We start from the raw sequence: 111,125 nt of genomic DNA on the forward strand, positions 1-111,125 counted from the left end.
CTCGACAAAACCAGGCCGATAAAGGCCGCTATCAGCGTTTTTGCTTGCATCATCTCCACACCGTTTATGCTTGCGATTGCCTGTCAAAGACAGTTCGAATGCCATCTGACATATAAACCTTGCTTTAATGATAACTTAAAGCGGGTTACGAAAGGGTTGAGACCAGCCAGAAGCTGGACAATTTATACAGCTCTTGCTGCAATTTCTCATTGATGCGACCGTTTGAGGATAAATCAGGCGACAGTGTGGCGTCAGGGACTTCCGTAATCTGGCTAAGGCGATTAGATAAGGCTGTCGGCAGCGATTTAAGGGAAACAGGTGAGCCTGCTTCAATACCATTCGGAGCTTATCACGAGGGTTGCAGCCGATCGCGACAAGGCCGCATTTTCCGAGCTCTTTGACTATTTCGCACCACGCCTGAAAGGCTATCTCATGCAGCAGGGTGCGGATGACGCTGCAGCGGAGGAAATTGCCCAGGATGTGATGGTGACACTTTGGCGCAAGGCGGATTTGTTCGATCCGGCCAAGGCGTCCGCCAGCACCTGGCTCTACCGGATTGCCCGCAACCGCCGCATAGACCGCCTCCGCCGGCAGAAATCCGCAGCACTCGATCCGGAGGATCCATCTCTTCACCCTTCCGAAGGACCGGATGTTGCCGTGGAGATGGATGCCCGTGTCAGGGAGCAGCGGGTGCGGACGGCCATGTCTTCTCTGCCCGAGGAGCAGGAAGCTGTCGTCCGGCTTGCGTTTTTCAGAGGTCTGTCCCACAGCGAGATCGCTGATGAAACGGGTCTGCCGCTCGGAACCGTCAAATCGCGGATACGGCTGGCCTTCTCAAGGCTGAGGCAAGTGCTGGAAACCGATCAGGCGATCGATATCGACTGACCGGGAACCGGTGCGGATTACTTGCCCTGTCCGGGAACAATCCGTCCACGCCGCATGATCGGGCCGCCGCTGACATGCTGCGGAGGCACTTCTGTGGGGGCGCCGGCTCCAACCGGACGGTCCGCGTAGCGCCCAAGGGCGCGGTGGCGGTCATAAAGGACGATCGCTCCCGCCATGGCGACATTGATGCAGAATTTCGTCGGGATCTTCACCACGTGGTCACAGCGGGCCAGCATCGCCTTCGATAGCGAGCCCCGTTCCGGCCCCAGCACATAAGCTGCCTGCAACGGGTGACCGAAGCTTGGCAGGTCGATGGCGTCGTCAGTCAGCTCGATGCCGACGACCTGACATCCGCGGGGCAGATCCATCGCATCGACGGAATCCCATGAGAACAGCGGCAGATGGCCCGGGCTCTTGGACGTGTCGGAGGCCGGTGCCCGGCGTAGTTCATTGCCAGCATCCACGGTGAAGAAGAAATTGGCGCCGAAGGCATGTGCGGAACGCATCAGGTTGCCGAGGTTCATTCGTTTGGAGAGGCCCTCTGCCCCCACTGCGAAATATCCTCTCATCCGATTGTTCCTTTCCGGGCGTCTTTTATGGATGGCAGGGTACATATCGGCGGGAGGTGGGATCCGCAACCGGCCCCCGGGATAGAAAGGGAAAACTATATTCGCTTTCCTGAGAGGATTGGCGCTGGTAGGACTTCACACAGAACATGTTTCGACTGGGAGTGACCCCCTTGAAAGCCTGTCTCTGCTCATCCTACGGCCCCCCGGACACCTTGCAGATCGAGGATATTCCGGTGCCGGTGCTTGGTGATGAGGAGGTCCTGGTCCGCGTTTCCGCATGTGGCCTGAACTTCGCCGATACATTGATCATTCAGGGCAGATATCAGTTCAAACCTGACCTGCCATTTTCCCCGGGCGGGGAGTTTGCGGGCGTTGTCGAGGCCGTCGGTGGCCGGGTCGACTATGCCTCGCCGGGTGACCGGGTGATGGGTTATCAACGCTGGGGGGCCGCAAGGCAGTTTGTCGCCGCCGGAGAGGATGACATAGTTCCCCTGCCCGAAGACATCAGTTTTGAAACGGCAGCGGGTCTGACCGTTACGTATGGCACCGCAATCCATGCGTTCCGTGACCGGGCCAACTTGCAGCCCGGAGAGGTCGTTGCTGTTCTGGGGGCGTCTGGAGGTGCCGGTCAGGCGGCTGTCGAAATTGCCCGGCTGATGGGAGCGACCGTCATTGCCTGTGCGTCCTCTTCCGAAAAGCTCTGCCATGCCAGGACCCTCGGTGCGCATCACCTGGTTGATTACACGACCCAGCCCCTCAAGGAGACGCTCAAGGCTCTGACCCATGGCGCTGGGGTTGACGTCGTTTATGATCCGGTTGGCGGCGAACTGGCAGAACAGGCGCTCCGGGCGACGTCCTGGGAGGGGCGCTATCTGGTGGTTGGTTTCGCTTCCGGCGAGATCCCGCAGGTGCCGTTCAACCTGATCATGCTGAAAGGGTGCGATGTGCGCGGTGTGTTCTGGGGAGAAGCGCTGGCGCGTGATCCGCTGGGGCACCGGGAGAATATGGCCCGGTTGCTGAAGTGGGTGCAGACTGGCCGCCTGAAACCCAGCACCCATGCGGTCTATCCGCTGGATAAAATCGCCGAGGCTTTGAACGAGATCGCGGAGAGGAAGGTCCGCGGCAAGGTCATCGTCACGCCCTGACACTGCCTCCCCTCGTTGACTTGATTGATCAGGCCTCGAAAACCGCGATGACAGGCGCGTGGTCCGACGGCTTTTCCCAACCGCGGGCGTCGCGGAGAACACGGGTGCCCTTAATGTGCCCATCCAGCGCCTGAGAGACCCAGACATGGTCCAGGCGGCGGCCTTTGTCCGCTGCGGACCAGTCCTTGGCACGGTAGCTCCACCAGGTGTAGAGCTTGTCATCGAGTGGGGTGAAGCGCCGCATGGCGTCGATCCACTTGCCCGTAGTGCGGACATCCTCAAACAGTTCGCATTCGAGAGGGGTGTGGCTGACAACCTTGAGCAAGGCCTTGTGAGACCAGACATCGTGCTCATAAGGCGCGACGTTCAGATCACCAACGAGCACCGCTGCCTTGTCCGTTTCGGTTCCCTGAAGCCAGTTTTTCATCTCAGCGAAGAAATCCAGCTTGTGGCCGAACTTCGGATTGATCTCCCTGTCCGGCTCATCACCGCCTGCAGGGACGTAGAAATTATGCAGGCGCAGCGGAGACCCGTTGAAGGCGATGTCTGCAGCAAGGTGACGGGAGTCGCCCATGTCGCAAAAGCCGCGTTTTTCGACGTTTGCCAGCGGACGGCGCGAGACGGTCGCGACTCCATGGTAACCCTTCTGGCCGTTGATCTCGATGTGCTCATATCCGGCCTTGCGGAAGGCATTGAAGGGGAAGTTCGCGTCCGGGCATTTGGTTTCCTGCAGGCACAGGACGTCGGGGGCGATCTCTTCCAGAAACTTTTCCACGATCGGCATCCTGAGACGCACCGAGTTGATGTTCCAGGTGGCAAGGGTCAGGCGGTCGGTCATGGAGTCTCGCGATGGTCTGGAGTGGGTGAGCGCAGGGCGGGCAACAGGTAACAAGTCTTAGGCTGTTTGTTTGCGCCTTTCCAGACCCCCTTTGCCGGGAAAGGCAAAGACGATGGGGTCTCGATAAATTTTCCGGAAACAAAGGGTCCGTGCCAGCCCACTGGCGATAAAGGGCTTTTTCAAACGGTGCTTGTGGAGAGATGCTTAATGCTCTTCACCTTTTCGCGATCTGCATGAGATCTGCACCATCCGTTAAGAAATTTTCGACAATTTGAGCCATCTTTTGCGCGTTCCGTTAACCCGGCGAGTGTGGTTGTGTTTGAAGTTCTGCGTCAGTTTTGCGCCTTTGCCAGTCTCTTGTTTCTCTCCTCTTGTTCGGTCTACGAGTTTCCGGACCCAACACCGGAGGACTATGCCATTCACGGGATCGACGTGTCGAAATGGCAGGGCGACATTGACTGGCATGCTGCGAAAAAGGGTGGCGTTCACTTTGCCTGGATCAAGGCAACCGAGGGCGGCGACCACTATGACGACCGCTTCCTGACCAACTGGACCAATGCCCGTGCGGCGGGCGTTCCACGCGGTGCCTATCACTTCTATTATTTCTGCCGCCCGGTGGAAGAGCAGATCGCCTGGGTGAAGCAGATCGTGCCGGTTGATCCGACGGCCCTGCCCTTGGTGCTGGACATGGAGTGGAATGGCCACTCCAAGATCTGCCGCGACCGTCCGGACAAGGACGTGATCCTGCGCGACATGCGCCATTTCCTGGATGAAATGGAAAAGCATTACGGCAAGCGCCCGGTGATTTACTCCTCAGTCGACTTCCACCGTGACCGCATGGTCGGTGAATTGAAGAACGAGGAATTCTGGCTGCGGTCCGTCGCCGCCCATCCGACCCGCGCCTATATCGGCCGGGATGACTGGGTCTTCTGGCAGTATACAGCCGAAGGGCGCGTGCGGGGCGTCAAGGGCAATGTCGACCGGAACACTTTCTATGGGACAAAGTCCCAGTTCCGGAAATGGTTGCGGGGCGAACGGTCGCGCTGACGGATCAGTCCTGCCCCGTTCCTTCGAACTGCGCGAGAAACCGGGTCATGATGGCGTCGAGGGCGTTAAAATCCTCGCTGCTCAACCCTTCGACCAGCTTCTTCTGCGTGGCGCAATGGTCCGCAAGAGCTGCGTCGATCAGCTCAAATCCCCCCGGTGTCAGCTGGATGTCAATGCTGCGCCCGTCCTCCGGGTTTTTCCGGCGCTCGACAAGTCCTGCCTTTTCAAGCTGATCGATCCGGTTTGTCATGGTGCCTGAGGTGACCATCGTCGTGCTCATCAAGGCGCCTGGTGATAGCCGGTAAGGCGGTCCGGAACGCCGGAGCGTTGCCAGCATGTCAAAATTTGCTGCGTTCAGGCCATGGGAAGCGAAGGTCTTTTCCATTTCCCGGCTGAGATGCGCTCTGATCCGGCCAAGGCGTCCGATCAGGGCCATGGGACGTGTGTCGAGGTCCGGCCGTTCCCGGCGCCATTGCTCAATGATTTTATCGACGTGATCCATAAGGGGATGATGGAAGGAAAATATCTTGACGTCAAGATTTATCGATTTATCTTGAGGTCAAGATAAATGAGGTTTCGAAATGTCCCGTACGGCGCTTCTCATGATGACTGCCGCAGCCCCTGCGGTCTGGGGCAGTTCCTATATCGTCGCCACCAGCTTCCTGCCGGGGACAGACCCGGTCATGGTGTCCTTGCTGCGGGCGCTGCCGCCGGGTCTCCTGCTCCTTGCCCTCACCCGGCAACTGCCCGGCGGCATATGGATCCCGCGGGTTCTGATCCTTGGGGCGCTGAACTTCTCATTCTTCTGGAGCTTCCTGTTTCTGGCGGCTTACCGTCTGCCCGGCGGTGTGGCGGCAACCGTGGGCGCCATACAGCCTCTCATCGTGGTCATTCTGGCCCGGCTGGTTCTTGGCGGAGAGTTGAAACCGCTCTCCGTTGGGGCCGCGGTTCTGGGGACCGGAGGTGTCGGGTTGCTTGTTCTGGGGCCTTCCGCAACACTTGACCCCCTGGGCATCGCAGCGGGGTTTGCCGGGGCATTGTCAATGGCCCTGGGATCTGTGCTGACGCGCAAATGGCAGCCGCCGGTCTCGCCATTGTCCTTCACGGCCTGGCAACTCACGGCAGGAGGTCTTTTGCTTGTGCCAATTGCACTTGTATCCGGCGCGGCTCTCCCGCCCCTCACCACCGGAACGGCCCTCGGCATCGCCTATCTCGGGCTGATCGGGGCAGCGGTGACCTATATCTTCTGGTTCAGGGGCATTGCGCTGCTCGGGCCGCAAACGGTTGCCCCGCTTGGCTTTCTCAGCCCGGTCACCGCGGTTTTCCTTGGCTGGGTTATTCTCGGGCAGGCGCTTACACCAGCTCAGATAGCTGGTGCGGCAATCGTTCTGATCAGTGTCTGGCTGGGACAGCGCGCGCAGCGTCCTTCGCCGACTCTGCCAAGAGGCCGGGCTGCCGCAGCTTGACGGTTGCGGCACCTGCCTTCACGAAGATCTAGGGCTTGGGAGCCGCAACAATCAGCGACCAGAACACCTTGTGCTTGGCCGTTGACGAATAGGCGGTCGCCAGACCGAAGCGGGTGCCGGTTTTGTCCAGCATGACCGCATTGTGCTTTGGGGATTCCCGCCAGCCTGAGAAAGCTTCGGCCAGGGTCCGGTAGCCGCCGCTGACGTTTTCGACGGCGGCAGTGCCCGGCTCGCCGATAGAGGCCATCCGGGCGGTCAGCTTCTGGTCTGCACCGAGAGATGCCGAAACGGACCCGGCTTTGGCCATGGCAACTGCTTGCGACTTGGCAATGGCGGTCAGTTCCGGATCAGGCGTCAACGGGCCGAGGCCATTGTTCTTCCGGTAAAGGGACAGCATCGAGGCGGCGGATTGCTGATCGATGGAGGCGTCAGGCCGCGCCATGGAGTTATAGAAGCTGGGCCGGGAGGGTTTGGTCTCTGTACAGCCGCTCAACAAGGCTGCCGTGATCAGGCAACCTGCGATGACTGGGACAGTGCGGGACATCAAAGGATGAAAAACGCGAATCACGCGGGCGGCCTCCGGAAAGAATTGGTCAGGCATCGCGAGGGATCGCAGCAAAATTGCGGCAAAACCAGCGCATGGCACCAATCCATGTGTATAGCCGGAAAGATGGCACTCAAGAACCACGGCAGGTCTGCCATTTGTTGAAGTAAATTTTAAGTCTCGTGTGATGTTGTCGACCCCACGCTTGGAAGCAGAGGTGCCGGTCATACAATGCTGGACGAAGCAGACGTACCTATCCGTGTCATCATTGCGGATGACTCAACGACGGTTTGCAAATTTGTAGAGCGCGCCCTCAAACTCACTGGCAGGAATTTTGATATCTGTTTTGCCCATGACGGGCATCAGGCCGTTTTGCTTCTCAGCAAACAGCCATTTGATATTGCATTCCTCGACATCAATATGCCTCAGCTCAACGGCATTGAGGTCATGGCGGCGATCCATGTTATGGGGGCCAAGACCTTTGCGGTTTCCATGTCCGACCGTCTGTCTGACGCGGCACAGGAAAAGCTCAAGAGCTTTGGAGCCTATGATTATCTGAGCAAGCCCTTCAACAACGGCCAGGTGCGGCAACTCATTGAAACTTATGAAGCAATCCGCATGTCCTATCCGGTGCTTGTGGTGGACGATTCTGCCACGGTCCGCCGGATTGTCATGAAGGTGCTGCAGAAAAGTATATTCGATTTGCAGGTGGACGAGGCCGTGGATGGTCCGAGCGCCATCGATGCGGTGAAAAAGAGGCCTTACCGGCTGGTTTTCTCGGACTTCAACATGCCGAACATGAACGGCATAGAACTGGCCGAAAAGCTGGCGGCCTATACCGCCGGATCGGACGTGGTGCTTATGTCGACAGAGATGAGCGAGTTGCTGGACAAGGCCGCCCAGCGGGTCGGCGCCAAGGCCTTCCTGCGCAAACCGTTCTATTCAGCAGACGTGGATACGATCCTGCATCATCTGTTCGGATTGAAGCACTCCTCCTTTTCCAAGCAGGTGCGAATGTTCGCCATGAGTGAATAGCCCCGTCGGACCGGTTCCTTGCGAAACCGGTCCAGTGGGGCATGTCCGCAGCGCGGGATATCCCGGCCCGGACATCTGGGAGCTTACATGTTCCAGATCAGCGCTTGGACGCGTCCAGAACGTCTTCGAAAGTTCGAAGGCCCGAGACCGGCGAGTTGACCAGAACGGCCATGTTGCCCGGCGCATGCTGGTTCTTCCACATCTTGGTGTGGGCCTTTGGGATCTGATCCCAAGGGAAGACTTCCGACATGCACGGGTCTATCCGGCGTTCGATCATCAGCTTGTTGGCGGCGGCTGCCTGTTTCAGATGAGCGAAGTGAGAGCCCTGAATGCGTTTCTGATGCATCCAGACATAGCGGGCATCAAAGGTGATGTTGAACCCGGTGGTTCCTGCGCAGAACGCAACCATGCCACCGCGTTTGACCACGAAGGTCGAGACCGGGAAGGTCGCCTCTCCCGGGTGCTCGAACACCATATCAACGTTGACGCCCTTGCCGGTGATGTCCCAGATGGCCTTGCCGAACTTGCGGACTTCGTTGAACCAGGCCTTGTATTCTTCGGAATTGACCTTCGGAAGCTGACCCCAGCAGGTGAAGTCCTTGCGGTTGATCACGCCTTTCGCGCCAAGGCTCATGACGAAGTCGCGCTTGTCTTCCTCAGAAATCACGCCGATGGCGTTGGCGCCGGCTGCGGCACAGAGCTGGACCGCGAAAACCCCAAGACCGCCAGATGCGCCCCAGACCAGAACATTGTCGCCCGGACGCAGAATGTGCGGCCGGTGGCCGAACAGCATCCGGTAGGCGGTGGCCAGCGTCAGCGTGTAGCAGGCGCTTTCTTCCCAGGTCAGATGTTGCGGCCGCGGCATCAGCTGGCGGGCCTGAACCCGGCAGAACTGAGAGAACGAGCCGTCCGGCGTCTCATAGCCCCAGATCCGCTGGGAGGGAGAGAACATCGGATCGCCGCCGTTGCATTCCTCATCGTCGCCGTCGTCCTGGTTACAGTGGATGACGACTTCGTCACCGACCTTCCAGCGCTTGACCTTGGAACCGACGGCCCAGACGATGCCCGAGGCATCGGAACCCGCTATGTGGTAAGGCTGCTTGTGCACGTCAAAAACGGAAATCGGCTCGCCAAGTCCGGCCCAGATGCCGTTGTAGTTGACGCCCGCCGCCATCACGAGGACCAGAACTTCGTCGTCGCCGATCTCCCATGTTGGCACTACCTCCAGTTGCATGGCCTCTTCCGGCGGACCATGCCGCTCCCTGCGGATGGCCCAGGCATACATGCTCTTGGGAACATGACCGAGAGGGGGAATTTCGCCCAATTCGTAGAGGTCTTTCATCGGAGCGGTCTCCGCTGTCCGGTTATCGTTGGCCTCGGCCGCTGACGTCATTTCGTGCTCCTCCCGATGTACTGGACCGGTGCATTTTCCGTCCTGACCGGCCGCAGCGCTTTGTTTTGCAACGCAAAATTATAAAGGCCGCCGAAACGGCATTCACATCGTCTCTGCGCAACTATCCTGCTGAAAGAGGCGAAAATCTATACGACTATTGCTTATATTGCGTTTTTGACCAAGCGGCATTTTGCATTGCATATAAAAAGGCTTTTCAGGCCTTGGAGAAAACGGCATGGTTTCCGGTGAAGGAAACCAGAGGCGGGAAGCAACGCGGCACTGGTCGCGCTTCCGGTCTTTGCGAGGAGGGAGCAGACTGATGACGACGCCGGATAAGCCGAAGGCTGAGCGGGACCGCCCGTGGATCTTCCGTACCTATGCGGGCCATTCGACGGCGTCAGAGTCCAACAGGCTCTACCGGACCAATCTGGCCAAGGGCCAGACCGGCCTTTCCGTTGCCTTCGATCTGCCAACCCAGACCGGCTACGATCCGGATGATCTGCTCGCCCGGGGCGAAGTCGGTAAGGTCGGCGTGCCGGTGGCGCATCTGGGTGACATGCGCGCGCTGTTTCACGAGATCCCCCTGGAGCGCATGAACACCTCCATGACGATCAACGCGACAGCTCCCTGGTTGCTGGCGCTTTATGCTGCCGCAGCCGATGAGCAGGGCGCTGACCGGAAGCTTTTGAGCGGCACGACACAGAACGACATCATCAAGGAATATCTGTCCCGCGGGACCTATGTCTTCCCGCCCGCGCCGTCGCTGAAGCTGACAACGGATGTGATCGCCTGGACATATTCCAATATGCCCAAGTGGAACCCGATGAATGTCTGCTCCTATCATCTGCAGGAAGCAGGCGCGACACCGGTTCAGGAGCTCTCTTATGCCTTGGCGACGGCCATCGCGATTCTGGACAGTCTGAAGGCGAGCGGAGCCATTCCCGAGGCTGACTTCCCTGTTGCGGTGGGCCGGATTTCCTTCTTCGTCAACGCGGGCATGCGCTTCATCACCGAGATGTGCAAGATGCGCGCGTTCACCGAACTCTGGGACGAGATCTGCCGGGAGCGCTACGGCGTCGAGGACGAGAAATACCGCCGTTTCCGCTACGGGGTTCAGGTGAATTCCCTTGGCCTCACCGAACCGCAGCCGGAGAACAACGTCTACCGGATCCTGATCGAGATGCTGGCGGTGGTTTTGTCCAAGAATGCCCGCGCCCGCGCGGTGCAGCTTCCGGCGTGGAACGAGGCGCTGGGCCTGCCACGGCCGTTTGATCAGCAATGGTCCCTGCGTATGCAGCAGATCGTGGCCTATGAGACGGACCTTCTGGACTATGCAGATATCTTCGACGGCTCATCGGAAATTACCCGCAAGGTGGAAGAGCTGAAGATCGAGGCGCGTGAAGAGCTTGCCCGGATCGATGCCATGGGCGGCGCTGTTGCGGCGGTTGAATCCAGCTACATGAAACGCAAGCTGGTGGAGTCCAATTCTGCCCGTCTCGCCGCCATCGAGGCCGGTGAACAGATTGTGGTCGGCGTGAACAAATGGACGGAAAGCGAACCCTCTCCCCTCGCCGGAGGCGAGGACGGCGGCATCCTGACCGTTTCTGAACATGTTGAGGGCGAGGCTGTCGAGAAAGTGAAGGCCTGGCGCGAGGCGCGGGATCAGGCTGCGGTCGACGCGGCTCTTGCGGATTTGCGGCAGGCGGCCAGCGAAGGCCGGAATATCATGGAGCCGTCGATTGCCGCTGCAAAGGCCGGCGTGACGACGGGCGAATGGGGCCGCACTCTGCGCGAGGTCTTTGGAGAATACCGTGCGCCGACTGGGGTCGGCCAGTCGGTTCGCGATGATGCAGGAGATCTGTCTTCCGTCCGCGAGGCGGTCGAGGCCGTGTCCGGAACGCTTGGGCGGCGGCTGAAATTCCTGGTCGGAAAACCCGGCCTCGATGGTCATTCGAACGGGGCCGAGCAGATCGCCGTGCGCGCCCGCGACTGTGGCATGGAAGTGGTCTACGAGGGGATCCGCCTCACTCCGGCGCAGATCGTCAATGCGGCGCTGGAAGAGGATGTCCATGTCATCGGCTTGTCGATCCTTTCCGGCTCACATCTGGCACTTGTCCGCGATGTGATGGACCGCCTGAGGGCTTCCGGCCTGACGGATGTGCCTGTCGTCGTCGGAGGAATCATTCCCGATGAAGACGCGGCCAGCCTCAAGGCCATCGGTGTTGCTGCTGTTTACACCCCGAAGGACTTCCAGCTCACGGACATCATGGCTGATGTGGTGCGGATTGTTGCCGCTGGAGCTGAAAAGGCAGCTTGACTAGGGTGTGGACCCATAAATTTGAAGGTAATGGCGCGTCAACTGGCACCGAAAGGCGAGGCGAGTGGCGAAAAGCGGGCTTTATGCCCGGTTGAGACGCTCAACGCCGCCTTTCACAGCCAGTTGCGCGTCCGGCATGGATTTGGCGAATTCGTCCGGCTACAGCGTTGCAAGACTTTGAAAGCCATAAGGCTTCCTGCAGCCTTGCGCCTTGTATCCAAACCAATTCGCTCAAACCATTGCCTTCAAATTTATGAGTCCACACCCGAATACGTAGAATTCTCGATGTGATTTCTTCCGTAGGGAAAAGACTTGCCAAACATAGAGACTACTGATTGGTTTATTTTGGTATCTATGCAATTTCCCGTAAATTCATCCCGCATTGCAATATAAATTTCTATGGGAAGCTATCTGACCGGGTGTGATACTAAGGTCCGTATCGTACATGCTGTCCCCTGAACTATTGTTAGTGGATTCTCAATATGTCTGGCGGACTGTTGTCTGATCATTTACTGAGAGAATTGCAAATGTTCAGGGAAGTATCGGTTCCGGGAGGCAGTTTGATGTCACAGACCGAGGATCATCCCCCGGCGGGGTCCTCCTCCTCTGTCTTGGAGGCTATGGGCTCCATAGGCACGAATCTCAGCCGGATCAGTTTGGATGTGGCCGTTTCAGCCGATGACGTTCAATCGATCTCCGGCATCTTCACCAGTAACGTTCAGGATTTCTCGGAGCTGGTTGATCGATTTGCGGACCTTGAAAAGGCGACGCTCGATATCTCAGCCCAGATTGCAGAAGCTGAGACGATTTCCAATCATGCGCAGACCGAGATTGGCGGCTCGCAGACGACGATTGAAGCGGCTCGCAGGGAAATTGCGGAGTTGCTGGAAGCTGTTCGGGCCGGTGAAGAGCGTATGGCGAAGCTCAGTTCGGTGCTGGGGAAGGTCGGGACGATCACAAGCACGATCAACAACATCGCCCGGCAAACAAATCTCCTGGCACTGAATGCGTCGATTGAGGCCGCCCGTGCCGGCGATGCGGGACGCGGGTTTCTGGTGGTTGCCAACGAGGTCAAGGAGCTTGCCCAATCGACCGCTTCCGCAACTTCTGAAATCGAAACCTCGCTGACCGAAATCAAGTCAGGGTTCGATCTCCTCTCCGAGACCAGCAGGCAGACCGGGGAAACAGCGGACAAGGTCCAGACGCATGCGTCGACCTTTGGGGAAATTCTGCAGAAGGTTTCCCATGACATTCAGGTAATTGGAGCCACTACTTCGGCGATTGACCATAAGATGGGCGAGGTCCGGGAAACCTCACAGCAATTCCGGGAGACGTCCGTCACGGTATCCTCCAGCCTGACACAGTCCAGCACGAGGCTTTCCGAAATTTCCAGAACGATGCGCCGGGTGTCTGATGATACGGACGCGTTCGTGCTGTTCACGGCCACTTGCGGGGCCAACAAGAGTGAAGCTGCCATCATTGAAAAAGCAGCAGAGGCGGCAAAGCGGGTTTCCGATATGTTCGCGCAGGCCATTGCCAGCGGGGAGCTCTCCGAAGCGGACCTGTTCGACCGGAAACACACCCTGATTCAGGGCAGCAATCCGCCTCAGTATCTTGCCCGGTTCTCAAAATTCAACGACACCCATGTCTCACCCCTGATTGAGGAAATTGTTGCCAGCGATCCAAGGATCGCATGGTGTGCCTCAATCGACGATACGGCGTATGTCTCGACCAATACCCGTGCTGTCTCCAAGCCGCAGGGCAAGGACGTGGCCTGGAACATCGCGAACTGCCGCAATCACAGGTATTTCGATGACAGGACCGGCATGCGTTCTGCCAAGAATACTGAGCCGCTGCTGCTTCAGACCTACCAACGTGACATGGGGGGCGGGAAGCTCGTTCCCATGAAGGACATCAGCGCCCCAATTTTCGTGCGGGGCCGTCATTGGGGCGGATTCCGGATCGGCTACACGCCATAGGGGATTTTCTCCGGCAGGCTTCCCCTTTCGTCTCCCTTGCCTTTGTGCGGTGCAACCTGCTTAATCAGGGAAACTGGCCGCGCGTGGGAGTGAAGGTGTGAGCAAGACCAATCCGGGTAATTTCTTCGAGGATTTCTTTGTCGGCCAGCTGATCCGGCATGCGACACCGCGCACCGTGACGGTGGGGGATGTGGCGCTTTACACGGCGCTTTATGGCACCCGCTTTGCGGTTCAATCCTCTGACGCGCTTGCCTGGGGCTTGGGGTACGATCAGGCCCCGGTGGACGATCTGCTTGTTTTCCATATCGTCTTTGGCAAGACAGTGCCGGAAATCTCCTTAAATGCCGTTGCCAATCTGGGCTACGCGGGGGGGCGCTTCCTGGCCCCGGTCTATCCGGGCGATACGCTTTCCGCCGTCTCCGAGGTAATCGGCAAGAAGGAGAACTCCAACGGCAAGACGGGCGTCGTCTACGTCCGTTCCACCGGCTACAAGGCCGATGGCACCGAGGTGCTGGACTATGTGCGCTGGGTGATGGTCAACAAGCGGGATCCCCAGTCCCCGGCTCCTGAAGCCCTTGTTCCCGAGCTGCCCTCTGTCATTGACCCGATGGCGCTGGGCAATGCGGTGCCCATGCTGGAAACGGAATATTGGGACAATGATCTGGCCGGATCGCCTTACCGGTTTGCCGACTACGCCAAGGGCGAGAAGATCGATCACGTCGATGGCATGACGGTGGAAGACGCCGAGCACATGATGGCGACGCGTCTTTATCAGAACACGGCCAAGGTTCATTTCAATCAGTATACCGAGGGCAAAGGCCGGTTCGGCAAGCGGCTGATCTATGGCGGGCATGTGATTTCTCTGGCCCGGTCCCTGTCCTTCAACGGGCTTGGTAGCGCCTTCCATATCGCTGGGATCAACGGCGGCCGCCACGTGGCGCCACTGTTTGCGGGTGATACCGTCTTTGCCTGGTCGGAGGTGCTGGACACGGCGGAAATCGAGGGCCGTCCAGACATTGGCGCCCTGCGCCTGCGTCTCGTTGCCACGAAGAACCGCCCCTGCGTGGATTTCCCGCTCAAGGATGATCTTGGGAACTATGCCGAGAACGTCATTCTCGATTTCGACTATTGGGCCGTTCTGCCGAAATAGTCGGAAGACCTTGCCCGGCTTTTGGAAAAGGGCCGGAACCGGGCTATTGCTGGCCCTGCTCCCAGCCCGGTTCCCAACCTTCTGGGGCCATCTCGAACCCTTCAAACTGAAAGCCCGGGGCGACGGTGCAGCCGACGAGAGTCCAGGCGCCGAGAGACCGCGCCTGCTGCCAGCCGTCCCGCGGGACGATCCCCTGAGGCCGCTCGCCATTCAGAATGTCCGGGCCAAGCCGGATGATCTCCTTACTCTCGCCATCCGGGCTGATTGACAGTTCCAGCGGGCTGCCGACGTACCAATGCCAGGTCTCGACCGCATCCACCTTGTGCCAGCGGGAGAGTTCGCCCTCTGTCAGCAGGAAATAGATGGCAGTGGAGGCCGCCCGTCCGTTCCCGTCCGTCTTCTCATCGCGGAATGTCTCGGCATAATAGCCACCCTCAGGGTGTGGCTGCATGCCGAGTTCCGCAATGATGGCGGCGGATTCACGTGAAACCGGGCGGGTCACGCGTTGTCCTTGCGCTTGCGGATTTCAGCGAAGACTTCCGCATCGCTTGCGTCTTCGAGACCCAGGGTCTTGCGGATCGCCGGACTGCCGGGGCGCAGGAAAGGATTGGTGAGCAGTTCTTCCGCGATAGTGGTCGGCAAAGTCGGCTTGCCCTCGGCCCGCAAGGCTTCCACTTCCTTCACACGGTCCTGAAGATCCTCGTTGTCAGGCTCAAGGGTCAGCGCAAAGCGGGCGTTGGAAGCCGTGTATTCGTGGCCGCAGAAGATGGCCGTTTCTTCCGGAAGCTTGGAGATCAGCCGGGACAGGGATGCCCACATCATTTCCATGTCGCCCTCGAACACACGTCCGCAACCGAGCGAGAACAGGGTGTCCCCGGTGTGGGCGATTTTCAGTTCCGGAAAATACCAGGAAATCTGATCCAGTGTATGACCGGGCGTTGCAATCGCCTCCACCCGCAGCGGGCCGGAGAGGGTGTGGTCGCCGTCCTCAACGAAGGCGTCCAAGCCGCCGATCTTGAGCCGTGACTTCTCGGGCCCCGTCACGCGGGCACCCGTCGCCGTCTTCAGTTCCGACAGCCCCTGAACGTGATCCCAATGGTGATGGGTGATCAGAATATCTGTCAGTTTCCAGCCGGTTTCTTCCAGAACCGCGAGATAGGGCGCTGCATCCGGAACGTCGATCGCAATTGTCTTGCCGCTTTCCGGGTCGTGGATAATCAGGCCGAAATTGTCGGAAAGGCAGGGAAACTGGCGGATTTGGACATTCGGTGCGGATGGCATGCTTTCGTTCGTCCTCATATAATCGCCAAAGTGGCGTCAGCTTCGCAAAGCTTCTCCAAGAGGGCAAGTGGCAATGGCTTGCGCATGGCCCCGGATCAAGGTTCAATCACCCGGCCCCTTTGCGGATGGATCATGTTTCTCGACGTTGCAGACCTTAGAACTTTCTATGACTTACCGGTAGGGCGCTTGTTGCGTGTTCTAATCGGGGGGCGCATCCGTACCATCTGGCCGGATCTGAACGGACAACGGTTGCTGGGTATCGGCTATGCCGGCCCGTTCATGCGTCCCTATCTCGGCAGTGCCGAACGCTGCATTGCCGCCATGCCCGCCGAGCAAGGTGCGGTTGGCTGGCCGCGCGAAACGGACAATGCAGCGGTCATGGTCAACGAGATGGATCTGCCCTTCTCCGATGCCAGTGTGGACCGGGTGATGGTCGTGCATGCGCTAGATCATGCTGCCGATCCTGCTGCCATCCTGCGCGAAGCATGGCGGGTTCTGGTGCCCGGCGGGCGCCTGATTGCCGTGGTGCCGAACAGACGCGGCCTGTGGTCCCAGTCGGAAGCCTCCCCTTTTGGTTATGGGCGGCCCTATTCCGGCGGTCAGCTGCGCGATCTTCTGCGCAATTGCCAGTTCGATGTGCTTCAGCAGGATGCAGCGCTATACCTTCCGCCAACGCGGGCGCCGTTCATCTTGCGCTCGGCGCGAACCTGGGAGGGCATCGGACGGCGCATGTGGCCGGCCTTTGCCGGGGTTCTGATCGTGGAGGCGGAAAAGCGGGTTTACCGGGGAGTTCCGGTGGAACAGGCGCGGGGTTTGCGGGTGCTCAAGCCCCTGTTCATCCCGGAAGGGGCTGCCGCGGGTATGAAGCCGATCCGCAGAACCCGGGGCCAGACACCGGTTTAGCGGCGCAGAAGGAAGACCGCCTGCTCCGCCAGGATGTTCCAGACCCACCAGGGCGCGTTGACCGGGATCTCGTTGCCCTGCCCGCTCAGTGCCACCGCTGTTTCCACGGTGGCATTCAGCTCCTTGGTCAGTTCGACAAAGTCGCGCAGGGAGCAGAAGTGGATGTTGGGCGTATCGTACCACTCATAGGGCAGATACTTGGTCACCGGCATGCGCCCGCGTAAAAGCAGCTGCATGCGGTTGCGCCAATAGGCGAAATTCGGGATCGAGATGATCACTTGCTGGCCGATCCGCAGCAGTTGTTCCACGACCCCTTTCGGATCGCGGGTCGCCTGCAGCGTCTGGCTCATGATCACCACGTCAAAGGCATCGTCCGGATAATCGGACAGGTCGGTGTCCGCGTCGCCCTGGATCACGGACAGGCCGCGCGCCACGCATTTGTTCACACCGTCCTGGGACAGCTCGATGCCGCGGCCATCCACATTGCGCTCATGCGTCAGCAGGGTCAGCAGTGCGCCGTCCTCGCAGCCGATGTCCAGAACGCGTGCGCCCTGGGGCACAAGGCCTGCAACGACCCGGTGGTCACCCCGGACGATGGGGCCGTTGGGATTGGCTGGCAGGGAGATCATCTCAGTTGCTGCCTCCAGGAACAGGAATGCCGCGGGCGATGGCCGATCCGGTGATGAAGCCCCGGATGGTGGAATACATCTCGGGCACATCGAGCAGGAAGGAATCGTGGCCACGGTCGCAGTCGATTTCGACGAAAGACACGTTGGCTGCCGCTGCGTTCAGCGCCTTGACGACTGCCCGGCTTTCCGACGTTGGGAACAGCCAGTCGGAAGTGAAGGACATGATGCAGAAGCGGGTCCGGCTGCCTTTGAACGCATTGGCGAGAGAGCCGCCGAATTGTCCCGCAAGATCGAAATAGTCCATCGCGCGGGTGACATAGAGATAGGAATTGGCGTCGAAGCGGTCGACGAAAGTCATCCCCTGATGGCGCAGATAGCTCTCGATCTGGAAATCCGCGTCGAACCCGAATGTCAGTGTTTCCCGGTCCTGCAGGTTCCGCCCGAACTTCTGATGCAGGGACTCATCCGACATATAGGTGATATGCGCTGCCATGCGTGCAACGGCCAGGCCTTTGGTCGGCCGGGTGCCCGCGGAAATATAGCTCCCGCCTTCCCACATCGGGTCGGCCATGATTGCCTGCCGGCCAACCTCGTGGAACGCGATGTTCTGGGACGAGTGGCGCGCGCCGGTGGCAATCGGAACGGCAGCAAAGACCCGCTCCGGGTAGCTCGCAGCCCATTGCAGCACCTGCATGCCGCCCATGGAGCCGCCGACCACTGCGAAAAGCGTGTCGATGCCCAGCTTGTCGATCAGACGGGCCTGCGCCCGGACCATATCGCGGATGGTAACGACGGGCATTTCCAGCGCATAGGGTTTGCCCGTCGCCGGATTGGTCGTCGCAGGTCCTGTCGTGCCCAGGCAGCCGCCAAGAACATTGGAACAGATGACAAAGTAGTGATTGGTGTCGATCGGGCAGCCGGGGCCGACCATACGGGTCCACCAGCCGGACTTCCCGGTGATCGGATTGGTGGAGGCGACATATTGATCGCCCGTCAGCGCGTGGCAGATCAAAACCGCGTTGGACTTGCCGGCATTCAATGTGCCGTAGGTCTCATATGCGATCTGCCAGGGGGCAAGGCTTGTCCCGGCGTCCAGCTCCAGCGGCTCGTCTGCGCTGAAAACCTGCAGTTTGCTGCTCGGCGTGTCCGCTTCCCGAAGGGACAGCTGTACGGTTTCGGTCTCGGAGGTCTCGTTGGTCATGTCCGGTGTCGCGGATCACTCTTGAACGGTTTCATCTCCGGTGCCGGCATCTGCCGCCCGGTGCTGCTCCCCATCGCCCGTTTTGGCCGGTCAGGGAACCATGCACCTAGGGGCGCCAACGCCCGGGTGTCAATGATTTCTTTTGCCTTTGGTCTCTGCCCTGCCTATGAGTAGGCTCCACAAAATCACCTTCGGCCCCGTTTCACGGATGGCTGTTTCACGGACAAGAGGTTCACGGGACACGACATGACAAAGACGAGCAATCGCCCTGCGTCCCTGGACGGGCTGCGTCTGCGAATTGATGAAATCGATGCGCAACTGCATGAGCTCCTGATGGAGCGGGCCCAGATCAGCACCGGCATTGCCGCCGCGAAGCGCGCTGCCGGGATGGATGGGGTTCTGATCCGGCCGGACCGGGAAGCCGAACTGCTGCGCCAGCTGGTCGAGCGGCACGAGGGCGTTCTGCCGCTGATCACCATCGAGCATATCTGGCGCACGATCATCACGGCCTCGGCGCAGATACAGGGTGGCTTCCGCCTGCATCTTGATGGCAGCGCGGATCTTGCGGATATGCTGGATCTTGCAAGACTGAACTATGGTTTCGAGCCGGAGATCCTCGCGGGCAATGATGCGGCTGATGTCGTCGGCGCAGTAGCTGCGTCGGCTGGTGATCTGGGGCTGGTCGCTCTTGAAGACCGTTCGGAATTGCCCTGGTGGCGCGGGCTGAGTGCGGATGGCGCTCAGATCATTGCCCGTCTTCCGTTCCTGATCCTTGATGGCCGTCCTGGAGATATGCCTGCGCTGGTGCTGTCGCGCGCCCTTTCGGAAGACGTTCAGTGCGATACGAAGGTTTATGACGCGCGCTGGAGTGGTGTTCTCCCTGGGGATCTGATGAGCCACGGCGTAGAGGTCATCAGTTTTCACCGGTCAGCGAGTGGTGTTGACGCACTGCTTGCAGTTACGGCCGAGTTGAGCGAAGAGGAAATTCTCAAAGCTTGCGAGGAAGCGGGTGCCGAGCCGGATGTTTTGAGGAATGTCGGTGGCTATAGTGCGCCGATTGATGTTGAAGGCGATGCGGACGACGATTTCGAACCCGCCGCAGCCGAAGGATGACCTTGATGAGTGACGCTACTGCAAAGACTGCCCAGAATGGTTCTGCAAACCGGCCGCAGCCGCGCCCGGGTGTGATGGATATTGCCGCCTATGTGCCGGGCAAGTCCAAGGGAACCCACGGCGTCACCCTGCATAAGCTGTCGTCCAACGAGACACCGCTTGGCGCAAGCCCCAAGGCCAAGGAAGCCTATGCGGAAGTCGCCAAGGCGCTGGAACTTTATCCGGATGGATCTTCCTCCGAGCTCCGCAATGCCATTGCCGAAGTCTATGGCATCAATCCTGACCGGGTCATCTGCGGAGCCGGATCGGACGAAATCCTGAGCATGGTCACCAACGCCTATATGGGCCCCGGTGACGAAGGCATCTACAGCGCACACGGATTCCTCGTTTACGAGATCGCCATTCGTGCGGCGGGCGGTGTGCCGGTTCCGGTTCCGGAACAGAACCTGACCACGGATGTGGACGCAATCCTGGGTGCGGTGACCGGGCGCACCAAGATGGTTTTCCTTGCGAACCCGAACAATCCGACCGGCACCTATATTCCGTTTGAGGAAGTGCGCCGCCTGCACGCCGGTCTTCCCTCCAATGTTGTTCTGGTGCTGGACGCGGCCTATGCCGAATATGTCCGCCGCAACGACTATGAGAGCGGGATGGAGCTGGCTGCGACGGCGGAAAACGTCCTCATGACCCGCACCTTCTCCAAGATCTATGGCCTTGCCAATCTGCGCCTCGGCTGGGGCTTTGGTCCTGCACACATGATCGACGCGATGAACCGCATCCGTGGCCCGTTCAACGTCAGCGGCCCGGCCATGGCTGCCGGTATCGCGGCCGTCAAGGACAAGGCTTTCGTGGAAGCTGCCATCGATCACAATGACAAGTGGCTGCCCTGGGTGACCGCGGAGCTTGAAAAGCTCGGGCTTTCGGTGACGCCGAGCGTTGGCAACTTTGTCCTGATCCATTTCCCGGATCAGGATGGCAAGCGCGCCAAGGATGCGGACGCCTATCTCTCCGAGCGGGGCTGCATCGTGCGGATGGTTGGCAACTACGGCCTGCCCAACTCGCTGCGCATGTCCATTGGGTCGGAAGCCGCCAACAAGGCCTTTGTGTCCCTCATCGCCGAATTTCTCGGCTGAACCTGCACCGGAACGTACACGGAAAAACCATGGCTGACCCGCTGTTCGACCGGCTGACCCTGATCGGGATCGGCTTGATTGGGTCTTCTATCGCGCTTGCTGCCCGCCAGCATGGTCTTGCGAGAGAGATCGTTGTCTCAACCCGCTCGGAGGCGACTTTGCGCCGGGCGGAAGAGCTCAATCTTGGTGACAGCTATTATCTGGATGCGGCTCAGGCTGTTGAAGGGGCGGACCTGGTTATCCTGTGCGTGCCTGTCGGCGCAAATGAAGCGGTTGCCCGCTGGATTGCCCCTGCCCTGAAACAAGGCGCAATCCTGACGGACGTTGGCTCGACAAAGGGATCTGTGCTCCGTCAGGTCCAGCCGCATGTGCCTGAGGGCGTTCATTTCATTCCTGGACACCCGATTGCAGGCACGGAACAATCCGGGCCGGACGCTGGTTTCGCAACGCTGTTCGAAAACCGCTGGTGCATCCTGACACCGGCAGGGGATATTGATCCGGCTGCGATCGAAAAACTAAGCACCTTCTGGCGGGCCTGCGGTTCCAATGTGGATACCATGGATGCCGATCATCACGATCTGGTTCTGGCGATCGTGTCCCACCTGCCGCATATCATTGCCTACAACATCGTCGGCACGGCTGCGGATCTTGAAACGGTGACGAGTTCGGAAGTGATCAAATATTCCGCGTCCGGTTTCCGCGACTTCACCCGTCTTGCTGCCTCTGACCCGACCATGTGGCGGGATATCTGCCTCAGCAACAAGGATGCGATCCTGGAGATGCTGGCGCGGTTCTCGGAGGATCTGTCGGCGCTTCAGCGCGCGATCCGCTGGGGAGACGGAGACGCTTTGTTCGACCTCTTTACCCGGACGCGCGGTATCCGCCGGTCGATCATTGAGGCAGGTCAGGAAACGGATGCGCCAGACTTCGGCCGCCAGAAGAAAGCGCCCTGAAAGTCTGGAACCTGACTGTCTTCAAGCGACGGGATTTGCGGGGACGCTGACTTCAATGGACAGCGAGCTATAGACCGCAGCCGTCTGCTCCACCTGAACCGCTGTCACGGAACTGCTGCTGGCCGTGGAGGCCACGCTGTCCGGCTGCAGGGCGAACTTGTCGAGTGCATCATTGCCCTTTTGCAGATCCGACATGGCCTTCTTCATGTCGTCCTTCTGGTCCTTGTCGTCCTTTTTCATCAGGGTCTTGATCTGATCTGCCACGGCCTTGATCTCCTTGGCGATCTTGCGCAATTCGTCTGCCTGCGCACGTCGGGTCGCCGTGCCGTCATAGCCGGTGCTCGTGGCTTCTTTCTTGGTCAGGGACTTGGACGTGCTGGTGTAGGCGGCAATGACTTCGCGCACGGCGATGGTCGCGGCTATCACCTCCTGGTTCTCACCGGCTGAATTGGCGCCATCCTCACCAGAACCATCTTCATTCGCGCTCTTTTCCCCGTTGCCGTCCTCATCATTGCTTGAGTTCCGGTCAGAGGCCTTTCCTGCGAGTTCTTCAAGCTGCGCAAACCCGGCCGCCAGAACCTCCAGGTCCGCCGGATCCAGGTCATGCCCGAGAAGCGTCTCGATGGCGGCTTCCAGGCTGCCGTCTTCCTGTGCCTCCGGTGTCGCCTGAAGCACGGCGTCTGTTGACTGAATGTTCAGTGCTTCCGTCTGGCTGGCTGCGGAGATCTGGCTTGAGGCCGTCATGGCGTTCGCGCCGGTCAACTGGCCAGCGCTTCCTCCGCTGTCCGAGAGCGACTGCGCGGCAGTCTTGAACTCCTTGGTGATCTGCTTCAGTTCCCGCAGCAGGGCTTTGGCTTGCTGGGGCGTTGCGAACTTGAGGCGCTCTTTCAGCTCGGCAATACGCTTTTTGATTTTCTCGATGCTGTCCTGACGCTGGTTGTCTTTGCTGCTGTCGACGGCCTGCTTCAGCATGTTCCCGACTTCAAGGTCCTTTTCCATGTCTTTCAGGAAATCGCTGGACAGGTTCTTGAAAGGGCCATCCTCCGCAACGGACATGAGTTTTTCACCGAAGGCGCCAATCTGGCGTCCGGATCCGTCATCATCCTGACGGCTTGAGGTTTGCCGTGGTTGCGCGGCAGCATTCCGTATCTGCTGCTCGTAACGGCCAAGCGTGCTGGCTACAGCTGACAACATCACCGCCTCCTGCGGCCTGCAACCTGGGAAATCCTTTCCCAGAGATATTCAACCACTAGAGCGAGCGGATCTTAACAGCTCGTTAATTTCTGGCATTCTGCGGCAGATTCAGCGTGGCATGCGCCTTTGCCGCGGTGAAGCTCAGCGCTAGCTTTTCCGGTCTGCCACGTAAGCTGCGATGGCCGCCAGCGCAGCTGCACGTTCGCCATAGGGGGCAAGCAAGGTGCGTGCTTCGGCCATCAACTGAGCGAGTTCGGTCCGAGTCTCAGAGATGCCAAGCAGTCCGATCAGGGTTGCCTTGCCGGCCGCAGCGTCCTTGCCCGTGGCCTTGCCAACGGTCTCCGGAGTGGCTTCGACGTCCAGCAGATCATCGGCCAGCTGAAAGGCAAGGCCGATAGTCTCGCCAAAACGGGTCATCCGGGTCACGTCGTCCTCCGGTGCATCCGCGAGGATAGCACCCGCACGGCAGGCATAGCGGATCAGCGCGCCTGTCTTCATGGCCTGCAGGGTGCGGATTTCCCGTTCAGTGCGGTCCCGGTTTTCCGATTCCAGATCCAGCATCTGCCCGCCCGCCATGCCGCCTAGGCCGGAGGCACGGGCAAGTTCCCGCGACAGGCGCAGCCGGACGGCTGCGTCGGCATGAACCGCGTCTTCCGCAATCACGTCAAAGGCCATTGTCAGCAGCGCGTCGCCTGCCAGGATCGCGGTTGCCTCGTCAAAGGCCTTGTGCACCGTGGGCTGGCCGCGGCGCAGATCGTCATCGTCCATGGCGGGCAAATCGTCGTGGACCAGCGAATAGCAATGGATGAATTCAAGGGCGGCGCCTGCCAGGGCAGATCCCTTGTCGGTCTCCGTCAGGCCGCGTCCGAACAGAGCCGCAACTTCAACGACAAGAAGCGGGCGCAGGCGCTTGCCGCCGCCCAGTGCCGCATAGCGCATGGCCTGCAGCAGGCGGCTGGGGCGGGCCGTTTCCTGCTCCAGCGGATCGGGAGACAGCAGAGTTTGCAGGACGTGCTCGATCTGATCGGCCCGGACTTTCAAAAGCTGCTTGATGTCTATGGTCACGTGGGGCTCCGCAGGTTGCCATGCATGAGGAGGAGGGAAAAGGCCTGCACCTTTGCCTTCCCTGATGCCAAACAGCGCTCCGGTCAAGGCCCAGCCCCCCGTTTTCAGGGGCCGAAAGTGAAATCGGAGCCGGGAACTGGCCAATGTGCTTTGTGTCGCGCAGCATATCGGGTAAGGGAGGACAAAGGGCCGCAGACAAAGTGGGGCCGAGATTGGGGGAACTTAGCGGACATGGCCCGTGCCCGATGGCTCTTCGGCTCCTTGCGCGATGCTGGCAGCCTGCGCTTCTGGCGGAGGCTTGCCGTCCGGCTTCTGATCCTGGCGATTGTTCTTCCTGTCTTTCTGACTGTGCTCTATTCGGTCGTTCCGCCTATCAGCACCCTCATGATCGGGCGCTATGCCCAGCTGCTGTGGGTGGACCGGCAGTGGCGTCCGCTGGAGGATATTTCTCCCAATCTTGTGCGCTCTGTCATCACGTCCGAGGACAGCGGCTTCTGTACGCATGGCGGGGTCGAGTGGGAAGCGCTGCAAAAGCAGGTGGACGTTCTTCTGAATGAAGGCGAAAGCCCCCGCGGCGCCAGCACTCTGACCATGCAGACGGCGAAGAACCTGTTTCTGTGGGGTGACCGCAGCTATGTCCGCAAGGCGCTGGAAATTCCGCTGGCGATGCTTCTGGACGCGGTTCTGACCAAGCGGCGCATCATGGAGATCTATCTCAACATCGCAGAATGGGGCGAAGGGATCTTCGGTGCGGAAGCCGCGGCGCAGGCCTGGTACGGCGTTCCGGCAAAGGACTTGACCCGCGAACAGGCCGCCCGGCTCGCCACGGCCCTGCCAAATCCGCTTGGGCGGAACCCTGCAAAACCCTCGTCTGGGCACCGCAGGCTTGCAGCGACGAACCTTTCCAGAGTAAACAAGGCCGGGCCGATTTTCGGCTGCGTTCTGGATAAGTGACAATCAGCTGCTGGGGCCGCTAGAGCGGTCTTCTGGCGGGGGCAAGAAAATTTGCTCTTTGGGCTGGCAAATCCTGTGCGTTGCCTGTATAACCCCGCCCATTCCAACACGCTGCGTGATGCCACGCCCCGGGCTTTCCCGGTCCGGGCCGCGCGACTATGGACCACGGAGAAGAACAAAATGGCCGTTCCGAAGAGAAAAACCTCGCGCATGAAGCGCGGTTTTCGCCGTTCTACGGACGCCCTGAAGCAGCCGGCTTACGTTGAGGACAAGGATTCGGGCGAACTTCGCCGTCCGCATCACGTTGACCTGAAGAGCGGTATGTACCGGGGCCGTCAGATCCTTGCTGTCAAGGACGACGCCTGAGGTTCAGGGTTGCCGAATGGCAAACAGATCAAGGCCGGCCCTTTGGGGTCGGCCTTTTTCATGTCTAGATGCTGGTTGAAGACTGCCAATTGACCTCACAGGGCCTAGTTTCCCTGAAGACCGTTGCCCCAAGGCCAAATCCCCGGAGGGAAATCCCATGCGTTTCATCCTGTCGCTGCCGCTCACTCTGATCCCGCTGATCGCCTACAACGTGATTGTGTTTGGGAGCGGGGCAGACGCACCGGCCTGGCAAGAACAGGTATTCGCGGTTCAGATGGTGTCGGGCGCCCAGTTTCAGCTTTTGCTGGGGGATGTGCTTCTGACCTTCGCGCTGGTTCTGCTGTTTGCGGAAATGCTGAAGGCGACGCGCACGGGCTCTGCTGCCCTGATGGACCACATCCTGTCCATGCTGGTGTTCGTGGCCTATCTGGTGGAATTTCTGATCGCCGCACCAGCGGCAACCTCCATCTTCTTCATCCTGATGGTTATCGCCTTGATCGATGTGATCGCAGGCTTTTCGATCACCATCTCCGGCGCCCGCCGGGATGTGGCCTTCGGTCACGACGACCGTTGATGGCAGCTGAAAGTCAGTCTTCCTTGGCTTCGTCCATGAGGGCGTAGCGCTGAATGAGCGGAAGCTGGGTCAGGGTGAACGCCAGGGTGATCGGCATCATGCCGAAAACCTTGAAACTGACCCAGAAGTCCGTCGAGAAATTGCGCCAGACAATCTCGTTGATGGCGGCGAGAACGAAGAAGAAGATCCCCCAGCGGAAGGTCAGCTTGCGCCAGCCCTCTTCCGACAGCTTGAAGGCGCTGTCGAAGACATAACCCAGAAAAGACTTTTCGAACACCAGGCCGCCGAGCAGCACGGCGCCGAACAGGCAGTTGACGATGGTCGGCTTCAGTTTGATGAACAGGTCATCATGCAGCCAAAGTGTCAGAGCGCCGAAGACCAGAACAACCACGCCGGTCACCATCGGCATAATCGGCAGGCGGCGGGTTAGCCAGTAGGACACGGCAAGCGAGATGGTGATGGCGACCATGAAGGCGGCTGTCGCCAGAAAAATCGGTTTGCCGAGGGATTGCAGCGCCGGGAAAAGCTGGACGATCTGCTCGCCCCGGGCATTGAATAGGAAGAAGACGGCCAGCGGTCCGAGTTCCAGTGCGAGTTTGAGAAGGGGCGGGAGCTCCTTGCGGGCTGGATCGTTCGGATCGCGTTCAAATTCCATGTGCCGGATTGGCCTCTTGTCTGAGAAAAGGGACCGGTTCATTCTCTGTGCCTCAATCGAGATGACTAAAGAACTACCGGATTTGTGTATATAGGTAGGTGAGCGTCTTTCCCGAAGCAACTCTGGACGTGGCCGTGAGATCAAGAACCCTCAGTTTCAAGTTTTTGGCTTTTTGCTTTTTGCTAGAATGTGCCGGGTCTTTCCTGGCGGGCTTGCAATTGGCTCACGCGGCCGCCGCGACGGAAATTTCTTGGGATGCCCTGGTTGATCCGGTCAAGGGACAGTTCGACGATCCATTCGAAGCCTTGTCATCCTCGCAGTTACGCTCCCTCGGCATCGTCCTGCGGTCCCGGCAGGCGCTGAAAGGTGGTGCGCTCAGTGACGGGGAACGTCGGCAGGTCCAGTTCGAGCTGGACCGTCACGAGGTCCTCTTGCAGGTCGCGGGCGTGGATATTGACGGACTGCTGAGCCAGCGGGAAGATGTGGCGCGGAAGAAGGCGGCTGCCTCACTGGCGGCAAATCCGGCGCTTGAAAATGAGACAGTGAAACTAAAGGGCTTTGTCATTCCGCTGTTTAATGAAGCCGGGAAGGATCTTGGGGGCTATTTCGTTCCAGAGGCGGGCATGTGCAGCCACCTGCCGCCACCTCCCCCAAATCAAATGATCTATTATCCGCCAGGAAGCGGCTGGGAAGGGGCATATGTCTATCAGTCGGCCGAGTTGCAAGGGCGTCTCAAGAGAGAGTTGGCCCGTCAGGAGATCTCATTGCTGGACGGCCGTGTCGAAATGATTTCGGCATGGGTAATGGCGGTCGATTCCGCGACGGCCCTGGACGAGCCGGAGGACACACCGCAACAGCGCTCCTTCAGCCTGTTCTCCCGCATGAAGCAATACCTGACCAATGGCGGGACCTCGGAGCCACAACAATAGGCTGAATCAAAAGGTGCAGAAAAGAAAAGGCCGGAGCCCACCGCTCCGGCCTTCGATTTGCCGGTCGAAGGTGTTGTTTGAGCCTATTATGTTGATCTGCATTCACAAAACAGGCCCAAACTCTTCGTTCCAAAACCGTCAAACGCTTTTGGAAGATGCGCCTTAGCCGTTGGCGATATATTGACCGCCGTTGATGGTCATCACAGCGCCGGTCATGAAGGCGGCGGCGTCGGAGGCCAGGTAGACAACGGTCTGGGCGATTTCTTCCGGATGGCCGAGACGGCCGACGGGAATGCCGGAGATGATCGAGGTCAGGACCTTTTCCGGCATGGCGGCGACCATGTCCGTGTTGATGTAGCCCGGGCACACGCAGTTGACGGTGATACCCTTGAAGGCATTTTCCTGCGCCAGCGCCTTGGTGAAGCCGATCACACCCGCCTTGGCTGCGGAGTAATTGGCCTGACCCATCTGGCCCTTCTGGCCGTTGATCGAGGAAATGTTGATGATGCGGCCGTAGGAGCGGGCGCGCATGCCTTCGATGACCGGGCGGGTCATGGTGAACATGCTGTCCAGATTGGTGGACATCACGTCGCGCCACTGGTCGAAGCTCATCTTGTGGAACATGCCGTCGCGGGTGATGCCGGCGTTGTTCACGAGCACATCGACCGGACCCAGATCCGCTTCGACCTTCGCGATGCCTGCGGCGCATTCTTCCGGATGAGCGACATCCCACTTGTAGACATGGATACCGGTCTCGGCTTTGAAAGCTTCTGCCTTTTCGGTGTTGCCGTGATATGTGGCGGCGACCGTGTAGCCTGCTGCCTTCAGACCGCGGGAAATGGCTTCCCCGATACCGCGTGTTCCCCCGGTAACCAGTGCGACCTTGCTCATGTCTTCCTCCTAAAACTCAATTCTGGCGTCCGGTTGTCCGGATCGTCCCCTCATTGCATGTTGTGACAGATGGGCCATTGGAGCGCTGCCTTTCCGCAGCGCTCCGTCTGAACCGGTTGGTAAAAGGTTGAAAAATCAGCGCTCCAGGCACATGGCGACGCCCATGCCACCGCCGATGCAAAGTGTTGCAAGGCCCTTCTTCGCGTCCCGGCGGCCCATTTCATGGAGCAGCGTGACGAGGATACGGGCACCGGATGCGCCGATCGGGTGGCCAATCGCAATCGCGCCGCCATTGACGTTCACGATGTCCGTGTTCCAGCCCATGTCCTTGTTCACGGCGCAGGCCTGAGCGGCGAAGGCTTCGTTGGCTTCCACGAGATCAAGATCCGCAGCAGACCAGCCAGCCTTTTCCAGAGCCTTGCGGGAGGCTGGGATCGGACCGGATCCCATCAGCGCCGGATCGACGCCGGCGGTGGCCCAGGAGGCGATGCGGGCCAGCGGGGTCAGGCCGCGCTTGGCAGCTTCTGCCGCGCTCATGATCAGAAGAGCTGCGGCACCGTCATTGATGCCGGAGGCGTTGCCTGCAGTTACCGAGCCGTCCTTGGTGAAGGCCGGGCGCAGCTTGGCGACGCTGTCCAGGGTCGCGCCGTGGCGGATGTACTCGTCGTCTTCCACCACGGTGTCGCCCTTGCGGCCCTTGATGGTGACGGCGGTGATTTCGTCCTTGAACTTGCCGGCCTTCTGCGCAGCTTCGGCCTTGTTCTGGGAGCTAACTGCGAATTCGTCCTGCTGATCGCGGGAAATCTGCCATTTTTCAGCAACGTTTTCAGCGGTCTGGCCCATGTGGTAGCCGTTGAACGCGTCCCACAGGCCGTCCTTGATCATGGTGTCGATGAGCTTGAAGTCACCCATCTTGTAGCCTGCGCGCATCGGAGCGCAGTGCGGCGAGAGCGACATGTTTTCCTGGCCGCCCGCGAGCATGATTGTTGCGTCGCCGCACATGATCTGCTGCGCGGCGATGGCCACAGTGCGAAGGCCTGAGCCGCAGACCTGGTTAAGGCCCCAGGCGGTTGCGCTTTCGGAAATGCCGGCGGCAATGGCGGCCTGGCGTGCAGGGTTCTGGCCCGAACCTGCGGTCAGGACCTGACCGAAGACCACTTCATCGACTTCGCTGCCGGAAACGCCAGCCTTTTCGAGGGCGGCTTTCAGCACGATCGCACCCAGTTCATGTGCGGGGGTATTGGCAAATGATCCGTTGAAAGTGCCGACGGGTGTGCGGGTTGCACTAACAATCACGACATCGGTGGAAGCGCTCATCATAGGTCTCCGGTTTTCCTCCTGGACAGTTTCTTTACCCGCAAGGGTTGAATCCGTTTGCGGCAAGACACTTTCCTTAGGGAGACTAGAAACCGTGGTAAAGGCCAAGTCAACAGCATTGGCACGTATGAGGGCAGCGTTTTTTGCGCGGCGCATCATCCTTTCAGTGCTCCGCACGAAAAGGCTGGTAAGACCCGCACCGAATGGCTTAGTCTGAACGAATGGAGGAGGCGGCGGCTGGCTAGAACAGCTTGTCGTCAAACGGGAACTTGCCGCGAGGCTCCTGGAAATGGAAGACGGGAATGGCAAAGACCAACGAGCCAACGATCATCAAGAAATACGCTAACCGGCGTCTCTACAACACAGGCACCAGCACCTATGTGACGCTGGAAGATCTGGCGGTGATGGTGAAGGGGGAAGAGGACTTCATCGTCTATGATGCGAAATCGGGCGATGACATCACCCGGTCCGTTCTGACCCAGATCATCTTCGAGCAGGAAGGCAAGGGGCAGAACCTTCTGCCCATCAAGTTCCTGCGCCAGCTGATCCGCTTCTACGGGGACAGCATGCAAGGACTGGTCCCGAGCTTCCTGGAGTTTTCCATGAGCTCGCTGACGAAAGAGCAGGACAAGCTGCGCTCGCAGATGACTGATGCTTTCGGCGCCACTGCCTTCGAGGCCATCGAGGATCAGGTCAAGCGGAACACCGAGATGTTCGAGCGGGCCATGAAGATGTTCATGCCCTTTTCGACCGGCACTGATTCGGCCCCCTCGGCCACCCAGCAGCGTTCGGCAGCCTCTTCCGGTCAAGCGTCGGCTTCCGATCTGGATGACATGAAGCGCCAGCTGTCTGAAATGCAGGCGAAAATCAACGCTCTCAGCGATAAGTCCTGACACTTGGCACTTGCGGGCCACTGCGGATCGCCGCCGTGGCCTCAGTTCCTTGCCAGGGGGTGGGCGCTTTCCACCAGTTCCCGCAACCGCTCATCCAGAACATGCGTGTAGATCTGCGTGGTCGAAATGTCCGCGTGGCCAAGGAGTTGTTGCACCACCCGCAAGTCCGCTCCGTTCTGCAGCAGGTGGGATGCGAAGGCATGGCGCAGAACATGGGGTGAGACCTTGGCCGGGTCGATCCCGGCCTGGATTGCCAGATCCTTGAGATCCCTTGCAAAGGCCTGACGGGTAAAATGTCCGCTTTCGCCATGAGAGGGAAAGAGCCAGGGGCTGTTGGCGTAAACCCCCGCCGCAGTCCGTTCGCTCACATAGGCCCTCATGGCGGCCTGGGCCGGATGCGACAGCGGCACGAGCCGGTCCTTGCCACCCTTGCCCCGGATCTCGATCAGCCGGGCGTCCTTGCGGGCGGCGGACACTGGCAAGGACACCAGCTCCGAAACGCGCAGGCCCGAGGCATACAAAACCTCAAGCAGTGTATAGAGCCGGTGCGCCCGCATGCGGGCGGCATCGCTGGCATGCCAGCCGCCTGTCTGGGCCTGTGCCGTGGAGATCAGCTGGTCGACTTCCTCCAAAGACAGGACCTTGGGCAAGGACTGCCGTTTCTTTGGCGACGACAGCGTGCGTGTCGGATCGTCTTCCCGCTGGCCTTCCGCATAGAGAAACTTGAAGAACTGGCGCAGGGCGGACAGCCGCCGGGCCTGGGAGGTGGCTGCGAAGCCGCGATTGGTGAGATCGCTGAGATAGGCGGAAATATCGGACTGGCTTGCCTTGGATGGCGCGGTTCTGCCGAGAAACTCCGCGAAGTCCTCAAGATCGCGCCGGTAGCTGTCCAGCGTGTTCTGCGCTGCGCCGCGCTCGGCAGCCAGCATCTCCAGAAAGCTCTCGCAGGCGTAATCGGTTGCCAATTGCTGCCTAGCGGCCAAAGCCGTCCTTCTTGATCCGGACCGTGTATTCCCGCTCGCCAGGTTGAACCAGATTGGCCAGCGCATAGACCGCGCCGTAGCCAATCGCGCCGATCAGCACGAGCGCCAGGATCAGTCGGGTCAGGGTTGGCACGGTTCGAAAGTCTCCACCTGGCGAATCACACAGCCCCAGTGTTCCGCGCTGCTTGCCCAGGTGCAAGGCATCAGGAACCGCTACGGCAGGATTGACTTGTGATCGTGGCTGGTTTCTTTCGGTCAGCCAGCTTTCTTTTTGGGCGAATATGCTAAAAAGCCGCCATGACACATCAAAGTGACCTTTCCCTTGGCCTGGACGGCCAAACTCCGGAAACGGCCGGGGCCGGAACCGCAGAGCTGCTTACGGCTCTCGGCAAGCGGTCCATTGTTCTCGTCGGTATCATGGGATCAGGCAAATCAACCGTTGGCCGGCGGCTCGCGCAGCGGCTGGGATTGTCCTTTGTCGATGCCGATACGGAGATCGAGAAGGCCGCCAACATGACCATCTCGGAAATCTTCGCCAGTCACGGCGAGGCCTATTTCCGCAGTGGCGAGGAACGGGTGATTGCCCGTCTGCTTCAGCAGGGGCCGCAGATCCTGGCAACGGGGGGAGGCGCCTTCATGAGCAAAACGACCCGTGAGGCGATCCGTGAGAATGGTGTCTCCGTTTGGCTGAAGGCTGATCTGGATACGGTGATGGCAAGGGTCCGTAAGCGGGCAAACCGTCCCCTTCTGCAAAATCCGGATCCGGAGGGTACAATGCGCGCGCTTCTGGCCACCCGCGATCCCGTTTACGCTCAGGCAGACCTGACCGTCTATTCCCGTGATGTTCCTCACGAGGTGGTCATGGAAGAAATCATCAGAGCACTTATATCAAGGCTCGCATCCGGCACGGTTTCCGTTGCCGGGACATCCGGTATTTGAAGGCAGGCTATGACCGATACGATTTCCCAAGCAGGCTCCGATTTGTCCCCGATCCAGACTGTGTCTGTCGATCTGGGGGACCGCAGCTATGACATCGAGATCGGTCGCGGCCTTCTGGAAACGGCGGGCGAACGGATTGCCGCAGTGCGTCCAGGCGCAAGGCTGGCGGTGATCACCGACGAGACGGTCGAGAAACTGCATCTGAAGACACTGCAGGCAAGCCTGGCCGAATCTGGCATCGACCATGCCGTCATGACGGTGCCTGCGGGGGAGTCTTCAAAGCGGTTCTCTGAGTTCGAACGCCTATGCGATGAAGTGCTGGGTGCGCGATTGGAACGTAATGATGCGATTGTGGCGCTGGGCGGCGGTGTCGTTGGCGACCTCTCCGGTTTTGTTGCTGCTTCGGTCCGCCGCGGAATGGATTTCATCCAGATCCCAACCACGCTTCTGTCGCAAGTGGACAGTTCTGTCGGTGGCAAGACAGGCATCAACTCCCGTCATGGCAAGAATCTGATTGGCGCGTTCCATCAGCCGGTTCTGGTTCTGGCCGACACCGGGATCTTGGACACGCTGCCGCTTCGCGACTTCCGGGCCGGCTATGCGGAAGTGGCCAAGTACGGGCTTCTCGGCGATGAACCGTTCTTTGCCTGGCTCGAAGCGAACTGGAAGGCTGTGTTTGCCGGTGGACCTGAGCGGGATGAAGCCGTCGCGCGTTCCTGTCAGGCCAAGGCCGATGTGGTGGCCGCCGATGAGCGGGAGTCCGGGCGCCGGGCACTTCTCAATCTCGGCCATACATTCGGCCATGCTCTGGAATCCGCCGTCGAGTACGAGACGGCGCGTCTGGTTCACGGCGAAGGCGTCTCCATCGGCATGATGCTGGCCCATGAATTCTCCGAGCGCCTGGGGCTGATCGATACCGCAGTGGTCGAAAGGGTCGAAAAACATTTGACGGATGCCGGACTACCGATCCGCATGTCGCAGATCCCCGGACAGCTGCCTCCTGCCGGTACCCTCATGGATATCATCGCTCAGGACAAGAAAGTCTCCCGTGGCAATCTGACCTTCATTCTGACCCGGGGCATTGGGTCCGCTTTTGTCGAAAAGGGCGTTGATCCGGCTCTGGTTCACGAATTCCTGGTGGAGAAATTGTCCTCATGAGTGAAGCAACCCTCTGGCTCGCCATCGGGGCAATCCTCATTCTGCTGATCCTGTCCGGCTTTTTCTCCGGGTCGGAGACGTCGCTGACGGCAGCCTCGCGCGCCCGCATGCATCAGATGGAAAAGAACGGTGACCGCAGGGCTGCCCTCGTCTCCAGACTGATTGCAGCTCGTGAGCGGCTGATCGGGGCCCTGCTCCTCGGCAACAATCTGGTCAATATTCTTGCCTCGTCTCTGGCGACCAGCGTGTTCCTGCATCTCTTCGGCGATGCTGGCGTTGCCATTGCGACGCTGGTCATGACCTTCCTGGTGCTGATTTTCGCGGAAGTGCTGCCCAAGACCTGGGCCATCTATGCGCCGGAGCGCTTTGCCCTGGCCGTTGCCCCGATCGTGCGGATTGTTGTTGCGGTCTTCGGTCCTGTCGTTGTGACCGTTGAGGCTATCGTACGCGTGCTCCTGCGGATGGTTGGGGTCAATGTGGATGATGATGCATCGGCTCTGTCCGCTCATGAAGAGCTGCGCGGCACTGTGGATCTGCAGCATAAGGAAGGCGGGCTGGTGAAGGCCGAGCGCGACCGTATCGGCGGTCTGCTGGACCTTGCCGAGCTGGAAGTGTCGGACGTTATGGTTCACCGGACCAACATGGTGGCGCTGAACGCGGATGAGGATCTGCCGAAGCTGGTGGAGGCCGCGCTGGCCTCGCCCTATACCCGCCTGCCCCTGTGGCGCGGGGAAAGCGACAATTTCGTCGGTGTCCTGCACTCGAAGGATCTGCTGCGCGCGCTCTATGCCGCAGGTGGTGACAGCGAGAAGCTGGAGATCACCCAGATCATTTCCCAGCCCTGGTTCGTGCCGGACACCACGAGCCTTCAGGATCAGCTCAATGCCTTCCTGAAGCACAAGGCGCATTTCGCGCTGGTGGTGGATGAGTACGGTGAAGTGATGGGTCTTGTCACCCTTGAGGACATTCTGGAAGAGATCGTTGGCGAGATCGCCGATGAGCATGACGTCGAGCTGGAGGGCGTGCGTCCGCAGGCAGATGGGTCTGTGATTGTCGACGGGTCTGTGCCGATCCGCGACCTGAACCGGGCGACCGACTGGACCCTGCCGGACGATGAAGCCACGACGATTGCCGGTCTGGTGATCCACGAAGCACGGATGATTCCTGAAGAACGCCAGATCTTCACGTTCCACGGCTTCCGTTTCACGGTCCTGCGGCGGGAAAAGAACCGGATCACCCGCCTAAGGATCATGCCGCTGAGCCAGCTCAAGATGCAGCAGGCTCCGGCTTTGGTACCGGCTGCGCAAGGAACCGCGGCAGCTGGAGCCGTGCGCAGCTAGCTTACTGCTTTTCAGCCGTTTTAAGCGGTGCCGGAAACCCTGGCCGCACGGGGATCCGGCTCTTCCGGAGAGCGGGCCTCGATGGCGAGCGCATGAACACCGCCGGCAATTTCCTCGGAGAGGAGATCGTTGATCGTGCGGTGGCGGTTCACGCGGGACATTCCGGTGAAAGTGCTGGAGACAACACGCACCCGGAAGTGGGTTTCGCCGCCTTCCCGCCAGCCGCCATGGCCTTTGTGGCGATCGGATTCATCGATGACATCCAGTTCGGCTGGCGAGAGCGCAGCGGTCAGCTTGGACAGGATCTGGTCTTTAATGCTCATGGATCTGTTTTGATCTCTTCCGCGGCCCATCGTCAAGCACGGGCTATCTGTTTTGGTTTGTGTCCAGCGGGAACGGCTGGGCTGGAAATTGTCGCAATCGGCGTCTAGAAAGCCCAATCCCACAGTTTGGTTCTGTTAGAAGCTTGTCCGGCTTCGTCCCTCTACCCATAATCGGCGTCATGAAACTGGATTCCAAAATCTTTGACCGGATACGTGTGAAGCCCGACAAGGAGCGGGTGCAGGAGGATCTGTATCCGTCCTGCGAGCATCCGGGCTGTCAGCGTCCTGCGCCCCACAAGGCGCCGAAGGGCCGCGACCGTGAAGGTCAGTATTTTCACTTCTGCATTGATCACGTGCGGGAATACAACAAGTCCTACAATTATTTCGCCGGTATGCCCGACGATGACGTTCACGCTTATCAGCGGGATTCCCTCACCGGGCACCGGCCCACGTGGAAAATGGGCGTCAACCGTCAGGCGGCGGACGGGCCGGATGGCTTCGACCCGCGCGAGAACATGCGCGCCAATGCAAGCCGCCGTGCGGATGCGACTCAAAGATCGCGTCAACGCAAGCTTCTAGCCCTTGAAAAACGTTCCCTGGATGTGCTCAATCTAGGGGAAACGGCCCGAGGGGCTGAAATCAAGGCGCGCTACAAAGAACTAGTCAAACTGAACCACCCGGATGCCAATGGCGGTGACCGCTCTTGCGAGGATCGTCTGCGGGAAATCATTCAGGCCTATAATGTCCTGAAGAAAGCCGGTTTCTGTTAGGGTTTCTGTGTCCTGCCGGACAAGATCCGCTAACATCCTTCAATCGACCGATCTGATCCCGCCGGGTGCCCGCCCGGGGATGGACCGGTCCGGTCCGCATTCCCCCTGCGGGCTCCTTCCCCAACATCCCGCGCGGCACTGCCGCGGCAGCGGAGGAAAAATGACTGAGATGACGAACACGGCTGGAAGCATGCCGGATATCGAGATTTCCGTTGAAGAGGTTTTCGGCTTCAAGACTGATCTCAAGGTTCCCGCGTTTTCGACCGCTTCCGAGCATGTGCCTGAAGCCGATCCGGACTATCTGTTCGACCGTGCGACCACCCTCGCCATTCTTGCCGGTTTTGCGCATAACCGGCGCGTCATGGTCACCGGCTACCACGGGACCGGCAAGTCGACCCATATCGAGCAGGTCGCCTCGCGCCTCAACTGGCCCTGTATCCGCGTCAATCTCGACAGCCATATTTCCCGTATCGATCTGGTGGGCAAGGATGCCATCGTCCTGAAGGACGGCAAGCAGGTCACCGAATTCCGGGATGGCATTCTGCCTTGGGCCTATCAGCACAATGTGGCGCTTGTGTTCGATGAATATGACGCAGGCCGTCCGGACGTGATGTTCGTGATCCAGCGTATCCTGGAATCCTCAGGCCGTCTGACCCTGCTCGACCAGTCGCGCGTGATCCGTCCTCACCCGGCGTTCCGCCTGTTCGCGACAGCCAACACGGTCGGTCTTGGTGATACCTCGGGCCTCTATCACGGCACACAGCAGATCAACCAGGCTCAGATGGACCGCTGGTCGATCGTCTCGACCCTGAATTACCTGCCGCATGACAATGAAGTGGACATCGTCCTGTCCAAGGCCAAGCACTTCCAGAAGGCGGAAGGCCGGACGATCGTCTCCAAGATGGTCCGCCTCGCCGACATGACCCGCAAGGCCTTCATCAACGGCGACCTGTCCACGGTGATGAGCCCGCGTACCGTGATCACCTGGGCTGAAAACGCCCTGATCTTCGGCGATGTCGGGTTCTCGTTCCGCCTGACCTTCCTCAACAAGTGTGATGATATGGAGCAGGCGCTCGTTGCCGAGTTCTATCAGCGCTGCTTTGGTGAGGAATTGCCGGAGTCTTCGGCCAACATCGTGATGGCCTGATGCTCTGATGGCTGAGGTCCGGGTAGACAGCCGGCACGAACTGGTCAAGGAGGCGGTCCGCTCTGGTCTGATCGCCTTCAACAACGGGTATCTGCCGGCAGACCGGGATGTCCGGCCAATCACCCTGTCGGTTTGCGACGGGGACCGTATTGCCGGCGGGCTATGCGCGAGCGCGTCCGTCAACTGGGTTTTCATCGACCTGCTCTGGGTCGACGACGCCTACCGCGGCCAGGGCTTCGGAACGGAGCTTCTGAGGCAGCTAGAGGAGCAGGCGCTGCGCCTGGGCCTGAAGCATGTCTACCTGGACACTTTCGGTTTTCAGGCAGCCGGTTTTTATGAAAAGCTCGGATATCGGGAGTTCGGGCGGCTCGATGACTTCCTTGCGGGTTATGACCGAATCTGGATGAGAAAAGACCTATGACGCTTTCCAACAGCAGGCCAAACCAATCGGCCCAAGCCCGGTCTGAACCCTTCAAGCAGGCCGTTTCCGGCACGATCCGCGCCATGTCCGGCGAGGCGGATCTGGAAATCCTGTTCACGGGCGACCGGCCTGGCCTGTCTGGCAGCACCGTGCGCCTGCCCGATGCGTCCCGCAAGCTGACCGAGCGGGACGTTGCGATCACGCGCGGACTGGGCGACTCGATCGCTCTCAAGCTTGCCTGCCATGATGCCAAGACCCATGCCCGCAAGCAGCCGTCCGCACCTGAGGCCCGCGCGATCTATGACGCGGTTGAACAGGCGCGGTGCGAAGCGCTGGGCGCGCTCCGGATGGATGGTGTTGCGGGAAACCTCACAGCGATGCTGGACGACCGGTACCGCAAGGCAAATGCGCCGGACATTACAAGCCGCGAAGACGCGCCGCTTCATGATGCCATTGCACTCATGGTGCGCGAGCGCCTGACGGGCGCGCCACCGCCCGAAAGCGCTGCGAAGCTGGTCGACATGTGGCGCAGCTGGATCGAGGACAAGGCCGGTGAGGCTCTTGACCGGATGGTCCCGCGTGTTGAGAACCAGACGGATTTCGCAGCCCAGATCCACGACCTTCTGAAGGCGCTGGATATGGCGGACGAGATCGGTGATCGGGACGAGACCGAAGACCCGGAGCAGAGCCAGGACGACGGCAACAACGACGAAAGTGAAACCGGCGCCGAGGGCGAAGAAGATGCCGGTCAGGAGCAGTCCGAGCCTCAGGACATGGAAATGTCCGGCGAGGAGCAGGACGCGGGCGAGACCGAAGGCGCCGATTCAGACATGGAAGAGATGTCCGAGCAGGACATGACCGACCAGGCGGAGGACGCTGGCGAAAGCATGCGCGAGGACCATCCGTTCTCGAACCGCCCGCCCGTATCCGACTACAAGGCCTTCACGACCCAGTTCGATGAGACCGTCACAGCCGAGGATCTTTGCGATATTGCCGAGTTGGACCGTTTGCGCGGGTTCCTCGACAAGCAGCTGACCAATCTTCAGGGCGCGGTTGCCCGGCTTGCCAACCGGCTGCAGCGCAAGCTGATGGCCAAGCAGAACCGCTCCTGGGATTTCGATCTTGAGGAAGGCCTGCTGGACACGGCGCGGCTGACCCGTGCCGTTACCGATCCGATGTCACCGCTGGCTTTCAAGCAGGAACGCGACACGAATTTCCGCGACACAGTAGTGACGCTGTTGATCGACAATTCCGGCTCCATGCGTGGCCGTCCGATCACAGTGGCAGCGACTTGTGCCGACATTCTGGCCCGGACGCTGGAGCGCTGCGGCGTGAAGGTGGAAATTCTCGGCTTCACCACCAAGGCCTGGAAGGGCGGCCAGTCCCGTGAGGCCTGGCTCGCCGCCAACAAGCCTGCGTCGCCGGGCCGCCTGAACGACCTGCGCCACATCATCTACAAATCCGCCGATGCGCCCTGGCGCCGTGCCCGCCGCAACCTCGGTTTGATGATGCGTGAAGGGCTGCTCAAGGAGAATATCGACGGCGAGGCGCTGACCTGGGCTCACGAGCGTCTTCTGGGCCGTCCGGAGCAGCGCCGGATCCTGATGATGATCTCGGATGGTGCTCCGGTTGATGACTGCACGCTGTCGGTCAATCCGGGGAACTATCTGGAGCGGCACCTGCGCCATGTGATCGAGGAGATCGAAAACCGGTCTCCGGTGGAATTGATCGCTATCGGTATCGGTCACGACGTGACCCGCTACTACAAGCGCGCGGTGACCATCGTCGATGCAGAAGAACTGGCCGGTGCCATGACCGATCAGCTTGCGGATCTGTTCGACGACGAGGTTGCGCCGGCGAAAGGCCGGGGCCGGAAGCGCCGCCGCGCCGGTGGGGGAGGCCGATGAGACGAGCGGCCATGGGTTTGCGGCTCAAGGCTGCGGCCTTTTCGGTCCTGCTTTTCCCGCTCTCCCCGTTCTCCGGGGCTTCGGCACAGGATATCCTGACGGCTGCCGCGCCGGTGACGGTGAAGACGGAGCCGGTCAAGTCGTTTCAGGTTGGCCGGGACAATGATCAGTTCGGAAAGCTGACCTACCTCGGCGGCATGGAGCTGATTTCCGCCGACCGGAACGTCGGCGGCTTGTCGAGCCTGATCAGTCTCAAGGGCGGGTCAGAGTTCCTCGCTGTGACCGACAATGGCCTCTGGTTTGCCGCAACAGTCGAGCAGGACGCTGACGGGCGTCCGTTGGGTCTCAGCAACACGCGCTACACGCCGCTGATCCAGGCATCCGGCAAACCCTTCAACGGTCATTACGGCAGCGATACGGAAGCGATGACCCTGGATGGCGCGTCCCTTCTCGTGTCTGCCGAGGGTGTCAACCGGATCTACCGCTTTCCCTGGCCCCTGACGACCGGCAAGGAACCGGTGACCGGCGAGATCAAGGTTTCCCCTGCAATTTCGGAGCTTCGCAGTTCCAAGGGCATGGAAACGATGGCCATGGCCCCTGCGGGCACGCCGCTTGCCGGTACGCTGGTGGTTGTGGGCGAGCGGGGCCCGGGCGATGCGGATGACCTGCCGGGATTTCTGCTGCGCGATGGCAAGTGGGAGCGGTTCACCGTCGCCCGCTCAGACCGTTTTGATGCGACCGACGGAGCGTTTCTGCCGGACGGGGACTTTCTGCTGCTGGAGCGGCGCTTCAATCTCCGGGATCTGGTCGGAATGCGCATCCGGCGCTTTGCTGCCGCGGATCTGGTTCCCGGTGCCCGTGTCACGGGAGAAGTGCTGCTGGAGGCGGACTACGGCTATCAGATCGACAACATGGAAGGTCTTGCCGTTCACGTGAATGAAAAGGGCCAGACGATCCTGACCCTTCTCTCCGATAACAACCGGTCTCTGTTGCAGCGTACGCTGCTTCTGCGCTTCCGTCTGGACGGCTAAGCGGTCTCAGCTCCGGCTTGCCGTTGCCACGCGCAGGGCCAGTCCGGCAAACACCGATGCCAGCAGATATTGCGGCAGCTTCTTGAGGCGGTTCAGCCCGCCCAGACGGTTGCGGATCTCGTGGCTCAGCAGGACTACCGTCCCGTTCACCAGCAGTCCGGTGGCGTTCAGGATTGCTGCCAGGATCAGTGTCTGCAAGGCAATCGAGCCTGCCTCCGGTTTCAGGAACTGCGGGAAAAGGGCCAGCATGAACAGCGCCATCTTCGGGTTTAGAAGGTTCGTCAGAAGCCCTTCCATGAAAATCCGGCGATAGGACATTCGCTTCAAGTTGCCGGCAGGTGCAAAAACACCTGCTTCGGAGCGCAGCGTTTTCCAGGCAAGATAAAGAAGATAGGCACAGCCCGCCCAGCGGACGGCCTCATAGGCGGCCGGCACCAGCAGAAATAGCTGGGACAAGCCCAGAGACGCTGCGAAGGCATGGCAGAAGCTGCCCGCAGCAATCCCGGCATAGGTCAGAAAGCCCGATGCGCGCCCCTGGCTGACACTTCTGGAGGCAATCAGAAGCATGTCGGGCCCGGGCGTGGCAGTCAGAACCAGGCAGGCTGTGGTGAAGACGAGAAGTGTGGAGAGATCCGGCATGAGGTGTTCCCTTCAGAGCATGTCTCCCAAAAGTGGACACCGGTTTTGGGAGAAAGACATGCGTCAAAGCAAAAGCGAGAGCGTGTTGTGTGAATGCAAATGAACACAACACGCTCTCGTGAAGCCGGATTCGTCAAATAGCAGGTTATGGCTTGGCCGGAAAGTATTGACCGGCCGGCATTCGTCAGCGCCTGGAGTTTCCCCGGGCTCTGGCGACGCGGGCAAGCGTGAGGAGGGTTTCGGACAGTACGGCAGGGCCGATCCGGTCGTTGAGGCGCGCGGTTTTCATCGCCTCCGCCAGCCGTTCCATGGCTTTTTCCAGATCCGGCACGTTCCAGATCAGAATCTGCCGCGTGATGGCTGCCTTGCGCTTGAAGAACACCGGCGGGCGCTGGGTGTCCACCACCTGCTGAGGCTGCTTTCCCTGATCGATGTCAGCGCGCATGCGATGCAGCCATTGGAAGTGCTTGAGCGCCTGTCCGGCGATCACCGAGGAATTGGATCCCTGGGCATCCAGGCGCTCCAGACCGTGGTCCAGGGTTGTCAGATCTCCCATGGCGGACGCATCGATGAGTTCGGACATTTCAAACGCTGAGGCATCGCCGATGATGGCTTCCACGTCGTCGCTGTCGATCCTGCCCTTGTTGAGCGCATAGAGGCAGAGCTTGCGCAGTTCCCCGCGGCTGGCCATCCGGTCCGCGCCGAGTAGACTGTGCAGGGCAGCCTTGGCTTCCTTGGTGATGGTCAGGCCCGCTTCCCGGGTTTCCTGCTCGATCAGCTGGTCGATGTCGCGTTCGGTGTCCGCATAACAGGGGATCGCATAAGCCTTGCGGCTGTCCTCGAACTGCTTGCGCAGGCCGGTACCCTTCTTCAGGTCACCTGCCTCGATCACCACAAGGGCGGGACAGTCATCCAGCTTCAGCAAAGCGGCTGCCGCAGGCGCCATGTTCTTGCCGCCCGCATCCTTGATCCAGATGATCCGCCGGCCGCCAAAGAGCGGGATCGTCAGAACCTCGTCAACCAGCCGGCTTGGGTCCGAAACGATTTCGCCCGCGTCGATCTTTGCGAGGTTGAACGGATCGTCGTCGCCCTCGGAAGCCTTGGCAACCAGCAGACCGGCACGTTCCGACACCAGACCCGTGTCTGGGCCGTAGATCAGAATAGCCGCTCCGCCTTCAGGCGGCTTGGCAATGAACCGGTCAATGTCCCCAGCCTTGAGTGCGGTCATGCCCGCGTCCCTTACCTGTGGCTGGCGAAGAAGCCGGCGATCCGCATCTGGATGTCATCCGCGACCACCTTTGCGGCGCGGTCGGCCGCGTCGCGTTTGGCGCGGATGTTTGCGTAGCGCTGGCTGGAGAAGTCGTAAGAGGCGGTCGCGAAGGAGCGGCCGGTCATCACGGTCTTTCCATCCACCACATCCGACAGAACGAAGGTGGTGTTCATGGTCAGGGTGTAGGAGGTCGGAACGTCCGCAAGCTCGATCACGCCGACTTCGGCGGTGTTGATGCTCATCACCACTTTCAGACGGTACTTCTTCTCCGGATGGCCTGCACCGCGCTCGAAATTGAACAGCAACTCATTGTAGAGCGTGCGCGACGCATCATCCAGGTTCTGGGTCTGGCGGATCGGATCGATGTCGATGGCCGCAAGTTCGGCCTGAACCGTTGAGCTGACACTGCCCGGCCCCTCACTGAGAGAGCCATAGAGCGGGCGAACCTGGCAGGCCGAAAGGCTCGCCAGAAGCACGGTGGCGCAGGCAAGGGAGAAAAAACCCCGGAAACTGCGGTTCTTCACATCAAGCAACGACATTCACGATCCTCTGCGGCACCACGATGATTTTGCGCGGCGGCTTGCCTTCCAGCACCCGTATGACGAAATCCGCCTCCAGCGTAGCTGCTTCGATGGCCTCTTTGGAAGCATCGTTTGCAACAGTGATCTCGCCGCGCTTCTTGCCGTTGATCTGAACGGGCAGCGTGATGGTGTCTTCCACCAGCAGGCTTTCGTCAACGTCCGGCCATCCGGTCTGGGAAACCAGGCCGGTATGACCCAGAACCGTCCAGCATTCCTCGGCAAGGTGCGGCATCATGGGGGCCATCATCTGCGCCAGGAAGTCGGCCGCTTCGCGCACGGCCCAGGCCATATCTGCGGCTTCCAGACCTTCGTTTACGGCCTTGCCGATGGTGTTCACATATTCATAGAGACGGGCGACGGCGCGGTTGAAGCCAAGGCCGTCGATGTCACGGGAAACAGCTGCAAGGGTCTTGTGGCTTGCCCGGCGCAGATCCAGAGCCTTGCCGGAAAACTCAGGAGCGTCCCGGCGCACGCCGGTCTTCTCGCTGATGTCACCGATCAGGCGCCAGACGCGCTGCACGAAGCGCCAGGAGCCCTGCACGCCTTCTTCCGTCCAGATCACGTCGCGCTCGGGCGGAGAATCCGACAGCACGAACCAGCGTGCGGTATCCGCACCATAGGTCTCGATGATATCGGTCGGGTCGACGGTGTTCTTCTTCGACTTGGACATCTTCTCGATGGAGCCGATCGTGACCGGCTCGCCGGTCTTGATCAGGCTGGCCCGGCGGGTGCCGTCCACTTCCTCGATGCGGATTTCGGTCGGAGCGACCCAGCGGCCGTTGGCCCCTTCCCCGATCCGGTAGGTCTCGTGGGTCACCATGCCCTGGGTGAACAGGCCCTTGAACGGCTCCTTCAGGTCCAGCGCGGAAACCTTCTGCATGGCCCGGGTGAAGAAGCGGGAATAGAGCAGGTGCAGGATCGCATGCTCAATGCCGCCGATATACTGATCCACCGGCAGCCAGGCATTGGCCGCTTCCGGATTGGTCGGCTGGCCGCAGCGCGGCTCGGTGAAACGGGCGAAATACCAGGAACTGTCCACGAAGGTGTCCATGGTGTCGGTTTCGCGCCGGGCAGCTTTTCCGCACTTCGGACAGGTCGTGTTGCGCCAGGTTTCATGGCGGTCCAGCGGATTGCCCGGCTTGTCAAAGTTGATGTCGTCCGGCAGCTTGACCGGCAGGTTCTCATCCTTTTCCGGAACCACGCCGCAGTCATCACAATGGATGACCGGGATCGGGCAGCCCCAGTAGCGCTGACGGGAAATGCCCCAGTCGCGCAGGCGGTAATTGACCTGGCGGGCAGCCTGAGGAGCGCCGTCAATGGTGATGGCTTCCAGCTTCCTGGCGACGGTTTCCTTGGCATCCGCGATGGACAGGCCGTCCAGGAAGGCGGAGTTGAAGATCGTGCCGTCGTCGGTGAAGGCCTCGTTGCCAATCTCGAAGCTTGCCGGATCGGCATCCTTCGGCAGCACCACCGGGCGCACCGGTAGGCCGTATTTGCGGGCAAAGTCCAGGTCGCGCTGATCGTGGGCCGGGCAGGCGAAGATCGCGCCCGTGCCATAGTCCATCAGGATGAAGTTGGCGACATAGACCGGCAGCTCGATGGAAGCATCCAGCGGATGCTGGACGCGCAGGCCCGTGTCGAAGCCCTTCTTCTCGGCGGTCTCGATGGCTTCCGCGGACGTGCCGATGCGGCGGCATTCCTCTATGAAAGCCTGCAGTTCCGGATTGGTCTCCGCCAGCTTCGCGCTGACCGGATGGTCCGGGGACAGGCCCATGAAGGAGGCGCCGAACAGGGTGTCCGGACGGGTGGTGAAAATCTCGAGCGTCTTGTCGCCGGTCGGAGCCGGGGCTGTGAATTCGAAGCGGACGCGCAGGCCTTCCGACTTACCGATCCAGTTCTTCTGCATCAGGCGGACCTTTTCCGGCCAGCGGTCTAGCGTGTCGATCGCTTCCAGAAGATCCTCGGAATAGTCGGTGATCTTGAAGAACCACTGGGTCAGCTCGCGCTGTTCGACCAGAGCGCCGGAGCGCCAGCCGCGGCCGTCGATCACCTGCTCGTTCGCCAGAACGGTCATGTCGACCGGGTCCCAGTTGACCTTGGCGTTCTTGCGGTAGACGAGACCGGCTTCCAGGAACTTCAGGAACAGGCGCTGCTGCTGGGTGTAATATTCAACGTCGCAGGTTGCGAATTCCCGGCTCCAGTCCAGCGACAGGCCCATGATCTTGAGCTGGCCGCGCATGAAGGCGATGTTTTCATAGGTCCAGTCCTTGGGATGAACCTTGTTCTGCATCGCTGCGTTTTCCGCCGGCATGCCGAAGGCGTCCCAGCCCATCGGGTGCAGGACGTTGAAACCGCGTGCGCGCTTGTAGCGGGCAACCACGTCGCCCATCGCATAGTTGCGCACGTGACCCATGTGGATGCGGCCGGACGGATAGGGGAACATCTCGAGGACGTAATATTTCTCGCGCGGATCGTCGTTCTGCGTGACGAACACGTCCTTGTCATTCCAGACCTTTTGCCAGCGCGCTTCGACTTCGCGGGCGTTGTACCGTTCCGTTGCCATCAATCTTGCCGTTTCATTGTGCGCCGGAGGCGGCGCATCTCAGGGAGTGTTTGGCGGACTGTCACCAGAAATCCCCCACCGGGTCAACATGAATGGCGCTAAAATGACCGCTTTTCCGGCATGCCCGGTGCAGGCCTTGCCTTTTGCGGCCCCTGCCCCTTATCAGGGACAAGCTTCAAGGCGATCATTCAGGGTTCGATAGGGGAACGAAATGACGGCAGCGTCCATTGAAAATCTGCAAAAGGTTCGATCCGAGCTTCAAGCAGCGGCTGCCGAACATGGCCGTGCCCAGGGCAGTGTGACCCTTGTTGCCGTTTCCAAGACCTTTCCGGCGGAGGATATCCGGCCCGTTCTGGAGGCCGGTCAGCGGGTCTTCGGTGAAAACCGGGTTCAGGAAGCCATGTCCAAATGGCCAGGTTTGCGCGAGGACTTTGACGGTATCGAGCTGCATCTGATCGGTCCGCTGCAGTCGAACAAGGCCAAGGAAGCGGTCGCCACTTTCGATGTCATTCACACGGTGGACCGGGAAAAGATCGCCCGGGCGCTGAAGGACGAGATGGTGCGCCAGGACCGGAACCTGCCCTGTTTCATCCAGGTCAACACGGGTGAAGAGCCGCAGAAGGCCGGTATCCCTCCACGCGAGGCCGATGCCTTCATCAAACTGTGCCGGGATGAGATCGGCCTGACCATTACAGGCCTGATGTGCATTCCCCCGGTCGAGGACGCGCCCGGACCCCATTTTGCACTTCTGCAGAAGATTGCCGCTCGGAACGGCCTAGACGGCCTGTCGATGGGCATGTCATCAGATTACGAGACCGCCATCGGTTTCGGCGCAACCCACGTCCGCGTCGGCTCTGCCATTTTCGGCCACCGCGATTATCCGGCGTAGGGTTTCGAGACCTGTCTGTGCAGGGTGTCCGGGGTCGGACCGGTGATGACACTGGGAGGATGAGAGGTTTGACCATGGCATCCATGCTCTGACCTGACATCAAATCAGTCACCTCAGGTTTCCATCCAGAAATCCGGTGTCACCAGCAAGAGTGCGCCGATGATTTCGAGGCGGCCAAGGATCATCTGGATGGCGAGCAGCCACTTGGCGGCTTCCGGTACGGTTTGGAACGTGCCGGAAGGGCCGATGATGTCGCCGACGCCAGGGCCAACGTTTGCCAAGGCCGTGATTGAGGCACTGAGCGCTGTGTCCGGTGACATGCCCATGCAGGCATAGATGGCGGCGAAAATCGCGAAAGTTCCGGCGTAAAGGATCGAGAAGACGAGAATACCTTCCAGAACCGGATTGCTGACCGGCTTGCCGGAATAGCGGGCGGGCTGGATGCGGTGTGGCATCACCATGCGCCGCAGCAGCGAGCGGATAAAGCTGAGCAGGATCACCAGACGGAACATCTTGAAGCCGCCCGCCGTGGAGCCGCTGCAGCCGCCGAGGAAGGTGATCAGGAAGAAGATCGCGATGACGAAATTGCCGCTGAGGAGATAGTCCTTGGCCGCATATCCGGTCGTGGTGATGACCGAAACCACGTTGAACACCGCGATGGTGTAGAGGTGGAAAGGCGGATCGTCGTCCATCCAGCGTTCGGTGAGGAACACCATGAAGCTGGCGATGAAGACGATGATGAAGAGGGCCTGGATTTGCTGTTTGTCATCGATCGGCTTGCCCTCGGCAATCCGGATCAGCGACAGGAACGGCATGGCCGAGAGCATCATGAAGACGATGGCGACCCAGAAGACCGCGGTACCCTGAAATTGGCCGAACGAGCTGTCGGAGGTGGAATAGCCGCCAGTGGAAACGGTGGTCATCGCGTGATTGACCGCCTGGAAGAAGGTCATGCCGCAGACCATATAAAGCAGCGTGCAGCTGACAGTCAGGCCGCCATAAAGGATCATCAAACGGGCGACGAAGGGCTCGATGCGGCCATAGGGCTTGTTGGCCTTTTCCGAGGATTCAAGTGCGAAGAGCTGGCTGCCACCGACGCGCAGGCCCGGGAGAAGCCAGATCCCGATCACGACAATGCCGATGCCGCCAATCCATTGCAGCAGTGAGCGCCAGAGCAGGATGCCGGGGGGCATCGTGTCGAGACCGGTCAGAACGGTTGACCCGGTGGTGGTCAGGCCGGAAGCGGCTTCGAAAAAGGCGCCCGCGAAGGAAATCTCGATGCTGCTGCCATAAAGCGGGATAGCGCCTGCGAGCGTGAACGCCAGCCAGGCGGCGTTGACGAAGAAGAAGGCTTCGCGACGGCGGAAGGCATATTCCCTGCCGGACAGGGCAGCCGTTGTGAGGGCACCGAAGCACCCGATGACAACAGCCGAGGTGGAGAAGACCCGCCAATCCGGATTTCCCGCCGCCATGTCGACCGCAGCCGGAACCAGCATGAAGGCCGCGATCAGCATCATGAGCTTGCCGATTGGCAGCGCGACCGCGCGAAAATCCATAGACAGTATCCCGCTCCCCGACCGTCCCGGCAGACTGCCGACTGAGGTGGTTCTTTCCTGCTTATTTAATTTCTGGCGCCAGAATGCAAGCGTCATGGTCCCGGACGCCTGTGCTTCTGGTCCTTTTGGGTCAAGAAACCTGAGGGTCTTCCTTGACTCCTTGGGACGGATGGGTCATTAACGCCTCGACTCCATATGAGTGACGACAATTCGACCAGCCGACCGGGACCCGTAAAGGTGTAAAGAGAGCCCGGAGGTCAACATCCGACAGCGCGATGCGCCCTCGGGTGTCGCAGTGCTTTGCGCTTGGCTGTTCCGCCTTTACCGGGCGGGTGTCTGTCCCCATATGGCCGGGTATCCAATCCCGGACCAGAGAAACGTTAAGGACCAGAGTTCATGTTCGAAAGCCTGTCCGATCGACTGAGCGGCATTTTCGACAAGCTGACCGGCCGCGGGGCCCTGTCGGAAAACGACGTCAACGAGGCGCTGCGCGAAATCCGCCGCGCGCTGATTGAGGCTGACGTCGCCCTGCCGGTGGTCCGCTCCTTCACGGACAAGGTCCGCAACCGCGCTGTCGGCGCCGAGGTGGTCAAGTCGATCACGCCGGGCCAGATGGTGGTCAAGATCGTTCACGACCAGCTGGTCGAAATGCTCGGCGAGGAAAGCCATGGCATTGATCTGAACGCCCCAGCCCCGGTCGCCATCATGATGGTCGGTCTTCAGGGTTCCGGTAAGACCACCACCACGTCCAAGATCGCCCGCCGCCTGACCCAGCGCGACAAGCGCAAGGTCCTGATGGCGTCGCTCGACACCCGCCGTCCGGCCGCTCAGCAGCAGCTTAAGGTTCTCGGCGAGCAGAACGGCGTCGACACCCTGCCGATCATCGAGGGCCTGGGCCCGGTCGAAATCGCCAAGCGCGCCATGACGGCTGCCAAGCTTGGCGGCTATGACGTGGTCATGCTCGACACCGCAGGCCGCATCCACATCGACGAGCCGCTCATGGTGGAAATGGCAGAGGTCAAGGCCGCTGCCAATCCGCATGAAATCCTGCTGGTCGCCGATGCGCTGACCGGTCAGGATGCCGTTAATCTGGCCCAGAGCTTCAACGAACGCGTTGGCATCACCGGTATCGCCCTGACCCGTATGGATGGTGACGGCCGCGGTGGTGCGGCCCTGTCCATGCAGGCCGTCACCGGCAAGCCGGTGAAGCTGATCGGGACGGGCGAAAAGTCCGATGCGCTCGAGGAATTCCACCCGCGCCGGATCGCCGACCGTATCCTGGGCATGGGCGACATCGTCTCGCTGGTTGAAAAGGCAGCTGAAGCCATTGACGCGGAAAAGGCCGCGAAGATGGCGGCAAAGATGCAGAAGGGTCATTTCGATCTGGAAGATCTGGCCGAACAGCTCAAGCAGATGGAAAAGCTCGGCGGTATGTCCGGCATGATGGGCATGCTTCCCGGCATCGGCAAGATGAAGAAGCAGATCGAAGCTTCGAACATCGACGACAAGGTGTTCAAGCGGCAGGTCGCCATCATCGGCTCCATGACCCGTGAGGAGCGCCGCAAGCCCGACATTCTGAAAGCCAGCCGCAAGAAGCGTATCGCAGCCGGTTCCGGCGTCGACGTGTCCGAAGTCAACAAGCTTCTGAAGATGCACCGCCAGATGGCGGACATGATGAAGATGATGGGCAAGAAGAAGGGCATGCTCGGCAAGATGATGGGCGGCCTGGGCATGGGCGGGATGCCGAACATCGATCCCAAGCAGCTTGAGGAAATGGCCAAGTCCGGTCAGCTTCCGGGCGGCGGTGAGCTGCCGAAGGGGCTGCCTGGAGGACTGGGCGGTCTTGGTGGCCTGCCTGGCGGCATGCCGGGCCTTCCGGGTCTTGGCGGACCGAAGCTTCCCGGCCTTGGAGGAATGGGAGGCCTGCCGGGCCTGGGCAAGGGGAAAAAGAAATGAGCGGGACCAACGCAGAAACGCAGCTCGGAGAGAGCGCGGCCATTACGGAACTCAGGGCGCTCCGCTCGTCCATCGACAATATCGACGCCGCCCTGGTGCACCTGCTCGCCGAGCGTTTCAAGTGCACCCAGAAGGTTGGCGTTCTGAAAGCCACTCACGACCTGCCGGCAGCTGATCCGGCACGGGAGAAAATTCAGATCGAACGGCTCCGCCAGCTGGCGGCAGATGCCCATCTCGATCCTGATTTTGCCGAAAAATTCCTGAACTTCATTGTGAAGGAAGTGATCCGGCACCACGAAGCCATTGCCGCAAACACCGGCAACTGAACACACTGGAGACTATAAAATGGCTACGAAAATTCGCCTTGCACGTGGCGGTTCCAAGAAGCGTCCGTACTACCGCATCGTCGTTGCTGACGTCCGCGCTCCGCGCGACGGCCGGTTCATCGAAAAGATCGGTTCCTACAACCCGATGCTGCCGAAGGATTCCGCTGAGCGCGTTCAACTGAACGTCGAGCGCGTCCAGCATTGGCTGAACGCCGGCGCACAGCCGACCGACCGCGTGCACCGCTTCCTGGATGCTGCTGGCCTGCTGAAGCGCGAAGCCCGCAACAACCCGAAGAAGGCTGAAATGGGTCAGAAGGCCAAGGAACGTCTGGCTGCCAAGAAGCAGGCTGAAGAAGATGCAGCCGCTGCTGCAGCTGAAGCTGCTGCTGAAGCCAGCGAATAAGCAGGCATCAGAATGACACCAGCGTTGCGCCGTCTCTCGAAAGTGGGGGTCTCCCATGACTGATACTGATGAGAGCAAGGTCTTGATGGCCATCATCGGCGCTGCGCATGGCATTCGCGGGGAAGTGCGGGTCAAGCCTTATGGCGATGACCCGCTTTCCTTCACTGACTACGGCGTGCTGACCACAAAGGATGGCAGCCGGACGTTCGAGGTGGAGGCTGCGCGGGTGCAGAAGACGGTTGTGATCACCCGGTTCAAGGGGATCCGTGACCGCAATGAAGCGGAAACGCTGAACGGCGTCGAGCTCTATATTTCCCGCGATCAGCTGCCGGAAACGGATGAGGACGAATTCTATTATTCGGATCTCATCGGCCTGGCGGTCCATGATCCGGCGGGCGAACGGATCGGCAAGATCATCGCTGTCGAGAATTTCGGCGCTGGCGATCTTCTGGAAATCCGCCCCTTGCGCGGCAAGACCTATTACATCCCCTTCACCGGGGCCTTTGTGCCTGCGGTCGATATGGATGGCGGCGTCGTGACCGTGGATCTTCCCGAAGATTACTTGTCCGAAGCCAAGCCGGACGACGGGCGCTCGGACAGGTAGACCGGCTCAAGGCCGAGTGTATCGAGGCTGTACCCCAGCTGTTCTTCCGGCTGTTGCCGCTGAGCCTGTTTCTTTTCTGAACGGATCAGGGCAATGGCCGCAACAACCATGGAAATTCCAATGGCATTGGCAAACGCGTCGGCCATGGAGGCTTCATGATTGGGTGTGAAGGCCTGCAACACCTCCCCCGCAACGCCCATGAAAAATGCGGCGACCGCCGAGATCCGCAGCCGGCAGCAGAACAGGCTATGGATCGAAAGGGTCAAAAGGGCGTAGAACCCGATATGAATCACCGTGTCATAGGGTTCTTGCACGCCGGTGTTGAACACCAGCCCAGCAAGTGCGCCGAAGACAAGCAGGCACACAAGTGGAAGCACCCGGATCAGGGACACATCGAGATAATGCCTGTCCACATAGGTCTGAATCAGTTTCGGCAGTTTGAGACGCAAGTGCGGCACGCTCGTTCCTCCTGGAAGTCTTTTCACTGTCCTTCGGGAAAGTTAAGAGGTGGCTACCATCCTCAGATTCCTGGTGTTTTGGCTCTGCGGATGTGGAAGATGGTTAATGATTTCTTGATTTTGGCAGGTATGCAGTGCCTGCCGGGAGCCGGTAGATGACCTTCAAGGCCAGTATCCTGACCCTCTATCCCGATATGTTCCCGGGGCCGCTCGGGCACAGCCTGTCCGGACGGGGGCTGGAAAAGGGTTTGTGGAGCCTGGAGGCGTTGCAGATCCGTGATCATGCGACGGATAAGCACCGCTCCGTGGACGACACACCAGCAGGCGGCGGCGCTGGCATGGTGCTGCGCGCGGATGTGCTGGCCCGCGCGATTGATGCGGCTGCGCCTGCGGATGATCCCCGTCCGCGCATCCTGATGAGCCCGCGCGGCAAGCCCCTCACCCAGGCTCGCGCCCACGAACTGGCGGAAGGTCCGGGTGCGATCATCGTCTGCGGCCGGTTCGAGGGGGTGGATCAGCGGGTGATTGACGCACGGAACCTCGAGGAAATCTCGATCGGGGACTATATTCTCTCCGGCGGAGAAATCGGTGCCATTACGCTGCTGGATGCCATTGTACGGCTCATTCCGGGTGTCATGGGCAACATGCAGAGCGCCGATACGGAAAGCTTCGAAACGGGCCTTCTGGAGCATCCGCAATACACAAGGCCGCAGGAATTCGAAGGCCGGACGATCCCGGAGGTTCTGACTTCGGGCAATCACAAGAAGATCGCCGAATGGCAGCGGGAGCAGGCAGAGAAGCTGACACAGCAGCGGCGTCCGGATCTTTGGGAAGCCTATCTGGATGAGGCAGACTGAGTAGTCAGGCAGCTGAAATCTCCTTGAGGCGCAGATCCTAGCCTTTCTTTCCAAAAACTGCATGACAAATGGTGTGTCTTGGGGTATCAACCGCGCGACGTTGCCGGAATGAAGATCCCGGGCCTTTTGGGCTGTGCGGTCTCCGAAAGCGCAAAGACTGCCATGGCCCAAAGATGGTGAACCCGTCCGGATGCTTTTCTTTCCGGACGCTCTGACCGCTTTGAAACTGACAAAGGAAATATGCCATGAACATTATCGAGCAGCTGAATGCTGAAGAAATGGCGAAGATCGAAGCAGCCCGCAAGCTGCCGGAGTTTTCCCCGGGTGACACCGTCAAGGTCAACGTGAAGGTGACCGAAGGCAACCGTACCCGTACCCAGGCTTACGAAGGCGTTTGCATCGCCCGCTCCGGCGGCGGCATCAACGAATCCTTCACGGTCCGCAAGATCTCCTACGGTGAAGGCGTGGAACGCGTGTTCCCGGTCTTCTCCCCGATGATCGAAGGTGTTGAAGTTGTCCGCCGCGGTAAGGTCCGCCGCGCGAAGCTCTACTACCTGCGCGACCGCCGCGGTAAGTCCGCACGTATCGTGGAAGCAACCAACGCCCGCGCAAAGCGTCTTAACGACGAAGTCCGCGCTGAGGCAGCTGCTTCCAAGGCAGCAGCTGCTGCTGAAAAGGCTGCTGCTGCAGAAGCTGCCGCTGCTGAGACCGCTGCCGAATAAGACCGGCGCGCTCGTCGCGGAAAACATCAAGGGGCGGGCCGTTGGCTTGCCCCTTTTTGTATTTTGTAACCGGTTTCCCGGCTGAGCTTTTCCCGGCCGGGATGCGGTTTCAATCTCACTTGACAAAAGCTCAACTCGCCAGCCTTGACCGCGGCGGGGGCTTTGAGTCATTGAGAGGGAGAGAGTGGGGTCTTGCGGGCAGTTTGCCCCACCCCCGGCGATCATGGACAGGCCCGGTCTCCTTTTTTAGGAGGCGCGTGACGCGGACAAGAACAAGGCCTGTCCCCGGTTTCAGGAGAGAACCAATGACCAAGGCCAGGACGCTTTACGACAAGATCTGGGACGACCATGTCGTCGATATGCAGGAAGATGGCACGGGCCTGCTCTATATCGACCGCCACCTCGTTCATGAGGTGACGAGCCCGCAGGCGTTCGAAGGCCTGCGCATGACGGGGCGCAAGGTGCGTCAACCGGAAAAGACGCTCGCCGTCGTCGACCACAACGTTCCGACCACCGACCGCAGCCTGCCGAACCCGGATCCGGACAGCGTGACCCAGATCGCGGCTCTGGCCGAGAACACCCGGGAATTCGGCATCGAGTATTATGACGCTTTCGACAAGCGTCAGGGCGTGGTGCACATCGTCGGTCCGGAACAGGGCTTCACCCTGCCGGGCATGACCATTGTCTGCGGCGACAGTCACACCTCCACCCACGGTGCATTCGGCGCACTGGCTCACGGTATTGGCACGTCCGAAGTGGAACACGTTCTGGCCACCCAGACGCTGATCCAGAAGAAGGGCAAGAACATGCTGGTCCAGGTCGATGGCCAGCTGCCGGAAGGCGTGACCGCCAAGGACATCATCCTTGCGATCATCGGCGAAATCGGTACGGCAGGCGGCACCGGCTATGTCATCGAATATGCAGGCGAAGCGATCCGCTCCCTGTCGATGGAAGGCCGCATGACCATCTGTAACATGTCGATCGAAGGCGGCGCACGTGCCGGCCTGATCGCGCCGGATGAAACCACCTTCGAATACATCAAGGGCCGTCCGAAGGCGCCGAAGGGCGAAGCCTGGGACATGGCTGTAGAATACTGGAAGAGCCTGAAGACCGACGAAGGCGCGCATTTCGACAAGGTGGTGACGCTGGATGCGGCTAACCTGCCGCCAATCGTTACCTGGGGCTCCTCCCCGGAAGACGTCGTCTCCGTGACCGGGGTCGTGCCGAATCCGGACGATATCCAGGAAGAAAACACCCGCAAGTCCAAGTGGCGTGCGCTGGAGTACATGGGCCTGGAACCCGGTACCAAGATGACCGACGTGAAGGTCGACCGCGTCTTCATCGGCTCCTGCACCAACGGCCGTATTGAAGATCTGCGCGCAGCCGCTGCCATGGTCGGCGGCCGCAAGGTGGCCTCGACCGTCAGCGCGATGGTTGTTCCGGGCTCCGGTCTCGTCAAGGAACAGGCGGAAGCCGAAGGCCTCGATAAGATCTTCAAGGAGGCCGGTTTCGAGTGGCGTGAGCCGGGTTGCTCCATGTGCCTGGCCATGAACCCGGACAAGCTGAAACCGGGTGAGCGCTGCGCGTCCACCTCCAACCGAAACTTCGAAGGCCGTCAGGGCTTCAAGGGCCGCACGCACCTAGTCTCTCCGGCTATGGCGGCTGCCGCTGCGATTGCCGGTCACTTCGTCGACATCCGCGACTGGCCCAAGGCCTGATTCGGCCGGAATATGGAACTTGAGACGGGCGTCCTTGCGGCGCCCGTTTTTATTTCCAGGGCAGCAAACAACGCCAAACGCGGGCCACGTATGAAAACGTCAGTTCCATCAGACTGTTAAGTGCATTCTGGAGCTGTCATTTCTGGCTCTGTCTCAGGCAGGCTCTGCGTATTTATCAGGCTTCACAAGACTGTCATTGCAGCACTACAATACTCCCGTCTCATGAAGACTGTTCCTTCCTGCGGAACATCCGTCCGGAAGGCCCATCTAAAGGCATGAGGAGCGGACAGTGACGATTGCAGTTGCGTCTGGCGCACATCCGGCGTTGGTGCTTAATGCGGACTACAGGCCCTTAAGCTACTACCCGTTGTCGCTTTGGTCGTGGCAGGACACGGCAAAGGCTGTGTTCCTCGACAGGGTCAACATTGTCTCGGAGTACGAGACGGTGGCACGAAGTCCGAGCTTTGAATTCCGCCTCCCGAGTGTTGTCTCTCTCAAGACCTTCGTTAAACCCAGCCGTTATCCTGCCTTTACCCGTTTCAATGTCTTTCTGCGCGACAGGTTCCAATGCCAATATTGTGGTTCGCGCGATGAACTGACCTTCGATCATCTGATCCCACGCTCCAAGGGCGGCCAGACAACCTGGGAAAATGTGATCACCGCTTGCTCTCCCTGCAACTTGAAGAAAGCCAACAAATCCTGCGAGCAGCTGAACATGTGGCCCATGCACATGCCGTTCCAGCCCTCCATTCAGGATCTGCACAATCACGGCCGGGGCTTTCCGCCAAACTATCTGCACGAGAGCTGGCTTGATTTCCTGTACTGGGACACCGAACTCGAACCGTAAGCTGATGTGCCTGCCGAACCACGCACCGGTTTTATTCGTGATGATTCAGGAAAATGCAATTCATTCCGGTGTAGTGGTCTTCTGAAGCCTTCAGGAGACGGACAATGCGATCAGGTGCAGCTCGGAAACTCTGGAAAGCCTGCTGGCAACTACCGGCGAATGATCGCGGTTCCATCCTTCCAATTTTCGCACTCCTCTCTTTCCTGGTTATTGTGATCGCAGGGGCGGGGGTTGATTTTGCCAGAGCGATTAGCGAGCGCGAAGCCATTGCGACGGCTTTGGACGGTGCTGCGCTGACGGTTGCGACGCAATTGTCGTCTTCTGTCATGTCCAACGAACAGATTGATAAGGCATTGAAGGATGCATTCCGCGCGAATGCCTCGCATGTAACCGATGTGACCAAGGCTCTCTCAGATCTGACCTTTGTCGTGGATTCGGAAGCCGGGACTGTCACGGTGCAGACCAAAGCCACGGTACCGACCATGTTCATAGGCCTCGGAGGAATTGGGCCTAAAGAGCTTTCTGTAAACACCCTGACGCAGGTCAGTTACTCGAAGTTTGATGTGGAACTTGCCCTTGTTCTCGACGTCACTGGCTCCATGGCTGGCGACATGGAGGCGCTCAAGGATGCTTCCCTCGAAATCATCAACACTTTGCTTCCCGACACGGGATTGTCGTCCGATAGCAAGGTCCGGATTTCGATTATTCCCTATAGCCAGGGCGTCAATTTGGGCGAGTTTGCCCAAAAGGTGACGAACGGCGACAAGGGGACGCGGAATTGTGTGACGGAACGGCTCGGTGCAGCGAAATATACCGACCAACCTTATAATTATACGCCGCCGGCCAGTGAAAACCTGCCCACCAAGTATTTTGGCGGCGGTGATTTGAACAGCTGCGCTCCATCGCCGCAGATGGAGCCCCTGACATCGAAAAAAAACAAACTCACTTCGGCAATCGGAAAACTGAATGCAACGGGCGCCACTGCCGGTCAAACGGGCGCTACCTGGGGTTGGTATTCCTTGTCGCCGAACTGGAGCAATGTCTGGCCGAAGGACTCTGAGCCGGCTCAATACAGTGATAAGAAGACGCTGAAGTTTGCGGTCATCATGACTGACGGTGATAATAATCGTTACTATGACTATGACGCCATGATTACATACTCCGGCCGATATTGGTGGGGCGGCTATTATAGTTATCAGAAAAAATGCCCAGGTTGGTGCGAAGTTGTCGAAGGGGAATATTACGACAATGTCTCTTCAACCACCCAGCGTAAAATCTGCAAGGCGATGGATGAGGCCGGTATAACCGTTTATGGGGTGTATTTTGGCGATAAAGGAGATTCAACTGGCGCCAAAAACATGTCCGCCTGCGCGTCTGACCCGGATTCTTACTATATGGCCTCATCTTCGGCTGACTTGATCAATGCCTTTGGCAACATTGCCAGGAAGATTCAGGCTATCTACTTGGCGAAGTAGTTCGTCAGCGCCCGATAGCAAAAAGGCCCGTCATATGCGGGCCTTTTCCGTTTCGCGACTGCTTCTGCCTGTCTTCCGCCTCAGTGGCGGTTCTGGCGGTTGTCGATCAGATCATCCACGACCGCGGGATCGGCCAGGGTAGAGGTGTCGCCCAGGTTGTCGAAGCTGTCTTCGGCGATCTTGCGCAGAATGCGGCGCATGATCTTGCCGGAGCGGGTCTTCGGCAGGCCGGGCGAGAACTGGATCAGATCCGGAGAAGCAATCGGGCCGATTTCCGAACGGACGTGGTTCACCAGCTCCTTCTTCAGAGCATCCGTTGGCTCCTCGCCTTCCATCAGCGTGACATAGGCGTAGATGCCCTGCCCCTTGATGTCGTGCGGATAGCCCACGACGGCAGCCTCGGAAACCTTCGGGTGGGAAACGAGCGCGCTTTCCACTTCGGCGGTGCCCATCCGGTGGCCGGAAACGTTGATCACGTCATCCACGCGGCCTGTGATCCAGTAGTAGCCGTCTTCATCCCGGCGGCAGCCGTCACCGGTGAAGTAGAGCCCCTTGTAGGTGGCGAAATAGGTCTGAACGAAGCGGTCGTGGTCGCCGTAGACCGTCCGCATCTGTCCGGGCCAGCTGTCGGTGATGACCAGATTGCCCTCAGTCGCCCCTTCCAGGAAATTGCCTTCCGCATCGACGATGGCGGGCTGAACGCCAAAGAAGGGCCGGGTTGCCGAGCCGGGCTTCAGGTCGGTTGCGCCCGGCAGCGGGGTGATCAGGATGCCGCCGGTCTCCGTCTGCCACCAGGTGTCGACAATCGGGCAGCGCTTTTCACCGACCACGTTGTAGTACCAGGTCCAGGCTTCCGGGTTGATCGGCTCGCCCACGGAACCGAGAAGCTTTAGAGACTTGCGGGACGTCTTTTCCACCAGCTCGTTGCCGGCGCCCATGAGCGCGCGGATGGCGGTCGGGGCGGTGTAGAAAATGTTCACATTGTGCTTGTCGATCACCTGCCAGAAGCGGGAAGCATCCGGATAGGTCGGCACGCCTTCGAACATCAGCGTGGTGGCGCCATTGGCCAGCGGGCCGTAGACGATATAACTGTGGCCGGTGACCCAGCCCACATCCGCCGTGCACCAGTAAACATCGCCATCGTGGTAATCGAAGACATATTGATGGGTCATCGAGGCATAGACGAGATAGCCGCCGGATGTGTGCAGAACGCCCTTGGGCTGGCCGGTGGAGCCGGAGGTGTAGAGGATGAAGAGCGGATCTTCCGCATTCATTTCCACCGGGGCGCAGTGATCTGACACCCGGTCCGCTTCCTCGTGATACCAGACGTCCCGGCCTTCGGTCATCTTGATGTCGCCACCGGTGCGCTTGACCACGATGACCGTGTCGACAGGCGCCTTTTCGGCAGCTTTGTCCACATTGGCCTTCAGCGGTACCTTGCGGCCGCCGCGCAGGCCTTCGTCTGCGGTGATCACGCATTTGCTGGCGCAGCCTTCGATGCGCTGTGCCAGACTATCGGGCGAGAAGCCACCGAAAACGATGGAATGCACGGCGCCGATGCGGGCGCAGGCCAGCATCGCATAGGCAGCTTCCGGGATCATCGGCAGATAGATCGTGACCCGGTCGCCCTTTTTCACGCCCTTCGCATGCAGCACATTGGCGAAGACATTCACCTCGTGATGGAGCTGCTTGTAGGTGATGACCTTGCTTTCGCTGGGATCATCGCCTTCCCAGATGATGGCGGGCTGATCACCACGGGTGGCAAGGTGCCGGTCAACGCAGTTTGCGGACACGTTAAGCGTACCGTCCTCGAACCATTTGATCGAGACGTTGTGATAGTCGTAGGAGGTGTTTTTCACCTTGCTAAATGGCTTGATCCAGTCGATGCGCTTGCCGTGCTCACCCCAGAAGGCATCCGGGTTTTCCACGGACTGCTTGTACATCTCAAGGTACTTCGCATTGTCCACGTGGGCGCGCTCCGCGACCTCCGCCGGCACGGGGAAAATAGTCTCCGACATATGATAACCTCCCAGGGACCCAAATTGAGCAGCCACCGCTGATAAGAATGCGGCTTATGGTTGGCGCATTATGCGCATGCGCCCATGCAGCGTCCATACGGGCTTACTGGTACTTTCGTAGTCTGTGACGTTTCTGAGACATTCCGGCGTGAAAAAGGGAGCCAGCACGGCTCCCTTTTTCACGATGCCTCGTCACGTCAGGCTCAAAAACTTGGACGAGGTTCACAGCAAAATCTCTCACCGCTACTCTTGAGGAGAGGGTTCAGGACGGGTCCACCGCGATGGGAAGACCGCCCCGGGTGACGATGAACTCTACCACTGTCTCGACCCCCTCGCCCTGGCGCATGTTGGCAAAGAGGAAGGGCTTGCCCTTGCGCATTCTTGTGGCATCCCGGTCCATAACGGAGAGATCCGCGCCCACATAGGGCGCAAGGTCGGTCTTGTTGATCACCAGGAGGTCGGAGCGGGTGATGCCCGGTCCGCCCTTGCGCGGGATCTCTTCGCCAGCAGCCACATCAATCACATAGATGGTCAGGTCGGCGAGTTCCGGCGAGAAGGTCGCCGCCAGATTGTCCCCACCGGACTCGATCAGGATCAGGTCGAGATCCGGAAAGGCCTTGGACAGATCCGCCACGGCGGCGAGGTTGATCGAGGCGTCCTCGCGGATGGCCGTATGCGGGCAGCCGCCGGTCTCGACGCCGCGGATACGTTCAGAGGGCAGCGCCTGCGAGCGCATCAGGGCTTCCGCATCTTCGCTCGTGTAGATGTCATTGGTGATGACGGCCAGCGAATAGCGGTCGCGCATGGCCTTGCACAGCTTGTCCGTAAGTGTGGTCTTGCCGGCGCCAACCGGGCCGCCGATGCCGACGCGAAGAGGTCCGTTGGGAGAGCTCATGAGCGGAATAACCTCGAATATTTCGTTTCGTGTTCCATGGAGGCGATGTCCGCCAGAAAGGTGCTTGTGCCTAGGTCATCCAGTCCGCAGGCCTGAGCCTCTCCGGCAACCGCCGCAATCACCGGCTCCATCCGGGCCAGAACCCGCTGGCCGTCGCTCTGGCCGATCGGGACGGCGCGCACAGCGACCGAGATCAGGTTGGAGGTGAACGCCTGGAGATAGGCCGTCAGGACAGCCTCAACAGGAAGCGACCAGGCGGCTGCAGCAAGTCCGGCCGCCACCGGATAGGGCCAGGTGTCCCGCCCGGTCTCTGGATCAGAGAGCTTTTCAAGCAATCGGCAGGCGGGCGTATCTGCTTCCGGCATCCAGGCCTGACGGATAGCGCGGACAAAGGCCGTCCCCTGAGCACTGCTTTCCAGATAGCGCTCCTTGGAAGGCTGAAGTGTCAGTCCCAGGTCAATGATCTCACAGACGGCTTCTTCTTTCCCCTCGCGAGCGGCAAGCAGTGTCTGGCGCAGGAGAATGGCGTCGCTGCGCCCTGCTCCGTGACGCAGAATGTCCTCAAGCCAATCCGCAAGGGTCCCGGCATCTGTCACCACTTCGTCCTCGATCACCTGTTCCAGCCCGTGGCTGTAGGTGAAGGCCCCGACCGGGAAGGCCGGAGACAGGAAGGTGAGCAGTCGGAACAGCGCGGACGGAACGAGAGCCTCGCTCATGCGGACACCCGTCCGTTGGCATGGGAGCATCGCCCAAGTCCGGGAAACGCGGCTTCGGAGTTTGGGGCCCATCCTTCGAGACGCGACCTCCCGCCGCTCCTCAGGATGAGGGCACGGGTGAGGATAGCTTTCAAGAGAAGCTTCAAATTCCACCTCATCCTGAGGAGGCGCAAAAGCGCCGTCTCGAAGGATGGGCCAAGAACTCCACGTCTATCCGGGACATGACCCTGATCAGAGGCGAAGCAGACCTTACTGCTGTCAGTCATGGGAGTGCCCATGCTCATGGGAATGGTCATGCGCATGACTGTGTCCATGATGGGGACCGTGATCATGGCCCTGCGTCTGGCCGTGGCCATAGGCGCCGCCTTCCGGATCGAAGGGCGCGGAAACGGCGGTCAGCTTGCCGCCGAGGCGGGTTACCATGTCCTCGATCACGTGATCCCGGCGGATGCGCAGGACGCTGCCCAGGAGCTGGGACGGCAGGTGCCGGTTGCCCAGGTGCCAGGAAATCTTGACCAGATGGGCCATATCGTCAGCCGCGATTTCCACGAGGTCTTCATCAGCACCGATAACCTCTACAATCCGGCCGTCTTCCAGCTGCAGGCCGTCGCCGTGATGCAAATGCACGGCGCTTGGTGCATCCAGCAGGAAACTCAGGCCATTTGCGGCGGTCATGACCGCCCGCCGCCGGTGCCGGTCTTCCCGGTCGAGGGTGATTGTGTCTGCGGGAACCTCAGACCAGGTTCCCGCGGAAAGGATGGTGCTGACGCGGATCATGATATTTCTTTGAGTTTGTCCATGGCCGCCTGGAAGCCGGACCGGCCGCGCAGACGGGCCAGGTACTCGGCCAGGGGGCCGCTGGTGGGAATGTCGAACTTGGCCACCTGGGCCCAGCCAAAGCTGTGTCCGATGAAGATATCGGCGATGGTGAACATCTGCCCCATCACATAGGGGCCGCCGCCAAGCCGGGCCTCCAGGGTCGTCAGTGCCTTGGCAAATTCGATCCTGCAGACTTCCTTGACCGTCGGTACACGCACGTCTTCCGGGTGAATGAAGGTGTTCTTGGCGGCGGTCCAGAGCGCGCCTTCCATCTCGTCCACGCAGAACTGGGTGAAGCTGTCCTGCCGGGCGCGGTTGATCGTGCCTGCGGTGAAGGTCAGCTTGCCGTGCTTGTCGGCCAGATAGGTGCAGATGGCAACAGAGTCATACAGCACTTCGCCATCGTCGATCAGCGCCGGGATTTTGCCGGTGGGGTTGACCTCACGGATGGCGTCCGAGCCCGGACGGGCCGGGTCAAGCGTGTAGGAGGCACCAAGTTCTTCCAGGGTCCACATCACACGCAGGGTGCGCGATTGCGGGTGTCCGATGACTTTGTACATGTTCTCTCCCTATGTCTCGCGTGCCCTTCAGGCGGCAGGCGTTCCAGATAATCTAGAGCATCCTGCGTTCCGGGGAACGTGCAAAGATGCTCAGGCAATCTGAAACCGTTTGCCGTCTCCTGTTGCTGTCCAGAGGCCTAGAACAGGAAATAGCGCTGGGCCATGGGCAGTTCCGCTGCCGGTTCGCAGGTCAGCAGCTCGCCATTTGCCCGCACTTCATAGGTTTCCGGATGCACCTCGATGTGGGGCATGGCGTTGTTGTGCACCATGGACTTCTTCGAAATGCCGCCGCGCACGTTCTTGACCGGCAGGATCAGGCTCTCGAGACCGGCGGACTGCTTGACGCCGTGGTCATAGGCCGCCTTGGAGACGAAAGTCACCCGGCTGTGGGTCATGGACTTGCCGAAGGCGCCGAACATCGGGCGGTAATGCACCGGCTGGGGTGTCGGGATGGAGGCATTCGGGTCGCCCATGGGCGCTGCCGCGATGGTGCCGAGTTTCAGAACCATGTCCGGCTTCACGCCAAAGAACTTCGGATCCCAGAGCACCAGATCCGCCAGCTTGCCGACTTCGACGGAGCCGATGTGCTCGTCCAGGCCATGGGCAATCGCCGGATTGATGGTGACCTTGGAAATGTAGCGGCGGACGCGGAAATTGTCGTTCTCGCCCGCTTCCTCGGACAGGCGACCGCGCTGGACCTTCATCTTGTGCGCAGTCTGCATGGTGCGGATGATCACCTCGCCGACACGGCCCATGGCCTGGCTGTCGGAGGCGATGATCGAGAAGGCGCCCATGTCGTGGAGAATATCTTCCGCCGCGATGGTTTCCTTGCGGATGCGGCTTTCGGCAAAGGCGACGTCTTCCGGGATCGAGGCATCCAGATGGTGGCAGACCATGAGCATGTCGAGATGCTCTTCCAGCGTGTTTACCGTGTAGGGCCGGGTCGGGTTGGTGGAGGACGGAATGACGTTCAATTCGCCGCAGACCTTGATGATGTCCGGCGCGTGGCCGCCGCCTGCCCCTTCCGTGTGGAAGGCATGGATGGTGCGGTTCTTGAAGGCTGCCGTGGTGTTTTCCACGAAACCGCTTTCGTTCAGCGTGTCCGTGTGGATCATCACCTGGATGTCGTATTCATCGGCAACCGATAGGCAGGTGTCGATGGCGGCCGGCGTGGTGCCCCAGTCCTCATGCAGCTTCAGGGCGCAGGCACCCGCCAGGATCTGTTCTTCGAGAGCGGCAGGAAGCGACGCGTTGCCCTTGCCGGCAAAGGCAAGGTTCATCGGGAAGCTGTCGGCGGCCTGCAGCATGCGGGTGATGTGCCAGGAGCCGGGCGTGCAGGTCGTGGCATTGGTGCCAGTTGCAGGGCCAGTGCCGCCGCCAAGCATGGTGGTGACACCGGACATCAGCGCATCGTCGATCTGCTGCGGGCAGATGAAATGGATGTGCACATCCAGCGCCCCGGCGGTGAGGATCTTGCCCTCGCCCGCGATGGCTTCGGTTCCGGGGCCGACGATGATGTCGACGCCGGGCTGAACGTCTGGATTGCCCGCTTTGCCGATGCCAACGATGCGGCCGTCTTTAAGGCCGACGTCCGCCTTGACGATGCCCCAGTGGTCGACAATCAGGACGTTGGTGATGACCGTGTCGACCGCGCCAGCGGAGCGGGGGTGCTGGCCCTGCCCCATGCCGTCGCGGATCACTTTGCCGCCACCGAATTTGACCTCTTCCCCATAGATGGTGAAGTCCTTCTCCACCTCAATGATCAGATCTGTATCGGCCAGGCGGATCCTGTCACCGGTGGTCGGGCCGAACATGTCAGCATAGGCGGCACGGGACATCTTATAGGGCATGACGGTCCTCAATCGTTCTTCAAATTCAGTCGGGCAATCCGGGCTCGGCGGTCAGTTGCCAAGGCCTCCGGCAAGCTCCTTCAGCTCGCCGGTCCGGATCCGGGTCATCTTCGCGTAACAGCTGTAGATCAGCTGGGGCTCCATGGAGCCGCCACGGGCCTGGAAGCCGTAAGCCTCGCAGGCCTTGTCCCGGTAGGGGATCCAGGCACGCTGGGCTTCCTTCAGGGCATTGGCCGCACCGACAAGCTCCTTGGCATATTCCGCAAGTCCCTCGTCATAGCTTTTCATCTGGGCCATGGCGGCCTTGTAGGCCTTGTTCAGCTCCGCATCGGCGGCGTTCCAGTCCTGCTCGGCGCAGTAGGTGAACTCCATCTGCGTCTGCGGGTCCTGGCAGTTCACATTGGGCAAATCCTGAGCCAGCGCTGGGGCGGAGAGAGCCAGGAATGTGGCAGCAGCCAGCGAAAGTTTGTATTTCAAAATGGATCTCCTCCCAAATGCCTGGGCCAATTATCTGGGCAGGTTCATAGCCTGCCCATGACTTTCTGATTGAAACCGAAGACCGTCCGGTCGCCGCGATAGGGCACCAGACTGACCGAGCGGGTCTGACCTGGTTCAAAGCGCACGGCGGTTCCGGCTGGAATGTCCAGGCGCATGCCGCGGGCAGCCTCCCGGTCAAAGGACAGGCCGCCGTTGGTTTCTGCAAAATGATAGTGGCTGCCAACCTGGATCGGCCGGTCACCAGTGTTCGAAACATCAAGCGTAATGGCCTCAAGTCCGGCGTTCAGCTCGATTTCCCCGTCCGCGGGAAAGACCTCGCCCGGGATCACTTGCGCGAGCCCTTGACCGGAGCTTTGCCCGAAGCGTTGCCTGCGCGGGCCCAGACAATGGTTGCCAGCGCGGCGATCGCCAGTGCAGCGGCAAACAGCATTTCAACCGTCGTGAAGCTGGAAACCTCCGCATGCGGATGCACATGCGGCAGGGCGCCGGTGTGGGCGAGAGCGGTTCCCGCACCCGTCAGGATCATGGCTGCGGTGGAGGACAGAATGAGTTTCATGAAAATCTCCCGGGATGAACGGACTTAACGGATGGGCTCGTGGACGGTGACCAGCTTGGTTCCGTCCGGAAAGGTGGCTTCGACCTGAACGTCGTGGATCATCTCGGGGATGCCTTCCATGACCTGATCCCGGGTCAGCACCTTAGCGCCCGCTGCCATAAGGTCGGCAACCGAGCGGCCGTCGCGGGCGCCTTCGACAACGAAATCCGAAATCAGGGCGATGGCTTCGGGATAGTTGAGCTTCACGCCGCGCTCGAGCCGGCGGCGGGCCACCATGGCGGCCATGGAGATCAGAAGCTTGTCTTTTTCACGCGGCGTCAGGTTCAAGGAAACCTCCCCTTGGGTTCGGTGATGTGCTCAGCAGGACCAGACGCGAGGCAGCGCGGCTGAGCGGTATGTTTCGAGAAACTGGATGAGCGCAGACCGCAGGCTTCGACCGTCAGGCGCCGCAAACCGCGCCGTCAGGACGCCGTTCCAGGCGCTGGCGGCTGCGCGGGTGTTCGCGCCCGGCCCGAAGGCTTCAAGACTGGTGCGGGCCAGCTTGATCCGGTCTTCGGCATCTTCCGCGCAATCCACGAAAGTGGCGAAGGCCATGCCGCCCGTAAGGGCCGCCTTACCCTTGAGAATTCCGGCGGGCGTGCCCTTGATCCGCGCATCGTCGGCGAAGATCAGACGGCCATCGCGGCGGATACGCCAACGATCCTGGAACTCGACCGTTTCCATGGCCTCTTCCATGGCGGTGCGGCCGATCACGACAGATTCCACGGCAATCAGGCGGGCGCTGCCTTCAAGGTCCACCTGCATGCTCCGGTGCAGGGCGGAGGCATTGAAAAGAATTGCTTCCTGCGGCAGCCATTCCAGCGTCGCGCCATCGCCTGCGGAGAGCTTTGTATTCACCTGGCCATGTCCCGCCACGCGGCGGTAGGCCCGCTCAGCTGTCTGGGTCGTGGCAATCGCATGCCCTCCGGGGGCAACCGAGGCTTCGTAAGAGAGCCTGTCGCCGCCGGTGATGCCGCCTGCGGTGTTGATGATCACCGCAACGGGAGGTGCATCATAGACCTTGGGCAGCCTGACCTTGGCGCAACCGCTCTGGTAAAGGTCATCGAGACTTGTTTTCGTGCCGTGCTTGAAGGACACGCGGGCGATGCCCCGGGCGCGCTGCATGGCTGGCAGCGCGGCAGGGGCCGGGCCGGTGCTGATTTCATGCAAGCTGTCCGCGTCGAACATCTGACCTCACGAGAAGTGCCTGGCTGGCCGGGCACGGCTTGGAACGTTACGAACCTGAGTTGAAACCGCCTCCGGCAGGAAAGCAAGAGACAGGTCACGGCCGCATCAGTTCCCTGTCCTTGCAAACGGGGGGCCAGCCGGACGGGTCCGGTGGCGCACGAAAAATGGGCAGTGAACTGGAGTCCGGTATGCGTGCGTATTTTGTTTTTGCCTGCAGGTTAGGCAATTGATGTATTTTTGCGCATGATAATTGCAGCCTCCGGGGAAGCTTTTGCAATGGAGCCTGCAGATCGGGTATGGAATAGAGTGTGCAGGTTTAGCGCTTTAGCGCGTGCTGGCATGTTTCGGGCTGGGGGCAGCGGTTCAGACCAGCGAGGGTTTCGTGAAATTATCCTGTAGTTCCCGGCTGTTTGGCCGGATTGGCGTCATTCTGTCTCTGACCTTGGCTGCGTCCGTCTTGCTTGGCGGTGCCGGGTCCGCCCGCGCTGAAATCGGCACCTATATTCTGGTCGACGCCCAGACGGGCGCGGTGCTGGATGAGAAGGACGCGACCCGTCAGTGGTATCCTGCTTCGCTGACCAAGATGATGACCGCCTATGTCACCTTCAAGGCCATTCGCGAAGGCCGTGCCTCGCTGACCTCCCCTGTCGTGCAGAGCCAGAATTCCATTTCCGAGCCGCCGTCCAAGATGGGTTTCAAGGTTGGCACGCAGTTCACCGTCGACACCGCGCTGAAGATCCTTCTGGTGAAGTCCGCAAATGATGTGGCCGTGGCTCTGGCCGAGGCCATTGGCGGCACGGAAGAAGGGTTTATCACCCTGATGAACACCGAAGCCGCACGCCTCGGCATGCGGGACACCTATTATGTCAATCCGCATGGGCTGCCGGACAACCGCCAGGTGACGTCGGCGCGCGACCTGGCAATCCTGGCCAAGGCTCTGCGTGACGATTTTCCCGAGGCGCGGAACTACTACAATCATCCCGGGCTGAAATTCGGGAAAAAGACCCTGCGGTCCGCAAACCGCGAGTTCCTGCTGCGGGTACCGGGCGCGGACGGGATGAAGACCGGTTATATCTGCAACTCCGGCTACAATGTTGCGGCTTCCGTGACCCGCAATGGCCGCACGGTGATCGCGATCGTTCTGGGCGCGGCCTCCGGCCTGGAGCGCATCGCCTTCAGCCGCGAGCTTCTGGACAAGGGGTTCCGGACGAAATCCGCCCGCTATACGATCGACAACCTGCCCCACCGGGGCGGCACCCCGCCCCAGGACAATTATTGCAAGCGCAATGAGAAGCCGGACGCTGACCAGCTTCTGGCCCGCTATGACATGACCTCGGCCAAGCAGCCTGTCATGGCCTATGCTTCCAGCCGCCGCGATCCCGGTGCCGTGATCATTGGCGGCATCCACAGTGGTTCGGATGACAATGATGCCGAGGATGAGGGCGGCGTTCAGACCGGCAATGGCAAGGTGGACTGGGGCAAGGTGATGGACAAGATCATCGGGCCGCGCCGCATTGCCTATGAGCCCATCGTTGTGTCGCTTGGAACGCCGGACGGTCCTGCCCGCGATCCGGTGGCTCTGGCGCTGGTTCCGCTGCCCTCGCCCAATCCGGTGCGGGGTGGCGCCTTTGCCGCGGCAGAACCGGCATCTGCGGCAGCTGGGGAAACCCCTGGGTCTCCCGGTCAGATTTTCCGCAAGGGAATTGGCTTCTCCGTGCCGGTTCCAGCAGCAAGCCCGGGCCGCTGAGCCAAGAATTCTCCCCCGGTGGACAACCTGGGGAGAAACTTGCAGCGTTGCAAAATCCCTAAACTTTAAATCTTTCTTTACCGGAAGACTTAACAATCGGCTAACTGCTCGCGGACGGGCAGATCCTCCGTTTTGTTAGGACGGTTCCCGCCGCGGACATGCAGATAACCGGCGATGGCCCAGAAATGCGGGCCATCAGGCTCTTCGGAGAAGAATCTCATGATGGTGGAACCGCGCAGCTCTGCAACTATTCTGGCTCTGGCCGAGCTGGCCGAGCTGTCTGCCCGGCAGCTGGAAGACGGTCAGTCGATTGAGGACGTGATTGCGACCCTCCGTCAGGCTGCCAAAACGGTGCGTTCGGTCATCATCCCGGCGGAAGAAAAGCTGTCCGCTGAAGCCAAGGCCGGGGACAATGAAGACGCACCGGCCGAGCTGGAGAACATGTCCGCCTGATCGCTCAGTCCGGCACGGCAGACTGGATTTTTCCTCTCTGCGGTCTTAGGTGAAAGGCTCCGGGTCAGGGCGCAAAGGCGCCCGCCAATCAGGATAGCCGCCATGACCGACCAGCTTGCCACCCCGCCCCGCGGCCCGAAGCCGCCTATTCCGCTTTCCGTCATCACCGGCTTTCTCGGCTCCGGCAAGACCACGCTCTTGAACCGGATCCTGAAGGATCCGGCCATGGCGGACACGGCGGTCATCATCAATGAATTCGGCGAGATCGGTCTGGACCACCTGCTGGTGGACCAGTCGAGCGATGGGGTTCTTGAACTTTCCTCCGGCTGTCTGTGCTGCACCATCCGCGGCGATTTGGTGACCACGCTTGAGGATCTGTTACGGCGGATTGACAACGGCCGCATGGAGCGCCTTGCCCGGGTGGTCATCGAGACAACCGGATTGGCTGATCCCGCGCCCATTCTGCACACGATCATGCTGCACCCTTACCTTATGCTGCGCTACCGGCTGGAGAGCGTGGTGACACTGGTGGATGCGGTGAATGGCGCCGATACCTTGGCGACCCATGAAGAGGCCCGGCGCCAGGCGGCAGTGGCAGACCGGCTGGTCCTGACCAAAACCGACCTGATTGAAACACCGGAGCAGCAGGCCGCATTCGATGAGCTGAAGAGCCGCTTGAAAGGCTTCAACCCCGGTGCACGGGTTCTGATCGCTCAGGACGGCGAGGCAACGGTCGAGCGGCTCTTTGATGCGGGTCTCTATGACCCGGAGAGCAAGATCCCCGATGTGGCAAAATGGCTGAATGCGGAAGCCTATGAAGCGCCGCATGAACATACGCACGGCCACCATGATCACGGTCACGACCACCATCATGACCATGGCCATCACCACCACGATGTGAACCGTCACAATGACCGGATCCGGGCCTTCACGCTTTCAACGGACCGGCCGATCCCGGCGTCTGCCCTGGAAATGTTCATCGACCTCTTGCGGTCCGCGCATGGGTCCAAGCTGCTTCGGGTCAAGGGCATCGTACAGATCGCGGAAGATCCTGACCGGCCAGTGGTGATCCACGGCGTCCAGCATGTCTTCCATCCACCAGCAACTCTTGAAGGTTGGCCGGATGAAGACCGCCGGACCCGGATGGTTTTCATCACTTATGATCTGCCGGAAGGTTTTGTCCGGCGCATGTTCGAGGCCTTTTCCGGCGCGCTTTTACCCGATACGCCGGATTTGAAAGTCATGACCGACAACCCGCTGGCCATTTCCGGCTTCAGTGGACCGGTGCGTCGCTGACCTTTATTCGCGCGGTTTCTTGCGCCGGATCAGGCCTTCCTGAGCGGTTGATGCGACCAGAACACCGTCACGATTGTAAAGGAGCCCCCGGTTCATCCCGAGCGCGCCATAGGCGGACGGGCTGTCTTCTGCATAGAGCAGCCATTCGTCCGCCCGGAACGGCCGGTGGAACCACATGGCGTGGTCGAGGCTGGCCGCCTGTATCTCCGGCAGGAAAACCGATTTGCCATGGGGGAACATGGACGTGTCCAAGAGCGTCATGTCCGAGGCATAGGCCAGCACGCACTGGTGAATGCGCGGATCGTCTGGCAAGGCCGATGAGGCGCGGACCCAGACATACTGCTTTGGCGGAAGGGCTTTAGACGAGAAATAGTGGGTGAGATCGACCGGGCGCAGCTCGATCGGCCGCTCGCGCTCCCAGTATTTGCGGATGTTTTCCGGCACCGTGTCCGGCATGCGCGCAGCCATTTCCTTTTCGCTCGGCAGATCCTCCGGCATCGGAACCTCCGGCATGCCGATCTGATGGTCGAAGCCCTCTTCCGGCACCTTGAAGGAGGCCGACATGGAGAAGATCGCCTGGCCATGCTGAACAGCCACGACACGGCGGGTCGTGAAACTGCCGCCGTCGCGAATGCGGTCGACTTCATAGATGATGGGTACAGAGGGATCACCCGGGCGCATGAAATAGCCGTGGAGGGAATGCACTTGCCTGTCTTCCACCACGGTCCGCGATGCTGCGACCAGGGCCTGGCCAATCACCTGGCCGCCGAACACCCGCTGCCAGCCGACCTGCGGGCTGCGGCCACGAAACAGGTTGTGCTCAAGCGTTTCAAGGTCGAGAATCTGGAGAAGGCTGTCAATTGCCGTGGTCATCGGCGTGATCCCTGCTAAATAGGACGGTGTCGGGTACATGCGCCGCCGCAGGTGGCGCGTTGGTGCAGACTTGGACGAGGCTTGACGTATAAGTCAAGTTACCCAAAGGGAATACGCTGATGAACGCCCAGGAGAAGAACATGTCCGCGAAGGCCGCCACCGGAATCACCTATGACGTTGCCATTGCAGGCGGCGGCTATGTTGGTTTGTCGCTGGCTCTGGCGCTGAAATCGGCCGATCCGTCCATGGAAGTTGCCGTTATCGATCCGAAGCCAATGGACATTTTGCACAAGGATCCGAGGGCCTCGGCGATTGCCGCCGCAGCGAGCCGCATGTTGGATCAGCTCGGCATCTGGCAGGATATACTTCCCTCTGCCCAGCCGATCAACGAGATGATCGTTACGGACAGCAAGCTGCGTGACGCGGTCCGCCCTGTGTTCCTGACCTTTGGCGGCGAGACCGTGGAGGGCGAACCCTTCGCGCATATGGTGCCCAATGGGGTCATGCTTCCCGCTCTCTATGCAGCGGCCAGGGACCTGGGTGTTGCCTTTGCGGCGCCGGACACGGCTGCAAGTTTCAAGACCAGTGCCGATGATGTGACACTAAGCCTTGCCAGCGGCAGCACGCTCAAGGCCCGCCTGCTGGTGGCAGCGGACGGTGTCCGTTCCAAGCTGCGGGATCTTGCCGGCATCCGCACCGTGCATTGGGATTACGGCCAGTCTGGCATTGTCACCACGGTTGCTCACGAGCGTCCGCATGAAGGCCGGGCGGAGGAGCATTTCCTGCCCGCCGGCCCCTTCGCGATCCTGCCTCTTCCGGGGAATAGGTCTTCCCTCGTCTGGACCGAAAAGACCGAAGACGCGAAGCGGCTGGTGGCGAGCGATGATTTTACATTCGAAATGGAGCTGGAGCGGCGTTTCGGCCATCATCTCGGTGCGCTGGAGCTTGACGGACCGCGCAATGCTTATCCGCTTGGGTTGACGCTGGCGCGCGATTTCATCCGCCCGCGTTTTGCGCTGGCTGGAGACGCCGCGCATGGCATCCATCCGATTGCGGGCCAAGGCCTCAACATGGGCTTCAAGGATGTCGCCGCTCTTGCCGAAGTTCTCGTGAACGCCCGGCGTCTTGGCCAGGATGTTGGCGCCTTCGACGTTCTGGAGCGTTATCAGCGCTGGCGCCGGTTCGATGCGTTCCAGATGGGCGTGGTCACGGATGTTCTGAACCGGCTGTTCTCGAACGACAGCGATATCCTGCGGGCCGCGCGCGACTTCGGACTCGGGCTGGTCGACCGGATGCCGTCGCTCAAGACCCGTTTCATCAAGGAGGCGGCCGGGTTTGCTGGCCCTGCTCCGCGGCTCCTGTCGGGTGAGCCGATCTGAGTTTTCATCGGGAACGGGATTGCTTTTATGAGTGCTGACGCACGGACAATTTTGATTACCGGATGCTCTTCCGGAATTGGCCAGGTCGCCGCCCATCAGATGCGCGGCCGCGGCTGGCGGGTATTCCCGACGGCCCGGAAGCAGGCTGACGTCGACAAGCTGCTGGCGGAAGGCTTCGAAGCCTTCCTGCTTGATTATGAGCGGCCGGAAACCATTCAGGCCGCGCTGTCCTCTGTTCTGGAGCTGACCGGAGGCAAGCTGGATGCTTTGTTCAACAACGGAGCCTATGCGATCCCCGGGGCTGTTGAGGATATTCCCATCGACGGACTGAAGACGCTGTTTCAGGCCAATTTCTTCGGCTGGCACGAGTTGACGCAACCGGTCATCAAGGTCATGCGTGCCCAGGGGCATGGGCGGATCGTCCAGTGTTCCTCCATCCTCGGCTTCATCGCGATGAAATACCGCGGGGCCTACACATCTTCAAAATTTGCGCTCGAAGCCTATTCCGATACGCTGCGCCAGGAGCTGGATGGAACGGGCATTCACGTCAGCCTGATCGAGCCAGGCCCGATTGCCACCCGTTTCACGCCCAATTCCCTTGCCAATTTTGACCGCTGGATCGGTGAAGAGGGCATGAAGGCTTCGCCACATGAGCAAATCTACCGGACACGGCGCAAGCGTATGGAAGGCGGAGAGCCGGGCTTCTTTAAGCTGGGGCCGGGATCGGTTGTCGAGAAACTGATTCATGCGACAGAGGCTAAGCGGCCGCGGGCACGCTATCGTGTGACCATCCCGACGATTGCCCTGAACATCATCAGGCGGGTGCTGTCCACCAGACTTCTGGACCGCTTCCTGATCCGGGCAGCCAATTCGGAAGAATAGAGGCGGCAGATGCCGCTAGGATAGGCCCGCCTAAATGGCGGGCATGGGGAAATGACGATGGAAACGATCTGGAATTACGCGATCCCTGTGGCCATGGGCGCTGTCGCCTTGGTCCTTCTGATGGGGCTTTGGAACATGTTCCGTGGTGGCTCCTCCAGCCGGTCGCAGACACTCATGCGCTGGCGGGTCGGCTTGCAGTTTTTGGTGATCGTGCTGGTCATGACCGGCGTATACTTTTTTGGACAGGGCAGATAAGGGCAAAGCCGCATGGTCGTACTGAACAAGATCTACACCAAGACCGGTGATGACGGCACGACCGCGCTGGGCTCTGGCGAGCGGCGCAGAAAAAGTGATCTGCGCGTCGAAGCCTATGGCACGGTAGATGAGACCAACTCGGTTCTCGGTCTTGTCCGTCTCCATACGCAGGGCGAAGCAGAGCTGGACGCAGTGCTTGGGCGGATTCAGAACGACCTTTTCGATCTCGGCGCCGATCTGGCAACGCCGGATACCGGTGAAGACCTCGGTTATGAACCTTTGCGGATCACCGATGGGCAGGTCACGGCGCTGGAGAAGGAAATCGACCGGTTCAATGCGGATCTGAAGCCGCTCCGGTCCTTTGTCCTGCCGGGCGGCAGTCCGGCTTCGGCATACCTGCATCTGGCGCGCACGGTTTCCCGCAGGGCTGAGCGGCTGATGGTCGAGCTGGCAACGCGAGAGCAGGTTGGCTCTGCCGCCATCCGTTACATGAACCGGCTTTCCGACTTTTTCTTCGTCGCGTCCCGCTATCTCAACGCCAAGGGCGAGGGCGATGTGCTCTGGGTGCCCGGCAAGAACCGCTGATCTGGCTCCCTGAGCTGGGTGCCGTTGGCCGGAGCTGCGCATGTTCATCCCTTTGCACGACCACAACTCCCTGAAACACGTGCTGCGTCCTGTGGTGACCTGGGGGCTGATCCTGCTCAATGTTCTTGCGTTCTTCGTACTGCAAGGGGCGGTGACCGGCGGCATCTCGGAAGCCTCCGTCCTCTCCTACGGGCTCATTCCGTCGGTGGTGCTGGATGTGAAGGATCTCGCGCCGGAACTGCAGGCGGTGCCCGATAGCCTGACACTTTTCACCTACGCCTTTCTTCACGCGGATTTCTGGCATCTGGCAGGGAACATGCTGTTCCTTTGGGTCTTCGGCGATAACGTCGAGGATGCCATGGGGCATGCGCGCTTTCTGATCTTTTACCTCGTCTGCGCGGCTGCCGGCGGGCTGGCCTATCTTCTGGTCAATACGGGTTCGGATGCGCCCCTGATCGGTGCCTCAGGCGCTGTCTCAGGTGTTGTTGCTGCCTATCTCATGCTGCACCCGAAGGTTCAGATCTGGGTTCTGGCGCTGGGCCGGATCCCCTTGCGTCTTTCGGCCCAATGGGTGCTTGGCGCGTGGGTTCTTTACCAGATTTACCACGCGGTTCTGTCCAGTGCAGGGTCTGTGGCCTGGTCGGCGCATATGGGTGGTCTGATGGCCGGCGCAGTGCTCGTCCCGGTCCTCCGCCGCGGGGGTGTCGTGCTTTTCGACCGGGGCCTCTAAGCCGGTTAATTCCGGCTGGTCAGAACCTCATTCCGCTATCTTGGCAAATCGTCCTAGTTCCCTAGCGCAAGCGTTGACAGCCGGGAGGACTGTCTTTACCGTCCCGCCGCATGCGTAACAATTGGCCGAAAACCGCCATTTATGTAGCGCGACATAATTTGCCGGCAGAGCCAAATGATGCAGTGCGGCATCCGTGCCGTCTAGCGGAGGTAAAACCTGATGAAGATCCTAGTGCCCGTGAAGCGGGTGATCGACTACAACGTTAAGGTTCGCGTCAAGGCGGACGGTTCCGGTGTGGACCTTGCCAACGTGAAGATGTCGATGAACCCCTTCGACGAGATCGCGGTGGAAGAAGCCCTGCGCCTGAAGGAAGCGGGCAAGGCAACCGAAGTTGTCGTCGTTTCCGTGGGCCCGCAGCAGGCGACCGAAACCCTGCGCACGGGTCTGGCCATGGGCGCTGACCGGGGCATTCTGGTCAAGACAGATGCCACCACCGAGCCGCTGGCCGTTGCCAAGATCCTGAAGGGGATCGTCGAGGCAGAAGAGCCGGGCCTGGTGATCCTGGGCAAGCAGGCGATCGATGACGATTGCAACCAGACCGGACAGATGCTGGCTGCTCTTCTTGGCTGGGGCCAGGGCACCTTCGCCTCCAAGGTCGACCTGGGCGAAGGCTCCGTTGCTGTGACCCGCGAAGTCGATGGCGGCCTGCAGACCGTTTCGCTGAAGCTCCCGGCCATCGTCACCACCGACCTGCGCCTGAACGAGCCGCGCTATGCGTCGCTGCCCAACATCATGAAGGCCAAGAAGAAGCCGATCGACGAGAAGACCCCGGAAGACTTCGGCGTTGACGTGACCCCGCGTTTGACCGTCGTCTCCACCGCCGAGCCGGCTGCCCGCCAGGCTGGCATCAAGGTCGCTTCCGTGGCCGAACTGGTCGATAAGCTGAAGAACGAGGCCGGCGTCCTCTGAGGACCCGTCACAGGAGGAAAAAGATCCATGACGACACTTCTTGTGGCCGAACACGCCGGTGGCGCGCTGAATGACGCAACCGCAAAGGCCCTGACCGCCGCCGCCGCGCTTGGCGCCGATGTCCATGTGCTGGTTGCCGGCAAGGACGTGAAGCCGGTCGCCGAGGCAGCTGCCCAGCTCTCCGGCGTTTCCAAGGTGCTGGTTGCCGACAATGACGCTGTGGCTCATCAGCTGGCAGAGCCGATGGCCGCCCTGATCGTCGAGCTGGCGTCCGGCTACGACGCGATCGTGGCTCCGGCGACTGCCAACGGCAAGAACATACTGCCGCGCGTTGCTGCCCTGCTCGACGTGATGCAAGTCTCCGACGTCACCAAGGTTCTCTCGGCGGATACGTTCGAGCGTCCGATCTACGCAGGCAACGCACTGCAGACCGTGAAGTCCAACGATCCGAAGAAGGTGATCACGGTCCGCACGTCCACCTTTGCAGCCGCTGCTGGTGGTGGTTCCGCTGCGATCGAAGACGTCTCGGCTCCGGCGGCAGGCGATCTTTCCAGTTTCTCCGGAGAGGCCCTGTCCAAGTCTGACCGTCCGGAACTCACGTCCGCCAAGATCATCATTTCTGGTGGCCGCGCGCTCGGCTCTTCCGAAAAGTTTCAGGAAGTCATCATGCCGGTAGCTGATGCTCTGGGCGCTGCGGTTGGTGCTTCCCGCGCCGCGGTCGATGCGGGCTATGCTCCGAACGACTGGCAGGTTGGCCAGACCGGCAAGGTGGTCGCTCCGGATCTCTATATTGCCTGCGGCATCTCCGGTGCGATCCAGCATCTTGCCGGCATGAAGGATTCCAAGGTCATCGTGGCCATCAACAAGGACGAGGAAGCCCCGATCTTCCAGGTGGCGGACTACGGTCTTGTTGGTGATCTCTTTGAGATCCTGCCGCAGCTCAAGACAGCCGTCGAATAATCGCCTCACGGGGCTCACACACTCTCCGGGGCGGTAACACGTGTTTCCGCCCCGAAACTCTTGCGGTCTCAGCGTAGACTTGCCAAAAATAGCGCCGGCAGGCGGTCGAAGGGAAAGCGGCTGGCTTTTCCCTCACTCAAGGATCGGATTGGACGATGGTGGTCGAAATCAAGAAAATTGGCGTTATTGGATCTGGTCAGATGGGCAGCGGTATCGCTCATGTCTGTGCAGTTGCCGGGTACGATGTCGCCCTCAGTGACATTTCGATGGACCGGATCGAGTCCGGCCTGGCCAACATCAATGGCAATCTGGCCCGCCAGGTTCAAAAGGGGCAAATTTCCGAAGAAGCCCGCACCAAGGCTCTCGCGCGTATTTCTCCTGCCGTTGATCTCGACATGCTGAGCGAAGCGGATCTGGTGATTGAGTCCGCCGTCGAGAACGAGCAGGTCAAGCGCAAGATCTTCTCGCAGCTCTGCCCGCTCTTGAAGCCGGAAGCGATCCTCGCGACCAACACCTCCTCCATCTCGATCACACGCCTTGCGGCTTCCACCGACCGTCCGGAACGTTTCATCGGCATCCACTTCATGAATCCGGTTCCGATCATGGAGCTGGTGGAACTGGTGCGCGGCATCGCGACGGAAGACGAAACCTTCGAAGCGTCGAAGGAATTTGTTGCGAAGATCGGCAAGACCATCGCGGTCGCTGAAGATTTCCCGGCCTTTATGGTCAACCGTATTCTGCTGCCGATGATCAACGAAGCGATCTACACGCTCTACGAAGGCGTCGGGTCCGTTGAATCCATCGATACGGCCATGAAGCTGGGTGCGAACCACCCGATGGGCCCGCTGCAGCTGGCCGATTTCATCGGCCTCGACACCTGTCTGTCTATCATGCAGGTGCTGTATGAAGGCCTTGCCGACAGCAAGTACCGTCCGTGCCCGCTGCTGGTGAAATACGTCGAGGCAGGCTGGCTTGGCCGCAAGACCCAGCGCGGCTTCTATGACTACCGCGGGGACGTTCCGGTTCCGACCCGCTAAGCGGCCGTAGAAAATGAACCTCGCCCACTACTGCCTCACCAACGCTTCGCCTTCGGGAGAAGCGGTTGCGCTGGAGGTGGTGGGGCCGGGCGGGGCACTGCTTGAGCGCTGGACCTATGGCGAAGTCGAAGCCATGGTCCTGCGCATCGCAGCCGGATTTACTGCGGCGGGTCTGAACCGCGGCGACCGGGTGCTGCTCCGCTTGGGGCATTCCAGCGATTTTCCGCTTTTGTATTTCGGCGCCATCGCCGGCGGCTTCGTTCCCATTCCCTCTTCCGACATGCTGACGGCCTCCGAGGCCGGGGCGCTTCTGGCGGACAGCGGGGCGGCTGCTGTGGTGCATGACGGCAAGACCGTGCTTCCCGAAGGCGTGTTTCTGCCGCTCGGGCCTGCCGATATTGCAGCGATGAAAACAGGCGCGCCTGGCCACTACGCGGAGACATCTGCCGGTGATCCGGCGTTTCTGGTCTATACCTCCGGCACCAGCGGCACACCCAAGGGGGTGCTTCATGCGCACCGCGCAGCGATGGGCCGGGCGCCCATGTATCAGGGCTGGTACGGTATTTCCTCCAAGGACAGGCTGCTGCACGCCGGGGCCTTCAACTGGACCTACACACTGGGCGTCGGGTTGATGGACCCATGGGCCAATGGCGCTGTCAGCATCGTCTATGACGGGCCACGGGACCCGGAAGTCTGGCCGCAGCTGATTGAGGCCTCCGGTGCGACCCTGTTTGCCGCCGTTCCCAGCCTCTACCGGCGGATCTTGAAATATGGCGCGGTGAACCGGGAGAGCTTTCCGGCCCTGCGCCACGGGCTGACCGCAGGCGAAGCCTTGCCTGCTGAGCTTTACCTTGCGTGGAAAGAAGCGACGGGCCGCGAGCTTTATGAAGCTCTGGGCATGAGCGAGATCTCGACCTATGTCTCGAGTGGGCCTCAGGTTCCTCCAAAGCCCGGCTCTCCCGGCAAACCTCAGACGGGCCGTAAAGTCGCGGTGCTGTCCGAAACGGAGGCCGCTGCCGCAGTCGTTGCACCTGCCGGCGAAGCAGGGCTGCTGGCCATTCACGAGAGTGAGCCGGGCTTGATGCTCGGCTACTGGCAGCGACCGCAGGAGACTGCTGAAGCCTTCCGGGACGGCTGGTTCCTGACCGGGGACCGTGCCCGTTTCGATGAGGACGGCTATCTCTGGTATGAAGGGCGGGCAGATGACCTGATGAACGCCTTCGGTTACCGGGTTGCGCCTCAGGAGGTGGAGCGGTGCCTGTCCGGCCATCCGCAGGTGTCGGAAGTGGCTGTTACCGCTCTGGAAATGCGCCCGGGTGTCAGCCTGATCACGGCCTTTGTCGTGCCCGGTGATGCAGGCTTCAGGGATGCCGATGATCTTGCTCGATGGGCTGCGGAGCATCTTGCCGAATACAAGCGCCCGAAGGCCTACCGCTTTGTGTCTTCCCTGCCCAGAACCGCCTCCGGCAAGGTCCGGCGCAAGGCCTTGGTCTCGTTAACATGATCAAGATTTAACGCTTTGTTTACCGGATAAGCTCAAATTCCCGTCTATGGATATTTCGTCCCTCGCCACCACTTTCGCGGTTACCCAGCAGACCCGCACGGATCTCGCGCTTCAGTCCGAGATGATGAAGATGGCTGCCGAATCGCAGACCATGGTGGTGGATCTATTGCAGCAGGGCGCTCAGAGCCTTGAGGCTCTTGCCCCGCGCGCGGATGGCCTGGGCCAGCAAGTCAACATCACAGCCTGACTCTTCTGTTCATTCTGGTTTCTGCGCTCTGTGGCGGTGTTTACGTTGCATTTTGCCATGTATTTAAAATTTTAGTCTAAATAGACTAAAATAGTTATTTCCTATTAAATTCCAGGTTCATCCGCTTCCGCTACGTTAAAACTTGACGGAGCTTCATGCTCCATGTTCTTGAGCTGATGCACTCATCACCGGAGGGAGCGAAATGCTCGATTCAATTGGTGGCAGCAGCCTTTCGTCTCTGGGTTACTCTAACTCCGGAAACGGGGGCGAGAACGCCAGCACTGCGGAAAAGCTTCAGCAGAACAATGCGGAGCAAGAAAGAAAAGCTGCAGCTGCGGTATCGCGTCAGGCGGAACGCAGTGCGTCGCGCGCCGAGCAGCTTCAAAAGCAAGCCGAGCAACTGGAAAGCCGTGGCACAAACCGCGTCCGGGAAGCTGGCTTGGGATCCCGTCTGGACATAACTGTCTAGGCGGCAGGGGCGGGCGTTCGAAAAGGAGTAGGAAATATGGTGGAAGGTGTCTCTGGCGCTGCGTCTTACGGTGTAGCGAATGTTCGAAGTGAGCTTGCGGCGAACAACATTCGCCAGTCCAATGAACAGGACCGCCAGACTGCGGAAGAATTGCGCGAGACGTCCCAGACCCGTGAGGAAGAGCGCCGCGAAAGCCGCAAGATTCCGGGCCTCGGCAACGCTGTCGACATCACCGCTTGATCGGGTGATGCCTCGCCGGTTTGATACGCTTATAACGGCGGTTGTCCTGTGACGGGGCGCCGCCGTTAGCTTTTGGTTCCCTTGAAGGCGCTGATAGCGGCCGCAATGAGAGCCTTGGCTTCTCCGGAAGCCCATTCAGCGGGGCCATACATGGTGCCGATCTCGCAGCCGTCCGGTCCAACCAGGATGGTGGTCGGCAGGCCGGTGCCACGGGCCTTGGCGCGCAGGGCCGTCATCAGCGTGTTGGTCGGCTCGTGATAGAAGCCGAGGTTCTTTGCGCCGATTTCCTGCAGGAATGCTTTTGGCTTGTCTGCGGCGCCACGGTCCATGCTGACGGCGACGACGTCGAAATCAGGCCCGCTGAGATCGGCTTTGAGCTGATCGAGTGCGGGCATTTCCTTCCGGCAGGGAGCACACCATGTGGCCCAGAAGTTCATCAGCACGGTCTTGCCCTTGAAATCGGGCACGGAGACAGGTGCTTCTCCCTCGCCATTGAATTTCAGATCCGTGAGGCTCAAGGGCTTTTGCGCGGGCAGGAAGGCCGCAACCTCTCCCGTGGCGTAAGAACGGATCCCGTCAGCGATTTTCATCGAGACCTTGCAGTTTTGACCGCCGTTTGAGTTGCCATTCGGCCCGGCGATCACGTATACCGCCCCGATAACGGCCAAGGTGCCGGCAAGCCCAGCGGCAATCACGCGCCGTTTCGGTCGTTGTCCGGTTTTGGCTGGTTCCGTCATTCTTCTAAACCTCGCAAGGGGTATCTTTCAGGGGACAAGGCATGAGCAATCGCATGTGGGGCGGCCGGTTTGCCGAAGGCCCGGACGCAATCATGGAAGAGATCAACGCTTCCATCGACTACGACCGCAAGCTTTATAGGCAGGATATTGCCGGATCGAAAGCCCACGTGGCCATGCTCGCCGCACAGGGAATTGTCACGGCGGACGATGCCGCGACGATCACTCAAGGTCTAGACACAATCCTGTCAGAGATCGAAGCCGGGGAGTTCACCTTCTCCCGCGCGCTCGAAGACATTCACATGAACATCGAAGCGCGGCTTGCCGAGCTGGTCGGCCCGGCGGCTGGCCGCCTGCACACGGCCCGTTCGCGCAATGATCAGGTGGCGACCGACTTCCGCCTTTGGGTCCGCGACACGATGGACACGCTGGAGGAGCAGCTGACCGAGCTGATGCAGGCTCTGGCCGAGCGCGCAGACCAGCATGCTGGCGATGTCATGCCCGGTTTCACGCATCTCCAGTCGGCTCAGCCGGTGACCTTCGGCCACCATCTGCTGGCCTATGTGGAGATGTTCTCCCGTGACCGCAGCCGCGTCCGTGATGCCCGCAAGCGCATGAACGAATGCCCGCTCGGCTCTGCCGCTCTTGCCGGCACGTCCTTCCCGATCGACCGCAAGGCAACCGCCGTTGCGCTCGGCTTCGACCGGCCGATGGCGAACTCGCTGGATGGTGTGTCCGACCGTGACTTCATCATCGAAGCCCTGGCGGATGCGTCAATTTGCGCCATGCATCTCTCGCGATTGGCGGAAGAAATCGTCATCTGGTGCTCTGCCCAGTTCGGTTTCATCAAACTGTCGGACAAGTTCTCGACCGGCTCGTCGATCATGCCGCAGAAGAAGAACCCGGATGCTGCCGAGCTGGTGCGCGCCAAGACCGGACGCATCTACGGCTCTCTTCAGGCGCTGCTGGTCATGATGAAAGGCCTGCCGCTGGCCTATTCCAAGGACATGCAGGAAGACAAGGAACAGGCCTTTGACGGTCTGGCCAGCATCTCCCTGGCTCTGGCTGCCATGACTGGCATGGTCCGCGACCTGGAACCTGTCACCAAGACCATGAAGAAGGCGGCTGGCTCCGGCTATTCCACCGCGACGGATCTGGCCGACTGGCTCGTCCGCGTGCTGGGCATGCCGTTCCGCAACGCGCATCACGTCACTGGCCGCATCGTCGCCATTGCCGTGGAGCAGGGGATCGAGCTGCACAAGGTAACGCTTGAGGAAATGCAGGCGGTTGAGCCGAAGATCACCGATGAGATCTTCTCGGTTCTGTCGGTTGACAAGTCCGTCCGCAGCCGTGTGAGTTACGGTGGCACGTCGCCGGTGAATGTGCGCAAGCAGGCCCGCCGCTGGCTCAAGGACCTTGCCAAGGCCTGACGCCTTGGCCCTTCCGCATGGATCGGTCTTGCCGGGGTTGCCGGCAAGCGCCGGTCGTGCGAGGAAAGAGCAGCATTTGCATTCGGACGGGAAAGACGGATCCATGGGATCACAGGCCGCAAAGTTGAAACGCCTCGGCAAGGCCGCCGGTCTTCTGGCGCTAGGTGCCACGCTCGCGCTTGGCGGCTGTGGCCGCCGGGGGGCGCTTGATGCGCCGGGTGCAGCACCTGCTGCCACCGTGCAGGATCCGGCTGATGCTTATGGCACGCCTGCCGGTGTTGGTGCGAGCAGCTCTGTTGCCCGTCCGGCACCAGCGCAGACCAGCCGCTTTCCTCTCGACTTCCTGATCTGACGCAGCCAATCTGCCGCCAAATCAGCTTTTCCAGTCTCTTCGCCCTGTCCGGTGGCGTATCCCGCGGGATGCTGGTGTGCCGGAAGTGGCCCTAACTGAACGGGTTTTAACGTGCATCACTTCCAATATCGCAACGGTACGCTCTACGCCGAAGATGTTCCGGTCAGCCGGATCGCGGAAGAAGTCGGAACCCCGTTCTACTGCTACTCGACGGCAACGCTTGAGCGGCACTTCACGGTCTTCTCCGATGCGCTGAAGGACATCGACAGTCTCGTTTGCTATGCGGTGAAGGCCAATTCGAACCAGGCGGTGCTGACGACCTTAGCTCGTCTCGGTGCGGGCATGGATGTGGTGTCCGAAGGCGAGCTGCGCCGCGCCCGGGCCGCTGGTGTTCCTGCTGAAAAGATACTGTTCTCCGGCGTCGGCAAGACGGAGGCCGAGCAGGCTTATGCCCTTGGCGAGGGAATTCTTTGCTTCAACGTTGAGTCCGAACCGGAGCTGGTCCAGCTTTCGCGCGTTGCCCAGCAGATGGGCAAGACGGCCCATGTGTCCCTGCGCATCAACCCGGACGTGGATGCCAAGACCCACGCCAAGATCTCGACCGGCAAGGCGGAAAACAAGTTCGGCATTCCGTGGCAGCGTGCCCGGGAGGTCTATGCGGAAGCAGATGCCCTGCCAAACATCAAGGCCGTCGGTGTGGACATGCATATCGGGTCTCAGATCACCGAACTGGCTCCCTTTGACAGCGCCTTTGCGCGTCTTGGTGATTTGATTGCTGATTTGCGCGCGGATGGCCATGACATCGAGCACATCGATCTCGGCGGCGGTCTCGGCATTCCCTATGTCACTGACAACAGCCCTCCGCCGCATCCGGTCGCTTATGCAGAGGTTGTGAAGAAGCATGTCCAGAAGCTGGACTGCCGGGTCATCTTCGAACCTGGCCGTCTGATTACAGGAAATGCCGGGATCATGGTGACCAAGGTCATTTATGTGAAGCATGGGGCGGCGAAAGAATTCGTCATTGTGGATGGCGCGATGAACGATCTGATCCGACCGACCCTTTACGAAGCCTATCACGAGATCCGTCCGGTGACCGAACCTGCCGCTGATTTGCCGCGAATCACCGCGGATGTGGTCGGTCCTGTCTGCGAAACCGGTGACTATCTCGGCCATGACCGGGAATTGCCCGCGGTGGCGGCGGGTGATCTGCTGGCCGTCTATTCGGCCGGTGCCTATGGCGCAACGCAGTCGTCCACCTACAACACCCGCCTGCTGATCCCGGAAGTGCTGGTAAAAGACGGTGAATTCTCGGTCATCCGGCCCCGTCCGACCTATGATGATCTTCTCGGGCTAGACCATATTCCTGACTGGCTCAAGGATTAGTGATATCCGCAGCCGGTCTTTGGTTGTTTCAACAGCTTGCCGAACCGGCCTTCTTGCCTCACCCTAGACGGGTTGGGGGAACAGCGGAGGCATGGCCTTGGAGCGCAACGGCGCGAAGCGCGGCGGCAACGCCCCTGAATCTGAGATGAGACCGGGTGAGCGCCCGGAGGATGTGGCACGCCGGCTCGACCGGCTTGTCCGCAACAGCCGTGCTGCGCTGTTTGTCGAGCGCGTTTGGCGGGCCGCCCTGCCGCCTTTGATCGTGGCCGGGATTTTTACCGGCCTCTCTCTTATGGGCGTCTGGTTCTTGCCCCCTGCCTGGCTGCGGTTTCTGGCTGTCGGCCTGTTCGCTCTTGTCTTCGTCTGGTCCTGCCGTGACCTTTTCCGTGTCCGGTGGCCGGACAAGGAGGAGGCTCTTGCCCGGATCGAGGCAAGCGGGCGTTTTGCCCACCGGCCCCTGACCGCTGTCAGCGACACTCTTTCCTCCGGCTCTGAAGATCCGGCGACCGCTGCTCTGTGGCGGCTGCACCAGAAGCGGATGGCGGAAGCCTTGAGGGGCATGCGGGCCGGGGCTCCGGATCCGCGGGCCTACCGGCGTGATCCCTATGCCCTGCGTGTTCTTGCCCTGATGTTTATGATCACCGGTCTGGCTGCCAGTTCCGGCGACCGCTGGAGCCGGATTGCCTCCTCTGTCCGCGCACCGGTGGATCTCAAGGAAATTGCCAGCCGTCTTGACGCCTGGGTCACGCCTCCGCTCTACACGGCCCGGCCGCCTGTCTATCTGACAGGCCAGAGTGCAGCCTTGCGGGATGCGGACGCGCCTGTCACCGTGCCTCAGGGATCGAAGTTCGTTGTCCGCAGCCATGGCACGGATGGCTTTGAAGTGCGTACATCCGGCGGCATCGAGTTGACTCCCGCTGAACCAGAAGGTGCTGATGTGACCGCCGGGCAGCAGGGCATGCCCGTCGAGCGCACGGCCAATTTGGGCGCTTCCGGACAGATCGAGCTTTATGCGCGAGACGAGCGGATCACCGGCTGGCGCTTTCATGTGACGCCGGACGAACTGCCCGAAATCCGCCTGACGACCGATCCGGAAGAGCAGCTCAGCGGTGCGGTGAAGTTCTCCTATCTGGTGAAGGACGACTACGGCGTCGTTGCTGCCGAAGCGGATATTCAGCCGGTGCCGCAAAAAACGGCTTCCAACACGCCACCCCGTCCGCTGGTCGAGGCGCCGCATTTCCCGCTGTCCCTGCCGGCCCGTTCCCGTACGGCCAAGACCGGGGAGACCATCCGTGATCTCACCTCCCATCCCTGGTCGGGGTCCGAGGTCGAGATCATCCTCACCGCCCGCGATGAGGCCGGGCAGCAGGCCCAGTCCGAGCCGGTCCGCTTTACCTTGCCGCAAAGAAGCTTCCGTAATCCGCTGGCCCGTGCGGTGGTGGAGCAACGCCGGGATCTGGCGCTGGATGCGAACAATCAGGCCCGTGTGATCACCTCCTTCGACGCATTGCTTCTTGCGCCCGATGCCTTTGACATGCGCACTCAGGACTATCTCGGTCTGCGCTTTGCCTACCGGTCTCTGGTAAATGCCCATGGGGACGAGGAGCTGACGGCGCTGCTGCCACTGCTTTGGGACCTGGCTCTGACCATTGAAGACGGAGATCTGTCTCTTGCGGAGCGCGAGCTGCGCGATGCTCAGGAGGCTCTGCGCAAGGCGCTGGAAAATGGCGCGAGCGATGAGGAAATCGCGGAACTGATGCAGAACCTGCGTCAGGCGATGAATGAATATATGGAAGCGCTCGCCGAGCAGATGCGGCGCAATCCGCAGGCCATGCAGCCCTTCAACTCGCAACAGCAGCAACGTACCCTGAGCCAGCAGGATCTGGAGCAGATGATGAACCGGATCGAGGAGCTGGCCAAGACCGGTTCCCGGGACGCGGCCCGCGAACTGCTGGCCCAGATGCAGCAGATGATGGAGAACCTGCAAGCTGGACGCCCGCAGATGACCCCGGACGGGATGAGCAGCGAAATGATGCAGATGCTCAACCAGCTTGGCGAGATGATCCAGAAGCAGCAGCAGCTGATGGACCAGACGCACCGGTTCAATCAGGATCAGAGGCGCAGGGATCAGCGCGACGACCAGGGGCAGTCAGGCCAGCAGGGCGGTCAGGAACCGATGACGCGCGAGCAGCTCGAACAGGCCCTGAAGCAGCTCCAGAAAGGGCAGGGAGACCTTGCCCAGCAGCTTCAGGAGCTGATGGATCAGCTTGGGCAGAGTGGTCAGGGCCGTGAAGGCGGCAAGGGCGAGCTTGGTGAAGCCGGGGAAGCCATGGGCCGCGCCGGCAAGTCTCTCGGTCAAGGCGAGGGCGAGGATGCGGTCGGTCAGCAGGGCAATGCCCTCGATGCCTTGCGTCGCGGGGCGCAAAGCATGGTCGAGCAGATGATGAACCAGGGCGATGGCCCGGGCATGGCCCAGGGGCGTTCCCAGATGGACGAGGATCCGCTTGGCCGCCCGCGCCGGACGGAAGGCCCGGACTTCGGCAATCAGGTCAAGATCCCGGACGAAATCGACGTGCAGCGGGCGCGCCGCGTTCTGGAAGAGCTGCGCCGCCGCTTCTCCGATCCGTCCCGTCCGCAGCTGGAGCTGGACTATCTGGAACGCCTGCTGAGGCGTTATTGACACTCGGTGTGCTTTGGTCCGGCCCTCAATGGCGGGCTTGATGTCATATTGTCCAAAAGAAAAGCCCCGGCACACGGTCCGGGGTTTTTCTTTTGATGTTTGGAAAAGGAGCTCAGGCGTATCTGCGGTTTTCTTCCGGCAGATGGCCCGCGAGCGCGTTCTTTACCGATTTGCGGATGTCGGCGAGGGAAAACGGCTTGGAAATGATGTCATGCACCAGGTTGTCGAGGCCGTTCGCGCGTTCGCGCTGATCGGCAAACCCGGTCATGAGCAGAATGGGCAGGCCCGGCCAGTCGCGGGCAGAATGAAGCGCCAGCGCAATGCCGTCCATCACAGGCATCTTGATGTCGGACAGAAGCAGATCGAAGGCGCCATTCTCACGGGTCAGAACCTCGACAGCTTCTCCTCCGTCCTCAACGGCCCTGACGGAATGGCCATCCAGCTCTAGCGCCCGCTTCACGAAGCTGCGGACTGCCTCATCATCTTCGGTCAGAAGAATGCGGGCCATGGTCAATCTCCTACTGTCTCCCCGTTCCCGGTATCCTCCTCGGGAACGACATAACCAATGAACGGCAGCTGCCGCCACGCATGTCCCATATCCATTCCATACCCGACTACAAATTTGTCTGGACAGGCGAAACCAACGTAGTCGGCAAATATGGCAACCTTGCGGTGGTCAGGCTTGTCCAGCAACGCTGCTATTTTCACCGATTTGGCGCCCCGCTCCATGAGGCGCTCCTTGGCGAAAGTCAGCGTCCGGCCGGATTCCAGGATATCATCCACCAGAATTATATCGCGCCCGTTAACGTCACTTTCAACGTCCCGCAAAATCTTGATTTCGCTTGAGCCAGTCGTGCCGGCGCCATAGCTCGAAAGATGCATGAACTCCATTTCCGGCCTCAGGCCTGCGCGGTGCATCGCGCGGACCAGATCCGCCGAGAAAATGAAGCTGCCCTTGAGAACGGCGACGACCAGAAGCCGTTCCGGCTTTGATTGGGCGATTTCTCCCGCAAGTGCGGCGACCCGCGCCGCGATGGCATCTTCATCGAAGAGAGTGTTGATTTGCACGGTCATGTTATTCGAGTACTGCCTGACGTTGTCCGCGGTCGATGAAACGGACCTGAATGTCCGTGGCGCCTTTCGGCGGATCGGATAGAATGGTTCTGAAGCGGGTTTCGTCCAGAGCCTTGAGCACTTTCGTCCGCGGTTCGACTGTCCAGGCGTAGATTTCCTGAAGATCGCTGCCTCTGATTGACAATCTCACAGCCGGAACCGGAGTGCTTGTTTCTGTTATATTGCGAATGGAACCCTCGACGACAAGGACTTCCTTGCCCGCATCGATCTCATGGAAGGTGCGAAGATCCCGGAATTCAAGGCCGCGAAGGTTCACCTCCAGGCCGACTGTTTCAAAAAGGCTCGCCAGATCAGGCGCTTGCTTGACGATTGAATCCCTTAGCAGAACCACAACACCGCAAAGGCCGATGGCGGCCAGAAACAGCGTGATACCGCCGATGCGGCGGTAGTTCCGGCGCAGGATCCAGTTGAAGACCGCGCCGATGCGGTTCCGTTTGAACTTGTTCGGGTTAACAATGATCTTCGGGCGCTTGGCAAGGCTTTCGATGTCCGCGGGCCGTTCGGCGGGGTCACCGTCCTTTTCAGTTCCGGTTTTGGGAGAGGAGCTCTCTGCCTTTGCGGTCCGTGCGGGCGCTGGGGGAGCATCGTCCTCCTCGTCTTCATCGTCTTCGTCGCGGCCGCCATAGTCGTCGGTCTCGAAGGTTTCCGAAGCCTCAGCCTCTTCCTGTTCGTCCTGCGTCCAAGCGGCTTCGTCCTGGTCAATCTGCAGGTCCTCGTCTTCTTCCTGCTTGGGAGATACGAACCAGCGATTTCCACAGCGCGCGCATTTGACACTGCGTCCCTCGGGACCCAGAGCCTCGGGCTTGATATCATAGCTCGTGCTGCAGTCCGGACATTTGATCTTCATGCGAAGACGCTTCGCCTTCTATGTTAGGACTGCAAGCGGCCAGTTGCCGCCGTTGTCCTGAATGCGGCCGTGAACCTGGCCTGACTTTGAGACGTGACTCTGGCCGGGCTGCGGCAAACCGCACCCGTTCCGGATCACAGTCTAGAGGACATTCATATGTTTAATGAAGCGTTAACGGGCGAGGGCTAGCTTGCAGGCTTTGAACGGAGGTGAAGAGTGATCCGCTTCGAGAATGTCGGTCTGAGATATGGAATGGGATCGGAAATCCTGCGTGATCTCACGTTCAGGATTGAGCCGCAGTCCTTTCAGTTCCTGACTGGCCCTTCCGGCGCGGGCAAGACCAGCCTGATCCGCTTGCTGTTCATGTCCCTGCGGCCGACCCGCGGGCTGATCCGGGTGTTCGACCGGGATCTGTCGGTGATCAGCAAGCAGGAATTGCCGGAACTGCGCCGCAAAATCGGCGTTGTTTTCCAGGATTTCCGGCTGCTCGACCATCTGACCACCTATGAAAACGTCGCCTTGCCCCTTCGCGTCGTCGGCAAGGAAGAGCATGAATACCGCTCCGATGTGATCGAGCTTCTGAAATGGGTTGGTCTCGGCGACCGGATGCACGTTCTTCCACCTGTGTTGTCGGGCGGGGAAAAGCAGCGTGCGGCGATTGCCCGGGCATTGATTACCCGTCCCGAGGTGCTGCTAGCGGACGAACCGACTGGCAACGTGGACCCGCCGCTTGCCCGCCGTCTCTTGCGGCTCTTTATTGAGCTCAACAAACTGGGGACATCTGTGGTGATTGCGACCCACGATATCGCCCTTCTGGAACAGGTCGACGCCCGCCGGATGGTTCTGGCCGACGGACGGCTGCAGATTTTCGACTAGGACCGGCTGATGGCAGATCAAAAGACACCCGCCGGAACCAGCGAGCGCAATGTGCCTCCGGTGAAGGGGCCTGCAAAACCCAAACGGAAGAAACTTCCGGTGAAGAAGGCGCGTACGCAGCCGGAAACGCGGAACCGGGAAGACGGCCACAAATTGCGGCCGCCTGCGCCGATCGTGCCGCAGCAGTCGGTGGCCGGCCGGGCTTTGACCCTGGTTGTCGCGATCATGAGTTTCCTGGCCTGCCTTACCGTGGGCGGTGTATCCGTGGTCTGGGATGCGGCGGATGCCTGGCAGAATGATCTCGTGCGTGAGGTGACGATCCAGATCCGCCCGGCTGAAGGCGTCGACATGCTGCGGGAAATCGACAAGGCCATCGCGCTGACGCAGGAATTCCCTGGCATCGGATCGGTTCGGGCCCTGTCGGATCAGGAAACCAAGGAATTGCTTGAGCCCTGGCTAGGGAACGGCCTTGATCTCGATACCTTGCCCGTTCCCCGGCTGATCCAGATCACCGTAGACGATCCCTCGGCCCTGAAGCTTGACCAGCTGCGTGATGCACTTGCCAAGCAGGTGAACGGCGCCAGCCTTGATGACCATTCCATCTGGACGTCCCGGCTCTCCGCCATGGCGGGCGCTGTGGTTGTCGGTGGCTTCGGCATCATGATCCTTGTGTTCGGCTCGATGGTCTTGAGCGTGATTTTTGCGACGCAAGCGGCCATGGCCGGGAACAAGGATGTGGTTTCCGTGCTGCACTTTGTCGGGGCGGAGGATGGGTTCATTGCCCGCGAGTTTCAGCGGCATTTCCTGCTTCTGGGCCTGAAAGGCGGCATTTCCGGCGGCGCCTTTGCGTCTGTTTCGTTTCTGCTGCTCGACTTCCTGACGCGGGATTCCGGGGCAACAGCCAGCTCGGCACAGTTGTCCGCTCTCTTCGGATCTGTGTCCGTGTCCCTTCCAGGCTATCTTGGTGTGATCGGTGTGGTTTTTCTTGTTGCTGTTCTGACTGCATTGACCTCCGGTCTGGCTGTGAAAGCCCATTTGCGCAAAGTAGACTAGAAGAGCAATAAAACTGCCACCAAATCAGCCGAATCAGCTGGCATGATGTGAATATGACGAGCCTTGAAAAGGATCCGGACATCGAGAACGATGCCTGGAGCGAAGCACCCAGAGTGGATACCGGTCACGGGACAGGAAACAGGCGGCGGCTTTTTAGGGGCCGCAATCTGGTTCTGTGTTTTGTGCTGGCCGTTTTTGTGGCTATCGCTGTGTCCTTCTTCCGGTTTGCCGATCGCGTTGCGACCATCCGCACGCCTGCGGACCCGCGCGCGGATGCGATCGTTGTTCTCACCGGCGGCACAGACCGGGTCGAACGCGCCGTCGCGCTGCTGGTCGAGGGCCGCGCCAAGCGCCTGCTGATTTCCGGTGTTCATCCGGGGACGACCCGCAAACAGCTGGCGTCCCTCACGGCTGCCGATATGCCCTTGTTCGACTGCTGCATCGATCTCGACCGGCTGGCGATGAACACGGTCGGCAATGCTGCGGAAACGGCAGCCTGGGCACGGGCGCATGACTTCAAGTCTCTGCTCGTCGTGACCAGTGCCTATCATTTGCCCCGGGCGCAGGCGGAACTGCAGGATGCGCTGCCGGAAGTCGAGCTTCATGCCTATCCGGTTTATTCCAGCGGATTGCACTTGAGGGCCTGGTGGCACAGTGCCGGGACAATTCGCCTTCTCATGCGCGAGTATGTGAAGTATACCCTCGCCCGGGCCAGAATTGTCGTGAACCGGGTGTTTGCCGCCTCTTGATGGAAGCGGTCTCTGGAGCAGACGGACGGTCCACCCGTCCACCGGAATACGCCGTTGTGCTTGTTCCACGGCTTCGACACCGTCTTCACCGGTAAGGTCTTATGGTTCTTCTGCGGTCCCTGGTCTTCCACGCCCTGTTTTATTCTCTCACGCTGCTGATGATGGTCGTCGTGTCACCCGTCCTTCTTCTGCCGCGCCGCTGGGGATGGTGGGTGGTTCCGGCCTGGTCGTATCTGTGCCTGCTGCTGTTGCGGGTGACTGTCGGTCTCAAGGTGGAAGTGCGTGGGCGTGAGAACATCCCGCAAGGCGGCTATATCGTCGCGTCCAAGCATCAGTCCGTTTGGGAAACCTTCGCGCTGATCCGCGAGTTCCCGGACCCGACCTATATCCTCAAGCGGGAGCTGCGCTGGATCCCGATCTTCGGGTGGTATACGGCGAAATTCCGCCAGATCCCGATCAACCGCGGCAAACGGGCCGCTGCGCTTGCGGCCCTGCTGGTAGCAGCCAAGCAGGCCATCGCCGAGGGCCGGCAAATCCTGATGTTCCCGGAAGGTACCCGGCGTCCTGCCGGCGGTGAACCGAGCTACAAATACGGCATTGCGCATCTCTACCGGGATCTGAAATGCCAGGTTCTGCCTGTTGCCCTCAATGCAGGTGTCTATTGGCCCCGCAAGTCGCTCCGCCTTTATCCGGGAACGGTTATCGTCGAGATCCTGCCGCCAATCCAGCCAGGTTTGCCGGTGAATGTGTTCCATGAGACCATGGTCAATATGATCGAGACGGTTTCAAACGCCTTGATTGAGGAAGCCAGGAGCGAGCCCCGGCGGTCTCCCGTTCTCGATGGCATACCCCGCAAGGGCGCCTGACTCCCTGCCCATTGACGGATCTCCTGCGGATTCCCATCTGAACAGAATAAGAACACTTCGTCCTGCGTGACCAGTTGCGCTGCGGCTACTAAATGTTCATAGTTTGTTCCTATGCTGGCGCCATGATATCCGCGACCGAAATGAACACGGCACGTTTCCCAAAGGTGGCAGAGGAGCTGGGGTTCCTCGACCGCTACCGCTATTTCGACGGCAAGAGCGGCAAGCGCTATATCTTCACGCGTATGACCGCGCCGGATCTGGCGGATTGCGCCGGGGTTGTTGTGATCATTCCTCCCTCTGCCAAACAGGCGGACACCCAGTTGCCGGTGATCGGTGAAGTCGACCGGGACGGAAAGTTTCACGGGCTTGGTGCAGCGAAGACCCGCCGCAGGGCAGGAGAGGTTTTTGTCCATCTGCTCGCTGGCTCGGCGCTGGACCGAAAAACCGTGCTCGACGACCTGAAGGCCGGCTTCGGCTTGTTGTGAGGTCTCAGGTTGCTCAGCGCAGCCTGTCCGAAAGCCAGGAAACGCCGTGGTCCTTGATGCCAAGGTCCTCGAGGTGGGACGCGGTGTTCAGAACATATTCCGGGTTCCTGCCGGACTGGCCAGCCGCTTCCACGACAATTTCAAGCTGTCTCTCCAGCGGCAGGGTACCGGCATATTGGGGATGAGCGCGGTTCACCACATAGGTGAGCGCCTCGGCCGTCTCGCCGGATTGAAGCCTTATTTTCCGCCACGTTTCCAAATAGACCATGGTCACCTGTTCGCGGGCGCGCAGATAGTCGATGGTTTGTTCCCGCAAGGAGCCGGAAACGCGCCAGGCCATGCCGCGGCAGGCGCCGCCCCGGTCCAGGCCGAAAACGAGACCCGGCCGCTCCTGCGTCCCGCGGTGAACCCAGGAGTAGACGCACAACGACCGGTGAGCGCCGCACAACAAGGCGGGTTGCCCGCCTTGATGCTCGAAGCCGGGGTTCCACATCAAAGAGCCGTAGCCAAATACCCAGAAATCACTCATATCGGTCCCAGATCGCCGTTGCCCCTGCCAGATAGCAATGGTGCCGCAGCGTTGCAATGGATCGATTAGCGAGCTCCTTCTTCTCATTTCAGAAAGCGTTTTTATTTGAGCAAGGACATGACATTGGAAAAGGCCGAAAAACCGCGCTCGAACTTCCGCTACTTCGCCCTTGGCGGCACCGTGCTTGCGGTGATGGCTCTGTGGTCCGGCGGCTGGTTCTTTCTCAAAGACAAGCTGCAGGAGGAAATCGGCAACCGCTTCGCAAAACTGTCGGAACAGGGTGTCCAGGCCAGCTGCCGGGATCTGTCCATTGCCGGTTTCCCCTTCCGCTTCGAGGTTTCCTGCGCCCCCTTCCTGATGGACACGGCCACGGGCCTCAGCCTGTCTCTGCCGGGGCTGCGGACGGTCGCTCTGGTCTACAATCCCTGGCATGTCATTCTGGAGGCAGAAGGCCCCGGCCATTTCTCTTCGCTGCCTTTGGAGCTTGAGGGGACAGGATCCTGGATAACCGGCCGGGCCAGTGCGCGTTATTCCTCTTCGGCGCTCAAGGCGGCGGACTTTTCTTTCGAAAAGCCGTCCTGGTTAGTGGATGGCGATGGATTCGTGTCCGAGGTTTCAGCGGAGCAGCTGGAGTTTCACCTGCGCGAGGTTCCAGGCGAAGCTGGTGACGTGGAAGCTTTCCTGAGCCTTGATCAGGCAACATCTCCCCTGGCGCCGTTCCTGCCTGCTCCGGCGGATCTGAAGGTCCATGCCGCCATTCCCGGAGGCGCTGCGCTTCTGTCCGGCCAGCCGCTGTCTTTGACGGCTTCAGACTGGAACCTGCCGGTGAAGCTGCATCAGTTGCACATCAGCTCCGGATCCCTGGAGATCATGGCAACTGGTGATGTGTCTATGGATACGGATGGCTTCCTGACCGGGGCGCTGCAGGTCGAACTGACGGATATCGATGGTATGGCGGCTCTGGCGGCCAGCCTTGCTCCGGAAGACCCTTCCCTGGCTTCGACAATCAAGGGAGCTGCAACGGCCTTTGGCCATGCGCAGAAACAGGAAAACGGCAAGCAGGTTGTCCTGCTGCCGTTGACCTTGAACAAGAGCCGGGTGAGCATCGGCCTCATCCCTCTCGGGACCTTGCCGCCTCTCCGGCCCTGACAGGAGGTTTATTCGCCAGCCGCGCGGTCGATCCGGATGATGAAGCTCTTGGCGTGATCCGGTTCGGCGATCTTTTCATAAAGGGCGACAGCCGGCGCGTTTTTGCCCGGAACCAGCCAGCGCAGGTGCAGCCAGCCGCGGCGCTTGCCTTCCACCTCCAGGGATTCAATCAGCTTCCGGCCGATGCCCTTGTTGCGGAAGGTGGGAAGGACATAAATGTCCTCGAGCTGACCGATCCGCAGACCGGTGATCAGCTCCGGCAGATCGAAATAGACGGCGAAACCGACGAGTTGGTTTCCCTGAAAGGCGCCGACAACTTCCGCCGACCGGTCGGCGAGGATCTTTTCCGCGTAATACTCGTCTGGCCGGCGCGGCGCGCCGCGTTTCAGCGCCTGCGCGTTTTCGGCGATAAGCGGAGCCAGCTTGTGGGCGTCCGCCTGGACAAGGGCCTTGATTTCCGTATTGCTCATGGGGTCTCCGGAGCCTGTCGGTTCGAGTTCTGCCTGCAAGTTGTCCAGAATCTTGCCTGACAATCAAGCACCTGCATATGGCTTACCCTAGTACATTTGTCGCAGGCGCGGGATTTCCACCTTTGCACAGGGGGACTGCCGCGAGGATTTCCTTCCGTTCCGATCTTCTCCAGATCTGAAACGTCCGTTATAACCGCCATGTCTATTTCCGGTTGCGGCCGGACCCTCCATCAGATTGAACAGTCATGTCCGACGCAACGCGGGTACGGGCCACCCTTATCGGCCTCAGTGCGGTTCTCATGTGGGCTGCGCTTGGTCTTTTCAGTGCCGGGTCCGGCAAGGTTCCTCCTTTTCTGCTGAATGCCCTGTGCTTCTTCCTGTCCGGGTCGCTGGCTGTTGTCTGGCTTGCGCTGCGGGGCAAGCTGCGGCTTCTCCGCCAGCCATTGAAGGTCTGGGCTTTTGGAACGGTGGGCCTGTTCGGATTTCACTTTTTCTACTTCACCGCAATCCGGAACGCGCCGCCTGTCGATGCCAATCTCATCAACTACACCTGGCCTTTGCTGATCGTCCTGTTTTCCGCCTTTCTTCCCGGCGAGCATTTGCGCCTTCATCATGTTGCTGGTGCGGTCTTTGGCCTTTTCGGCGCCGTGCTGCTGATTTCCGGAGGCGAGGGGTTGAGCCTTGATGGCAGCTCGTCGCTTGGCTATGCGGCTGCGATCGCCTCGTCCCTGTTCTGGTCCAGCTATTCCGTGATCTCCCGGCGGCTTGGGGCAGTTCCAACCGAGGCTGTGGCCGGTTTCTGCCTGATGACGGCCTTTCTTTCGCTGGTCTGCCATCTGGCTCTGGAAGAGACCGTCCTGCCTGCCGGTTTCTATGAGTGGCTGTCGGTTGTGGCTCTGGGGTTGTTTCCGGTCGGACTGGCCTTCTTCACATGGGATATTGGCGTGAAACGCGGGGACATTCAGATTCTGGGAGCCGCCGCCTATTCAGCGCCGCTCCTGTCGACCCTGCTGTTGATCGCCTTCGGCTATGGGACTTTTACGCTGACGGTCAGCTTTGCCTGTCTCGCGATCACCTTCGGCGCGGTGATTGCCGCAAAAGACATGATTTTCTCCCGCAAGAAGGCCTGAGCCGAAAGGCGAAGTGGAAATCATGCGCCAGCGGCATTAGCTTGCTGCAGAGCAACATGATGCCCCCTGGAGAGTTTCGCCATGACCCAACAGTTCAAGCCGCGCCGGTCCGCCCTTTACATGCCGGGCTCCAACGCCCGGGCGCTGGAAAAGGCGCGGACACTCGATGTGGACTGCCTGATCCTCGATCTGGAAGATGCTGTGGCTCCGGATGCCAAGGAGACGGCGCGCCAGCAGATCGTTTCGGCGGTGAAAGAGGGCGGCTATGGTGAGCGGGAAGTGGTCATCCGCATCAATGGTCTCGACACCCCCTGGGGAGAGGCGGATCTGGAAGCAGCTGCCGCTTGCGGCCCGGATGCGATCCTTGTGCCCAAGGTCAATGGCCCTGCGGATCTGGAGCGGGTGGCGCACAAGCTGGCGCTGGCAGGTGCTCCGTCCAGCCTGAAGGTCTGGGCGATGATGGAGACGCCGCTGGCGATGCTCAACGCTGCCGCGATCGGAGCCTGTGGCCGGGATCCGGAGGTGCGGCTGTCCTGTTTCGTCATGGGCACCAACGATCTTGCCAAGGAAACCCGCGCGAAGCTCAATCCGGGCCGCGCGGTGATGACGCCCTGGCTGATGACCTGCGTTGCGGCAGCGCGGGCAGGCGGGATCGATATTCTTGATGGCGTTTACAACGCTTTCAACGATGAGGACGGCTTCGTGGCCGAATGTGCGCAAGGGGTGGAAATGGGCATGGACGGCAAAACGCTGATCCATCCCAAGCAGATCGCACCTTGCCACGCAGCCTTCAGCCCGTCTGAGGACGAGGTCGCCTGGGCCCGCAAGATCAATGACCTCTTCAACCTGCCGGAAAATGCGAGCAAGGGCGCAATCCAGGTAGACGGCAAGATGGTGGAACGGCTACATGCGGACATGGGCCTGCGCACAATCGCGATTGCCGATGCCATAGCAGCCCGGATTTGAAGGTTTTTGCCATGAAACTCTACCGCTTCATCACCGGTCCGGACGACAGCGAGTTCTGTCACCGGGTGACCCAGGCTCTCAACAAGGGCTGGCAGCTGTCCGGTTCCCCGTCCCTGACCTTTGACGCCGTCCGTGGTCTCACCATCTGCGGTCAGGCCGTCACCAAGGAAGTTCCGGGCGAAGAATATGCCCGCGAGATCAAGCTCGGGGACTACTGATACCGGCGCAGCGCGGCTTCGTCGAAGTGCGGAGTTTGCTGAATGAGAAATGCCCGGACCACTGGCCCGGGCGTTTCTGTTTCAAAGCGCGAACATGTGGTTGTCGAAGGACATGCCTGGCACCTGGGCCAGAACGTCCGGAACGGCATCCGGTTCTCCCAGGTAGCGCAAGCCGCCGAGACCATCGGAAATCAGGAAAGCGCTGCCGTCGACTGGAGCAATGCCGCAACCGTCGATAACGGCTTTTGACCCGAGCAACGCGCCGGTGGACGCTGACCAGAACATGACCTGTCCGCCGCGCGGAGCGGAGGTCGCGACCACATCCCCGGTGCGGTTGGCGACCACCGACCCGATATAGCTCTGCAGCCCGCTGGCCAGTTGCTCCGGAATGTCGGTCAGAATGGGACTGGTGTCCTGAGTCATGTGGGCGACCAGGGGCGGGATCTGCTGCAGATCGCCTTCGAACTGTCCGCCGACCCAGACCTGTCCCTTGCCGTCCAGGGCCATGTGGCGCAGGGAAAGTTTGTGCAGGTCCTTGGACAACCGGTGTTGAGCCAGGACATCGCCTGAGCTGAGGTCCAGATAGACGACCGATGGGTCCATGGTCTCAATGTTGAGCTTTTCGCGCGGCTGGCCCGGATCCGTCTGGATGCCGCCATTGGCGACGACCATCGTCTTGCCGTCCGGCATCCGGAGAAGATCGTGGGGGCCGATGCCGCCGGTTTCGATCTCGCCGATCCGGCGCACATCCCGGCCGCTAACGTCATAGACGCCGAGCACGCCCCGCACGCGCTCGTAGTCATTTTCAACCGCATAGACCAGACGACCATCGGCGGAAAAGCAGCCGTGGCCATAGAAGTGGCGGCCTGGCTCCGATGCGATGACCAGCGGTTCCTTGCGGTCATAGGGATCGATCAGCATGGCGAAGGTGCCGGGGCGGCGGGCGAAGGCCATGATCCGGCGCCCGTCCGGTGAAACGGCCATGCCGTGCCCGCGATCCGGCAATCCGACCTCAGCCAGCATTTGCCCTGCATCGTCCAGGATGGCGAGCGCGTAGCTGCCGTTGGCCCGCTTGCAGGCGGTCGCAAAGAGGGGCGCCTCGATCTCGCCGATCAGGCCTTCTGCCAGCGCTGGTCCGTGCCATCCTGATCCGGCCAGAACGGCAGCTCCGCCAAGGCCTGCGAGGAAAGAGCGGCGGTTGATGGCGGTTTTCTTAGTCGCCGTCCAGAGCATTGAAGCCTCCTGAAAGTCCCAGCCCCCCGGCCAAATTGAGAGCCATCGTGTCGCGCAGGCTGTTCACCTGGATCGCAACCAGATTGAGCTTGTCGTAAGTGCCGCCTTCTTCCATCGTCTGGCGCAGCGGGCCATTCAGCGACCGCAGGTTGTTCGCGGCATTGCCGAATTCAAAGTTGAGCGACCCTGGAATCCATTCGGCATCGCTGTCGAGGTCCGGCTCTAACTTGGCCGCATTCATCGCATCCCGGATGCCTTCCAGCTCGGCGGCGATATAGGCCGTGGCATTGCCCGAGCGGGAGAAGGGCAGCTTGTTCGGTTTGGCATTATCCTTGTCAGTGCCGAGTGCCGGCAGCAGTTCCTGATCCTTGATCACGATCAGCCCGGTGACCATCGAATTGAAAATCGTCTCGATGGCTTCCTTGGAGGAGCGGAACTGGGGATTGTCAGGCCCTGCGGTCAGGAACTGCTTGCTGAAACCGTCCGGGTCTTTCCACTCAGAGGCAATGGCTCCTGCGATAGAGGTCACATTGCTTGCGATGGCTCCGGCATAGACGCAGAGCTCTGCCTTGCCGCCGCCCTCGCCGAGGGTCAGGTTGCTGTCGCTGTCATAGGCAATCAGCTGCAGGGCGGTCAACCCCTGCAAGGCAACGCTCTTGCCTGCCAGGGTAGCCGGATCGCCAAGTGTCCCATCATTATCCGCAAGCGCCTTGCGGATCTGCCGCTGGGCGATGTTCCGGGCATCCGGCAGAAAGGCGAGACGCTCCAGCCTGTGATCCTGGATCAAGGGGCCGAAACGCAGAAACGTTACATGTCCGAGGGCCTCAAGGGTCTTGGTGTAGCTCGATGAAAAGGCTTCGCGGGTCTGATCGGACGGCGCCGCGCAAAGGGCATCTGTGGCGGCAGGCAGGGCTGCCGAGGTCTCTGCAAATGCCGTGGTGGCCGGGCGGATATAGGTTTCCAGCACCCGCTTCACATGAGGACTGAAGTCTGCGGCTTGTCCCGGTGGAGCTTGCAGGGCGACAGCTGTGGTGACCGCAAGGGCTGCAAACAGGGTGAGGCGCATTACAGGGACTCCAGAAATCGGATCAGGGCCGTCCGGCCGGCGGGCGGCAGCGCGATGACGGCATCGCGGGAGGCTTGAGCCTCGCCACCATGCCACAAGACAGCTTCAAGCAGGTTACGGGCCCGGCCGTCATGAAGGAAGCGGGTGTGGCCGTTGACCGTTCCGGTCAGCCCGATGCCCCAGAGCGGCGCCGTGCGCCATTCGGAGCCGGAGGCGTCCCCGGCAGGGCGGCCATCTGCAAGGCCTTCGCCCATATCATGGAGCAGAAGGTCGGTATAGGGCCAGATCAGCTGGAACCGGTGCGCCTTATTGTCCGCCCTGCGGCTGGTGACATAGTTGGGCCGGTGACAGGCGGCACAGCCGGATTGATGGAAGATTGCCTTGCCGCGCAGCACTTCGGGGTCATCAACATCCCGGCGCTGGGGAACGGCCAGGTTTTCCGAATAGAAAGTCACCAGATCCATGACCGGATCGGGCGCTTCACTGACGCCAAGGCGGGTCTGCTCTCCATGCGGCTGGCGGCGGCATTCAGGCTGCTTCGTGGTACAGTCGCCGTAATTGTCTGGCATCTCTGGCGTGCTGATGCCGATATCCCCGGAAAAGGCGGCGGCGGTCTGGGCCCGCACCGTCGGCTCCGAGGCCTTCCAGCCGAAACGGCCGATGGTCAGCGCTCCTGTTTCCGGATCGCGTACCCGGCTCACCTTTCCCGAAATGCCGTCACCGTTCAGGTCGTCGGGATCGGCCTGGGCCTCGATATCACCAGCGGCGATCGCTTGCAGGAGACCCATGCCGATCATCGGCGGGGTGACCCTTGGCGACATCATGACATCCGGATGCATCGGCCCATAGGCGAGGTCCCGGACCTTATAGGAGGGCTTCTTCAGGATGATCGTTTCGCCGCCGTTCAGGGTGACAGGAAGATCCTCGTAACTGATCTCGATCTGGCCTTCCGCCTTCAGCCCGGACACCGCAAAGGTCTGGAACTGGCCGCCATAGGTCGGCTCGGGAATGCGCAGCAGTTCATGGCTTTCAAGCTGTGCCTGCTGTTGCGGTGTCTGCGGCGGAATGGAGAGGCGCAGGAAGAGCGAAACGGCTTTTTCGCCCGGAAGAGGCGGACGCCCGCGGCCGTCTTTCAGATGGCAGCTCTGGCAGGCGCGGGCATTGTAAAGCGGACCCAGCCCGTCGGAGGCCTGGGTGGAGGAGGGGGAAGAGGTCCAGAACTTCTTGAACAGGCCATTGCCGAGCTTGAAGGTCTGCTCTTCCTCGAAGGTGAGATTGCCCGAATTGTGGGAAAAACTGTCCCGGTTGACCGTCTTGACCGAAGTGGCAGCGCCCCCGCTCATGGCCTCGAAGGGCTGTGCGGCGGAAAAGTCCTTTGGCGGCGCGGTGACTTTGGCAACTCTGGCGCGGTCTTTGGGGGTGAGATCGTCCCGGTAGGGAAGCGGTCCATCGGCTGCGCCTGCACTGACAGCGAAGGATGAGAGCGCCATTACAAACAAGGCGAGGGTCGACAGGCCCCATCTGGTAGCTGTCATGATAGTCAAGACCAATCAGGTTCGCGTCCCGGATCTCAGCACGGTACCCCTCCGTACCTGCTGAAAAGAAGAACCGGCGGGAAGAAGCTTCACCGCCGGTTCGTTTCGTTCGTTTTACTGGAAGACTGCGTTCGGGTTGTCCAGGCTGTCCGAGCCTTCGAAGGCAACATCTTCAAGGCCGAGAGCGTGCACGGCGCGCTCAATGGACTTGGTCTGGTCAACGAGACCGTCGACAACGGCCTGCACCACGGCGTTGCCCTCTTCATTGCCTTCGCCGATCATCTGGTCATAGGCTTCGCCGCCTTCGGCGCGGGCCTTCATGGCTTCCGCAGCGGCCAGCGTTGCATCCAGCTTTGCCTTCAGCTCTTCCGCAACAGCCGGGTCTTTTTCCGCAACCAGCTCTGCGAGCGAGGGACCAGAGACGGTCTTGCCGTCGAGACCGGTGTAGGTGCCGAAATAGACGTTCCGGATGCCGACAATGTCGTTGTAATGGGACATGTGGGTGTTGTCGGAGAAGCAGTCATGCTCTTCTTCCGGGTCATGCAGCATCAGGCCAAGCTTGGTGCGCTCACCGGCCAGTTCGCCGTAGGACAGGGAGCCCATGCCGGTCAGGATGGTGGCCAGGCCGCCTGCTTCGCCCTTGGCTTCCAGCTCTTTGCGGGCTTCCCCGCCCGGTGCCCAGTTGGCTGCCATTTCTTCCAGATCGGAAATGAGCAGATCGGTGGCTGCCTGCAGATAGGCGATGCGGCGGTCGCAATTGCCATTGGTGCAGTTCTTGGTGTCGAAGTCTGTGACCGAACGGTTGCCTGCGCCTGCATTGGTGCCGTTCAGGTCCTGGCCCCAGAGCAGGAACTCGATGGCGTGGTAACCCGTGGCCACATTGGCTTCGACATCACCGGCTTCCTGCAGCTTGTCGGCCAGAAGTTCCGGTGTGATGCTGGTGGCATCGATGGTTTCGCCGCCGATTTCCAGCTTGGGATTGGCAATGACATTGGCGGTGTAAAAGACGTTTTCTTCGGACTCGGTGCCATAGGATGCGTCGACGTAGTCGATCAGTCCTTCGTCCAGCGGCCAGGCGTTGACCTTGCCTTCCCAGTCATCAACGATTGCGTTGCCGAAACGGTAGGCTTCGGTCTGCTGATAGGGGTTGCGGGCCTTCTTCCAGGCGGCGCGGGCAGCGGCCAGCGTTTCATCGGTCGGGTTGGCAACCATGGCGTCAATGGCAGCCTTCAGCTCCTTGGCGCTGGTAACCGAGTCATCATAGGCAGCCTGGGCGATATTTTCGTAGTTCGTCAGCACTTCCGAAGGCGTCGCGGCAAGGGCGGGCAGGGAGAACAGGGCCGTCGCAGCCAAAAGGCCGAATTTAATGGCTTTCATCAATTGCTTCCTCAAGTTGGATGATCCGGAGGTGGAATGACCGTTCCGGATCGATAAGTTCAATGGCGTATCGGCAGGCCCAGCTTTTTGAGCGGGCACATTTCCAGGGGCAGACTGCCGGGGTCGACGACCGCAAGTATCAGTCCGCACTCGCCAAGCGCAGAGCCAAATTCGGAGGCGGCGAAGAGGGCATCCTCCCGCCCCTGCGGATGGAAGAGGGCCTTCGCTATGGTGTTCTGAGCTTCCGTGTTTTGCTGCTGCGCAGCCGCTACGAAGGCCATGACCAGACATTCGTCCTGACACAGCTTCGGGCAATCATAAGGAAACAGGCAGAGGCTGCGTGTGCCATGGGTCTTCAGGGCCCGCGCATAACAGGAGAGTTCAGAAACCGGGCGGCGGGCACGATCCTTGCCAAGCTCGGCGGCATAAAGGTCCCAGGCCATTTCCCAGCAGCTGGCATCATTGGTCGCATACCCGGCCATCCAGCGGCGGACCCCTTCGACCACCAGCCGTTCCGCGCGGCGGGCCTGGTTGTCTGGTGTCTGCAAGTCCGGCATGCCGGGGCTCCTGTGGGCAATATGCGTGTGTTCCTTAGGGCAGGAATCGTTTTTATGAGGATGAAAGTCAAGTATAAAGTCCAGGCTATCGCGCCGAATTCCCTCACATTGGAATGGTTCAAAATAGGCGCCGCATTTTGGCCGGATAACGCGGGCATCTTGCCCCGGAAGCCGAATGACCCATTTCCAGAAGAAGATGAGGCGGGTATCGGGACACGGCGCTGGAAATCCTTCCAGGGTTCCCGTAACCTCAATCTCTGTCCCAATTTTTACTTTCAGAAGCGCAGGCCATAGCTGAATGTCTTTTTTTTCCTCTCTTTCACAATTCATTCGGGAGGTGACTGTCGGTGACGGTGGCAAAAAGAGTTTTGCCGACGACGACAAGCGTCTTGCCGCCGCAGCCCTGCTTTTTCATCTCGTTGATGTCGATGGTGTGGTCGAGGAGTCTGAGAGCCGCAAGCTGAAGGAAATCCTGAAGCGTCATTACGATCTGACCGATGCGGAAACGGTTGAGCTCGTCGAAGCGGGCAAGCAGAAGGACAGTGAAGCTGTCGATCTCTACGGCTTTACGTCTGTGCTGAAGAGGTCAACCGATGAGGACGAACGGCTGGCAATCGTCGAGATGATGTGGGAGGTCGTCTACGCCGACGGCCAGGTACACGAGTTCGAGGACAACACCATCTGGCGCGTTGCTGAACTGCTGGGCATCTCGACCCGCGACCGCATGAACCTGCGCCACAAGGTGGCCCGCAGTCTGCCGGAAGGGACCGTGGAAGAGTAAGCCAGGGAGCATTTCCGCTGCTGTTTCGGCCGTTATGGCGCGTAAGTCGGCAGGGATTGCTTGCCAAAAGGGCTCGACGCGACCCTCAAATGCGCTAGACTCTCTGTCATGAAGCACGAGACTTTTGCTGAAATGGATCGCCCGAAAGTTCTCATCGTCCTGCATCAGGAGCAATCCTCGCCGGGCCGTGTCGGACAGGAGCTGGTCAAGCGCGGCTTTGCTCTTGATATCCGGCGGCCCCGTTATGGCGATATGCTTCCTGACACCATGTGCCGGCACGTCGGCGCCGTGATTTTCGGTGGCCCGATGAGTGCGAATGATCCGGATGCCTACGTTCATCGGGAAATCGACTGGATCAAGGTGCCGCTTCGCGAGGAAAAGCCGTTTCTCGGCATTTGCCTCGGTGCCCAGATGATGGTCAAGCAGCTCGGCGGAACCGTTGGTGCCCATGGCGAAGAGCTGGTCGAGATCGGCTACTACCCGCTTCAGCCGACGTCAAAGGGTGAAAACCTGATGGACTGGCCGAAAAAGGTCTATCAGTGGCACAAGGAAGGCTTCAGCCTGCCGTCGGACTGCGAGCTGCTGGCCTCCGGCCCGACCTATCCCAATCAGGCGATCCGCTGTGGCAAGAACGCCTACGGCATCCAGTTTCACCCGGAGCTCACCCATCAGATGATGGTCCGCTGGACGACCCGTGGCGCGCCGCGCATGGATTTGCCCGGCGCCCAGCAGCGCCGGGATCATTTCGCGGGCCGCCTGGTTCACGACGGCGCCGTGCGCAAGTGGCTGGATGATTTCCTGGATCTCTGGATCGGATGCGCAGGGCGATCCGCCGCCCGCCTGGCCGCGGAATAAGCTGTCTCCCACGGACATTGGTATTGCCCGTACCAGACCGAATCCCTTACTCTTCCGGCAGGCTTCATCCACGCCTCCTCCCTCCATCCGGGAAAGCATCATTCATGCGGGATGTTCCAATCAACGGACTGTCTTGACGGCGTGATGCATGCGGAGGGATTGCGGATTTGGCCGTCCGGAGGTTCCGATGATGAAACTTTCAGCCCCGGTTTATGCCCTCAAGCGCCAAGCGCGCCAGATTTCCAGACGCGAGCGCATCCCCCTTCACGAGGCTCTCGACAGGATTGCGGCAGCGGAAGGGTTCCGCTCCTGGGCGCAGCTTGCCGGGCGCCATGCAGACCAGGCCCTTGTTGCCCGGCTCTATCCTGCGCTCAGAGCTGGTGAACTCGTGATCGTTGCCGCGCGGCCGGGACAGGGCAAGACCCTGCTTGGCCTTGAACTGGCGGTCGAGGCGATGAAGCAAGGCCGAACGGCAGTGTTCTTCACGCTTGAATACACCCAGGCCCAGATGCTCGACCGGTTCCGGGCTATCGGCGTTGACCCGTTTGCCTTCGATGACCGTTTCGATCTCGACATGTCCGACGGGATCTGCGCAAGCCACATCATGGAGCGGCTCGCCGGGGCCGAGGCCGGAACGCTTGCGGTGATCGACTATCTGCAATTGCTTGATCATAGGCGCGAAACCCCACCGCTCATGGATCAGGTGCGTGCGCTCAGGGAATTTGCCCAAAGGCAAAAAGTGGTTCTGGTGTTTCTGTCCCAGGTCCGCCGTGATTTCGAGGCATCGGGAAAGGCCCTTCCGGATCTGGAGGACGTGCGCCTTCCCAATCCTTTGGATCTTTCCTTGTTCACCCGGGCTGCCTTTCTCCAGGAAGGGCAGATGGTCTGCCGCTCCCTTTGATTGACGGGGCTAAAAGCGCGCTCTTCAGCCCTGCAGCACGTTCATGAGCACCTTGATGCTCATGGCGAAGCACATGATCACGGTGATGGGGCGGATGATCTTCGCCCCGCCCTTGAAGGCGAAATGCGCGCCGAGATAGGCACCGAGGATCTGGCCTGCCATCATTGCCCCGCCTCCGACCCAGGCAATCTTGCCGAAGAAGATGAAATAGATCAGCGCGCCCAGATTGCTGGTCAGGTTGAACAGCTTGGCATGGGCGGTGGCTGTGCGGATCGGCATGCCGCGCAGGAGGATGAGTGACGTGGACATGAAGGAGCCTGTGCCGGGTCCGAAGAAGCCGTCGTAGAAGCCGATGGCCGGGGCAGCGGTCACGGCGTAACGGTCTGCAGTGATGCGCGGCTCGGTTTCCGCGTCCAGGTTCTTGGCAAAGAACAGAAAATAGAGCCCGATGCTGACCAGCAGAACCGGGATGAACAGCACCAGAATATCCGCATTGATCTGTTGCAGCACCCAGCCGCCCGCGATCGAGCCCATGGCAATGGCCGCAATCGCCTTGAGATTGGCCTTCACAGACACCGCGCCCCGGCGGATGAAATAGGCCGCGGCGGTCAGTGTGCCGCAACTGCCCTGCAGCTTGTTCGTTGCCAAGGCGGTCGCGGGCGGAATTCCGGCCAGCAGCAGGGCGGGGATGGTCAGAAGCCCGCCACCACCTGCAATGGCGTCGATCCAACCGGCAGCCACTGCGACGAGGAAAAGGATCGCGAGAATATCGAGGGAGAAGTCCATCGGGGAAGCCTTGAGCGGAACGCGTGGCAAAGACCTGTCCAAAGGAACAGGTTTGTTCGATTTTGACGGATCGCTGAACGAGGGAAGGAAGCGTTTGGGTGAGGGGAAAAGCTCTCACAAAGAAGAAGGGGAGCCGTCGGCTCCCCTTATCCGTAACGTGCCGATGAAATCAAGCCTGATAGACGATCAGGAGATCCTTGGCGTCGATCTGGCTGCCCGGTGTCACCAGAACTTCGGCAATGACCGCATCCCGTTCGGCATGGAGAGCCGTTTCCATCTTCATCGCTTCGATGGAGACCAGAACGTCTCCGGCGGTGACTTTCTGCCCGGCCTTGACCGCAACGGTCGAGATGACGCCGGGCATCGGTGCGCCGACGTGATCCGCATTGCCGTCTTCCGCCTTGCGCTTGGCCGAAGCCCCGGCGGCGCCATGGGCGCGGTCCGGAACCTTGATGATGCGCGGCTGGCCGTTCAGCTCGAAGAACACTTTCTTTTCGCCGTTCTCGTCGGTGTCGCCAAAGGCCTGGCAGCGGACGACGAGGGTTTTGCCCGGCTCCAGATCCACCATCAGCTCATCCCCGGCTTCCAGGCCATAGAAATAGACCGGTGTGGGCAGAACCGAGGTCGGGCCGTACTGGCTCTGGGCCTTGGCGAAGTCCGTGTAGACCTTCGGGTACATGAGGTAGGAGGCGAGATCCGCGTCGGAGATCTCATGGCCGGTCTTGTCGGCTGCTTCCTTGCGCCGGGCTTCCAGATCTTCGTCCTTCAGCAGAGAGCCGGGGCGCACAGTGATAGGAGTTGCGCCCTTCAGCACCTTGGCCTGCAGGGCGGAGGGCCACCCTGCCGGGGGCTGGCCCAGATCGCCGCGCAGCATCTGAACGACGGAGTCCGGGAAGGCCACATCCTTGGCCGGATCTTCTACCTCCGCAACGCTCAAGCCCTGGCTGACCATCATCAGGGCCATGTCGCCGACAACTTTGGAGGACGGTGTCACCTTCACGATGTCACCGAACATCATGTTCACGTCGGCATAGGTCTGAGCGACCTCGTGCCAGCGGGTTTCCAGACCCAGAGAACGGGCCTGTTCCTTCAGGTTGGTGAACTGGCCGCCCGGCATTTCGTGCAGATAGACTTCCGAGGCCGGTCCCTTCAGATCGCTCTCGAAGGCCGCATACTGGCTGCGCACGGCTTCCCAATAGAAGGAAATGCGCCGGATGGCTTCGGCGTCGAGGCCCGGATCCCGCTCTGAACCCTTGAGCGCTTCGACGATGGAGCCGAGGCAGGGCTGGGAGGTGTTGCCGGAGAAGGCATCCATGGCGCTGTCGACCGCATCGACGCCCGCATCGACGGCCGCCAGAACCGTGGCTGCCGCAATGCCGGAGGTGTCATGAGTGTGGAAGTGGATCGGAATGCCGACTTCTTCCTTCAGGGCCTTGAACAGGGTGCGGGCCGCGCCCGGCTTCAGCAGGCCGGCCATGTCCTTCACGCCCAGAATGTGCGCGCTCGCCTTTTCCAGCTCCTTGGCCAGATTGACGTAATACTTCAGATCGTATTTCGGGCGGGCACTGTCATTCAGGTCGCCGGTGTAGCACAGGGCGCCTTCGCACAGCTTGTCCGTTTCCAGAACCGCGTCGATGGAAACACGCATGTTCTCCACCCAGTTCAGGCAGTCGAAGACGCGGAAGACATCGACGCCGTTCTGCGCAGCCTGATGAACGAAGAAGCGGACCACATTGTCCGGATAGTTGGTATAGCCAACCCCGTTGGAGCCGCGCAGCAGCATCTGCAGCAGGATGTTCGGCGCCCGCTCACGGATGATGCGCAGGCGCTCCCAGGGATCTTCCGTCAGGAAGCGCATGGCGACATCGAAGGTCGCGCCGCCCCAGCATTCCAGCGAGAACAGCTGCGGCAGACCGGTCGCATAGGCGTCGGTGATCGCCGCGATGTCGTGGGTGCGCATGCGGGTGGCGAGCAGAGACTGGTGGCCGTCACGCATTGTGGTGTCGGTCATGAGCACCTGCGGCTGAGCCTTCATCCAGTCGGCGAAACCCTTGGGGCCGAGCTTTTCCAGAAGCTGGCGGGTGCCGTCCGGCTTGACCTGGCCGAAGTCCGGCACGACCGGTGCTGCCACGTCGCTGCCCGGCTTGCCGCGCGAACGGGTTTCCGGATGGCCGTTGACGGACACGTCCGCGATATAGGTCAGGAGCTTGGTCGCACGGTCCCGGCGGCTGGTGTGATCGAACAGTTCCGGCGTGTTGTCGATGAAGCGCGTTGTGTAGTCATTGGCGCGGAACTTCGGGTGCTCGATGATGTTTTCGAGGAACACGAGGTTCGTCGCCACACCGCGGATACGGAATTCGCGCAGGGCGCGTTCCATACGCTTGCAGGTTTCCTCTGCCGTCGGCGACCAGGCGGTCACCTTTTCCAGCAGGGGATCGTAGAAGCGGGTGATGACCGCGCCGGAATAGGCGGTGCCGCCGTCCAGACGGATGCCGAAGCCGGTTGCGCCCCGGTAGGCGGTGATGCGGCCATAGTCCGGGATGAAGTTCTGTTCCGGATCTTCGGTGGTGATGCGGCACTGAAGCGCGTGGCCGTTAAGGCGGATGTTCTCCTGAGCCGGAACACCACTTTCCGGCGTGCCAATGCGGGCGCCGCCTGCAATCTGGATCTGGGCCTTGACGATGTCTATGCCGGTGACTTCTTCCGTCACCGTGTGCTCTACCTGAACGCGCGGGTTCACTTCGATGAAGTAGATCGCGCCGGTGTCCGCATCCATCAGGAATTCGACGGTGCCTGCGCCCCGGTAACCGACTTCCCGGCCGATCTTCAGGCCGTAATCGCACAATTCCTTGCGCTTGGCCTCGTCGAGATAGGGGGCGGGTGCCCGTTCGACAACCTTTTGGTGGCGGCGCTGGATCGAGCAATCGCGCTCGAACAGGTGGACGAGGCCGCCCTGGCCGTCACCGAGGATCTGCACTTCCACGTGCCGGGCGCGCTGCACCAGCTTTTCAAGATAGATTTCGTCCTTGCCGAAGGCAGCCTTGGCTTCGCGCTTGGCAGCGACCACTTCGCGCACCAGCGTTGCCTCGTCCGGAATGACGCGCATACCGCGTCCGCCGCCGCCCCAGGAAGCCTTCAGCATCACCGGATAGCCGATCCCGGCTGCCAGGCGCTTGATTTCCTCCAGATCGTCCGGCAGCGGGTCGGTTGCCGGCATGACCGGAACGCCGGCCTCGATGGCAAGGTTGCGGGCCGCAACCTTGTTGCCCAGGCGGCGCATGGTCTCCGGCATCGGGCCGATGAAGATAATGCCAGCTTCCGCGCAGGCTTCAGCGAATTCCGGGCTTTCCGAAAGGAAGCCGTAGCCGGGGTGGATCGCATCCGCTTTCGCCTGTTTGGCAACCCGGATGATCTCGTCGATGGACAGATAAGCTTCGATCGGGCCGAGACCCTTACCAACCTGATAGGCCTCATCGGCCTTGAACCGGTGAAGGGCCAGTTTGTCCTGTTCGGCAAAGATGGCGACTGTTTTCAGCCCCAGTTCGTTTGCCGCGCGAAAGACACGGATAGCGATTTCAGAACGGTTTGCGACGAGAATTTTCTGGATTGCCAACAGCAGCCTCCACACGAACAGGGCAAGGAAGGGCAGCGGGGGACCCCGGTGCCGGATTGTTCTACTTGGGTGAGGATAATATGAAAAGGGGCAGAGACACTGCCCCTTTTAAAATTCAAATCGATTTAAGGGCCGCAAAAGCCTCTCTTCATCCGATCAGCTTATGCCGCATGGCCGTTGCAACAGCATGGGCGCGGTTGGCGGCGCTCAGTTTGCGGGTAGCTTCCTTGATGTACCAGTCGACCGTATGGCGGGAGATGCCGAGCCGGTCTCCGATTTCGCCGCTGGTCTTTCCCTCGGAGGTCCATTTCAGGCATTCGACTTCGCGGCCTGTCAGTGGATTGCCGATCGGTTCTTCCGCCAGGTCGGGGCAAGCGATTTGCAGGCCCTGCCGGTAGGCATAAAGCCCGGCAAGGTGGAGAGCGTGGCTGTCGCCATCTTGCAGCTCGACGGCCCGCCCGCCGAATGCGAGCGTGCCTTCATACCCGCGTGGCCCGTAGATCGGGATATAAAGGCCATCCTCCATATCGAAGTCGCGGGCTTCCAGCAGAATTTTTTGACTGCGCTCGCTCAAGGCGGGATCTTCGCGCATTTCCCGCCAACTGAAAGGATAGGAGGTGCGCATGCCTTTCGCGACGACCGGGTCATCCATGATGTAGTGGGAATCCAGGTACCGCCGCGTCCACTCCTCCGACCAGCAGGTCGAGATGATGCAAGGGGTGCCATGAATGCCGTGACGGGCAAATGTCGCCAGAACGAAGTTAGAAAATCCGAAGGCATCAGCAAGGTGTTTCAGGTCTTGCGACAGCTGGGCGACATTTGAACGGCCTGAAACAATCCCGGTGAACTCGAGTGCACGGCTGAGACTGTGCGTATGCATGTTACTAGCGGCCTCGCAAGCGGTGGTTAACTGGTGCGCAATGAAGCAAAAATACAGAGAAACAAAAGATTCTGCCAGGAAGCCGAAACTTTCGCCACATTCGTATCTTGCAGAAATTATTCGTATTTTCCAGTCTCTATATGAAATGAAGTCACCAGCACCTATTTGTCAGGGGCAATTTGTCTGCAAGCTCTCCGGCCCGTTGCTTTAACTTTTTTGAGTTGTATTTTTATTTGCTGCAACTAATTTGCTCGAGTTTTAGATTGACAGCCTGATCGGATTTTCTGGGCCCTAACGAGGGCCTCTTGCGGCATGTTCTTGCAAAGACTCAGGATTTGGTTCCATTTCAGATCCGGGAACCACATGTAGTGGAGAACGAAACCTGAATCTTGAAGAGTCATCGATTCGGTCCGTTTTTGTTCC

General features: G+C 60.3%; 116 protein-coding genes (1 of these 116 only partly in view). 66 read left to right on the forward strand and 50 right to left on the reverse strand.

Annotated features, from left to right (window positions below):
• A protein-coding gene (locus IG616_RS08550) for an invasion associated locus B family protein (protein WP_192147731.1) crosses the window boundary here: on the reverse strand, window positions 1–53 show its start. 457 nt of this gene lie to the left of the window's left edge; only the first 53 of its 510 coding nucleotides appear in the window; it begins with the start codon at window positions 51–53; its stop codon lies off the left edge, out of view.
• 265 nt (window positions 54–318) lie between these two features.
• Here IG616_RS08550 and IG616_RS08555 point away from each other — a divergent pair, with 265 nt between their 5' ends.
• A complete protein-coding gene (locus IG616_RS08555) occupies window positions 319–885 on the forward strand; it encodes a sigma-70 family RNA polymerase sigma factor (RefSeq protein ID WP_192147732.1) in 567 nt (188 codons plus the stop codon).
• A gap of 17 nt (window positions 886–902) precedes the next feature.
• On the opposite strand, the gene IG616_RS08560 is transcribed toward IG616_RS08555, so the two are convergent.
• Complete coding sequence (locus IG616_RS08560; RefSeq protein ID WP_192147733.1) at window positions 903–1,454, reverse strand: RNA methyltransferase; 552 nt, start codon at window positions 1,452–1,454, stop codon at window positions 903–905.
• A 170-nt stretch (window positions 1,455–1,624) separates the two neighbouring features.
• Here IG616_RS08560 and IG616_RS08565 point away from each other — a divergent pair, with 170 nt between their 5' ends.
• Complete coding sequence (locus tag IG616_RS08565; RefSeq protein ID WP_209007405.1) at window positions 1,625–2,599, forward strand: NADPH:quinone oxidoreductase family protein; 975 nt, start codon at window positions 1,625–1,627, stop codon at window positions 2,597–2,599.
• Between the two features lie 28 nt (window positions 2,600–2,627).
• Here IG616_RS08565 and xth read toward each other — a convergent pair whose 3' ends face one another.
• Entirely contained in the window at window positions 2,628–3,437 is an 810-nt protein-coding gene (gene xth, locus IG616_RS08570; protein ID WP_192147735.1) for an exodeoxyribonuclease III, read from the reverse strand.
• Window positions 3,438–3,752: 315 nt separating this feature from the next.
• Between xth and IG616_RS08575 the strand changes: the two genes are divergently transcribed.
• Window positions 3,753–4,484 (forward strand): GH25 family lysozyme, encoded by a 732-nt coding sequence (locus tag IG616_RS08575; RefSeq protein ID WP_192147736.1) that lies wholly within the window; start codon window positions 3,753–3,755, stop codon window positions 4,482–4,484.
• A gap of 4 nt (window positions 4,485–4,488) precedes the next feature.
• Here IG616_RS08575 and IG616_RS08580 read toward each other — a convergent pair whose 3' ends face one another.
• Window positions 4,489–4,986 carry a MarR family winged helix-turn-helix transcriptional regulator gene (locus tag IG616_RS08580; protein WP_192147737.1) on the reverse strand — a complete coding sequence of 166 codons (498 nt, stop codon included), beginning with the start codon at window positions 4,984–4,986 and terminating at the stop codon, window positions 4,489–4,491.
• A 79-nt stretch (window positions 4,987–5,065) separates the two neighbouring features.
• Here IG616_RS08580 and IG616_RS08585 point away from each other — a divergent pair, with 79 nt between their 5' ends.
• The gene (locus IG616_RS08585) at window positions 5,066–5,950 is read left to right on the forward strand and encodes an EamA family transporter (protein WP_192147738.1); all 885 of its coding nucleotides are present in this window, start codon (window positions 5,066–5,068) and stop codon (window positions 5,948–5,950) included.
• A gap of 28 nt (window positions 5,951–5,978) precedes the next feature.
• On the opposite strand, the gene IG616_RS08590 is transcribed toward IG616_RS08585, so the two are convergent.
• Window positions 5,979–6,518: a CAP domain-containing protein gene (locus IG616_RS08590; protein ID WP_343072353.1), complete on the reverse strand. Its 540-nt coding sequence runs from the start codon at window positions 6,516–6,518 to the stop codon at window positions 5,979–5,981.
• 207 nt (window positions 6,519–6,725) lie between these two features.
• Here IG616_RS08590 and IG616_RS08595 point away from each other — a divergent pair, with 207 nt between their 5' ends.
• Window positions 6,726–7,529, forward strand: coding sequence for a response regulator (locus tag IG616_RS08595; protein ID WP_192147739.1), 804 nt, complete (start codon window positions 6,726–6,728; stop codon window positions 7,527–7,529).
• A 97-nt stretch (window positions 7,530–7,626) separates the two neighbouring features.
• Here IG616_RS08595 and ccrA read toward each other — a convergent pair whose 3' ends face one another.
• On the reverse strand, window positions 7,627–8,922 hold the full coding sequence (gene ccrA, locus IG616_RS08600) for a crotonyl-CoA carboxylase/reductase (protein WP_192147740.1): 1,296 nt from the start codon (window positions 8,920–8,922) through the stop codon (window positions 7,627–7,629).
• Window positions 8,923–9,241: 319 nt separating this feature from the next.
• On the opposite strand from ccrA, the gene IG616_RS08605 reads away from it, so the two are divergent.
• The 3 genes from IG616_RS08605 (at window position 9,242) to IG616_RS08615 (ending at window position 14,368) form a co-directional block, all read left to right on the forward strand.
• Complete coding sequence (locus IG616_RS08605; protein WP_192147741.1) at window positions 9,242–11,239, forward strand: protein meaA; 1,998 nt, start codon at window positions 9,242–9,244, stop codon at window positions 11,237–11,239.
• A gap of 563 nt (window positions 11,240–11,802) precedes the next feature.
• Window positions 11,803–13,218, forward strand: a complete 1,416-nt coding sequence (locus IG616_RS08610) for a methyl-accepting chemotaxis protein (RefSeq protein ID WP_192147742.1) — start codon at window positions 11,803–11,805, stop codon at window positions 13,216–13,218.
• Window positions 13,219–13,315: 97 nt separating this feature from the next.
• A complete protein-coding gene (locus IG616_RS08615) occupies window positions 13,316–14,368 on the forward strand; it encodes a MaoC/PaaZ C-terminal domain-containing protein (RefSeq protein ID WP_192147743.1) in 1,053 nt (350 codons plus the stop codon).
• Between the two features lie 43 nt (window positions 14,369–14,411).
• On the opposite strand, the gene IG616_RS08620 is transcribed toward IG616_RS08615, so the two are convergent.
• Both IG616_RS08620 and gloB read right to left on the reverse strand, forming a co-directional pair.
• Window positions 14,412–14,870, reverse strand: a complete 459-nt coding sequence (locus tag IG616_RS08620) for a cupin domain-containing protein (RefSeq protein ID WP_343072354.1) — start codon at window positions 14,868–14,870, stop codon at window positions 14,412–14,414.
• Entirely contained in the window at window positions 14,867–15,649 is a 783-nt protein-coding gene (gene gloB, locus IG616_RS08625; RefSeq protein ID WP_192147744.1) for a hydroxyacylglutathione hydrolase, read from the reverse strand. The genes IG616_RS08620 and gloB overlap by 4 nt, the downstream gene beginning before the upstream one ends.
• A gap of 132 nt (window positions 15,650–15,781) precedes the next feature.
• Between gloB and IG616_RS08630 the strand changes: the two genes are divergently transcribed.
• On the forward strand, window positions 15,782–16,552 hold the full coding sequence (locus IG616_RS08630) for a class I SAM-dependent methyltransferase (RefSeq protein WP_192147745.1): 771 nt from the start codon (window positions 15,782–15,784) through the stop codon (window positions 16,550–16,552).
• On the opposite strand, the gene metW is transcribed toward IG616_RS08630, so the two are convergent.
• Window positions 16,549–17,181, reverse strand: coding sequence for a methionine biosynthesis protein MetW (metW, locus tag IG616_RS08635; RefSeq protein WP_192147746.1), 633 nt, complete (start codon window positions 17,179–17,181; stop codon window positions 16,549–16,551). The two genes, IG616_RS08630 and metW, sit on opposite strands and share 4 nt — an antisense overlap.
• Before the next feature lies 1 nt (window position 17,182).
• A complete protein-coding gene (gene metX / locus IG616_RS08640; protein ID WP_192147747.1) occupies window positions 17,183–18,382 on the reverse strand; it encodes a homoserine O-acetyltransferase MetX in 1,200 nt (399 codons plus the stop codon).
• 246 nt (window positions 18,383–18,628) lie between these two features.
• On the opposite strand from metX, the gene IG616_RS08645 reads away from it, so the two are divergent.
• The 3 genes from IG616_RS08645 to IG616_RS08655 are packed head-to-tail and all read left to right on the forward strand — an operon-like array spanning window position 18,629 to window position 21,581.
• Window positions 18,629–19,495, forward strand: coding sequence for a chorismate mutase (locus IG616_RS08645; RefSeq protein WP_192147748.1), 867 nt, complete (start codon window positions 18,629–18,631; stop codon window positions 19,493–19,495).
• A 5-nt stretch (window positions 19,496–19,500) separates the two neighbouring features.
• Window positions 19,501–20,628, forward strand: coding sequence for a histidinol-phosphate transaminase (gene hisC, locus IG616_RS08650; RefSeq protein ID WP_192147749.1), 1,128 nt, complete (start codon window positions 19,501–19,503; stop codon window positions 20,626–20,628).
• Window positions 20,629–20,657: 29 nt separating this feature from the next.
• Window positions 20,658–21,581: a prephenate/arogenate dehydrogenase family protein gene (locus IG616_RS08655; RefSeq protein WP_192147750.1), complete on the forward strand. Its 924-nt coding sequence runs from the start codon at window positions 20,658–20,660 to the stop codon at window positions 21,579–21,581.
• A gap of 21 nt (window positions 21,582–21,602) precedes the next feature.
• Here IG616_RS08655 and IG616_RS08660 read toward each other — a convergent pair whose 3' ends face one another.
• Window positions 21,603–22,775 (reverse strand): hypothetical protein, encoded by a 1,173-nt coding sequence (locus tag IG616_RS08660; RefSeq protein ID WP_192147751.1) that lies wholly within the window; start codon window positions 22,773–22,775, stop codon window positions 21,603–21,605.
• Between the two features lie 147 nt (window positions 22,776–22,922).
• Window positions 22,923–23,840 (reverse strand): polyprenyl synthetase family protein, encoded by a 918-nt coding sequence (locus IG616_RS08665; RefSeq protein WP_425504165.1) that lies wholly within the window; start codon window positions 23,838–23,840, stop codon window positions 22,923–22,925.
• 231 nt (window positions 23,841–24,071) lie between these two features.
• On the opposite strand from IG616_RS08665, the gene mtgA reads away from it, so the two are divergent.
• The 3 genes from mtgA (at window position 24,072) to IG616_RS08680 (ending at window position 25,734) form a co-directional block, all read left to right on the forward strand.
• Window positions 24,072–24,794: a monofunctional biosynthetic peptidoglycan transglycosylase gene (mtgA, locus tag IG616_RS08670; RefSeq protein ID WP_192147752.1), complete on the forward strand. Its 723-nt coding sequence runs from the start codon at window positions 24,072–24,074 to the stop codon at window positions 24,792–24,794.
• Between the two features lie 180 nt (window positions 24,795–24,974).
• Complete coding sequence (gene rpmF / locus IG616_RS08675) at window positions 24,975–25,160, forward strand: 50S ribosomal protein L32 (RefSeq protein ID WP_073014583.1); 186 nt, start codon at window positions 24,975–24,977, stop codon at window positions 25,158–25,160.
• 157 nt (window positions 25,161–25,317) lie between these two features.
• Complete coding sequence (locus tag IG616_RS08680; protein ID WP_192147753.1) at window positions 25,318–25,734, forward strand: hypothetical protein; 417 nt, start codon at window positions 25,318–25,320, stop codon at window positions 25,732–25,734.
• Between the two features lie 13 nt (window positions 25,735–25,747).
• Here IG616_RS08680 and IG616_RS08685 read toward each other — a convergent pair whose 3' ends face one another.
• Entirely contained in the window at window positions 25,748–26,389 is a 642-nt protein-coding gene (locus IG616_RS08685) for a septation protein A (RefSeq protein ID WP_216863300.1), read from the reverse strand.
• A gap of 98 nt (window positions 26,390–26,487) precedes the next feature.
• On the opposite strand from IG616_RS08685, the gene IG616_RS23345 reads away from it, so the two are divergent.
• Window positions 26,488–27,318, forward strand: a complete 831-nt coding sequence (locus IG616_RS23345) for a DUF3299 domain-containing protein (protein WP_192147754.1) — start codon at window positions 26,488–26,490, stop codon at window positions 27,316–27,318.
• 162 nt (window positions 27,319–27,480) lie between these two features.
• On the opposite strand, the gene phbB is transcribed toward IG616_RS23345, so the two are convergent.
• A complete protein-coding gene (gene phbB / locus IG616_RS08695) occupies window positions 27,481–28,209 on the reverse strand; it encodes an acetoacetyl-CoA reductase (RefSeq protein ID WP_192147755.1) in 729 nt (242 codons plus the stop codon).
• 135 nt (window positions 28,210–28,344) lie between these two features.
• On the reverse strand, window positions 28,345–29,526 hold the full coding sequence (locus IG616_RS08700) for an acetyl-CoA C-acetyltransferase (RefSeq protein WP_192147756.1): 1,182 nt from the start codon (window positions 29,524–29,526) through the stop codon (window positions 28,345–28,347).
• A gap of 302 nt (window positions 29,527–29,828) precedes the next feature.
• Between IG616_RS08700 and phaR the strand changes: the two genes are divergently transcribed.
• Entirely contained in the window at window positions 29,829–30,419 is a 591-nt protein-coding gene (gene phaR, locus IG616_RS08705; protein WP_192147757.1) for a polyhydroxyalkanoate synthesis repressor PhaR, read from the forward strand.
• Window positions 30,420–30,460: 41 nt separating this feature from the next.
• Here phaR and xerD read toward each other — a convergent pair whose 3' ends face one another.
• Both xerD and IG616_RS23035 read right to left on the reverse strand, forming a co-directional pair.
• Window positions 30,461–31,402, reverse strand: a complete 942-nt coding sequence (gene xerD, locus IG616_RS08710) for a site-specific tyrosine recombinase XerD (RefSeq protein ID WP_425504166.1) — start codon at window positions 31,400–31,402, stop codon at window positions 30,461–30,463.
• Window positions 31,392–31,535 carry a hypothetical protein gene (locus tag IG616_RS23035; RefSeq protein WP_175558072.1) on the reverse strand — a complete coding sequence of 48 codons (144 nt, stop codon included), beginning with the start codon at window positions 31,533–31,535 and terminating at the stop codon, window positions 31,392–31,394. Before IG616_RS23035 ends, xerD begins: the two co-directional genes overlap by 11 nt.
• Window positions 31,536–31,699: 164 nt before the next feature.
• Here IG616_RS23035 and IG616_RS08715 point away from each other — a divergent pair, with 164 nt between their 5' ends.
• Genes IG616_RS08715 through IG616_RS08725 form a run of 3 tightly spaced genes read left to right on the forward strand, consistent with a single transcriptional unit; the run spans window position 31,700 to window position 34,839 of the window.
• Complete coding sequence (locus tag IG616_RS08715) at window positions 31,700–32,341, forward strand: shikimate kinase (protein WP_192147759.1); 642 nt, start codon at window positions 31,700–31,702, stop codon at window positions 32,339–32,341.
• 9 nt (window positions 32,342–32,350) lie between these two features.
• The gene (aroB, locus tag IG616_RS08720) at window positions 32,351–33,499 is read left to right on the forward strand and encodes a 3-dehydroquinate synthase (protein ID WP_192147760.1); all 1,149 of its coding nucleotides are present in this window, start codon (window positions 32,351–32,353) and stop codon (window positions 33,497–33,499) included.
• On the forward strand, window positions 33,496–34,839 hold the full coding sequence (locus tag IG616_RS08725; protein ID WP_192147761.1) for an HlyC/CorC family transporter: 1,344 nt from the start codon (window positions 33,496–33,498) through the stop codon (window positions 34,837–34,839). The genes aroB and IG616_RS08725 overlap by 4 nt, the downstream gene beginning before the upstream one ends.
• 20 nt (window positions 34,840–34,859) lie before the next feature.
• On the opposite strand, the gene IG616_RS08730 is transcribed toward IG616_RS08725, so the two are convergent.
• Window positions 34,860–35,162, reverse strand: coding sequence for a BolA family protein (locus IG616_RS08730; protein WP_192147762.1), 303 nt, complete (start codon window positions 35,160–35,162; stop codon window positions 34,860–34,862).
• Between the two features lie 179 nt (window positions 35,163–35,341).
• On the opposite strand from IG616_RS08730, the gene IG616_RS08735 reads away from it, so the two are divergent.
• The 5 genes from IG616_RS08735 (at window position 35,342) to IG616_RS08755 (ending at window position 40,438) form a co-directional block, all read left to right on the forward strand.
• Window positions 35,342–35,932 carry a DnaJ domain-containing protein gene (locus tag IG616_RS08735; protein WP_192147763.1) on the forward strand — a complete coding sequence of 197 codons (591 nt, stop codon included), beginning with the start codon at window positions 35,342–35,344 and terminating at the stop codon, window positions 35,930–35,932.
• Between the two features lie 160 nt (window positions 35,933–36,092).
• Complete coding sequence (gene cobS / locus IG616_RS08740; protein WP_073014596.1) at window positions 36,093–37,079, forward strand: cobaltochelatase subunit CobS; 987 nt, start codon at window positions 36,093–36,095, stop codon at window positions 37,077–37,079.
• A gap of 7 nt (window positions 37,080–37,086) precedes the next feature.
• On the forward strand, window positions 37,087–37,500 hold the full coding sequence (locus IG616_RS08745; protein ID WP_192147764.1) for a GNAT family N-acetyltransferase: 414 nt from the start codon (window positions 37,087–37,089) through the stop codon (window positions 37,498–37,500).
• On the forward strand, window positions 37,497–39,407 hold the full coding sequence (gene cobT / locus IG616_RS08750) for a cobaltochelatase subunit CobT (protein WP_192147765.1): 1,911 nt from the start codon (window positions 37,497–37,499) through the stop codon (window positions 39,405–39,407). The genes IG616_RS08745 and cobT overlap by 4 nt, the downstream gene beginning before the upstream one ends.
• 11 nt (window positions 39,408–39,418) lie before the next feature.
• Window positions 39,419–40,438 carry an esterase-like activity of phytase family protein gene (locus IG616_RS08755; RefSeq protein ID WP_209007382.1) on the forward strand — a complete coding sequence of 340 codons (1,020 nt, stop codon included), beginning with the start codon at window positions 39,419–39,421 and terminating at the stop codon, window positions 40,436–40,438.
• Window positions 40,439–40,444: 6 nt separating this feature from the next.
• Here IG616_RS08755 and IG616_RS08760 read toward each other — a convergent pair whose 3' ends face one another.
• From IG616_RS08760 to leuS, 4 genes are all read right to left on the reverse strand, one after another.
• A complete protein-coding gene (locus IG616_RS08760) occupies window positions 40,445–41,077 on the reverse strand; it encodes a LysE family translocator (RefSeq protein WP_192147767.1) in 633 nt (210 codons plus the stop codon).
• Window positions 41,078–41,261: 184 nt separating this feature from the next.
• Window positions 41,262–42,305, reverse strand: a complete 1,044-nt coding sequence (gene holA, locus IG616_RS08765; RefSeq protein ID WP_192147768.1) for a DNA polymerase III subunit delta — start codon at window positions 42,303–42,305, stop codon at window positions 41,262–41,264.
• 11 nt (window positions 42,306–42,316) lie between these two features.
• Window positions 42,317–42,886 carry an LPS assembly lipoprotein LptE gene (gene lptE / locus IG616_RS08770; protein WP_192147769.1) on the reverse strand — a complete coding sequence of 190 codons (570 nt, stop codon included), beginning with the start codon at window positions 42,884–42,886 and terminating at the stop codon, window positions 42,317–42,319.
• Window positions 42,873–45,491: a leucine--tRNA ligase gene (gene leuS, locus IG616_RS08775; RefSeq protein WP_192147770.1), complete on the reverse strand. Its 2,619-nt coding sequence runs from the start codon at window positions 45,489–45,491 to the stop codon at window positions 42,873–42,875. The genes lptE and leuS overlap by 14 nt, the downstream gene beginning before the upstream one ends.
• A 211-nt stretch (window positions 45,492–45,702) precedes the next feature.
• Here leuS and IG616_RS08780 point away from each other — a divergent pair, with 211 nt between their 5' ends.
• Window positions 45,703–46,380 (forward strand): YggS family pyridoxal phosphate-dependent enzyme, encoded by a 678-nt coding sequence (locus IG616_RS08780; protein ID WP_192147771.1) that lies wholly within the window; start codon window positions 45,703–45,705, stop codon window positions 46,378–46,380.
• A gap of 113 nt (window positions 46,381–46,493) precedes the next feature.
• Here the strand turns inward: IG616_RS08780 and IG616_RS08785 are convergent, their stop codons facing one another.
• Window positions 46,494–47,936 carry a TrkH family potassium uptake protein gene (locus IG616_RS08785; RefSeq protein ID WP_192147772.1) on the reverse strand — a complete coding sequence of 481 codons (1,443 nt, stop codon included), beginning with the start codon at window positions 47,934–47,936 and terminating at the stop codon, window positions 46,494–46,496.
• A 396-nt stretch (window positions 47,937–48,332) separates the two neighbouring features.
• Here IG616_RS08785 and ffh point away from each other — a divergent pair, with 396 nt between their 5' ends.
• From ffh to rimM, 4 genes are read left to right on the forward strand one after another with little or no spacing between them, the layout of a single operon-like run.
• Complete coding sequence (gene ffh, locus IG616_RS08790; RefSeq protein WP_192147773.1) at window positions 48,333–49,892, forward strand: signal recognition particle protein; 1,560 nt, start codon at window positions 48,333–48,335, stop codon at window positions 49,890–49,892.
• Window positions 49,889–50,218 (forward strand): chorismate mutase, encoded by a 330-nt coding sequence (locus IG616_RS08795; RefSeq protein ID WP_192147774.1) that lies wholly within the window; start codon window positions 49,889–49,891, stop codon window positions 50,216–50,218. Before ffh ends, IG616_RS08795 begins: the two co-directional genes overlap by 4 nt.
• A 19-nt stretch (window positions 50,219–50,237) precedes the next feature.
• Window positions 50,238–50,621, forward strand: a complete 384-nt coding sequence (rpsP, locus tag IG616_RS08800) for a 30S ribosomal protein S16 (RefSeq protein WP_073014607.1) — start codon at window positions 50,238–50,240, stop codon at window positions 50,619–50,621.
• A 55-nt stretch (window positions 50,622–50,676) separates the two neighbouring features.
• Complete coding sequence (gene rimM / locus IG616_RS08805) at window positions 50,677–51,225, forward strand: ribosome maturation factor RimM (protein ID WP_192147775.1); 549 nt, start codon at window positions 50,677–50,679, stop codon at window positions 51,223–51,225.
• Here the strand turns inward: rimM and IG616_RS08810 are convergent.
• Window positions 51,180–51,683 (reverse strand): VanZ family protein, encoded by a 504-nt coding sequence (locus tag IG616_RS08810; RefSeq protein WP_192147776.1) that lies wholly within the window; start codon window positions 51,681–51,683, stop codon window positions 51,180–51,182. The two genes, rimM and IG616_RS08810, sit on opposite strands and share 46 nt — an antisense overlap.
• A 155-nt stretch (window positions 51,684–51,838) precedes the next feature.
• On the opposite strand from IG616_RS08810, the gene trmD reads away from it, so the two are divergent.
• The 5 genes from trmD (at window position 51,839) to IG616_RS08835 (ending at window position 57,302) form a co-directional block, all read left to right on the forward strand.
• Window positions 51,839–52,540 carry a tRNA (guanosine(37)-N1)-methyltransferase TrmD gene (gene trmD, locus IG616_RS08815; protein ID WP_192147777.1) on the forward strand — a complete coding sequence of 234 codons (702 nt, stop codon included), beginning with the start codon at window positions 51,839–51,841 and terminating at the stop codon, window positions 52,538–52,540.
• Window positions 52,541–52,785: 245 nt separating this feature from the next.
• Window positions 52,786–53,262 (forward strand): 50S ribosomal protein L19, encoded by a 477-nt coding sequence (gene rplS, locus IG616_RS08820; protein ID WP_192147778.1) that lies wholly within the window; start codon window positions 52,786–52,788, stop codon window positions 53,260–53,262.
• A gap of 305 nt (window positions 53,263–53,567) precedes the next feature.
• Window positions 53,568–54,980, forward strand: a complete 1,413-nt coding sequence (leuC, locus tag IG616_RS08825) for a 3-isopropylmalate dehydratase large subunit (RefSeq protein ID WP_192147779.1) — start codon at window positions 53,568–53,570, stop codon at window positions 54,978–54,980.
• Window positions 54,981–55,269: 289 nt separating this feature from the next.
• Window positions 55,270–55,827 carry an HNH endonuclease gene (locus IG616_RS08830; RefSeq protein ID WP_192147780.1) on the forward strand — a complete coding sequence of 186 codons (558 nt, stop codon included), beginning with the start codon at window positions 55,270–55,272 and terminating at the stop codon, window positions 55,825–55,827.
• A 104-nt stretch (window positions 55,828–55,931) separates the two neighbouring features.
• Window positions 55,932–57,302 (forward strand): pilus assembly protein, encoded by a 1,371-nt coding sequence (locus tag IG616_RS08835; RefSeq protein WP_192147781.1) that lies wholly within the window; start codon window positions 55,932–55,934, stop codon window positions 57,300–57,302.
• An 80-nt stretch (window positions 57,303–57,382) separates the two neighbouring features.
• Here IG616_RS08835 and acs read toward each other — a convergent pair whose 3' ends face one another.
• From acs to IG616_RS08890, 11 genes are all read right to left on the reverse strand, one after another.
• Window positions 57,383–59,320: an acetate--CoA ligase gene (acs, locus tag IG616_RS08840; protein WP_192147782.1), complete on the reverse strand. Its 1,938-nt coding sequence runs from the start codon at window positions 59,318–59,320 to the stop codon at window positions 57,383–57,385.
• A gap of 262 nt (window positions 59,321–59,582) precedes the next feature.
• Window positions 59,583–60,215 carry an urease accessory protein UreG gene (ureG, locus tag IG616_RS08845; protein WP_192147783.1) on the reverse strand — a complete coding sequence of 211 codons (633 nt, stop codon included), beginning with the start codon at window positions 60,213–60,215 and terminating at the stop codon, window positions 59,583–59,585.
• Entirely contained in the window at window positions 60,212–60,931 is a 720-nt protein-coding gene (locus IG616_RS08850) for an urease accessory protein UreF (RefSeq protein WP_192147784.1), read from the reverse strand. Before IG616_RS08850 ends, ureG begins: the two co-directional genes overlap by 4 nt.
• A gap of 258 nt (window positions 60,932–61,189) precedes the next feature.
• Window positions 61,190–61,708 (reverse strand): urease accessory protein UreE, encoded by a 519-nt coding sequence (locus IG616_RS08855; RefSeq protein WP_192147785.1) that lies wholly within the window; start codon window positions 61,706–61,708, stop codon window positions 61,190–61,192.
• Window positions 61,705–62,310 (reverse strand): glutathione S-transferase family protein, encoded by a 606-nt coding sequence (locus IG616_RS08860; RefSeq protein ID WP_192147786.1) that lies wholly within the window; start codon window positions 62,308–62,310, stop codon window positions 61,705–61,707. The genes IG616_RS08855 and IG616_RS08860 overlap by 4 nt, the downstream gene beginning before the upstream one ends.
• Before the next feature lie 137 nt (window positions 62,311–62,447).
• Entirely contained in the window at window positions 62,448–64,160 is a 1,713-nt protein-coding gene (gene ureC / locus IG616_RS08865) for an urease subunit alpha (RefSeq protein WP_192147787.1), read from the reverse strand.
• 51 nt (window positions 64,161–64,211) lie between these two features.
• Window positions 64,212–64,637, reverse strand: a complete 426-nt coding sequence (locus tag IG616_RS08870; protein ID WP_192147788.1) for a lysozyme inhibitor LprI family protein — start codon at window positions 64,635–64,637, stop codon at window positions 64,212–64,214.
• Between the two features lie 44 nt (window positions 64,638–64,681).
• Window positions 64,682–64,987: an urease subunit beta gene (locus IG616_RS08875; protein ID WP_192147789.1), complete on the reverse strand. Its 306-nt coding sequence runs from the start codon at window positions 64,985–64,987 to the stop codon at window positions 64,682–64,684.
• Window positions 64,984–65,214 (reverse strand): hypothetical protein, encoded by a 231-nt coding sequence (locus IG616_RS08880; protein ID WP_192147790.1) that lies wholly within the window; start codon window positions 65,212–65,214, stop codon window positions 64,984–64,986. The genes IG616_RS08875 and IG616_RS08880 overlap by 4 nt, the downstream gene beginning before the upstream one ends.
• A 24-nt stretch (window positions 65,215–65,238) precedes the next feature.
• Window positions 65,239–65,541: an urease subunit gamma gene (locus tag IG616_RS08885; protein WP_073014623.1), complete on the reverse strand. Its 303-nt coding sequence runs from the start codon at window positions 65,539–65,541 to the stop codon at window positions 65,239–65,241.
• 30 nt (window positions 65,542–65,571) lie between these two features.
• Window positions 65,572–66,441 carry an urease accessory protein UreD gene (locus tag IG616_RS08890; protein ID WP_192147791.1) on the reverse strand — a complete coding sequence of 290 codons (870 nt, stop codon included), beginning with the start codon at window positions 66,439–66,441 and terminating at the stop codon, window positions 65,572–65,574.
• 382 nt (window positions 66,442–66,823) lie between these two features.
• Between IG616_RS08890 and IG616_RS08895 the strand changes: the two genes are divergently transcribed.
• The 3 genes from IG616_RS08895 to IG616_RS08905 all read left to right on the forward strand — a co-directional run bounded on the left by IG616_RS08895 (window position 66,824) and on the right by IG616_RS08905 (window position 69,937).
• Window positions 66,824–68,188, forward strand: coding sequence for a D-alanyl-D-alanine carboxypeptidase family protein (locus tag IG616_RS08895; protein WP_209007383.1), 1,365 nt, complete (start codon window positions 66,824–66,826; stop codon window positions 68,186–68,188).
• Between the two features lie 219 nt (window positions 68,189–68,407).
• Window positions 68,408–68,641 carry a hypothetical protein gene (locus IG616_RS08900; RefSeq protein ID WP_192147792.1) on the forward strand — a complete coding sequence of 78 codons (234 nt, stop codon included), beginning with the start codon at window positions 68,408–68,410 and terminating at the stop codon, window positions 68,639–68,641.
• A gap of 102 nt (window positions 68,642–68,743) precedes the next feature.
• Window positions 68,744–69,937 (forward strand): CobW family GTP-binding protein, encoded by a 1,194-nt coding sequence (locus tag IG616_RS08905; protein WP_192147793.1) that lies wholly within the window; start codon window positions 68,744–68,746, stop codon window positions 69,935–69,937.
• A 3-nt stretch (window positions 69,938–69,940) separates the two neighbouring features.
• Here the strand turns inward: IG616_RS08905 and tesB are convergent, their stop codons facing one another.
• Window positions 69,941–70,810 carry an acyl-CoA thioesterase II gene (gene tesB / locus IG616_RS08910; RefSeq protein WP_192147794.1) on the reverse strand — a complete coding sequence of 290 codons (870 nt, stop codon included), beginning with the start codon at window positions 70,808–70,810 and terminating at the stop codon, window positions 69,941–69,943.
• Window positions 70,811–70,950: 140 nt separating this feature from the next.
• Here tesB and IG616_RS08915 point away from each other — a divergent pair, with 140 nt between their 5' ends.
• The 12 genes from IG616_RS08915 (at window position 70,951) to IG616_RS08970 (ending at window position 80,067) form a co-directional block, all read left to right on the forward strand.
• Window positions 70,951–72,189 (forward strand): ubiquinone biosynthesis hydroxylase, encoded by a 1,239-nt coding sequence (locus tag IG616_RS08915; protein WP_192147795.1) that lies wholly within the window; start codon window positions 70,951–70,953, stop codon window positions 72,187–72,189.
• A 27-nt stretch (window positions 72,190–72,216) separates the two neighbouring features.
• Window positions 72,217–73,071, forward strand: a complete 855-nt coding sequence (locus IG616_RS08920) for an SDR family NAD(P)-dependent oxidoreductase (protein WP_192147796.1) — start codon at window positions 72,217–72,219, stop codon at window positions 73,069–73,071.
• A gap of 57 nt (window positions 73,072–73,128) precedes the next feature.
• Window positions 73,129–73,326, forward strand: a complete 198-nt coding sequence (locus tag IG616_RS08925) for a twin transmembrane helix small protein (RefSeq protein WP_192147797.1) — start codon at window positions 73,129–73,131, stop codon at window positions 73,324–73,326.
• Window positions 73,327–73,338: 12 nt separating this feature from the next.
• Window positions 73,339–73,911, forward strand: coding sequence for a cob(I)yrinic acid a,c-diamide adenosyltransferase (locus IG616_RS08930; RefSeq protein ID WP_192147798.1), 573 nt, complete (start codon window positions 73,339–73,341; stop codon window positions 73,909–73,911).
• A 40-nt stretch (window positions 73,912–73,951) separates the two neighbouring features.
• Window positions 73,952–74,641 (forward strand): rhomboid family intramembrane serine protease, encoded by a 690-nt coding sequence (locus IG616_RS08935; protein WP_192147799.1) that lies wholly within the window; start codon window positions 73,952–73,954, stop codon window positions 74,639–74,641.
• Between the two features lie 219 nt (window positions 74,642–74,860).
• Window positions 74,861–75,610 carry an electron transfer flavoprotein subunit beta/FixA family protein gene (locus tag IG616_RS08940; RefSeq protein ID WP_192147800.1) on the forward strand — a complete coding sequence of 250 codons (750 nt, stop codon included), beginning with the start codon at window positions 74,861–74,863 and terminating at the stop codon, window positions 75,608–75,610.
• A gap of 27 nt (window positions 75,611–75,637) precedes the next feature.
• A complete protein-coding gene (locus IG616_RS08945; RefSeq protein ID WP_192147801.1) occupies window positions 75,638–76,570 on the forward strand; it encodes an electron transfer flavoprotein subunit alpha/FixB family protein in 933 nt (310 codons plus the stop codon).
• A gap of 155 nt (window positions 76,571–76,725) precedes the next feature.
• Window positions 76,726–77,607 (forward strand): 3-hydroxybutyryl-CoA dehydrogenase, encoded by an 882-nt coding sequence (locus tag IG616_RS08950; RefSeq protein WP_192147802.1) that lies wholly within the window; start codon window positions 76,726–76,728, stop codon window positions 77,605–77,607.
• Between the two features lie 13 nt (window positions 77,608–77,620).
• Window positions 77,621–79,111, forward strand: coding sequence for a class I adenylate-forming enzyme family protein (locus IG616_RS08955; RefSeq protein WP_192147803.1), 1,491 nt, complete (start codon window positions 77,621–77,623; stop codon window positions 79,109–79,111).
• Between the two features lie 46 nt (window positions 79,112–79,157).
• A complete protein-coding gene (locus tag IG616_RS08960; protein WP_192147804.1) occupies window positions 79,158–79,358 on the forward strand; it encodes a hypothetical protein in 201 nt (66 codons plus the stop codon).
• 202 nt (window positions 79,359–79,560) lie between these two features.
• Window positions 79,561–79,827, forward strand: a complete 267-nt coding sequence (locus tag IG616_RS08965) for a hypothetical protein (protein WP_192147805.1) — start codon at window positions 79,561–79,563, stop codon at window positions 79,825–79,827.
• A gap of 36 nt (window positions 79,828–79,863) precedes the next feature.
• Complete coding sequence (locus IG616_RS08970; protein WP_192147806.1) at window positions 79,864–80,067, forward strand: hypothetical protein; 204 nt, start codon at window positions 79,864–79,866, stop codon at window positions 80,065–80,067.
• A 65-nt stretch (window positions 80,068–80,132) separates the two neighbouring features.
• Here the strand turns inward: IG616_RS08970 and tlpA are convergent, their stop codons facing one another.
• Entirely contained in the window at window positions 80,133–80,804 is a 672-nt protein-coding gene (gene tlpA / locus IG616_RS08975; RefSeq protein WP_192147807.1) for a thiol:disulfide interchange protein TlpA, read from the reverse strand.
• Window positions 80,805–80,845: 41 nt separating this feature from the next.
• Here tlpA and argH point away from each other — a divergent pair, with 41 nt between their 5' ends.
• From argH to IG616_RS08995, 4 genes are all read left to right on the forward strand, one after another.
• Window positions 80,846–82,231 carry an argininosuccinate lyase gene (gene argH / locus IG616_RS08980; RefSeq protein ID WP_192147808.1) on the forward strand — a complete coding sequence of 462 codons (1,386 nt, stop codon included), beginning with the start codon at window positions 80,846–80,848 and terminating at the stop codon, window positions 82,229–82,231.
• A 103-nt stretch (window positions 82,232–82,334) separates the two neighbouring features.
• Window positions 82,335–82,583, forward strand: coding sequence for a lipoprotein (locus tag IG616_RS08985; protein ID WP_192147809.1), 249 nt, complete (start codon window positions 82,335–82,337; stop codon window positions 82,581–82,583).
• Between the two features lie 111 nt (window positions 82,584–82,694).
• Window positions 82,695–83,966 (forward strand): diaminopimelate decarboxylase, encoded by a 1,272-nt coding sequence (gene lysA, locus IG616_RS08990; protein WP_192147810.1) that lies wholly within the window; start codon window positions 82,695–82,697, stop codon window positions 83,964–83,966.
• A gap of 91 nt (window positions 83,967–84,057) precedes the next feature.
• On the forward strand, window positions 84,058–86,646 hold the full coding sequence (locus IG616_RS08995; protein ID WP_209007385.1) for a TIGR02302 family protein: 2,589 nt from the start codon (window positions 84,058–84,060) through the stop codon (window positions 86,644–86,646).
• A 112-nt stretch (window positions 86,647–86,758) separates the two neighbouring features.
• Here IG616_RS08995 and IG616_RS09000 read toward each other — a convergent pair whose 3' ends face one another.
• Genes IG616_RS09000 through IG616_RS09010 form a run of 3 tightly spaced genes read right to left on the reverse strand, consistent with a single transcriptional unit; the run spans window position 86,759 to window position 88,627 of the window.
• Window positions 86,759–87,154, reverse strand: coding sequence for a response regulator (locus tag IG616_RS09000; protein WP_192147811.1), 396 nt, complete (start codon window positions 87,152–87,154; stop codon window positions 86,759–86,761).
• 2 nt (window positions 87,155–87,156) lie between these two features.
• Entirely contained in the window at window positions 87,157–87,720 is a 564-nt protein-coding gene (gene hpt, locus IG616_RS09005) for a hypoxanthine phosphoribosyltransferase (RefSeq protein ID WP_192147812.1), read from the reverse strand.
• Between the two features lies 1 nt (window position 87,721).
• Window positions 87,722–88,627 carry a zinc-ribbon domain-containing protein gene (locus tag IG616_RS09010; RefSeq protein ID WP_192147813.1) on the reverse strand — a complete coding sequence of 302 codons (906 nt, stop codon included), beginning with the start codon at window positions 88,625–88,627 and terminating at the stop codon, window positions 87,722–87,724.
• Between the two features lie 216 nt (window positions 88,628–88,843).
• Here IG616_RS09010 and ftsE point away from each other — a divergent pair, with 216 nt between their 5' ends.
• The 5 genes from ftsE (at window position 88,844) to IG616_RS09035 (ending at window position 92,656) form a co-directional block, all read left to right on the forward strand.
• A complete protein-coding gene (ftsE, locus tag IG616_RS09015) occupies window positions 88,844–89,503 on the forward strand; it encodes a cell division ATP-binding protein FtsE (protein WP_192147814.1) in 660 nt (219 codons plus the stop codon).
• 9 nt (window positions 89,504–89,512) lie between these two features.
• The gene (locus IG616_RS09020; RefSeq protein WP_192147815.1) at window positions 89,513–90,556 is read left to right on the forward strand and encodes a cell division protein FtsX; all 1,044 of its coding nucleotides are present in this window, start codon (window positions 89,513–89,515) and stop codon (window positions 90,554–90,556) included.
• Window positions 90,557–90,609: 53 nt separating this feature from the next.
• Entirely contained in the window at window positions 90,610–91,305 is a 696-nt protein-coding gene (locus tag IG616_RS09025; RefSeq protein ID WP_192147816.1) for a YdcF family protein, read from the forward strand.
• Between the two features lie 101 nt (window positions 91,306–91,406).
• Window positions 91,407–92,171: a lysophospholipid acyltransferase family protein gene (locus IG616_RS09030; protein ID WP_192147817.1), complete on the forward strand. Its 765-nt coding sequence runs from the start codon at window positions 91,407–91,409 to the stop codon at window positions 92,169–92,171.
• Window positions 92,172–92,311: 140 nt separating this feature from the next.
• Window positions 92,312–92,656, forward strand: a complete 345-nt coding sequence (locus tag IG616_RS09035) for a hypothetical protein (RefSeq protein ID WP_192147818.1) — start codon at window positions 92,312–92,314, stop codon at window positions 92,654–92,656.
• A gap of 13 nt (window positions 92,657–92,669) precedes the next feature.
• On the opposite strand, the gene IG616_RS09040 is transcribed toward IG616_RS09035, so the two are convergent.
• Window positions 92,670–93,185 carry a gamma-glutamylcyclotransferase gene (locus tag IG616_RS09040; RefSeq protein ID WP_192147819.1) on the reverse strand — a complete coding sequence of 172 codons (516 nt, stop codon included), beginning with the start codon at window positions 93,183–93,185 and terminating at the stop codon, window positions 92,670–92,672.
• A 117-nt stretch (window positions 93,186–93,302) separates the two neighbouring features.
• Between IG616_RS09040 and IG616_RS09045 the strand changes: the two genes are divergently transcribed.
• Window positions 93,303–94,334: a DUF2125 domain-containing protein gene (locus IG616_RS09045; RefSeq protein ID WP_192147820.1), complete on the forward strand. Its 1,032-nt coding sequence runs from the start codon at window positions 93,303–93,305 to the stop codon at window positions 94,332–94,334.
• Between the two features lie 8 nt (window positions 94,335–94,342).
• Here the strand turns inward: IG616_RS09045 and IG616_RS09050 are convergent, their stop codons facing one another.
• A complete protein-coding gene (locus IG616_RS09050; RefSeq protein WP_192147821.1) occupies window positions 94,343–94,804 on the reverse strand; it encodes a GNAT family N-acetyltransferase in 462 nt (153 codons plus the stop codon).
• 245 nt (window positions 94,805–95,049) lie between these two features.
• Here IG616_RS09050 and yddG point away from each other — a divergent pair, with 245 nt between their 5' ends.
• The 3 genes from yddG to IG616_RS09065 all read left to right on the forward strand — a co-directional run bounded on the left by yddG (window position 95,050) and on the right by IG616_RS09065 (window position 97,118).
• On the forward strand, window positions 95,050–95,934 hold the full coding sequence (gene yddG, locus IG616_RS09055; RefSeq protein WP_192147822.1) for an aromatic amino acid exporter YddG: 885 nt from the start codon (window positions 95,050–95,052) through the stop codon (window positions 95,932–95,934).
• 81 nt (window positions 95,935–96,015) lie between these two features.
• Window positions 96,016–96,900 (forward strand): HpcH/HpaI aldolase/citrate lyase family protein, encoded by an 885-nt coding sequence (locus tag IG616_RS09060; protein WP_192147823.1) that lies wholly within the window; start codon window positions 96,016–96,018, stop codon window positions 96,898–96,900.
• Window positions 96,901–96,911: 11 nt separating this feature from the next.
• A complete protein-coding gene (locus IG616_RS09065; RefSeq protein WP_192147824.1) occupies window positions 96,912–97,118 on the forward strand; it encodes a DUF1737 domain-containing protein in 207 nt (68 codons plus the stop codon).
• Window positions 97,119–97,199: 81 nt separating this feature from the next.
• Here the strand turns inward: IG616_RS09065 and IG616_RS09070 are convergent, their stop codons facing one another.
• From IG616_RS09070 to IG616_RS09090, 5 genes are all read right to left on the reverse strand, one after another.
• Entirely contained in the window at window positions 97,200–98,351 is a 1,152-nt protein-coding gene (locus tag IG616_RS09070) for a DUF1513 domain-containing protein (RefSeq protein WP_192147825.1), read from the reverse strand.
• Window positions 98,332–99,417 (reverse strand): imelysin family protein, encoded by a 1,086-nt coding sequence (locus IG616_RS09075; RefSeq protein ID WP_192147826.1) that lies wholly within the window; start codon window positions 99,415–99,417, stop codon window positions 98,332–98,334. Before IG616_RS09075 ends, IG616_RS09070 begins: the two co-directional genes overlap by 20 nt.
• The gene (locus tag IG616_RS09080; RefSeq protein WP_192147827.1) at window positions 99,417–100,952 is read right to left on the reverse strand and encodes a di-heme oxidoreductase family protein; all 1,536 of its coding nucleotides are present in this window, start codon (window positions 100,950–100,952) and stop codon (window positions 99,417–99,419) included. The genes IG616_RS09075 and IG616_RS09080 overlap by 1 nt, the downstream gene beginning before the upstream one ends.
• Window positions 100,953–101,066: 114 nt before the next feature.
• Window positions 101,067–102,329, reverse strand: a complete 1,263-nt coding sequence (locus tag IG616_RS09085; RefSeq protein ID WP_192147828.1) for an imelysin family protein — start codon at window positions 102,327–102,329, stop codon at window positions 101,067–101,069.
• Between the two features lie 59 nt (window positions 102,330–102,388).
• Window positions 102,389–102,886 (reverse strand): hypothetical protein, encoded by a 498-nt coding sequence (locus IG616_RS09090; protein ID WP_192147829.1) that lies wholly within the window; start codon window positions 102,884–102,886, stop codon window positions 102,389–102,391.
• Between the two features lie 298 nt (window positions 102,887–103,184).
• On the opposite strand from IG616_RS09090, the gene IG616_RS09095 reads away from it, so the two are divergent.
• The 3 genes from IG616_RS09095 (at window position 103,185) to IG616_RS09105 (ending at window position 105,423) form a co-directional block, all read left to right on the forward strand.
• Window positions 103,185–103,667, forward strand: coding sequence for a tellurite resistance TerB family protein (locus tag IG616_RS09095; RefSeq protein ID WP_192147830.1), 483 nt, complete (start codon window positions 103,185–103,187; stop codon window positions 103,665–103,667).
• Window positions 103,668–103,775: 108 nt separating this feature from the next.
• The gene (locus IG616_RS09100) at window positions 103,776–104,522 is read left to right on the forward strand and encodes a glutamine amidotransferase (protein WP_192147831.1); all 747 of its coding nucleotides are present in this window, start codon (window positions 103,776–103,778) and stop codon (window positions 104,520–104,522) included.
• Window positions 104,523–104,712: 190 nt separating this feature from the next.
• Window positions 104,713–105,423, forward strand: a complete 711-nt coding sequence (locus IG616_RS09105) for a DNA helicase (protein WP_192147862.1) — start codon at window positions 104,713–104,715, stop codon at window positions 105,421–105,423.
• A gap of 24 nt (window positions 105,424–105,447) precedes the next feature.
• On the opposite strand, the gene IG616_RS09110 is transcribed toward IG616_RS09105, so the two are convergent.
• The 3 genes from IG616_RS09110 to IG616_RS09120 all read right to left on the reverse strand — a co-directional run bounded on the left by IG616_RS09110 (window position 105,448) and on the right by IG616_RS09120 (window position 110,702).
• The gene (locus IG616_RS09110) at window positions 105,448–106,239 is read right to left on the reverse strand and encodes a TSUP family transporter (protein WP_209007386.1); all 792 of its coding nucleotides are present in this window, start codon (window positions 106,237–106,239) and stop codon (window positions 105,448–105,450) included.
• 139 nt (window positions 106,240–106,378) lie between these two features.
• On the reverse strand, window positions 106,379–109,822 hold the full coding sequence (gene pyc, locus IG616_RS09115; protein ID WP_192147832.1) for a pyruvate carboxylase: 3,444 nt from the start codon (window positions 109,820–109,822) through the stop codon (window positions 106,379–106,381).
• Window positions 109,823–109,970: 148 nt separating this feature from the next.
• Complete coding sequence (locus tag IG616_RS09120; protein ID WP_192147833.1) at window positions 109,971–110,702, reverse strand: LuxR family transcriptional regulator; 732 nt, start codon at window positions 110,700–110,702, stop codon at window positions 109,971–109,973.
• Window positions 110,703–111,125 lie beyond the last annotated feature (423 nt).

The organism is Roseibium litorale, from assembly GCF_014842915.1.
Classification (GTDB): Bacteria; Pseudomonadota; Alphaproteobacteria; order Rhizobiales; family Stappiaceae; genus Roseibium; species Roseibium litorale.

Excerpts from the sequence above, each read along its gene's own strand:
- IG616_RS08560 (WP_192147733.1), bottom strand. The coding sequence starts at position 1,454 with ATGAGAGGATATTTCGCAGTGGGGGCAGAGGGCCTCTCCAAACGAATG.
- xth (WP_192147735.1), bottom strand. The coding sequence starts at position 3,437 with ATGACCGACCGCCTGACCCTTGCCACCTGGAACATCAACTCGGTGCGT.
- IG616_RS08580 (WP_192147737.1), bottom strand. The coding sequence starts at position 4,986 with ATGGATCACGTCGATAAAATCATTGAGCAATGGCGCCGGGAACGGCCG.
- IG616_RS08585 (WP_192147738.1), top strand. The coding sequence starts at position 5,066 with ATGTCCCGTACGGCGCTTCTCATGATGACTGCCGCAGCCCCTGCGGTC.
- IG616_RS08595 (WP_192147739.1), top strand. The coding sequence starts at position 6,726 with ATGCTGGACGAAGCAGACGTACCTATCCGTGTCATCATTGCGGATGAC.
- ccrA (WP_192147740.1), bottom strand. The coding sequence starts at position 8,922 with ATGACGTCAGCGGCCGAGGCCAACGATAACCGGACAGCGGAGACCGCT.
- IG616_RS08605 (WP_192147741.1), top strand. The coding sequence starts at position 9,242 with ATGACGACGCCGGATAAGCCGAAGGCTGAGCGGGACCGCCCGTGGATC.
- IG616_RS08610 (WP_192147742.1), top strand. The coding sequence starts at position 11,803 with ATGTCACAGACCGAGGATCATCCCCCGGCGGGGTCCTCCTCCTCTGTC.
- gloB (WP_192147744.1), bottom strand. The coding sequence starts at position 15,649 with ATGCCATCCGCACCGAATGTCCAAATCCGCCAGTTTCCCTGCCTTTCC.
- IG616_RS08630 (WP_192147745.1), top strand. The coding sequence starts at position 15,782 with ATGTTTCTCGACGTTGCAGACCTTAGAACTTTCTATGACTTACCGGTA.
- metW (WP_192147746.1), bottom strand. The coding sequence starts at position 17,181 with ATGATCTCCCTGCCAGCCAATCCCAACGGCCCCATCGTCCGGGGTGAC.
- metX (WP_192147747.1), bottom strand. The coding sequence starts at position 18,382 with ATGACCAACGAGACCTCCGAGACCGAAACCGTACAGCTGTCCCTTCGG.
- IG616_RS08645 (WP_192147748.1), top strand. The coding sequence starts at position 18,629 with ATGACAAAGACGAGCAATCGCCCTGCGTCCCTGGACGGGCTGCGTCTG.
- hisC (WP_192147749.1), top strand. The coding sequence starts at position 19,501 with ATGAGTGACGCTACTGCAAAGACTGCCCAGAATGGTTCTGCAAACCGG.
- IG616_RS08655 (WP_192147750.1), top strand. The coding sequence starts at position 20,658 with ATGGCTGACCCGCTGTTCGACCGGCTGACCCTGATCGGGATCGGCTTG.
- IG616_RS08660 (WP_192147751.1), bottom strand. The coding sequence starts at position 22,775 with ATGTTGTCAGCTGTAGCCAGCACGCTTGGCCGTTACGAGCAGCAGATA.
- mtgA (WP_192147752.1), top strand. The coding sequence starts at position 24,072 with ATGGCCCGTGCCCGATGGCTCTTCGGCTCCTTGCGCGATGCTGGCAGC.
- rpmF (WP_073014583.1), top strand. The coding sequence starts at position 24,975 with ATGGCCGTTCCGAAGAGAAAAACCTCGCGCATGAAGCGCGGTTTTCGC.
- IG616_RS08680 (WP_192147753.1), top strand. The coding sequence starts at position 25,318 with ATGCGTTTCATCCTGTCGCTGCCGCTCACTCTGATCCCGCTGATCGCC.
- IG616_RS08685 (WP_216863300.1), bottom strand. The coding sequence starts at position 26,389 with ATGGAATTTGAACGCGATCCGAACGATCCAGCCCGCAAGGAGCTCCCG.
- phbB (WP_192147755.1), bottom strand. The coding sequence starts at position 28,209 with ATGAGCAAGGTCGCACTGGTTACCGGGGGAACACGCGGTATCGGGGAA.
- IG616_RS08700 (WP_192147756.1), bottom strand. The coding sequence starts at position 29,526 with ATGAGCGCTTCCACCGATGTCGTGATTGTTAGTGCAACCCGCACACCC.
- phaR (WP_192147757.1), top strand. The coding sequence starts at position 29,829 with ATGGCAAAGACCAACGAGCCAACGATCATCAAGAAATACGCTAACCGG.
- IG616_RS08715 (WP_192147759.1), top strand. The coding sequence starts at position 31,700 with ATGACACATCAAAGTGACCTTTCCCTTGGCCTGGACGGCCAAACTCCG.
- aroB (WP_192147760.1), top strand. The coding sequence starts at position 32,351 with ATGACCGATACGATTTCCCAAGCAGGCTCCGATTTGTCCCCGATCCAG.
- IG616_RS08725 (WP_192147761.1), top strand. The coding sequence starts at position 33,496 with ATGAGTGAAGCAACCCTCTGGCTCGCCATCGGGGCAATCCTCATTCTG.
- IG616_RS08730 (WP_192147762.1), bottom strand. The coding sequence starts at position 35,162 with ATGAGCATTAAAGACCAGATCCTGTCCAAGCTGACCGCTGCGCTCTCG.
- IG616_RS08735 (WP_192147763.1), top strand. The coding sequence starts at position 35,342 with ATGAAACTGGATTCCAAAATCTTTGACCGGATACGTGTGAAGCCCGAC.
- cobS (WP_073014596.1), top strand. The coding sequence starts at position 36,093 with ATGACTGAGATGACGAACACGGCTGGAAGCATGCCGGATATCGAGATT.
- IG616_RS08745 (WP_192147764.1), top strand. The coding sequence starts at position 37,087 with ATGGCTGAGGTCCGGGTAGACAGCCGGCACGAACTGGTCAAGGAGGCG.
- cobT (WP_192147765.1), top strand. The coding sequence starts at position 37,497 with ATGACGCTTTCCAACAGCAGGCCAAACCAATCGGCCCAAGCCCGGTCT.
- IG616_RS08755 (WP_209007382.1), top strand. The coding sequence starts at position 39,419 with ATGGGTTTGCGGCTCAAGGCTGCGGCCTTTTCGGTCCTGCTTTTCCCG.
- IG616_RS08760 (WP_192147767.1), bottom strand. The coding sequence starts at position 41,077 with ATGCCGGATCTCTCCACACTTCTCGTCTTCACCACAGCCTGCCTGGTT.
- holA (WP_192147768.1), bottom strand. The coding sequence starts at position 42,305 with ATGACCGCACTCAAGGCTGGGGACATTGACCGGTTCATTGCCAAGCCG.
- lptE (WP_192147769.1), bottom strand. The coding sequence starts at position 42,886 with ATGTCGTTGCTTGATGTGAAGAACCGCAGTTTCCGGGGTTTTTTCTCC.
- leuS (WP_192147770.1), bottom strand. The coding sequence starts at position 45,491 with ATGGCAACGGAACGGTACAACGCCCGCGAAGTCGAAGCGCGCTGGCAA.
- IG616_RS08780 (WP_192147771.1), top strand. The coding sequence starts at position 45,703 with ATGACGGCAGCGTCCATTGAAAATCTGCAAAAGGTTCGATCCGAGCTT.
- IG616_RS08785 (WP_192147772.1), bottom strand. The coding sequence starts at position 47,936 with ATGGATTTTCGCGCGGTCGCGCTGCCAATCGGCAAGCTCATGATGCTG.
- ffh (WP_192147773.1), top strand. The coding sequence starts at position 48,333 with ATGTTCGAAAGCCTGTCCGATCGACTGAGCGGCATTTTCGACAAGCTG.
- IG616_RS08795 (WP_192147774.1), top strand. The coding sequence starts at position 49,889 with ATGAGCGGGACCAACGCAGAAACGCAGCTCGGAGAGAGCGCGGCCATT.
- rpsP (WP_073014607.1), top strand. The coding sequence starts at position 50,238 with ATGGCTACGAAAATTCGCCTTGCACGTGGCGGTTCCAAGAAGCGTCCG.
- rimM (WP_192147775.1), top strand. The coding sequence starts at position 50,677 with ATGACTGATACTGATGAGAGCAAGGTCTTGATGGCCATCATCGGCGCT.
- trmD (WP_192147777.1), top strand. The coding sequence starts at position 51,839 with ATGACCTTCAAGGCCAGTATCCTGACCCTCTATCCCGATATGTTCCCG.
- rplS (WP_192147778.1), top strand. The coding sequence starts at position 52,786 with ATGAACATTATCGAGCAGCTGAATGCTGAAGAAATGGCGAAGATCGAA.
- leuC (WP_192147779.1), top strand. The coding sequence starts at position 53,568 with ATGACCAAGGCCAGGACGCTTTACGACAAGATCTGGGACGACCATGTC.
- IG616_RS08835 (WP_192147781.1), top strand. The coding sequence starts at position 55,932 with ATGCGATCAGGTGCAGCTCGGAAACTCTGGAAAGCCTGCTGGCAACTA.
- acs (WP_192147782.1), bottom strand. The coding sequence starts at position 59,320 with ATGTCGGAGACTATTTTCCCCGTGCCGGCGGAGGTCGCGGAGCGCGCC.
- ureG (WP_192147783.1), bottom strand. The coding sequence starts at position 60,215 with ATGAGCTCTCCCAACGGACCTCTTCGCGTCGGCATCGGCGGCCCGGTT.
- IG616_RS08850 (WP_192147784.1), bottom strand. The coding sequence starts at position 60,931 with ATGAGCGAGGCTCTCGTTCCGTCCGCGCTGTTCCGACTGCTCACCTTC.
- IG616_RS08855 (WP_192147785.1), bottom strand. The coding sequence starts at position 61,708 with ATGATCCGCGTCAGCACCATCCTTTCCGCGGGAACCTGGTCTGAGGTT.
- IG616_RS08860 (WP_192147786.1), bottom strand. The coding sequence starts at position 62,310 with ATGTACAAAGTCATCGGACACCCGCAATCGCGCACCCTGCGTGTGATG.
- ureC (WP_192147787.1), bottom strand. The coding sequence starts at position 64,160 with ATGCCCTATAAGATGTCCCGTGCCGCCTATGCTGACATGTTCGGCCCG.
- IG616_RS08880 (WP_192147790.1), bottom strand. The coding sequence starts at position 65,214 with ATGAAACTCATTCTGTCCTCCACCGCAGCCATGATCCTGACGGGTGCG.
- IG616_RS08890 (WP_192147791.1), bottom strand. The coding sequence starts at position 66,441 with ATGTTCGACGCGGACAGCTTGCATGAAATCAGCACCGGCCCGGCCCCT.
- IG616_RS08900 (WP_192147792.1), top strand. The coding sequence starts at position 68,408 with ATGATGGTGGAACCGCGCAGCTCTGCAACTATTCTGGCTCTGGCCGAG.
- IG616_RS08905 (WP_192147793.1), top strand. The coding sequence starts at position 68,744 with ATGACCGACCAGCTTGCCACCCCGCCCCGCGGCCCGAAGCCGCCTATT.
- tesB (WP_192147794.1), bottom strand. The coding sequence starts at position 70,810 with ATGACCACGGCAATTGACAGCCTTCTCCAGATTCTCGACCTTGAAACG.
- IG616_RS08915 (WP_192147795.1), top strand. The coding sequence starts at position 70,951 with ATGTCCGCGAAGGCCGCCACCGGAATCACCTATGACGTTGCCATTGCA.
- IG616_RS08920 (WP_192147796.1), top strand. The coding sequence starts at position 72,217 with ATGAGTGCTGACGCACGGACAATTTTGATTACCGGATGCTCTTCCGGA.
- IG616_RS08925 (WP_192147797.1), top strand. The coding sequence starts at position 73,129 with ATGGAAACGATCTGGAATTACGCGATCCCTGTGGCCATGGGCGCTGTC.
- IG616_RS08930 (WP_192147798.1), top strand. The coding sequence starts at position 73,339 with ATGGTCGTACTGAACAAGATCTACACCAAGACCGGTGATGACGGCACG.
- IG616_RS08935 (WP_192147799.1), top strand. The coding sequence starts at position 73,952 with ATGTTCATCCCTTTGCACGACCACAACTCCCTGAAACACGTGCTGCGT.
- IG616_RS08940 (WP_192147800.1), top strand. The coding sequence starts at position 74,861 with ATGAAGATCCTAGTGCCCGTGAAGCGGGTGATCGACTACAACGTTAAG.
- IG616_RS08945 (WP_192147801.1), top strand. The coding sequence starts at position 75,638 with ATGACGACACTTCTTGTGGCCGAACACGCCGGTGGCGCGCTGAATGAC.
- IG616_RS08950 (WP_192147802.1), top strand. The coding sequence starts at position 76,726 with ATGGTGGTCGAAATCAAGAAAATTGGCGTTATTGGATCTGGTCAGATG.
- IG616_RS08955 (WP_192147803.1), top strand. The coding sequence starts at position 77,621 with ATGAACCTCGCCCACTACTGCCTCACCAACGCTTCGCCTTCGGGAGAA.
- IG616_RS08960 (WP_192147804.1), top strand. The coding sequence starts at position 79,158 with ATGGATATTTCGTCCCTCGCCACCACTTTCGCGGTTACCCAGCAGACC.
- IG616_RS08965 (WP_192147805.1), top strand. The coding sequence starts at position 79,561 with ATGCTCGATTCAATTGGTGGCAGCAGCCTTTCGTCTCTGGGTTACTCT.
- IG616_RS08970 (WP_192147806.1), top strand. The coding sequence starts at position 79,864 with ATGGTGGAAGGTGTCTCTGGCGCTGCGTCTTACGGTGTAGCGAATGTT.
- tlpA (WP_192147807.1), bottom strand. The coding sequence starts at position 80,804 with ATGACGGAACCAGCCAAAACCGGACAACGACCGAAACGGCGCGTGATT.
- argH (WP_192147808.1), top strand. The coding sequence starts at position 80,846 with ATGAGCAATCGCATGTGGGGCGGCCGGTTTGCCGAAGGCCCGGACGCA.
- IG616_RS08985 (WP_192147809.1), top strand. The coding sequence starts at position 82,335 with ATGGGATCACAGGCCGCAAAGTTGAAACGCCTCGGCAAGGCCGCCGGT.
- IG616_RS08995 (WP_209007385.1), top strand. The coding sequence starts at position 84,058 with ATGGCCTTGGAGCGCAACGGCGCGAAGCGCGGCGGCAACGCCCCTGAA.
- IG616_RS09000 (WP_192147811.1), bottom strand. The coding sequence starts at position 87,154 with ATGGCCCGCATTCTTCTGACCGAAGATGATGAGGCAGTCCGCAGCTTC.
- hpt (WP_192147812.1), bottom strand. The coding sequence starts at position 87,720 with ATGACCGTGCAAATCAACACTCTCTTCGATGAAGATGCCATCGCGGCG.
- IG616_RS09010 (WP_192147813.1), bottom strand. The coding sequence starts at position 88,627 with ATGAAGATCAAATGTCCGGACTGCAGCACGAGCTATGATATCAAGCCC.
- IG616_RS09020 (WP_192147815.1), top strand. The coding sequence starts at position 89,513 with ATGGCAGATCAAAAGACACCCGCCGGAACCAGCGAGCGCAATGTGCCT.
- IG616_RS09025 (WP_192147816.1), top strand. The coding sequence starts at position 90,610 with ATGACGAGCCTTGAAAAGGATCCGGACATCGAGAACGATGCCTGGAGC.
- IG616_RS09030 (WP_192147817.1), top strand. The coding sequence starts at position 91,407 with ATGGTTCTTCTGCGGTCCCTGGTCTTCCACGCCCTGTTTTATTCTCTC.
- IG616_RS09035 (WP_192147818.1), top strand. The coding sequence starts at position 92,312 with ATGAACACGGCACGTTTCCCAAAGGTGGCAGAGGAGCTGGGGTTCCTC.
- IG616_RS09040 (WP_192147819.1), bottom strand. The coding sequence starts at position 93,185 with ATGAGTGATTTCTGGGTATTTGGCTACGGCTCTTTGATGTGGAACCCC.
- IG616_RS09045 (WP_192147820.1), top strand. The coding sequence starts at position 93,303 with ATGACATTGGAAAAGGCCGAAAAACCGCGCTCGAACTTCCGCTACTTC.
- IG616_RS09050 (WP_192147821.1), bottom strand. The coding sequence starts at position 94,804 with ATGAGCAATACGGAAATCAAGGCCCTTGTCCAGGCGGACGCCCACAAG.
- yddG (WP_192147822.1), top strand. The coding sequence starts at position 95,050 with ATGTCCGACGCAACGCGGGTACGGGCCACCCTTATCGGCCTCAGTGCG.
- IG616_RS09060 (WP_192147823.1), top strand. The coding sequence starts at position 96,016 with ATGACCCAACAGTTCAAGCCGCGCCGGTCCGCCCTTTACATGCCGGGC.
- IG616_RS09065 (WP_192147824.1), top strand. The coding sequence starts at position 96,912 with ATGAAACTCTACCGCTTCATCACCGGTCCGGACGACAGCGAGTTCTGT.
- IG616_RS09070 (WP_192147825.1), bottom strand. The coding sequence starts at position 98,351 with ATGCTCTGGACGGCGACTAAGAAAACCGCCATCAACCGCCGCTCTTTC.
- IG616_RS09075 (WP_192147826.1), bottom strand. The coding sequence starts at position 99,417 with ATGCGCCTCACCCTGTTTGCAGCCCTTGCGGTCACCACAGCTGTCGCC.
- IG616_RS09080 (WP_192147827.1), bottom strand. The coding sequence starts at position 100,952 with ATGACAGCTACCAGATGGGGCCTGTCGACCCTCGCCTTGTTTGTAATG.
- IG616_RS09085 (WP_192147828.1), bottom strand. The coding sequence starts at position 102,329 with ATGAAAGCCATTAAATTCGGCCTTTTGGCTGCGACGGCCCTGTTCTCC.
- IG616_RS09090 (WP_192147829.1), bottom strand. The coding sequence starts at position 102,886 with ATGCCGGACTTGCAGACACCAGACAACCAGGCCCGCCGCGCGGAACGG.
- IG616_RS09095 (WP_192147830.1), top strand. The coding sequence starts at position 103,185 with ATGTCTTTTTTTTCCTCTCTTTCACAATTCATTCGGGAGGTGACTGTC.
- IG616_RS09100 (WP_192147831.1), top strand. The coding sequence starts at position 103,776 with ATGAAGCACGAGACTTTTGCTGAAATGGATCGCCCGAAAGTTCTCATC.
- IG616_RS09105 (WP_192147862.1), top strand. The coding sequence starts at position 104,713 with ATGAAACTTTCAGCCCCGGTTTATGCCCTCAAGCGCCAAGCGCGCCAG.
- IG616_RS09120 (WP_192147833.1), bottom strand. The coding sequence starts at position 110,702 with ATGCATACGCACAGTCTCAGCCGTGCACTCGAGTTCACCGGGATTGTT.